Raw genomic sequence first — 115,343 nt, 5'->3', positions numbered from 1 at the left:
ATGGCATTCTTAACATTATCTGGAATGTCGATGAGATCTTTTACGTTCTCTTCCGGAATCAAGGCAAGCTTAATGCCCCCGCGATGTGCAGCCAAGAGCTTTTCTTTCAAACCACCAATTGGGAGCACTTCACCGCGTAAAGTAATTTCACCAGTCATGGCAACATCCGATCGAATCGGAATACCAGTAAATACCGAAACCAAAGCTGTTGTGATTGCGATACCGGCAGATGGACCATCCTTAGGTGTTGCGCCATCAGGGAAGTGAATATGAATATCTTTCTTCTCAAACGACTCATCTGCAATACCTAGACGCTTAGATCTTGACCGAACAACAGTACGGGCTGCCTCGACGGATTCTTTCATTACATCACCGATGGAACCAGTACGTGTGATTACACCCTTACCCGGCATCACAGCAGCTTCAATGGTGAGCAAATCACCGCCAACCTCAGTCCAAGCCAAACCAGTGACTTGACCCACTTGATTTTCTTTGCCAGCTAAACCAAAGTCATACATGCGAACTGAAAGGAACTTCTCTAAGTTATCCGCATTCACAACAACTGGAGCCGCTTCTTTCTTCAAGAGCAATAGCTTGACTACCTTACGGCAGATCTTGCTAATTTCACGCTCTAAAGAACGTACGCCAGCCTCGCGTGTGTAGTAACGGATCATGTTACGAACGGCGCTATCTTCAATCTTGAGCTCGTCTTTTTTCAAGCCATTATTTTTGATTTGTTTAGGAATCAAATAATTAACAGCGATACTGGTTTTTTCATCCTCTGTATAACCAGCCAAGCGAATAATCTCTAGACGATCCAATAGCGGACCTGGAATATTCAAAGAATTCGAGGTTGCCACAAACATAACGTCGGAGAGGTCAAAATCTACCTCAACATAGTGATCTTGGAATGTATGGTTTTGCTCTGGATCCAAAACCTCCAACAAGGCACTGGCCGGATCTCCGCGGAAATCCATGCCCATCTTGTCAACTTCGTCCAAGAGGAATAAAGGATTGCGCACACCAACCTTAGTAAGGCTTGTCAGAATCTTGCCGGGCATTGAGCCAATATAAGTTCTGCGATGACCACGAATCTCGGATTCATCACGCACTCCACCTAAAGCCATGCGTACAAACTTTCTGTTCGTAGCGCGTGCAATGGATTGACCAAGCGATGTTTTACCAACACCAGGAGGGCCTACTAAGCAAAGAATGGGTGCCTTCACACGATCAACTCGTTGTTGAACTGCGAGGTACTCCAAGATACGTTCTTTAACCTTGTCCAAACCGTAGTGATCTTCATCCAATACTTTTTCAGCATTGGTGAGGTCATTATTAATCTTGGTTTTTTTCTTCCAAGGCAAATTCACCAGCGTGTCGATAAAGTTACGGATAACCGTTGCCTCAGCGGACATCGGTGACATTAATTTCAGCTTCTTGAGTTCGGATTCTGCTTTTTTCAAAGCTTCCTTAGGCATACGTGCAGCTTTAATGCGCTTCTCTAGCTCTTCTAGATCAGCACCCTCTTCGCCCTCACCTAATTCTTTCTGAATTGCTTTAACTTGCTCATTCAAGTAGTACTCGCGCTGGCTCTTTTCCATCTGACGCTTTACGCGTCCACGAATACGCTTCTCCACTTGCAGAATATCAATCTCACTTTCAAGATCAGCCAACAAGCTTTCTAAGCGCTGCACAACATCAGTCATTTCAAGCAAGCGCTGTTTCTGCTCAAGCTTTACTGGCAAGTGAGCGCAAATGGTGTCGGCTAAGCGGCTTGGATCATCAATCCCACCTAATGAAGACAGTATCTCCTGAGGTACCTTTTTGTTTAGTTTTACGTATTGATCGAACTGCGCCATGATTGCGCGACGTAATGCTTCTGTTTCATGCGCATCGATAGCGTTAATAGCTGTTGGCGTTGCTTCGCAATTGAAGTAGCCAAGGCTATCTTCAATTTGACTAACTTCAGCACGCTGAACACCTTCAACCAATACTTTGACAGTGCCATCAGGCAACTTCAACATTTGCAAAATGTTGGCAATACAGCCAACCTCATACAGATCTTCAATAACAGGCTCATCCTTAGCGGCCGCTTTTTGAGCCACTAAAAGGACATTTTTGCCAGTTTCCATAGCTGCCTCTAAGGCTTTGATGGATTTAGGGCGACCCACAAACAAAGGGATCACCATATGAGGAAATACAACTACGTCCCTTAATGGGAGTAAAGGCAGTTGAATGGGTTCAGAGGGTAATAATAAGTGGCCAGGCATGGGGCAAATCCTCCAAAGTAATCAATCCTCAAAAGCCTTTAATAGTGATGGTTACTAAACAACCACTAAATAGAGACATTATTTATGAGTAGCATACTACCTATATGGGTAGGCTTTAGAGAAAAACAAGGGGTAAAAAGACAAAAAAGGGGCAAAAATGCCCCAAAAATAGCGAAAACCCTAAGAATTTAGGCTTTTTTGCTCAAATCTGCCTGTTCAGCGTCTTGCTTGTAGACCAAAAGAGGTTTTCCACCCTCAGCAATGCTGCTTTCGTCGATAACGACTTTTTGGACATTCTTAAGAGATGGCAGGTCATACATCACATCCATTAAAGAGCCTTCAAGGATGGATCTCAGTCCGCGAGCACCTGTTTTACGCGCAATTGCCTTCTTAGCAATGGCTGATAAGGCCTCGCGACGTACCTCAAGCTCAGAACCTTCCATGGTCAGGAGTGCTTGATATTGCTTCACCAAAGCGTTTTTAGGCTCAGTCAGAATTTGAATTAAAGCCTCTTCATCCAATTGCGCCAAAGTAGCCACAACCGGCAGACGACCAATTAACTCAGGAATCAAGCCAAACTTAATTAAGTCTTCTGGCTCCACTTCGATCAAGAGGTCGCTTACGCCGCGATCATCCTTGCCTGGAACGGTAGCATTAAAACCAATACCGGTTTTAGCAGTACGCTGTTGAATAACCTTTTCGAGCCCATCAAAAGCGCCGCCGCAAATAAACAAAATATTGGTTGTATCCACTTGCAAGAAATCTTGATTGGGATGCTTACGACCACCTTGTGGCGGAACAGAAGCCATGGTGCCTTCAACAAGCTTTAACAATGCCTGTTGAACACCTTCACCGGATACATCGCGAGTGATGGATGGGTTATCCGATTTACGAGAAATCTTATCGATCTCATCAATATAAACAATGCCGCGTTGCGCTTTTTCTACATTGTAGTCACATGCCTGCAAAAGCTTTTGAATAATATTTTCAACGTCTTCACCAACATAACCCGCTTCGGTTAAGGTGGTTGCGTCAGCCATTACAAATGGTACGTCCAACATGCGGGCTAGAGTCTGAGCTAAAAGAGTCTTGCCTGAACCAGTAGGCCCGATTAGGAGGATGTTGCTCTTTGCAAGCTCTACGCCATCCACCATTGCCTTAGCCGGAACCTTAGACTCCTTCTTATCTGCGCCCTCTACCGGCTTACCGTCTTTATCTAGCTTCTCTTTTTTGGGCTTAGGTAAATACTGCAAGCGTTTGTAGTGGTTGTAGACCGCTACAGCTAAAGTCTTTTTAGCGTGATCTTGACCGATGACATACTGATCTAAATTCACTCGAATCTGATGCGGTGTTGGCAAGGAGTCATCGCCCTCTTCCTTTGGAAGCTTGGCAATCTCTTCTTGAATAATATCGGTGCAAAGATCTATGCACTCATCACAGATAAAAACAGATGGACCAGCAATGAGTTTTTTTACTTCATGCTGACTCTTGCCACAAAAAGAACAATACAGAACTTTATCTGGTGAATTAGTTGTATTTGTATCGCTCAAAATGGGCTCTGTAAATGATGAATAAGAAAATTAAGGACGCTTCTCAATAACCTTGTCGATCAAACCATAATCACGGGCTTGATCAGCTGACATAAAGTTATCGCGGTCAGTATCTTTTGCAATTGTTTCAATCGATTGACCGGTGCGGTCAGCCAAAATCTTGTTGAGTCGTTCGCGCAAGTACAAAATTTCACGGGCTTGAATTTCAATGTCAGATGCTTGACCACGCGCACCACCCAAAGGCTGATGAATCATCACACGTGAATTCGGGAGCGCATAACGCTTTCCTTTTTCACCAGCACATAATAAGAATGCGCCCATACTGGCAGCCATACCCATGCACAAAGTACTTACATGCGGCTTGATAAATTGCATAGTGTCGTAAATAGCCAAACCTGCGGAAACAGATCCACCGGGAGAGTTGATGTACAGAGAAATTTCTTTATCTGGGTTCTCGCTCTCGAGGAACAATAACTGAGCAATCACCAAGTTAGCAGTTTGGTCGTTTACTTCGCCAACCAAAAAAACAACGCGTTCACGCAATAATCTGGAGTAGATGTCGTAAGCACGCTCACCTCTACCAGAGGTTTCAATCACCATAGGAACCAAGCCCAAGCCTTTTGGTTCTAGATTTTCAGACTGAGAATGATTGTGGATCATTTTGAAACCTCTTATAGGTAAGTGGATTACTTAGTTTAGCTTGCTGAGTTCTTCAAATGTCACAGCCTTATCGCTTAATTTAGCTTGTGATGTGAAGTATTTGATAACGTTATCTTCAAGGACTAGGTTCTCGATATCCTTTAAACGGCTTGGATTACTGTAGAACCAACGAACTACTTCCTTTGGATCTTCATAAGTAGCTGCCTGCTCATCAATTTCAGCCTTAATTTGATCAGCGGTAGCTGCCAAGTTTTGCTTTTTAACTAATTCACTCAAGATCAAACCAAGACGAACGCGCTTAGTAGCTTGCTCAGCAAAAATCTCTGCTGGAATTGGCGCATCTTTAGCGTTTGGAACGCCACGCTGCATCAGGTCTTGACGCGCACCTTCAACCAAACGCTCTTGCTCTGAAGCAACCAATGATTTAGGAACATCTAATTCACACAAGCTGTTGAGCTTGTCCATCACTTCGTTTTTCATTAGTGAAGTGATACGACGCTTTACTTCGCGATCTAAATTTTCTTTTACTTCAGCGCGCATCTTTGCAACGCCGCCTTCAGTAACGCCCAATGACAATGCAAATGCATCATCCAAAGCCGGTAAATGTGGCCAGTTAACTGATTTCACTGTAATCGTGAACTCAGCTGTTTTGCCTGCAACATCTTTACCGTGGTAATCAGCTGGGAAGCTCAATGGGAATGATTTGCTTTCGCCCGTTTTAAGACCCAAAGTTGCAGCCTCAAACTCAGGAAGCATGCGACCTTCACCTAATACATATTCAAAGTTTTCAGCTTTACCACCAGCGAATTCAACGCCATCAATCTTGCCAACAAAATCGATAACCACTTGGTCGCCATTTTGCGCTGCAGTATTGGAGCCGCCGTCGCCATGAGCGCCAGCCTCACCGCGTGGGTGGTAATGTACTTGCTGCTTGCGCAATACATCTAATGCGCGATCAATTTCAGCTTCACCAATTTCAGTTACATATTTAGTAACCTCAGCCTTGGTAAAGTCACCAATTTTCACTTCAGGCAAGACTTCGAAGAAAGCATCAAAAACAATCTTGTCAGCATCAATCTCACTCTTTGGCTCAAGACGTGGTTGACCAGCTAAAGCAACGCCCTCTTTTTGGGCTAACTCATAAAACATTTCAGCGGCTTTATCGAATTGCAGTTCGAAATCAACTTGCATACCGTGCTGTTTTTCAACGAGGTTCTTTGGAACTTTGCCAGGGCGAAAGCCTGCCATTTTCATGGTCTTACCAACTTTAGCCAAACGGGCTTCACGCGCTTTTGCCAAATCGGCACGAGCGAATTCCAAAGTCATTTTGCGGTCTAGTGAACCTAAATTTTCTATCTGCACAGCTATTCTCGTCTCTTAATTGAAGATCTGGAAATGTGAAGTCCAAGCCAAGTAGCAATCTTGTGGTGCGAGGAGGGGGACTCGAACCCCCACACCATTTCTGGCGTCAGGACCTAAACCTGGTGCGTCTACCAATTTCGCCATCCTCGCGAATATCCGCAAACTGCCAAGCCTAGACTTCACTCTAAAGACCGTAATTCTACAATGCCTAGGGTTTTAGAGATTGTTTTAGGCCTTGTAGAGCAAAGCTACCGCATGGACAGCGATGCCCTCTCCCCTGCCTAGGTGCCCGAGAGATTCGTTGGTCTTGGCCTTGAGGTTGACATGGCTGGGGGTAACAGCCAAATCAGATGCAATATTACGGACCATTTCAGGTAAAAAATCGGCTAATTTAGGCTTTTGGCAAATAATGGTGGCATCAACATTACCTATCTGGAATCCCGCCGCCTGAACCTTTTGAAGTGCGGCCCGAAGCAAAATCCGGCTATCCATATCCTTAAACTGGGGATCCGTATCCGGAAATAGCTGTCCGATGTCGTTTAAACCAGCAGCCCCTAGCAATGCATCCGTGAGGGCATGCAATAGCGCATCAGCATCGGAATGACCCAATAAACCCTTCTCATGCGGAACATGAACACCGCCTAGAATGAGTTTGCGGTCAGCAACCAGGGCATGAACGTCATACCCCTGACCAATACGAAATTGAGGAATGTGGGGAGCGTTTTGGGTCATGTTGATTCTTTATCGAGTGACTGAGCTTAAAAGCAGTTGCATTAAATCCCAATCAGCGGGATGAGTAACTTTAAAGTTGCGAGCAGCGCCCTCTATTAGTAGAGGCTTAGCACCGGCCAACTCAATTGCGCTAGCCTCATCAGTAACGTCAGCTTCAAGACGAATAGCGCTTTCAAGAGCATCATGCAACTGCTTTAAGCCAAACATCTGAGGGGTTTGCGCCTGCCACAGATGTTCGCGTGGAATAGTTCTTTCAGAGCGCGGGATATTGCCTGCTATGACTGAATCCAGATCTGCTTGCTTCAATGTATCCGCCAAAGGCACAGCCAAGATACCGCCGGCATTGGACATCTGAACAGCGTTGATTAATTTCTCAATCAGCGCTGGTGTGATTCCCGGTCTAGCTGCATCGTGAACCAATACCCAGTCATCCTCGGCAATGCCAGCTTTGAGCATTGCCGCTAAAGTATTTCTGACTGTTTCTTGCCGAGTTGGGCCGCCAGTTGGTAAAAATTGAATTCCCTTGGCGCCATTGGCAATCTTTTGCAAAATGGGGTTATCAATAAAACCGGGGCTAACGCCAATCCAGATTGACTCAACTTGAGGAGTATTCAAAAACGACTCTATTGCATAACAAAGCATCGGCTTTCCAGCCAATTGCTGAAATTGCTTGGGCAGCTCACCGCCAAGACGTGAACCAGTGCCCGCTGTCGGCAAAAGCGCGTGACATTTCTTTTTTGAAGGATTTCCGGAAGGCATACCTGATTCTATAATGAGCCTAGATGTCTGATGCATTAAATCTAGCACCCCCTATACCCGCTCCCCGGGCTGGGCAGCGCTTTACCTTTTCAGGGCTGATTGGCTCGGCTGATGCCGCTTTAATAGCGCAAAACGCCCTTCGCTATCGCGACAAATTCTCAGTGATGGTTATTTTTTGCGCTCAAGCGCAGGAGGCTCAACGTCTATTAGAGGAAATCCCCGCTTTTGCCCCGCAACTGAAAACCAGACTTCTGCCTGATTGGGAAATTCTTCCCTATGACCATTTTTCACCGCATCAAGACTTGGTATCAGAAAGACTTGCCACTCTTTATGAATTGCTCAATGGCAGCTGTGACATTGTTTTGGTCCCCGTTACAACAGCTCTTCAGAGGCTAGGCCCTCCTGGTTTTCTATCAGGCCATACCTTTTTCTTTAGGCAAGGTGACAAACTCAATGAGGCAGCATTAAAGCTGCAGTTGCAACAAGCTGGTTACGATCCAGTAAGTGCAGTGATGCGCCCTGGTGAATATAGTATTCGCGGTGGCTTGTTTGATTTATTTCCTATGGGATCCAACCTCCCTTATCGATTGGATTTATTTGGCGATGAGATTGAGCAAATACGTGCATTTGATCCCGATACGCAACGCAGCCTTTATCCCGTAAAAGAAATACGTTTGCTGCCAGGACATGAGTTTCCTTTTGATGACGCTTCTCGTACCGCATTCAGAGGACGCTGGCGGGAAGTTTTTGAAGGTGATCCAAGCCGCTGCCCTATATATAAGGATGCCAACCTAGGTATACCTAGCGCCGGCATCGAATCCTACTTGCCGCTCTTTTTTGAAGAGCAATCCAATCTATTTGACTACTTCCCCAGGTCTGGTGACCCCGTTTGGTTAGTCAGCATTGGTGATGTTGAGGACACTATCAAGGGCTTTTGGAAAGATACGCTTTCTCGTTATGAGTTTCTAAAGCATGATTTAGATCGCCCCATTCTTCCGCCTAAGGAATTATTTTTAGATGTTGATGAATTTTTTGCAACATCTAAACCGTATGCACGTTTAGCTTTTGAAAAGGAAGGCTCTGAACAAAACGAGTTTTCATCGGTACCAGATATTGCTGTGCATCGTCGAGATGCAGATCCCATCAACCGTTTACGCAAAATAGTTGCAGCGGAAAAAGTACGCGTCCTAATTTGTAGTGACAGCGCGGGACGTAAAGAATCTATTCGACAACTTTTCGAAGAGAGTAATTCAGTTGCTGGACTAGATGGCAAACCCCTCTACCCATTGAAGCCAGAGGGCTTCGATAGCATTGCCGATTTCATTAAGAGTGGCTCGCTATTTGGCTTGGTAACTGCACCACTCTTTAACGGCTTCTCTTGGCCAAGAGAAAATCTTATGGTCGTTACCGAGGCGGAGTTATTTACCACTACCGCAAGACAGCGACGCAAAGGCAAGGCTAACGAGAATGCCGATCCTGATATGCTATTTAAGGATCTGTCGGAACTAAAGATCGGCGATCCGGTAGTGCATGCAGAACATGGCATTGGGCGCTATCAAGGTTTGGTACTTCTAAATCTTGCGCCGCCTAAAGAAGCGCCTATATTCGAAGAGTTCTTGCATTTGCAATATGCAGGTCAAGCAACCTTATATGTCCCAGTACAGCAATTAGAAATGGTGACTCGTTATGCTGGCTCAGATCCGGATTCAGCACCACTTCATCAATTAGGCTCAGGCCAGTGGGACAAAGCAAAACGTAAGGCAGCACAGCAGATTCGTGACACAGCTGCAGAGTTGCTAGGTTTGTATGCTGCAAGAGCTATTCGCAAGGGTCATGCCTTTGAATTCTCGGCCCATGACTATGCCGCTTTTGCGGAAAGCTTTGGCTTTGAAGAAACTCCCGATCAAGCTAATGCCATTGCCGCTGTGATTGGTGATATGACTAGCGGAACACCAATGGATCGCCTAGTTTGTGGCGATGTTGGCTTTGGCAAGACGGAAGTAGCTTTGCGCGCTAGTTTTGTTGCTGTAATGGGCGGCAAGCAAGTAGCAATTTTGGCTCCAACCACCCTTCTTGCTGAGCAACACGTTGCCACATGGAAAGATCGCTTCGCTGATTGGCCGGTCCGTATTGTTGAGTTATCCCGTTTTAAAACGACAAAAGAAATTAATGCAGCCTTAGAAGCCATTACTAAAGGTGAGGCTGACATCATTATTGGAACTCACAAGCTGCTTTCCAAAGAGACGCAGTTTGCCAATTTAGGATTAGTGATTGTTGATGAAGAACATCGCTTTGGTGTCCGCCAAAAAGATGCTCTTAAGGCACTTCGCGCTGAAGTAGACATCTTGACGCTTACTGCCACCCCAATTCCCAGAACTTTGGGTATGGCAATGGAAGGCTTGAGAGAGTTTTCCATCATTGCTACCGCCCCTCAGAAGCGCTTAGCAATTAAGACTTTTGTGCGCCGTGAAGGTGATGGCGTTATACGTGAAGCCGTGCTGCGTGAAATTAAACGAGGTGGTCAAGTCTATTTCTTGCACAACGAAGTAGAGACCATTCAAAATCGCAAACATGCTTTACAAGAATTGATTCCAGAGGCGCGCATTAGCGTAGCTCATGGACAAATGCATGAACGTGAGCTTGAATCGGTCATGCGTGAATTTGTGACACAACGTACCAATATCTTGTTGTGTACCACCATTATTGAAACTGGCATTGATGTTCCTACAGCAAACACCATCATCATGCATCGTGCAGATAAGTTTGGTCTAGCCCAGCTTCACCAATTGCGTGGACGTGTGGGCCGCTCACATCACCAGGCTTATGCCTATTTGCTCGTCCCAGATCCGGAAGCGCTCAGCAAGCAAGCGCAACTCCGCTTGAATGCGATTCAGGCAATGGAAGAATTGGGCTCTGGGTTCTATTTGGCCATGCATGATTTAGAAATTCGTGGTGCTGGTGAAGTATTAGGTGATAAACAATCGGGTGAAATTCATGAAATAGGATTTCAGCTCTATACCGAGATGCTCAATCGCGCCGTGAAATCCTTGCGAAGCGGTAAAGAGCCGGATCTCCTTTCACCGCTCCAAGCGACAACAGATGTAAATCTTGGCGTACCTGCCCTACTGCCAGACGATTACTGTCCCGATGTCCATGAGCGACTCTCGCTATACAAACGTTTTGCTAGTACTCATGACTTCTCTGAATTAATGGGCTTGCGTGAGGAGCTGGTGGATCGGTTTGGGGATTTACCAGATCAAGCAAAATCTTTTTATGAAACACACCGCTTGCGTTTAGAAATGACAGGGTTTGGCATTAAAAAGATCGATGCAACACCAATATCTATTCAGATTCAATTTATTCCGAATCCACCGATTGATCCAATGAAGATCATCCAGCTGATCCAGTCATCGAAATATATTCAACTCAATGGTCAAGACAAGTTAAAAGTGCTGCCTCAAAAAGACCGTGAGTTTGAGAAACTAGAGCAACGCCTTGATGCCATTAGGCAAATCCTCAGGCGCCTGAATGAATCCGCTGTTTTAAGCCCAATGAAGACGGGTCAATAATCCGATTATTATTAAGCCATGAGCAATCAAGTACTTGTAGCGATATCCAGAGACCCCTTATCTGAAAAGCTGATCTTTTCGCTAAAAGATCAAGCCTTGCAGCATGGCGTCTCACTGCACTCCATTGGCGGTCAAGTAAGCAATGGCGCTTATTATTCCGAACGTTTTGAATCAAACGGGCATATTGAAACAGCTCAACGTGAGGAACTGCGCGCCATAAGTGCAAACTTTAATGCTGACCTCTGCTTTTTGAAGCCAGATCTCGTTCCGCAAAATATTCGCGTGCTCGCAATGGATATGGACTCAACACTGATCAATATTGAATGTATTGATGAGATTGCAGATTTCACTGGCAAGAAATCGGCTGTAGCTGAAATTACCGAAGCCACCATGCGCGGGGAAATTAAAGACTTCCAAGAAAGTCTTAGGAGGCGCGTGGCACTACTTGAAGGCGTTCATGCAGATGCACTTGAATCCGTTTATCGAGAACGCTTACGACCTAACCCTGGCGCAACAGAACTCTTGGCTGGCGCTCATGCGCGGGGAATGTATACATTGTTGGTTTCTGGCGGATTTACCTTCTTTACAGAGAAGTTACGCCAGCAATTGGGCTTCAAGCAAACCCAAGCTAATACCCTAGAAATTATTGACGGCAAATTGACCGGCAAAGTACTCGGTGACATCGTCGATGGTGCAGCAAAGGCAGCTCATTTAGATGCTGCATGCGCACAACTTGGTTGCACTAAAGCAAATGCCATCACCATGGGCGATGGCGCGAATGATTTGATCATGATGAATGGATCTGGCATTAGCGTTGCCTACCAAGCGAAACCTGTTGTCAAAGAAAAAGCCGACGCGGCTTTTGACCGAGTCGGCTTAGATGCTGCTTTACTACTGATCTCTTAAGCTTTTACCTAAGAGATCAGGGTAATTCTTTTAGAGGCGCTCAAAAATAGTAGCAATACCTTGGCCGCCACCAATACACATTGTTACCAAAGCGTATTTGCCTTGAACACGGTGTAGCTCATGAATTGCCTTAGTTGCAATAGCTGCTCCAGAGCAACCAATTGGGTGACCCAATGCAATCGCCCCACCATTCACGTTGGTCTTAGCTGGGTCTAAACCTAAACCTTTAGTCACAGCTAATGCTTGCGCAGCAAAAGCTTCGTTAGACTCAATCACATCGATTTGATCCAATTTGAGACCAGCGCGCTCGAGAGCTAATTTAGTCGCAGGAATTGGGCCTTCACCCATGATGTGGTTTGGCACACCAGCAACAGCATAGGATACTAATCGTGCGATTGGCTTGTGTCCGGCTTTCTTAGCTGTCTCAGCATCTGCCAAGACGAAGAATGCAGCACCGTCGTTAATGCCTGATGCGTTACCAGCAGTAACAGAACCGCCTTCTTTCTTAAACACGGCCTTCATCTTAGCCAATGTTTCCATAGTGGTGTCTGGCTTGACGTGCTCATCAGTATCAAACACTACATCACCCTTACGAGTTTTGATGGTGATTGGAACAATCTGAGATTTGAAGCGACCTTCTTTAATTGCATTCGCAGCACGACGATGGGATTCAACCGCAAGAGCATCTTGCTCATCGCGTGTCAGCTTCCATTTTTCAACCAGGTTTTCTGCTGTAACGCCCATATGGCCAACACCAAATGGGTCTGTTAAAACAGCAACCATCAAGTCAAGCATCTTGGTATCACCCATACGTGCGCCGCTGCGCATTGCTGGTGAACCATACATGCCGCGTGACATTACTTCAACGCCACCGCCAACGCCGTAGTCGCAATCACCCAACATAATTTGCTGAGCAGTGGTCACAATTGCTTGCAAGCCGGAGCTGCACAAACGATTCAATGCCATCGCAACAGATTCCATTGGAAGACCTGCTTGAATAGATGCAACACGAGCAACATAAGCGTAGCGACTATCCGTAGGAATCGTATTTCCTACGGTCACGTAATTAATTAACGCTGGATCTACACCAGAGCGTGCAACCGCCTCTTTCATCACAATGCCACCGAGCTCTGATGGCTCTAAGCTACTGAGGGCGCCATTAAAGGTGCCAATTGCGGAACGAACTGCACTTAAGACAACGACATCACGACTCATATCAATCCCCTTTGCTAAGCCCAATAACTAGGCTGACACTGCACTAAATAATTACTAAATAAGCAATCCAACTGACAGTTTTATTCGATTCGTCAAGTTTCGGCTATTAGGTCATGCCCTTGGGAGCTAATGACTGTTGCGCGGATGATTTCGCCAGCACGATAGCGTTTAGAGGGCTTGCTGGCAGGCAAAACCCTCACCAAACCATCAATTTCAGGGGCATCGCCAATAGTTCTGCCAATTCCACCCGATTCATCGACGCGATCAATAATGACCTGAATACGTTTGCCTATTTTTTTAGCAAGTCGCTTTATAGAGATTTCTTCTGCTTTTGCCATAAAGCGAGCACGTCGTTCTTCGCGAATTTCATCCGGCACGGGATTATCTAACTGGTTTGCTGTGGCACCCTCTACTGGCGAGTAAGCAAAGCAACCTGCCCTATCAATTTGTGCCTCATCCAAGAAGTTGAGTAAATACTCGAACTCTTCCTCAGTCTCACCAGGAAAGCCTGCAATGAAAGTGCTTCTGATGACCAGGTCAGGACAAGCTTCACGCCAAGACATGATGCGTTCTATATTTTTCTCGCCGCTAGCAGGACGCTTCATGCGCTTAAGCACATCCGGATGCGCATGCTGCAACGGTATATCTAAGTATGGGAGAACTCCGTAACCATGCTCTGAGAACTCCGCCATCAATGGCAGAACATCATCCACATGCGGATAAGGATAGACATAATGCAAACGCACCCATGCTTGATGTTCACGCGCGATTTGATTTAAGGCGTTTGCCAAATCAAACATTTTGGTTTTTACAGGCTTACCATCCCAGAAACCAGTACGGTATTGGATATCAACGCCATAAGCACTGGTATCTTGAGAGACAACCAATAATTCTTTTACGCCCGACTCAAATAAACGCTTTGCCTCAAGCAATACTTCACCAATTGGACGCGATACCAAATCGCCCCGCATGTTTGGAATGATGCAAAAAGTACAGCGATGATTGCAGCCTTCGCTAATCTTGAGATAGGCGTAATGCTTAGGAGTCAGCTTTACGCCGGCTGGCGGAACTAAGTCTGTAAATGGATCATGTGGCTTGGGAAGATGCAAATGAATAGCTTGCATTACTTCATCAGTAGCGTGCGGCCCTGTAACGGCAAGGACTTTAGGATGAATGCTCTGAATAAGATCAGAGCCGTCTGCATTTTTTCTGGCGCCCAAGCAACCAGTAACAATCACCTTGCCATTTTCAGCAAGCGCCTCACCAATTGCAGAAAGACTTTCCTCAACGGCGGAATCAATAAAGCCGCAGGTATTAACCACCACTAGATCTGCGCCGGAATAATCCTTGGCAGTTTCATATCCTTCGGCACTCAGTTGCGTAAGGATGAGCTCTGAATCTACTAACGCCTTAGGACAGCCTAAGGATACAAATCCTATTTTTCCTGCCACAACTATTCTTTTTCAGTTTTATTGGGCTGAGGCGTAAATGGGAAGTTGCCAAAAATATTCTGAGATCCCTGCATTTGCTCTTGCATTTTGATGAAGAGGTCTTTGCTCTGCTCCATGTAGTTACCCATCAAGCCTTGCATGAGGGGGTTCTGAATATTCATCATCTGAGACCAAGCTTCTGGTGTACTGCCAGCGCCCAAGCCCTTTGTTTGATCACCAAGCTTATTGTGGATATCCACAAAGGACTGCATGGTCTTCTCAAGATAATTACCCATCAAGCCCTGCATGGAGTTTCCATAAAAGCGAATAATTTGGGAAAGCATTTGGGAAGAAAACACAGGTGCACCACCAGCCTCTTCCTCGAGAATAATTTGCAACAAGATGTTGCGTGTTAAATCTTCTTCAGTTTTGGCATCAACAACTTTAAATACTTCGCTGCCCATGACTAAATTCTTGATGTCAGACAGCGTGACATAAGTGCTGGTCTGGGTATCGTAGAGACGACGATTTGGGTACTTCTTGATGAGCCGATCTTCGCCAGCTCGTTTTGCGCGGGTTACCATTTTTTTCCTTACTCATTACTGCATCGCAACATCAGCGTAGTTTATCCCTAGTTTGACCAAAAGGTAAATACGCTGTGTTGCGCACTGCAAATACTCTAATAATTGCTGCAGTGCAATATTAGCCGGTATGAATACCGCCGTTTAATGAGAAATCAGCGCCAGTAGCATAGCCACCATCATCAGATGCAATCCAACAGCAAATAGAAGCGATTTCCTCGGGAGTGCCTAAACGTTTCACAGGGATACCAGAGACAATCTTTTCTAAAACGTCCTCACGGATTGCTTTGACCATATCTGTACCAATGTAACCAGGAGAAACCGTATTCACGGTAACGCCTTTGGTAGCCACCTCTTGAGCCAAAGCCATAGTGAAACCATGCAGGCCCGCCTTAGCTGTTGAGTAGTTTGCCTGACCAAATTGGCCCTTTTGACCATTTACAGAGGAAATATTGATAATGCGACCCCAATTGTTTTCAACCATGCCATCAATCACTTGCTTGGTTACGTTAAACAATGAGTTCAAGTTGGTATCAATAACCGCTTTCCATGCATCTGGAGTCATCTTACGGAATACGCTGTCACGTGTAATGCCGGCATTGTTTACCAGTACGTCCACGCGACCAACTTCAGCCTTAACCTTTTCAAAAGCGGCAACCGTGCTATCCCAGTCAGAAACGTTACCCTCGGAAGCAATAAAGTCATAACCTAGTGCCTTTTGCTCACCCAACCAGCGGTCTTTACGTGGTGAATTTGGACCACAACCAGCGATCACCTTAAAGCCGTCTTTAGCAAGACGTTGACAAATAGCGGTACCAATACCACCCATACCACCAGTTACATATGCGACTTTTTGAGACATTACTTTCCCCTTTTAAAAACCTTCGTTAATTAGTTTGTGATTTCTGGTGTTGCTTTTTCTTTGACATACACACCAGGTGCTGATTCCATTTTTTTGTACTTAGCATTACCAAAGGTAGTACTTGCTGGCTTTTTCTCGCCACCAAATTGCTCAAGCCATTTGGTGTAATCCGGCCACCAGCTTCCAGGAATTTGTTTAGCGCCCTCTAGCCATTCAGCTGCTGTTGGGGCAAGTTTGTTGTTTTCAAAGTAGTAGCGCTTCTTTTTTGCCGGTGGATTAATTACACCGGCAATATGACCCGAAGCACCTAAAACAAAACGATTCTTACCCTGGAGAATATGAGTGGATTCATAAGCAGATTGCCACGGAACAATATGATCCTCTTGTGAGGCATATAAATACGCCGGGCATTTAATCTTACCGAGATCAATCTTCTCGCCACAAATTTTGACTTTACCTGGTTTAACCAAATCATTTTGCAAATAAGTGTGGCGCAAATACCAGCAATACATTGCACCAGGCAAGTTCGTTGAATCACCATTCCAATATAGCAAGTCGAATGGCGGAGGCGAATTACCTTTGAGATAGTTCTCCACAACATAATTCCAAACCAAATCATTGGGGCGCAAGAAAGAAAAGGTATTACCCAAATCTAAGCCAGACATCATGCCGTATTTGCCACCCTTGCCGCCGATGGTGTTCTCACGCATCTCGACCATGCCTTCATCAATAAAGACATCCAGAATGCCGGTATTAGTGAAATCCAATAAGGTCGTAAACAAGGTCAAGCTAGCAGCCGGATGCTCATCGCGCGCAGCCAACACTGCCAATGCGGAGGTGGTTAAGGTGCCACCAACGCAGAATCCCAAGATATTGATTTGCTTGGTGTCACCAATATCTTTAACCACTTCAATCGCTTTAATGACGCCCTTACCAACGTAGTCATCCCAGCTGACTTCAGCCATGGAGGCATCTGGATTCTTCCAGGAAACCAAAAATACGGTGTGACCTTGGCTCACCATATGTCGAACTACAGAGTTGTCTGGTTGCAAATCCAGAATGTAGTATTTATTGATACACGGCGGCACCATTAAATAAGGGCGCTCAAATACTTGCTCAGTTAATGGTGTGTACTGAATTAATTCAAAGAGATCATTGCGGAACACCACATGACCTTCGGTTGTGGCAATATTTTTTCCAACCTCGAAGGCAGACTCATCCGTTTGAGAGACCTTACCTTTTTTCATATCCCCCAATAAATTCACAATCCCTTTTTGAATGGATTGCCCTTGGGTGCTGATGATGCTCTCTAGAACCTCTGGGTTGGTAGCAATAAAGTTGGATGGTGAAAGCGCATCAATCATCTGCTCAGTTGTGAACAGAATTTTCTGTTTAGACTTTTCATCTGTTTCCACGGCTTTAGCTAAAGCCATTAAATGCTTAGAGTTCAGCAAGTAAGTTGCGGCAATGACTTTGCTCCATGAGGAGTGCCATGCCTTTCCTGCAAAACGACGATCTTTAACTTCAATCGCTTCAGGATTGGTTGCGATGTGCGCTAGTTCTGTGAAATATTCTTTTTGGATTTCAGATAAACGCTCTGGCGGAATTAGTGCCATGTGATGCGGCGCCAAAGATGGCGTTGCACCGGTATTCATGCCTGCAAACATAGTAGTCTCTTCGATTAGTTAGAGACATTCTCCGCCCTTAAGCACTATAGAGTTATACGCAATAACCCTAGCCCTAGAGAGAATCTAGTAGTTACCCTCATAGAATGACATGTTATTTATTTTGCAATCCAAATGGCCGATGCAAATCTACCTGTTTCACCATCACGTCGGTATGAGAAAAACTGTTCACCATCTCTCACAGTGCAGTATTCACCACCAAATATTGATGTCACTCCACAGGCTTGCAGACGATCACTAGCCAAACGATAAATATCAGCTAAAAATTTTCCAGATTTACCAGCAATAGGCTTAAATGCCTCTTCTGAAAAAGGTAATCCAGAATCTCTAAACGCCTTTACAACATCCTCGCCCACTTCAAATGACTCTGGTCCTATTGCAGGCCCCAGCCAGACTAGCAAATCAGATGCTGAGATTTCATTGGATAGATGCAGCATTTCAGCGACGGTGTTTTCCAAAACTCCAGCGCAAAGCCCCCTCCATCCGGCATGTGCTGCACCAACAACAGTCCCTGTTGAATTAGTAAAGAGCGCTGGCAAACAATCCGCAGTCATGATCACTAGGACTTCATTCGCGATATTGGTGACTGATGCATCAGCATCGATTACATCAACGGGTTTTGCTCTGCGTGTTTCAGGGGTGCTTACTACCGTGCTATGTGTTTGCTTTAGCCATAAAGGTTTGTTAGGCAAGGTCTTGGTGAAGATTGCTCTATTTACCAATACGTTTTCAATGTGGTCGCCAACATGATCGCCCAGGTTGAAAGAATCGAAGGGAGATGCACTGACCCCGCCAGTTCGCGTACTAACTTGCGCTTTTACAAAAGCTGGGGCTTGCCACTGAGGGTTTATCAAACTCATGCTTGTGATTCATTTTGTATAGAGGCTAGGACCACAGAATCTTTGGGCAGTACTTCATCGCTCATCTCCAGTTGAGGCAACAAATCTAATATGTCCTGGGGAGGAAGACGGAACCAAGTCATTAATTTGTTTTTCACTGGATGCTGAAGACTTAGTGCAAAAGCATGCAAGGCCTGGCGACTAAATTGAATATCTTTTGCTACCCCTGGTGTTTTTTTGCGATAGACGGGATCACCAACCAATGGAAATCCTAGTGACTCTAGATGGACTCGAATTTGATGAGTACGTCCAGTTTCCAGTCGGCACTCCAACAGGGTGACCGGGGACTCTTTTACAAGCCCTTTAGCTAAACGACGAAACAAAGTAGCCGCAGGCTTACCTTGGGGGCTACCTGCAGCCATTTTGAGGCGATCCCGCTGATCACGGCCAACGGAAGCCAGAACCTTCCCTTGGCTTGGCGCATCCCCCCAAACCCACGCCAAATAGCGACGCCCTACTGTTCTATCTTGCAATTGGCGCACCAATGAGGTTTGCGCTAGAGATGTTCTTGCGACCACCATCAGGCCCGAGGTGTCTTTATCTAAACGATGAACAATGCCTGCCCTGGGAAGCATCTTTAACTCAGGATAGTGAAAAAGGAGTCCATTTAGCAAAGTGCCTGACCAGTTGCCAGCAGCTGGGTGTACCACTAAGCCAGGCGGTTTATTGACCACAATGATGTCATCATCCTCATAAACCACCTCTAAAGCGATATTTTCTGGGCTAAATGCAAATTGCTCGGGCATCTCCTGTGGAAACACCTTAATACTCTCGCCACCCCTGAGGAGATAGCGGGCTTTAGTGACCTTTCCATCGACCATAACCGCCCCAGCCTCAACCCAAGCCTTGAGACGATTTCGCGAATAATCAGGCAAAGAGCCCGCCAGCACCTTGTCCAAGCGCTCGCCAGCCATCTCCAAAGGTATTTCTAGGGAGATGAAATCCTCATCATCGATATAATCAATGGGATTCGATTCAGGAGTTTGCGGCAATGCCACGCTTAGAGAGCCTTTCAGTTATGTCCGACGTAATATCAGACGCCAGTTTAAGGCTTGCTGGGAATTCTTCCACACAAAAGAAGAGTCGCAATTTCAGCGGCATGCCGATTGCCCTACTTTTAGCACTTCTTTTTGCCTTGACTCTCTTGAGTGGTTGCGCAGGCAGTGATGGCAATAAAGACGATACCGACATCTGGTCAGAGGCAAAACTTTATTCAGAGGCTACGGACAAGTTAAACGACGCTGACTTTGCTAAGTGCGGGAAATACTTTGAGAAGCTTGAAGCTCGTTTTCCATTTGGACCATATTCTCAACAAGCGCAAATTAACGCTGCTTATTGCTATTGGAAAGCTCAGGAACAAACTCAAGCGCTCGTGGCTATTGATCGCTTTATTAAATTGCACCAAGGTAGTCCGAACCTCGATTACGCTTACTACTTAAAAGGTCTCATTACCTTTAATGATGACTTAGGATGGCTGGGTAAATTTACCGGACAAGATCTGAGTGAACGCGATCCTAAAGCTGCTAAAGAAGCATTTGAATCGTTCAAGGTAGTTGTTGAGCGTTTCCCTAATAGCAAATATGCGCCAGATGCCTTAGATCGTATGCGCTATATCGTTAACTCTCTAGCCGAAGCGGATGTCATCGTTGCGCGTTATTACTACCAACGTGGTGCCTATTTGGCTGCCGCTAATCGCGCTCAATTGGTCATTCGAGATTATGACCGCGCACCCGCTGTCGAAGAGGCGCTTTATATTCTGACTAAGTCATACGAAAAACTTGGCATGACGCAATTAAGCAACGACTCTGCGCGTGTATTTAAGCTGAACTTCCCAGATAGCCAGATGATGTTAACTGGTCAACGCGTTAAAAAAGAACGCAGCTGGTGGCAGTTCTGGAATAAGTAATAAATACGAATTAAGTGCATAGTAAAAATCCTCCGTACTGGAGGATTTTTTATTTGATAGCTACAGGCACTCTTGGTGCAACGGCACAAAGTAATTCGTACCCAATCGTGTCGCTCATTTGCGCAACATCATCCACTGGAACTTTGTCTCCCCAAAGCTGAACAGAGGTGCCAATATTTGCATTAGGCGCATTTCGCAAATCAATCGCCAACATGTCCATGGAAACTCTTCCCACCAAAGGACAAATAACTCCTTCTTTACCTTGAGCAACCCAAACTGGGGTACCGTCTTTAGCGTGCCGCGGATATCCATCTGCATAACCACAAGCTACGATACCTACACGCATAGCTTCCTTTGCTTCATAGCGACCACCATAACCAATACGATCGCCCTTCTGCAGATCCTGAATATCAATAATTTCACTATGTAACTGCATAACCGCTTGTAGATTGGAATGCTCAATATCGGCATGAAGTCCTGTTGGTGATGCACCATAAAGCATGATGCCGGGACGGACCCAATCACCCAATGCATTTCGATGCCACAAAATAGCCGCAGAATTGGCCAGTGAAGTGGAGCCTTCTAACCCCTCAATAGTTTGGCTAAACAACTCTTGCTGAGCACCAACTGTCGGAGATTGATCAACCTGATCCGCATTAGCAAAATGAGTCATGTGGTGCATGTGATAGCCAGCAGCATGCAAACGGTGAAATGCCGTTCTGTAGCTATCTGCTTTGAAGCCTAAGCGGTTCATGCCGGTATTCATTTTGAGAAAGACATTAAATGGCTTATGGTTTTTGGCTTTGAAGCGCTCAAGCCATTCAACCTGGGCTTCGCAATGAACCACCAAATCGCAAGCCAACTCTTCTGCAAGGCTGAGCTCATTTTCATGAAAAAAGCCTTCTAAAAGCAGTATTCGGCCCTTCCAGCCGTGTTGACGCAACCATGCTGCATCCTGAATATCCAATAGAGCAAAGCCATCTGTAGAAGCAAGGCCCTTTAGGGCAGCATCAAAGCAATGGCCATAGGCACGCGCCTTAATAACCGACCAGATCTTGGACTCTGGCGCCAATTCTCGAACTCGGTTTAAATTATGCTGAAAGGCGGCAGTATGAATAGAGGCCAAAATTGGTCTATTAATCAGGCCGTTAGCTGAATCACCCATAATCACCCCTCCTTTCATGTTTTAATTGTAGTAATGACTAGATTGTACGAATGAACCGTAGCTTTTACATCATTATGGCGGCGCAATTTTTTTCGTCGCTTGCTGATAATGCTCTCCTGATAGCGGCTATCGCCCTCTTGGCCCAGCTCCATGCTCCGGCCTGGATGACCCCTTTGCTCAAATTGTTCTTTGTGCTGTCCTACGTGCTCTTGGCGGCATTTGTTGGCGCTTTTGCTGATTCCCGCCCTAAGGGCAACGTCATGTTCATTACGAACACGATTAAGTTCGTCGGCTGCGTGGCCATGCTCTTTGGAAGTCACCCTTTAATGTCATATGCCATTGTTGGTCTGGGCGCTGCCGCTTACTCCCCTGCAAAGTACGGAATTTTGACCGAACTGCTTCCACCTGAAAAATTGGTTGCCGCCAACGGCTGGATCGAAGGATTAACAGTTGGATCCATTATTTTGGGCACGGTTTTGGGTGGCGTTCTGATTAGCACTACAGTCTCACAAAGTCTGCTTGCCTTAGATATGCCGACTTTTGAAACTGGAATTGATACTCCTGCTGAATCAGCAATCATGATCATCATGATGATTTATGTTGTGGCAGCACTCATCAACTTAAAGATTCCAGATACTGGCGCACGTTACGTTTCTCAAAAGACAAATCCAATTGAATTGGTTAAAGATTTCGCCATTTGCTTTAAAACACTTTGGAATGATCGCCTTGGTCAAATCTCCTTAGCGGTCACCACTTTATTCTGGGGTGCCGGAGCTACCCTGCAATTTATTGTGATTAAGTGGGCGCAAGTAGCGCTTCATATGAATTTGTCTCAGGGCGCCATTTTGCAAGCGATCTCAGCCGTGGGCGTAGCTGGTGGCGCCGTCTATGCCGCATGGCGCATTCCTTTACGCAAATCCTTGAACGTATTGCCTTACGGAATTGCGATGGGCTTAGTGGTCTGCGTGATGGCAGTCTACAACTCTGATTTATTACCTAATACGAGCATTTTTAGCTTCGGTAAGTTTGACGTTACCCTCAATTTATTGCCGGCATATTTATTATTAATTCTGGTGGGCTGGTTAGCTGGTTACTTTGTCGTGCCAATGAACGCACTACTGCAACATCGCGGACATGTACTCATGTCAGCAGGTCACTCCATTGCTGTGCAGAACTTCAATGAAAATATTTCAGTGTTAATGATGCTATTGATCTACTCACTACTTATTTGGTTGGATGTACCCATTCAAATAGTGATCATTGGATTTGGCGTAGTTGTGAGTTTAATTATGTGGTTGGTTATCAAGCGTCACGCTAGAAACCAGGCGGAATATGACTCCATGCATCTGATTGGGGAGCATAAGCACTAAGCTTATCCCTCGGAAGTCTTTAGATGTTTTGCAACACCGATCGAGCCATCATCAAATCCTGCCAAAGCATGGCCTTCTCTTTTGGCTTTGTGAGCACCTGATTTAATTCAAAAGAAGCAATCACCGGAATTTCTTCCTCATTACCCGTATTTAGCGCAAGCACGGTTTCGCGCAACTGCGGCAGTGAATCTCTTTCACCAGTTATCTTTTGAGTAACCGGTCCACCAAATGCAATCGCAACCAAGGGTGATCCGGGGTTAACCAATTGACCCAAGTTCTCTGATGGACTCTTCCAGGACCACTCGTTCTTAGCTAAGCCAAGAACTCGAATGAGGTTTTGAAACAAAATTTTGGCATCGCCTTGGGGTTCATTTCCAAAAAACCACCACATTCCATTGCTCGCCCTTGGCGAGGCTTGCGTTTCTTGCGGTGCGGCCTGAGAACTTGCTGCAACAGAATCTTCGGGCTGAGCTTGGATCGCATCACGAGATGTCCACTCGGTGATGCCCATTTCTTTTAAGAAGCTTGAATTATTGCTCATGCCTCTAGCTTAATCGATTTAGCCAATACAAGAGCGTCTTCTCGTCCACCAGTTTCTGGGCTTGCAGGATAATAATTTTTACGAATACCAATTTGCTCGTAACCCAATTTTTGATAAAGGGCTAAAGCTGCTTCGTTGGTTGGCCTTACTTCCAAGATGATTCGCGGCATCTTCTGCTGAAAAGCTACGCCCTCAATAGCAGCCATCATTCTTTGGCCCAGGCCTAACTTACGTAAATGTGGGGAAACAGTGATGTTAAGGAGATGTAATTCATCAACAGCAGGAAACAAGATGCAATATGCCCATAGAACTGCTGGATCCAAATAGGAACCCTTCACCACTTGATCTGCTTGCGGACGAATGCAATATGCCCAATGACCTGCTGCGAGAGAATCGGAAAAGTTGCCTTTTGTCCAAGGATGAACATGAGAGACAGATTCGATCTTCAGGACATCGTCTAAGTCAGCTTGCTGCATCGGCAAGAAGGAAAGTTCTGCAGCACATTCGGCTGTTGTGTGATCCGACATTACTTCTTGCCCTCTTCTCGTTCAGCGGTAGTAAATGCCACCTTATCTCGCACATACAGAGGCTCTAGTTGTCGAACTTCACAATGCGCCCCGTCTTGCAGGGACTGCTGCGCACATTTCAAAATACCCAATGCGGAAATAGAGACATCTGGATCGATTGGACCTATGAATTGCGGTAGGCTCTGGTTATAGGCATTTAAAGCACTACCAGCAAGCAATTGCACTCCCTCCAAATTCAGATCTTCTGGCTTGGTCAAATGAATATCGCCAATGCGACTTGGCAGGCGCTTCTCTTGAATATCGTAAGAAGCCCAATAGACCTCTTCCATCCGGGCATCAATCGCAATCATCAATCGCTGAGGATGAGAGGATTTGAATACTGCTGACTCTAAAAGTTGGGCAGCGATGGCATCAAGGCTACATACCGGCACTACCGGAATGTTTTGCGATACAGCCAAGCCCTGAACAGCGGCCACACCTAAACGTACACCTGTAAACGCACCAGGACCGATACCTACGGCAATCGCATCTAGGTCTGTCAGGGAAGATTTCGCATCGCTTAGGAGCGACTCTATCCACGGCAATAACAATTGACTGGCACCGACTGTGACAGCTTCATGCCTGAATTGAACTGCCTGACCCTCTAACGATAAAGCCACCGAACACCATGCTGAGGAGGTGTCGATGGCTAATATATTTGCCAATTTAAATCCCGTTAATTTGCATACCAGTCCAAATTATGGACTTAATCCTGCAATCACTTCTGGAGGGGCCTGAACTAGCTCAATCAGCACACCTTCACCACTAATGGGGAATTCGTCATTTCCTTTAGGGTGCACAAAGGTGATGTCATAGCCCGCTGCACCCTTACGAATGCCACCAGGCGCAAAACGTAACCCATTCGCAGTAAGCCACTCAACCGCTTTAGGCAGGTCATCTACCCACAAACCAATGTGATTTAGGGGTGTTTGATGAACTGCTGGTTTCTTTTCAATATCGAATGGCTGCATGAGGTCAACTTCAATCTCATGCGCACCTTTACCGATTGCACAGATATCTTCATCCACGTTTTCACGCTCAGAGACAAAAGTACTCTTGTATTCAAAGCCCAGCATATCAACCCATAATTTCTTGAGTCGATCTTTGTTCTCACCACCAATAGCAATTTGCTGAATGCCTAAAATTTTGAATGGCTTAGCGCTCATAGTCGTCAACCTTTTTATTCGAAGCGAATGATCAACTGATCAACCGCTAAGCTATCACCCTCTTTAGCGCAAATTTCGGCAACCACACCATCTTGAACAGCCGATAGTGTGTTTTCCATTTTCATCGCTTCAATGGAGGCCAATTTCTGTCCAGCAGTAACTGCCTCACCGACCTTAACGGCAATCTTTGTTAATAGGCCTGGCATTGGAGACATCACCAACTTGGATGTATCTGGTGGTAACTTGACCGGCATGCGACGCTGGAGCTCTGCACCTAATGGGCTCAGCACCATACACTCGTAATGAACACCATCAAGAATCAGCACATATCGCACACCACGACGTTCTACTTGCGCAGTGATCTTGTGAGTGCCGTTAATGGTAGCGTGCAGGCAAATTTGGCCTGGACGCCAGTCACTCACGATGTCATAACGACTTACACCATCAGCATCTTCGATGTAGACGGAATAAACGCCATCCTTGAGCTCTACGCGAATAGGTACCTCATACGGGTCATTCATGGAGCCCGATTTTTTACCAGTAACAACAACAAACTTCTTACCAATGATCATTTCGTGGCCAGCCAACTGACCATCGATCATTTGAATATGCTGAAGATAGCGATAGCGCATAAATGCAGCCAATGCGGCTAAGCGCTTAGGATCTGCTGGCTGCACTGAATCCTTCTTAAAGCCTTCTGGATACTCTTCTGCAATAAAGCCGGTTGTGAAGTCACCATTTACAAAGCGTGGATGCTGCAGCAATGCAGCCTGAAAAGGAATATTTGAATGAATTCCGCGAATAACGAAATCATTCAGTGCTGCACGCATTTTTTCAATTGCCTCTGTACGATCCTTGCCATGAACGATTAACTTAGCGATCATGGAGTCGTAGTACATCGGAATCTCACCACCCTCATACACGCCAGTATCTACACGGACACCATTCACTGACTCTGGTGGACGGTATTTAACGAGGCGGCCTGTTGAAGGCAGGAAGTTACGGAATGGGTCATCGGCGTTAATACGGCACTCCATCGACCAACCATCCAGCTTCACGTCTTCTTGTTTAAAGGCAAGCTTCTCGCCAGCAGCAACACGAATCATTTGCTCAACTAAATCCAGGCCAGTAATGCTTTCAGTAACTGGATGCTCAACTTGCAAGCGGGTATTCATTTCAAGGAAGTAGAAAGACTTGTCCTTACCGACCACGAACTCCACAGTACCTGCAGATTGGTAATTAACGGCTTTAGCTAATGCAACCGCTTGCTCACCCATCGCTTTACGAGTAGCTGGGTCGATGAAAGGTGATGGCGCCTCTTCGATTACCTTTTGATGACGACGTTGGATTGAGCAATCACGCTCATTGAGGTAAACCACATTGCCATGAGAGTCACCCAAAACCTGAATCTCAATATGGCGTGGGCCTTCAACAAACTTCTCAATGAAGATACGGTCATCACCAAAGCTATTCATCGCCTCTGTTTTACAGGCAGCGAAACCTTCGGCAGCTTCTTTGTCATTAAAAGCAACGCGCAGACCTTTACCACCACCACCTGCGGACGCTTTAATCATGACCGGATACCCGATACCTTGGGCGATCTTCACAGCCTCTTCAGTAGTATCAATCGCTTCGTTGTAACCAGGAATGGTATTGACCTTCGCCTCTAGAGCGAGCTTCTTAGAAGCGATCTTGTCACCCATTGCGGCGATAGATTGATATTTAGGGCCGATAAACACAATGCCCTCTTCTTCACAACGCTTAGCAAACTGCTCGTTTTCAGACAAGAAACCATAGCCAGGATGTACCGCTTCAGCGCCAGTATCTTTGCAGGCCTGAATAATGCGGTCCATCACTAAATAGGATTCACGTGAAGGTGCTGGCCCAATACATACAGCCTCATCGGCCAACTGCACGTGACGCGCCTCTTTATCCGCTTCAGAATAAACAGCAACGGTCTTAATGCCCATCTTTTTGGCAGTGGCCATTACACGGCAAGCAATCTCACCGCGGTTAGCAATCAAAATTTTCTTAAACATTTTCGTAGTCATAATTTGTCAGCGCCTTTACAGAGGAATATTGCCGTGTTTACGCGCAGGATTCTTTAAGTCTTTATCTTTAAGCATTGCTAATGAACGAGCAATACGTTTGCGGGTTTCATGTGGAAGGATGACGTCATCAATATAACCACGACGTCCAGCCACAAATGGGTTGGCAAACTTAGCTTTGTACTCGGCTTCACGAGCTGTAATTTTTTCTGGATCGGACTTCTCTTCACGGAAAATAATCTCAACAGCGCCTTTAGGACCCATCACAGCGATCTCAGCTGAAGGCCAAGCGAAGTTCACGTCACCACGTAAATGCTTAGAAGCCATCACGTCATAAGCACCACCGTAGGCCTTACGTGTAATTAAGGTTACTTTAGGTACCGTGCAATCTGCATACGCATAGAGCAATTTGGCGCCATGCTTAATGATGCCGCCGTATTCTTGGGCGGTTCCTGGCATAAAGCCTGGAACGTCAACCAAAGTAACTACTGGAATATTGAAGGCATCACAGAAGCGCACAAAACGCGCTGCCTTAATAGAGGCCTTGATGTCTAAACAGCCAGCCAATACCAAAGGCTGATTGGCAACAATACCAATTGAGCGCCCTTCAATGCGGGCAAAACCAATCACAATATTTTTTGCGTAGTCAGGCTGTAATTCAAAGAACTCGCCATCATCAACGATCTTCTCAATCAACTCTTTCATGTCGTACGGTTGATTTGGATTCGATGGAACTAATGTATCCAGGGAGAAATCTGGCTCTTCGGTGCGATTAGCACCCTTAATCAAAGGCGGCTTCTCACGGTTAGAGAGCGGCAAGTAGTTAAAGAAGCGACGCAACATCATGATTGCATCGACATCGTTGTCAAATGCTAGGTCGCATACGCCTGAAACTGTTGAGTGAGTTACAGCGCCACCCAATTCTTCGGCAGTGACGTCTTCATGAGTAACGGTCTTAACCACTTCAGGACCAGTCACGAACATGTATGAGCTATCTTTGACCATGAAAATGAAGTCGGTCAAGGCTGGAGAGTAAACCGCGCCACCAGCTGACGGGCCCATGATCAGAGAAATCTGTGGAATCACACCAGACGCAGTAACGTTGCGCTGGAAAATTTCAGCATAGCCGCCAAGAGATGCAACACCCTCTTGAATACGTGCACCACCAGAGTCATTCAAACCAATAACAGGCGCTCCGACTTTAAGGGCTTGATCCATGATCTTGCAGATTTTTTCAGCATGAGCTTCAGACAAGGAGCCGCCAAGCACGGTGAAGTCTTGTGAGAACACAAATACCAAACGACCATTAATCATTCCATAACCGGTCACAACACCATCGCCAGGAACGGTTTGATCACCCATGCCAAAGTCATGGCAACGGTGCTCAACAAACATATCCCACTCTTCGAATGTCCCAGCATCTAGCAAGAGTTCAATACGCTCACGCGCAGTTAACTTGCCTTTTGCATGTTGAGCCTGAATACGCTTTTGCCCGCCACCCAATCGGGCAAGCTCACGCTTGGCTTCCAGTTGTTGAATGATTTCCTTCATTTCCTGCTCCTTAGAAAAATTCATGCCCCATGGACTCCAGTAGCCGTCTTGCCGCTACAGAAGCTGCCATAGTTCCTTGATTTACTTGTGCAACCAAACTTGGTAGAAGTTTTTGCACTGCTTCATTGCTACGAAATGCGTTTTTAAGTCCAGCATCGATGCGATCCCACATCCATGCACCTGCTTGTTGCTTGCGACGAGATTCAAATTTACCGTTCGCCTTTTGCAGTTTTTCAAAATGGGAAACTTTGTCCCAAAGCTCTGGCACGCCTTTGCCCTCGAGGGCGCTCAAGGTCATCACTTGCGGATGCCAAAACTCTTTATCGTGTGATGCGTGGTCAGGATTACCCTGGAATCCCAACAGGCGCAATGAACTCGTGATAAATAGTTGAGCTCGCATTGCAGCATCGGGATCAATATCCACCTTATTAATCACAATCAGATCGGCGATTTCCATCACGCCTTTTTTAATTGCCTGAAGATCATCGCCTGCATTCGGTAATTGCAACAACAAGAACATATCGGTCATGCCAGCAACCGCGATTTCACTCTGCCCTACGCCAACTGTCTCAACAATGATGACGTCAAAACCTGCGGCTTCAGCAACCAACATGGCTTCACGAGTCTTCTCGGCTACACCACCCAAAGTACAAGAGGATGGACTTGGGCGAATAAAGGCATTCTCTAGAACGGATAATCGCTCCATACGCGTCTTATCGCCCAAAATCGAACCACCAGAAATACTTGAAGAAGGATCGATCGCCAAAACAGCTATTCGGTGACCTTTTTCAATCAGGTATAAACCCAAGGATTCAATTAAGGTCGACTTACCAACACCTGGTACACCTGAGATGCCGAGGCGGAATGATTGGCCTGTTTTAGACAACAAAGAATTGAGTACGTCATCAGCGCGGTGACGGTGATCTAGGCGCGTTGACTCAAGCAAAGTAATGATCTTCGCCAGTGCGCGGCGCTGTTTAAGCGATGGCGCACCAGTGAGATCATTCACCAGAGCCTGATCAGCAGCTTCGAGCATGCCTATGATCCGTATTAAGCGGGTTTAACAGACTTACGAATTTGCTCAAGCACATCCTTGGCCGATGCCGGAATAGGTGTACCTGGTCCGTAGATTCCTTTTACGCCAGCCTCATAGAGGAATTCGTAGTCTTGTCTTGGAATCACGCCGCCAACGAACACAATGATGTCGTCTGAGCCTTGTTTTTTCAATTCAGCAATGATGGCTGGAACTAATGTCTTATGACCAGCTGCCAAAGTAGAAACTCCTAAGGCATGTACGTCATTCTCAATCGCTTGGCGAGCACATTCTTCAGGCGTTTGGAATAAAGGCCCGATATCTACGTCAAATCCTAAGTCAGCATAGGCAGTGGCAACGACTTTAGCGCCGCGGTCATGGCCATCTTGACCTAGCTTGGCGATCATCACACGAGGACGACGACCAAAGTCTTTTGCAAAATCGGCAATTTCAGTTTGGAGTTTTGCCCAGCCTTCAGCTGAGTCATAAGCGGCTGCATACACACCGGTCACCTTTTGAGTATCGGCGCGATGGCGCCCGTAAACCTTCTCTAACGCATCAGAAACTTCACCAACAGTTGCACGCAAACGAATCGCGTTTACTGCAAGCTCCAAGAGATTACCTGAGTTATCTTCTGCAGCCTTTGTTAAAGCCTCTAATGCAGCCTGTACTTTTTGAGAATCACGTTTTGCTTTGATATCTTTAAGACGAGCTACCTGACCTTCGCGAACTTTATCGTTGTCGATCATCAATACATCAACAAGATCTTCTTTGCCAAGCTTGTATTTATTAACACCAACAATCACATCAGAGCCAGAATCAATCTTGGCTTGTTTTTCAGCGGCAGCTGCTTCAATTTTTAGCTTAGCCCAACCACTTTCAACTGCCTTGGTCATGCCGCCCATGGCTTCTACTTCTTGAATGATTTCCCAGGCTTTATCAGCCATCTCTTGAGTGAGGTTTTCCATCATGTAAGAACCTGCCCATGGATCGATCACGCTCGGAATATGGGTTTCTTCTTGCAGGATCAATTGTGTATTACGGGCAATACGGCTGGAGAACTCAGAAGGAAGTGCAATCGCTTCATCCAATGAGTTGGTATGCAATGACTGTGTGCCGCCAAATACGGCAGCCATCGCCTCAACTGTAGTTCTCACAACGTTGTTGTATGGATCTTGTTCAGTTAGAGACCAGCCAGAAGTTTGGCAATGCGTACGGAGCATCAAAGACTTTGGATTCTTTGGCTCGAAGGATTTCATAATCCGCCACCACAGCAAGCGTGCAGCGCGCAACTTGGCAACTTCTAAGTAGAAGTTCATGCCAATAGCAAAGAAGAATGAAAGGCGTCCGGCAAAGCCGTCCACATCCAATCCTTTAGCTAGCGCTGTCTTTACATACTCTTTACCGTCAGCCAATGTGAAAGCCAACTCCAACACCTGATTGGCGCCTGCCTCTTGCATGTGATAACCCGAAATCGAAATCGAGTTGAACTTAGGCATATGCTTAGCGGTGTACTCAATAATGTCGCCGATGATGCGCATTGATGGCTCAGGTGGATAAATATAGGTATTACGCACCATGAACTCTTTCAGAATATCGTTCTGAATAGTTCCTGATAATTGCTCTTGCTTAACGCCTTGCTCTTCACCAGCAACGATGTAGCCAGCCAACACAGGCAATACAGCGCCGTTCATCGTCATCGAAACAGACACTTTGTCTAATGGAATACCATCAAACAAGATCTTCATATCTTCTACAGAATCAATCGCAACGCCGGCCTTACCAACGTCACCAGTAACACGCGGATGATCTGAGTCGTAACCACGATGCGTTGCTAAGTCAAACGCAACAGATACACCTTGACCACCAGCATCTAATGCTTTGCGATAGAAAGCATTAGATTCTTCAGCAGTTGAAAAGCCAGCATATTGACGGATGGTCCATGGACGAACTGAATACATCGTCGCTTGTGGTCCACGCACGAATGGCTCAAAACCTGGCAATGTATCGGTGTAATTGAGACCCTCAATATCCGATGATGTGTATAGAGCTTTTAGGTGAATTCCATCTGGTGTTTTCCAACCCAAGGAATCCACATCACCATTAGGCGCTGATTTCTGAGCAGACTTTTTCCAAGCATCCAGGTTGGTATCTGGAAAAGATGGCCATGAATTGTTTTCTTTAGAACTCACAAAAACTCCCGGTTAATTTTTGTTGCATTGCATCGAAATGTCCTTACATTTTGCTTGACAATTTTAGAATTGTCTACATAATGTATTCATAATTATGAATACAAAACTGAATAATAGACCGCTATATGAAGACGTTGCCGATAGGCTTCGGGAGCAAATCTTTAGCAAGCAGCTAGCCCCTGGAAGCTGGCTGGATGAGCAATCTTTGGCTGATCAGTTTGGAATAAGCCGCACTCCAATGCGTGAAGCGATCAAGGTTCTTGCGTCTGAAGGTCTGGTTACGATCAAAATGCGCCGGGGAGCCTACGTTACCGAGGTTATCCGCAAAGACTTAGAGCAGATTTTTACGATTCTCTCCCTTCTGGAGGGTCAAGCAGCCAAAGAAACGGCTACAAAGGCAACTGAAGCCGAATTAAACCTCTTGGATCACCTGCACCACCGACTTGAAAAAGCGGCTGCCGATCGAGATATTGAGCAATTCTTTGAGGTAAATGGCAAATTTCATGAATTAATACAAGAAATTGCTGGAAATAGATGGATGAATGGTGTTATCGCGGATCTACGCAAAGTGCTAAAACTTCACCGCAGAGACTCTCTGACTAGTACCGGCAGATTGCAAAACTCATTGGTAGAGCATCGAGAGATCCTCAGAGCCATATTGAAACGGGATGAGCATGCTGCTGAGCTAGCCATGCGAAAACATCTAGAGAGAGGGCTTGAAGCGCTACGTTAAACTTTATAAAGCATATAAAACAAAGGCTTAGATGGTTAATCTAAGCCTATTTGGTATGAAGCCTTACTTACTAGGGTTTACTTTTTAACTACGAAGTTACCAGGTAAAGAAGAAATGTAAGCAGCCATATCTTGCAAGTCAGCATCGCTAAAGTTTTGAACTTGTGAGCCCATTACCGCATTGTTGCGACCAAACTGAGCATTGCTATTGCCTACCTTGTAAGCCTTTAAGGCGTAGTAAAGGTAATCAGCATACTGGCCAGCTAATTTTGGATAAGCAGGCAGGATTGGAGCATTCAAACCAGCACCATGACAAGAAGCGCAATTAGCCTTCTCAACCAAAGCCTGACCTTTTTCTTTATTGGCAGCGTTTGCTACGTTTACCAAACCAATGCTGGATAGCAAAACTGCAGTAATTAGGGCGAATTTCATAAAAGTATCTCTATGTATCTTTATTAATGAATCACTTCAATGGGTTGTTAGGTGAGCTGGCAGTTTGCGCAGCATAGTATTCACCGATATCAGCCATGTCTTGGTCAGACAAGCTTGCAGCAATAGAACGCATTGTTGGATGCTTTCTTTCGCCTTTTTTGTAAGCAGCTAGTGCGCTAGCGATGTAAGCGGCATTTTGCCCGCCAATCATAGGCACCTTGTATACCAATGGGTAGTCTGCGCGATAGTCAGGAATTGAATGGCAACCAATACAAAGCCAAACCTTGCCGTTACCTGCTGCAGCATTACCTTTAACTTCATCAGCCTGAGCAACAGAGCCAGCAAAAACCAAAGCTGCGGTTACGGCCAATTGAGGAAGAATGGAGAGTTTTTTCATAGAAATCATTATTAATGAGTTTGATTTAGATCAATTTGGGAAGAGTATAGCGGACAGACGCCCTTCCCGCCATTCTGGGAGGCCAAAATCAGTAGAAATACTGAAAAATTTGGCTCATTTACCTATACTGGAACGCTTAACCCAGCACCAATTAGGTCAGCATATGAGCAAATCCAACCCCTCTACTCAAAACCGCTTCTCAGGCAGCCAAAGCTATGTTGCCACCGAAGATCTCAAATTAGCCGTAAATGCGGCAATCGCATTGCAACGCCCTCTTTTGATTAAAGGCGAGCCAGGCACTGGCAAAACGATGTTGGCCGAAGAAGTTGCCGCCGCACTCAATATGCCCCTTTTGCAGTGGCATATTAAATCGACCACCAAGGCCCAACAGGGCTTATATGAATACGATGCTGTTAGCCGCTTGCGCGATTCGCAGTTGGGTGATGAGAAGGTAAAAGACATTCGCAACTACATTGTTAAGGGCGTACTTTGGCAAGCTTTTGAGGCAGATGAACCTACGGTATTGCTCATTGATGAAATCGATAAAGCGGATATTGAGTTTCCAAATGACTTACTGCGCGAAATTGATCGCATGGAATTTTATGTTTATGAAACTCGCGAACTCATTAAGGCCAAACATCGCCCGTTAGTCATAATCACCTCCAATAATGAGAAAGAGCTTCCCGATGCATTCTTGCGCCGCTGCTTTTTTCATTACATTACCTTTCCCGATGCGGCGACCATGCAAAGCATCGTGGATGTTCACCACCCGAATATCAAACAAGATCTCTTGGATGCAGCCCTCAAGGCCTTTTATCAAATACGCTCATTACCAGGGTTAAAGAAAAAGCCCTCTACCTCTGAATTGATTGATTGGCTCAAGCTGCTATTGGCTGAAGATATTCCGCCAGAGGCTTTGTATAGCCACGATGAAAAAATTGTTGTGCCTCCATTGCATGGTGCCTTACTCAAGAACGAACAAGATATCCACTTGTTTGAGCGCTTGGTCATGATGAATCGCAATCATCGTTAATGTATTGACCAATAACGCCCTGTATTTATGCTGATTCAATTCTTCCTTAACCTGAAAGAGGCTAAAGTGCCCGTTTCAGTGCGAGAGTTTTTAACTCTCCTAGAGGCTTTGAAATCCGGCGTTATCAATCCTTCGATTGATGAGTTTTATCAGCTAGCTCGCATGACCCTGGTTAAAGACGAACAACACTTTGATCGTTTTGATCAAGTCTTTGGCAGCTACTTCAACGGCATTGAACAAATCATTGCACTCTCCCCAGACATTCCTTTGGACTGGCTAGAGAAAAAGCTTCAGCGCGTACTGACTGAAGAAGAAAAAGCAGCACTCAAAAAATTAGGTGGCCCTGATGCACTGAAAAAGCGTCTTGAGGAGCTTCTAAAAGAACAAAAAGAGTGGCATGGTGGCGGAAATAAATGGATTGGCGCTGGCGGATCCTCCCCGTTTGGTCATAGCGGCTACCATCCTGAAGGCATTCGCATTGGCGGTGAGAGCGCCGGCAATAGAACCGCGATCAAGGTTTGGGAAGCGCGAGAGTTTAAAGACTATGACAGTGATTTAGCTTTGGGCACTCGCAACATTAAGGTTGCTTTGCGTCGTTTGCGTCGATTTGCCAGAGAAGGATCAACTCTAGAGCTCGATCTCGATAAAACGATTCACTCAACTGCAGCCAATGCAGGAATGCTCGATATCAAAATGCGCCCTGAGCGCCACAATCAGGTCAAAGTGCTGCTACTCATGGATGTTGGTGGCTCAATGGATGATCATATTCAGCGGATTGCTGAATTGTTCTCTGCTGCTAAAGCAGAATTTAAACATCTTGAGCACTACTATTTTCATAACTGTGTTTATGAAAACCTTTGGCAAAGTAATCGTCGCAGACGCGACCAAGCAACGCCAACCCAAGACATCATCAATAAATATGGCCCAGACTACAAGCTGATATTCGTTGGTGATGCAACGATGTCTCCTTATGAGATTTTGAGTCCGAATGGTTCAGTTGAATACAACAATAAGGAAGCTGGCGCTGTTTGGATCAATCGTTTAATTGACCACTTCCCGCATTTTGCTTGGCTCAATCCAGAACCTGAATCTATTTGGCAATATCGTCAGTCAATTGACATCATGCAAAACTTCATGAAAGATCGCATGTATCCAGTGACCTTAAATGGCCTTGAGAGTGCCATGCGTCAACTTTCCAAGTAAGATTCTGATATTCCCTTTTGAACTTATTTCTTTTTTTTAAATTAATCCTATTCATCATGACTACAAACATTAGCGATCGCCTCAAAACCCTTGGAATTGATTTGCCACCACCAGGACCTCCTGCTGCGGCCTATGTCATGGCAGCCACTACCGGTAATACTGTTTTTCTCTCCGGTCATATTGCTAAACACGATGGCAAACCTTGGGTAGGAAAGCTTGGTAAAGACATGGATACCGATACTGGCAAAGCGGCAGCACGCTCTATTGCAATCGATCTGATCTCCACCTTGCAGAATCACTTAGGCTCTTTGGATAAAGTAAAACGCATTGTTAAGGTAATGGGTTTGGTGAACTCTACCGACACTTATACGGAGCAGCACCTAGTTGTTAATGGCTGTTCGGAATTACTTTTTGAAGTTTTTGGTGATGCTGGCAAACATGCTCGTAGCGCATTTGGTGTTGCGCAAATTCCGCTGGGTGCTTGCGTTGAAATTGAATTGATCGCTGAGATTTAATTCAATTACATTAATTTAATAGGATCAAGCCCTAGTTTTTGGATGTCGGACTGGGTGTCGACATCCAATAAATAAGCCTGATTATTCGTCTCAAATACTTTCACTAGCTCTGGATGCTGATCCATAAAGGGTCTGCAGACCATCCTGGGTGTCGCCAGAATTTCTTCAATCACCTTTTTCGAAAATAATACTGGGTTACCACGGCTTCCGTTCACCATTGGCAAGACGATTTCCCGACTGAATCCCGCTTGATTGAATTGCTCTAACAGAGCTTCAATCTCCGAGACGCCAATATTAGGCTGATCGCATAAAGCAACCAACAAAACGTCATAGTCAGATTTGAGCGACTCTAAACCTAGACGAACTGAAGATGATTGGCCCAACTCTGGATTTGGGTTTTTAATGATAGAAATCGAGTTACCAGTCTTTTGCTTTATTGAATGGATTTCCGTTTCAATTGCATCTGCATAAAAACCCGTAATCACTAAAGTTTCCACGGGATTTAAGCATTCTATTGAGCGCAGAAAACGTCTTAATAAGGTATTACCCTCTTTCTTCAGCAATGCCTTGGGTATTCCTCCCAAACGACTTCCCTCGCCCGCTGCCAATAAAAGTACGGCAAGGCGTAATTTTGGGTTTTTGAAGGATTCACCAGAAATAGTCATTAGAGTGATAATAATTAGTTATTCATCAAAGCATTATCAAAAGAAGAAATGGCATGAACAGTACCGACCTCAGCGTTCTTAAATCTGCCGTGGAATGGATCCAATCTGGCCAATCTGTGGCGATTGCAACCGTGGTTCAAACCTGGGGCTCCGCTCCACGTCCGGTCGGCTCTTGGCTAGCAATACGTGCTGATGGTCAGGTAGCCGGCTCAGTTTCAGGTGGTTGCGTGGAAGACGATCTGATTCGTCGTGTTCAAACTGAAATTTTGACGCGCAATACCCCTGAAATGGTGGTTTATGGCGTAACCCAACAAGAGGCTGCACGCTTTGGATTGCCATGTGGAGGCACCCTGCGTTTATTGGTGGAGCCAAAACCAGAGCTAGCTGTTTTAGAAAAGCTACTTGAGAATATTTCTTCGCATCAAATTACTCGCCGCTCAGTAAGTTTAAGCACTGGAAAATCGACGCTCGCCTTGGGTGATCGTAGTGATGAATTTGTTTGTACTGAACAAGAAATGCAAACGACTTACGGACCGCGTTGGCGCATGGTGATCATTGGTGCTGGCCAACTCTCCCTATACACCGCTGATTTTGCTTTAGCTTCTGACTTTGAAGTCATCGTGATCGATCCTCGCGAAGAATATGCCGAAGGCCTCAATCGCACGGACATTACATTTTCTAAGGGCATGCCAGACGATGTGTTGCTGGAAATTGGTGTCGATTCTCACACTGCAGTTGTTGCCCTTACACATGATCCTAAATTGGATGACATGGCTTTGATGGAGGCTCTCAAGTCACCAGCTTTTTATGTAGGCGCACTAGGCAGTCGTAAGAACACTCAAAAACGCAAAGAGCGTTTATTGGAATTCGATGTAAGCCAAGAGCAAGTAGAAAAACTACATGGCCCTGTAGGGCTTTATATTGGGGCTCTCACCCCACCAGAGATCGCAATCTCGATCCTGGCAGAAGTGATCGCCGTCAAATACGGCATTAGCGTTCCGAAGAAAGTCTAAACGCCGAACTTAGTTCGCTGTGAGCTTGCCGTCTTTTAAGCGCGGTTCTACAAAGTGACCTTTGCGTGCACGGTTACCCGCAAACGACTTCAAGGTTTTTGCATCCAAACTGAGTTCGGTTGGCTTGCCAGCACGTCCTGCGCCTGAGTAAGTCGCTCCATCAGGACCTACAGCAATTGCTGAAGCCAGGTGCTCCTTATCGTCCAAGCCCATCAAGATCACGCCTTTGCCGCCAGTTGGCAAGCGCTTGAGTTCATCTAGAGGGAAGACCAATAACTTGGAAGCCTCAGACAAGCAGGCAACTTGTTTCATGCCGACTTTGACTTTTGCCGCACCTAAAGGTGCATCACCCGGTACCTTGGCATCCATACTTAAGAATGATTTACCCGCCTTATTACGCGTACTCATATCCGATACATTAGCCAAGAATCCAAAGCCCGCTTTAGTAGATAGCAATACCAGATCGTCAGGTTGACCAGAATAGTAGGCAACCATCTGTGACCCGGCGGCCAAATTAACAAAACTGGTTAATGGTGAACCATCACCGCGGGCACCAGGCAATTCGCTAACAGGAACGGTATAGACACGACCATCACTGCCAAAGCCTTGAATAACGTCTACCGTTCTCACTTCGAAGGTGGCATATAAAGCATCGCCTGCCTTAAAGCTAAATTGCGTTGCATCATGCTCATGACCTTGACGAACTCGTACCCAGCCTTTTTGGGAAACAATCACCGTTACAGGCTCATCAATCACTTTAGTCTCAGCAACAGCACGCTTATCTTCCTGAATTAAAGTGCGACGATCATCGCCAAAATCCTTCATATCGGATTCGATTTCTTTGATGATGCGTTTACGCAAGACGGTATCGCTTTGCAATAAGCCCTCTAGATCATCGCGCTCCGCTTTGAGTTCTTTAAGTTCTTGCTCGATCTTGATGCCTTCCAAGCGAGCCAGCTGACGCAAACGTATATCCAGAATATCTTCAGCCTGGCGGTCCGATAACTTAAATTCTTTAATCAAATCCGCTTTGGGCTCATCGCTATTGCGAATGATTTTGATAACCTTATCAATATTGAGAAGAACGATTAAACGCCCTTCCAAAATATGCATGCGGTCTTTGACTTTGCCTAAGCGGTGCTGAGTTCTACGGGTAACTGTGGCAACCCTGAAAGCAATCCACTCAGAGATGATTTCTTTTAAGCCCTTTTGACGCGGACGACCATCATTGCCAATCATCACCAAGTTCATTGGCGCATTGGACTCTAATGAGGTGTGAGCAAGTAATAGGTTTACAAACTCATTGACGTCGATATTCTTGCTCTTAGGCTCAAACACCAAGCGAACTGCAGCATCCTTGCTGGATTCATCACGAACGCCATCGAGCACATTCAGAATGGTTGATTTGAGGTTATTCTGCTCAGGAGTTAAGGTCTTTTTACCAACCTTTACCTTTGGATTCGTGATCTCTTCAATCTCTTGCAATACTCGCTGAGAGGAAGTGGCTGGCGGCAACTCATTTACAACAATCTGCCACTGGCCACGAGCCAACTCTTCAACTGACCAACGTGCGCGCACCTTAATACTGCCGCGCCCTGCCTCATAAATCTGGGCAATTTCTGCAGCAGAGGAAATGATTTGGCCACCACCCGGATAGTCAGGACCGGGCATGATCTCCAACAACTCTGAAGTAGTCATCTTTGGAGACTTCATCAAAGCAACTGCTGCGGAAGCCACTTCACGCAAGTTATGCGATGGAATCTCGGTAGCCATACCAACCGCAATACCCGAAGCACCGTTGAGCAATACAAACGGCAAGCGTGCTGGCAACAACTTCGGCTCTTGGAATGAACCATCGTAGTTTGGTGCGAAATCAACCGTACCTTCATCAATCTCACTTAACAGCAGACTAGCAATCTTAGTTAGACGTGCCTCGGTGTAACGCATCGCTGCCGCGCCATCACCATCGCGGGAACCGAAGTTACCTTGTCCATCAATTAATGGATAACGCAATGAGAAGCTTTGTGCCAAACGAACCAATGCATCGTAAGCAGACTGATCACCGTGAGGATGGAATTTACCCAACACATCACCAACGACACGAGCACTCTTTACCGGCTTCGCATCAGCGCGCAAGCCCATTTCACTCATCGAGAATAGGATTCGGCGCTGTACAGGCTTCTGTCCGTCTGATACATCTGGAAGCGCGCGACCTTTAACAACGCTAATGGCGTAATCTAAATAGGCACGCTCTGCGTAGACCGCTAAAGTTAAGCTGTCTTTGCCATCTTCATTTAGGTCAATGGTTTTCGGATCATGATTGCCTGAACCACCACCAGAAGATGCTGCCACTGCTGCAGCCTCATCAACTTCAACGATATCCATCTCAATCGGGTTGGAGAATAAATCCGCCTGATCAGCTGGATTATTTTTTCCAGGAGTCTTTTTAGTTGTCATTAGATATCCGCCTCCACTTCATTGCCGCGCTCTTCAAGCCAATCGCGACGCGCGCCAGACTCTGATTTACCCATCAGCATATCCATTGTTTTAAATGTTTCGTCTTCGGTCCAAGTACCTAGTGTTACAGGTAGTAAACGGCGAGTATCCGGATTCAGAGTTGTATCCCAAAGCTGCTCTGCGCTCATCTCACCCAAGCCTTTAAAGCGAGAAATCTGCCATGCAGTTTCTTTAACGCCATCCTTGCGCAGCTTATCTTCAATCGCTTGCAACTCATTAGCATCTAATGCGTAGATTTTTTGGGCAGGCTTTTTGCCGCGTGCTGGAGCATCCACTCTAAATAGTGGTGGTCTAGAAATATGCACATGGCCCAATTCAATCAATTTAGGGAAATGCTTGTAGAACAAGGTTAATAACAACACTTGAATATGCGCGCCATCGACGTCCGCATCAGAGAGGATGCAAACCTTGCCGTAACGCAGATTAGATAAGTCTGGATTGTCATTCGCACCATGGGGGTCAACGCCAATCGCTACAGCAATATCGTGCACCTCATTGTTTGCAAATAAGCGGTCGCGCTCTGCTTCCCAGGTATTTAATACCTTACCGCGTAATGGCAGAATGGCTTGATATTCCTTATTGCGGCCCATTTTGGCGGAACCGCCGGCAGAGTCACCCTCCACCAGGAAGATTTCGTTCATGCCAATATCTTGGCTCTCGCAATCGGTAAGCTTACCGGGCAGAACAGCAACGCCAGAAGATTTTTTCTTCTCAACTTTTTGTCCTGCGCGGGTTCTGGCCTGGGCTTGCTTAATAACTAAATCAGCTAACTTACGACCGTAGTCAACGTGCTGGTTTAACCAGAGCTCAAGAGCGGATTTCACATAACCAGAAACTAAGCGCACCGCATCACGTGAATTAAGACGCTCTTTAATCTGACCTTGAAATTGCGGATCCAATACTTTGGCAGACAAAATAAAGGATGCGCGAGCAAATACGTCTTCAGGCATGAGCTTCACGCCCTTAGGCTGCAATGCGTGCATTTCAATAAAGCCTTTAACGGCATTAAATAAGCCTTCACGCAAACCGCTCTCATGTGTACCGCCTGCAGGAGTTGGAATCAAGTTCACATAACTCTCGCGCACTGGTGCACCATCTTCAGTCCAGCAAACTACCCAAGCTGCGCCCTCACCTTCTGCAAAGGAATCATCATCACCCGTACCTGTTGCATATTGCTCGCCCTCGAATGGCGGAATAACTTCTGCGCCATGGCCAGCTTGTGCAATGGCCTCATTTAAATAGCCGCGTAAGCCCTGTGCATATTGCCAAGTCTGGGTATCGCCGGTTTTTTCTTGAATCAGTGTGACCTTCACGCCTGGCAATAAGACTGCTTTGGAGCGCAGCAAGCGGATGAGCTCAGGCATCGGAATAGCCGAACTATCAAAGTACTTACCATCAGGCCAAGCGCGTACGCGAGTACCGTGTGACTTATCTTCTTTTGAAGATGGGCTTGATTTGAGTTTTTCAATGACCTTGCCGTCAGCAAAGGTCAATGTTGACTTTTGGCCATCACGCCAAACAGTCACTTCTAATCTTTTGGATAAGGCATTAGTTACCGAAACACCAACACCATGTAAACCGCCTGAGAATGCGTAAGCCCCACCAGTGCCTTTTTCAAACTTACCACCAGCATGTAACTGGGTAAACACGATTTCTACTACGGGTAACTTCTCCGTTGGATGCATTCCCACTGGAATGCCACGGCCATCATCTTCTACGCTCACACTACCGTCGGTATGCATGGTGACGATGATTTGCTTACCAAACCCTCCTAAAGCCTCATCAGAAGCGTTATCAAGCACCTCTTGAATGATGTGGAGTGGATTGTCTGTGCGGGTGTACATTCCAGGCCGCTGACGGACTGGTTCTAGTCCTTTTAGGACCTGAATCGACGATTCGCTGTATTCGGAAGTTTTACGGGTAGCCATGCGCGCAAATTGTAGTCATGTCTGAGATCCAGACCGAATTTTTCAGGTATTACCCCGTCATCCATGCCAAAATTGGGGGATGGGAGCCTTAAGTCATATTCGCGTTTTAGACCTTAGCCGAGTCTTGGCTGGTCCTTGGTGCGCTCAGAATCTCGCAGATTTGGGTGCGGATGTCATTAAAGTCGAAAGGCCTGGGGTTGGAGACGATACCCGTCATTGGGGCCCTCCGTTTGCCAAAGACGCCAATGGCAAGGAAACGGAAGAATCTGCCTATTTTATTTGCATAAACCGTAATAAACGCTCCATTACCGTTGATATTGCTAAACCTGAGGGCCAAGAACTCATCCGTCAGCTAACCGCTGAATCGGACGTAGTAATTGAGAACTACAAAGTTGGAGACCTCGCCAAATACGGGCTTGATTATGAAAGCCTCAAAAAGGTGAAGCCTGACCTAGTCTATTGCTCTATCACTGGCTTTGGCCAAACTGGGCCCTATGCTCACCGTCCTGGATACGACTTCATCATTCAGGGTATGGGTGGCTTCATGAGTGTGACAGGTGAGGCCCATGACTTTGAGGGGGCTAGCCCACAAAAGTCCGGTGTTGCTATCGCCGATATCTTCACAGGCATGTACGCCAGCACGGCAATCCTCGCAGCCATCGTTCATCGTGACCATACCGGCGAAGGTCAATATATCGATATGTCACTGCTTGATACGCAAATAGCCGTAATGGCGAATGTATCCAGCGCCTATCTAACCTCGGGTGAAGTACCTAAACGCTGGGGTAACGCTTCCCCAATCATTGTTCCCTATCAAACCTTCCCCACATCTGATGGCTGGATGATTGTTGCCGCAGGCAATGATGGTCAATTTAGGCATTTTGTGACGGCAGGCGGTGAAGCGCATTTAGCGGATAACCCGCTTTATGTGTCAAACCCCCTACGCGTAGAACATCGCAAGCAACTCATTCCGCTCTTGGAGCAAATGACGCGTAAAAAAACTAAGGGCGAATGGATTGCACTATTAGAAAAAGCCAATGTTCCCTGCGGCCCCATCAACAACTTCAAAGAAGTTTTTGAAAATGAGCAAGTGATTCATCGTGGCGTACAGATTGAAGCCCCACACCCCACTGTCGGCACCATGAAATTAGTAGCCAGTCCAATGCGCTTATCAAAGACACCTACTGAAGTCCGCATGGCGCCACCAACCTTGGGTCAACATACAAACGAAATCTTGCATGAGCGTCTTAAGCTAGACGATAAGACTATTGAAGTGTTGCGCAGCAAAGGCATTATCTAAATCCCATGACCAAGCCAATCAGCAACGCTGGGCTCTCGATGAAGGAAGTCCTCATTTATGGTGGACTGATGGTCACCCTGTCTATGGGTATTCGTCATGGCTTTGGCTTATTTAATTTACCAATTACCTCAGCCAATGGCTGGGGGCGTGAAACCTTTGCTTTAACAATTGCGCTACAAAACCTGATCTGGGGTGCAGTGCAACCTATTACTGGCGCTTTAGCCGATCGGTACGGTGCATTCAAAATCATGGTTGCCGGTGGCATTCTGTATGCACTAGGTTTAGCGGGCATGGCAGTATCAAGCGATGTCATGAACTTCACCTTAGCTGGTGGTTTATTAATTGGCTTGGCACAAACCGCAACAACCTATAGCGTGGTGTACGGCATTTTAGGTCGCAACGTACCCGCCGAGAAACGGGTTTGGGCAATGGGCATTACTGCAGCAGCAGGTTCATTTGGCCAGTTCCTGATGATTCCAGCCGAGCAAGGATTACTCAGTGCATTTGGAACCCAAGATGCGCTTCTCATGTTGGCGCTAATGGCCAGCTTAATGATCCCAACTGCTTTTATGTTGCGTGAGAAAAACTTCAGTCACTCGCATGCTTTGGGCGATCAAACGATCAAACAGGCTTTAAAAGAAGCAGTTAGCAACCCTAGCTTTCGTTACCTGACTTTAGGCTACTTTGTTTGTGGCTTTCAGGTGGTTTTTATTGCCGTGCACTTAGCGCCCTACCTTAAAGACGTTTCTGCGAACTATCCAGCCGTTGGCGCTCCAGTAGTTGCCACTACCGCTCTAGCCCTCATTGGTCTTTTCAATATTTTTGGCACCTATAGCTCAGGGATCCTGGCTCAACGCTTTCCGAAACGCTATTTACTATCCGCCATTTACATAGGTCGCTCAATTGCCATTACTGCTTTCTTATTGTTGCCACCAACACCAATGAGCACTTATATCTTTTCTGCAATCATGGGCTTCTTATGGCTATCGACGATTCCTCTTACCAACGGTATCGTCGCGCAAATATTTGGTGTTAAGTATTTAACAATGTTATCTGGGTTAGTATTTTTCTCACATCAACTAGGCAGTTTCTGCGGCGCATTCCTTGGCGGCTATTTATTCGACCAAACAGGTTCGTATTTAATCGTTTGGGAAATCGCCATTGGATTAGGTGTCTTTGCGTTCCTAGTGAACCTTCCTGTAAAAGAACGCGCTGTTGAACGAGTTGCTAATGCTTAAGAAAAAACCTGCCGTTTGGAAATTCATTTCCTATGGGCTTGTTTTGTTTGTATTGTTATTTGTTTTTTCAATGTACTTTGCACCAGATATGATGGTGGCTGTTACCAATCAAGTATGGGCCCTGTGTGGTTGGTAATTCATTAGAATCTGCCTAACACACTTTTAATTTTTATACCGCCTCGCCGTAGCACAATGGATAGTGCACATGCCTCCTAAGCGTGGGATACAGGTTCGATTCCTGTCGGCGGGACCAAAAATTCTTCATACTTATCCACAGGCATTGTGGATAAATCCTCAAAAGTTTTCGTAAGTCACAGATTTGTATAGGCTGACCTAGCCTGCCTAAATTGTGTGCAGAAAGTATTCCCCCTTCTTTTGTAATTACTTACAAATATTTAAGCTAGTGCAGCTGAAGTTATGTGTTATGGGCGCCAAGTTCCCTTAAACTTAGGCCCATGACCAGCCTATCAACCAGTACGCTAGCTGCCCTTGAGGAAATGCTCCAAAATACGGCGCGCTCTGCTCCGGCAGATTTTTTGCCAATCTATTTATCCCGCGGTGCAATAGGCGAGCAGCTCATTGGGCATCTCAATCCAGACTTCACTATCTATTTACAAGAGGCATTACAAAAGGAATCCATTCCACTCATTGCAATTAGTCATGACAAGCTGACAATTCAATTGGGCAAACCAAAAGACTTATCAAACAGTCTTTACCAGTTAGCCAATCGCATGCGCGTAGGTGGATTTATTCCCGGCTGGCGAAACGAAGACTTTGCGTGGGTAGATCAAAATGGTCACAAGTACTTTCGCATGGAACGTGCTGCATTTCGCACCTTTGGATTTCGCAGCATGGCAACGCATATCAACGGCTACACGCAAGGCAATACGATTTGGTTGGGTAGACGTAGTGAAACTAAGCCTACTGATCCAGGCAAGTTAGATAACTTAGCAGCTGGCGGCATTACTGCCGATGAAACACCTTGGGTAAGCGCACGTCGCGAACTTTGGGAAGAGGCTGGCGTACCTGAGCAAATTGCAGAACAGATTGAGCCTGTTGGACGCATTCATATGCGTCGCCCATCCCTTAACCGAGGTTTTCATGATGAGCAGCTCTATATTTACGACCTAGAATTAGCTGACAACTTTGTCCCGATGAATCATGATGGCGAAGTCAGCGGTTTTATAGAAATCTCACTAGCCGAGGCTGCTGCCAGGATATTGGCTGACGAATTCACCTCTGACGCCGCATTTGTAACAGCAGACTTCATATTGCGTCGCAATAAATGAGGGATTCGCCCTTATTTCCCTCTTGTGACACCTGCTTGATGGTAGTCATGCATTGATCCCCCAATTCGTGGTTAAATCCTTATTAAGGATGAAACAGGGGTGCCCTTCAGAGGTTTTTAGCCTGAAGGCGCTGAGAAAGACCCTTTAACCCGATCCAGGTAATGCTGGCGTGGGGAGTTACATCAGACCGACACCCGGTTTCGTCCATCTAAAACAGCTAGGAGATGGACATGAGTACAGGCAATTCCACAACAAAAAACGCTAAACACGAGATTCCCAGTTTAAAAAGCTTGGAGCGCGACTTTGGTCAAAAGTTTGCCTATCCAGCCTCAACCAAAACTTACCTCCAGGGTTCACGTCCGGATATCAAAGCACCAATCCGCATGATTGAGCAGCTGCCCACACGTGTAGGCGAAGAATTATTAGCCAATCCTCCTGTTCCTGTGTATGACACTTCTGGCCCATATAGCGATCCGGATGTTGTGATCAATCTTGAAAAAGGTTTGCCAAGACTACGTGATGCTTGGATTGCTGAGCGCAATGACACCATTCAATTGGCTGGCCCTAGTTCTGAGTATGGTGTTGCTCGCTCCCAAGATGAAGCCACTCAAAATTTACGCTTCTCTCACATCAGTGCGCCGCGCGTGGCTAAGCCTGGTCAGAATGTAAGTCAGATGTACTATGCTCGCAAAGGCATCATCACTCCAGAGATGGAGTACATCGCCTTGCGTGAATCCATGGGCCTTGAGCAATTGCGCAAGGATCCTGCGTACAAGCAACTCCTCAAGCAACATCCGGGCAAAGGCTATGGCGCTAACTTGCCTGAAATCATTACCGGTGAATTTGTTCGTTCAGAGATTGCTGCTGGCCGTGCGATTATTCCTGCCAACATTAATCACCCTGAATTAGAGCCAATGATTATTGGCCGTAACTTCCGCGTGAAGATCAACGGCAACTTGGGTAACTCTGCTGTTACCTCTTCTATTAATGAAGAAGTAGAAAAGATGGTTTGGTCCATTCGTTGGGGCGCAGATACCATCATGGATCTTTCGACTGGCAAACATATTCATGAAACCCGTGAGTGGATTATTCGTAACTCTCCAGTTCCAATTGGCACTGTTCCTATTTATCAAGCATTAGATAAAACTGGTGGTATTGCAGAAGATCTCACTTGGGAAATGTTCCGCGATACTTTGATTGAGCAGGCTGAACAAGGCGTGGATTACTTCACTATTCATGCGGGTGTATTGCTTCGCTATGTTCCGCTAACAGCTGATCGTATTACCGGCATTGTTTCTCGTGGCGGTTCGATCATGGCTAAATGGTGCTTAGCGCATCACAAAGAGAACTTCCTCTATACCAAGTTTGATGAGATTTGCGAAATCATGAAAGCCTATGACGTCTCATTTAGCTTGGGTGATGGCTTACGTCCTGGCTGTATTGCTGACTCCAATGATGCTGCACAGTTTGGTGAACTTCATACCTTAGGTGAATTGACTGCCAAAGCATGGAAGCATGATGTGCAAGTCATGATCGAAGGTCCTGGTCACGTACCTATGCAGCGCATTGAAGAGAATATGACTGAGGAGCTCAAGCACTGCTTAGAAGCCCCCTTCTATACGCTTGGACCATTGATTACGGATATTGCTCCTGGTTACGACCACATCACCAGTGGTATTGGTGCAGCTCAAATTGGTTGGTACGGTACAGCCATGCTTTGCTATGTCACACCTAAAGAGCATTTAGGCTTGCCAGATAAAGAAGATGTGCGCGAAGGCATCATCACCTACAAGATTGCTGCTCATGGCGCTGATTTGGCCAAGGGCTTACCTGGTGCTCAAGTGCGCGATAACGCATTGTCTAAAGCCCGCTTTGAATTCCGCTGGGAAGATCAGTTCAATCTTGGCTTGGATCCTGAGCGTGCACGTGAATATCACGATGCTACTTTGCCGGCTGAAGGCGCGAAGATTGCTCACTTCTGTTCAATGTGCGGTCCAAAGTTCTGCTCCATGAAGATCACACAAGAAGTACGTGACTATGCGGCAACCTTAGATGCTGACGGAAATCCAAAAGCAAAGGTCATTCCGATTACTGAAGTAGCGGATGCATCTAAAGGCATGGAAGAGATGTCTGCCGAGTTCCGCAAACGCGGTAGTGAGATTTATCAGTAACTATACTGATTTATACGATGGCAAATAGCTTGAACTTCTCTCAAAGTAAGTATGCAATTGTCGGTGGTGGCCTGATGGGTCGTTTGCTGGCAGTTGCGCTTGCTAAGGATGGCGCTCAAGTTGATCTATTTGAAAAAGGCGGCCCAGACGCAGCTCATGCTGCAGCACGCATTGCAGCTGCGATGTTGGCCCCTCTTGCAGAATCAGCTATTACCGAAGATTCTGTTGTGCGCATGGGCTTATACAGCCTGCCTCGCTGGAAAGAGCTGATTTCTGAGCTGTCTGAGTCGGTTTTCTTCCAGCAAGACGGCACTTTGATTCTTTGGCATCGACAAGATGCCAGCGATGCTGAGCGCTTTACAGCTCACCTAGAGAAGAACTGTCGCGCGAACTCTGAGCTCAGCTCACCCCAAAAGTTAAATAGTGAAACTTTGCGTGAGTTGGAGTCTGGTGTTGCTGATCGCTTCAATCAGGGGCTCTACTTGCCAAATGAAGGACAGTTGGATAATCGTCAGCTATTAGATGCACTTGCTAGTGAGCTCAAGCTATTGAAGGTAAATTGCCAGTGGCACACAGAAGTGGAACCACAAGATCTGCGTCAGCAATCTGACTATCAAGCAGTAATTGATTGTCGTGGTACTGGCGCTAAAGAGACTTGGTCTACCGGTGACAAACCCAATACCTTGCGTGGTGTTCGCGGTGAAGTGATTCGACTCTATGCTCCAGAGGTAAAGCTGCGCCGTCCAACGAGATTAATTCACCCTCGCTACCCAATCTACATTGCCCCGAAAGAAAATGATGTTTATGTGGTGGGTGCCACTGAAATTGAGTCCGATGATCTGTCTGAGATGAGTGTGCGCTCTGCGATGGAGTTACTTAGCGCGGTCTATACCGTTCACAGTGGTTTTGCTGAAGCACGTATTTTGGAAATGGCAACGCAATGCCGTCCTACTTTAAAAAATAATCTTCCAGAAATCCGGATGGCAAAAGATAAAGGGCTGGCAGATTTGATCTTGATCAATGGCCTATATCGCCATGGTTTTATGATTGCGCCAGCTGTTTTAGATTGCGCCTTGCAGGTACTTGAGCAAGGAACTAGTAAGACTGCATTGGAATTGGGTTTGAGTGTTACGCATAACAGCAATCAAGCAGAGGCTGTATGCGCATAATCGTCAATCAAGTCGAATATGAATTGCCAAGCCATAGCTTGGTCAGCGATGCACTGGCATTGATTGATGCCAAGCCGCCCTACGCTGTTGCTGTGAATCTGAATTTTGTACCCAAGACAAAGCATGCAGAGTTTGTCTTGAATGAGAATGACCAAATCGAAGTGATCGCCCCAGTTACTGGTGGTTGATGTAATAACGAACTGAAATTGATATGAACGCTCCATTACCTAGCAATCTCAATAGTGTCGATACTCTTGTACTGTATGGCGAGAGTTTTGCTAGCCGCTTACTGCTGGGCACCTCACGGTACCCTTCTCCACAGGTTTTAGAAAACGCCGTACAGGCATCTAATCCTGCCATGATTACTGTAAGCCTACGTCGCCAAGGTACCTCCACTGCTGAAGCACATAGTGGTTTTTGGGATTTACTCAAAAAGATGGCGGTACCTGTATTACCCAATACTGCTGGCTGTCATAGTCCGCAAGAAGTAATCACAACAGCACAAATGGCACGTGAAGTTTTTGAAACCGATTGGATCAAATTAGAGCTTATTGGTGATGACTACACCTTGCAGCCCGATGTTTTGCGTTTGGTACAAACTGCTGAGGCTTTAATTAAAGATGGTTTCAAAGTCCTGCCTTATTGCACCGAAGATCTCATTTTGTGTCAACGTCTTGTGGATGTCGGCTGCCAAGCAGTAATGCCATGGGCTGCTCCCATTGGCACTGGCCAGGGACCATTAAACCCATACGCCATGAAACTCTTACGCGATCGCTTGAAAGTGCCGCTCTTAGTTGATGCTGGCCTAGGCCTCCCTTCTCATGCATGCACGGTCATGGAATGGGGTTTTGACGGTGTTCTCCTCAATACCGCTGTTGCATTGGCCGATGATCCTGTAGTCATGGCTAAGTCCTTTGCTATGGCCGTAGATGCAGGACGTGCAGCCTATTTATCGGGGGCCATGAAACCGCAAGAATCTGCGCAAGCCAGTACGCCTTTGGTGGGAACGCCTTTTTGGCACCACTCTTAATGAAGTTAAGTACACTGAACTAATGAGTCTGATTCGTGATCTTGCCGACCAAATCGTTGCAGCGCATCGCAATGCAGATCTGTGCATTCCAATACCAGCCTTCAGCTTAAATACACCACCGCCACAAATTGATAATGAAGCAGCAGTTGATCATTACGAGTTAGCTGGCGCCTTGGCTGCTGTTGAAATGGGATTTATTGAATCGGATGCCAAAACTCTTGGCAAAGCTTGGTCACGCATGACTTTGCAAGATGGTGGCTTTAACCCCTTTAAATGGCCTAGTAGACCTGAGCACTTTGATTTACTCCCTTGGACTCGCAACATGAATCCCAATGCGTTCAAAGAGTGTCCAAAACGCTTAGGCTTGTATGGTGTGATGCCTGATGCTGATTGGGTAAAGCGCATGGTTGATGCAGAGATTCCGACGGTGCAATTGCGTTTTAAATCTGAAGACAAGTCTAAGATTAGAAAACAAATTAAAGAATCTGTTGCTGCAGTCAAAGATAGCAAAACACTACTGTTTATTAACGACTATTGGCAAGAAGCAATTGATGCTGGTGCATATGGCGTGCATTTAGGTCAAGAAGACATGGAAGTGGCTGACTTAGATGAGATTCGTGCGGCAGGTTTGCGCTTAGGCTTAAGCACCCATGGATATGCAGAGCTTGCATATGCCGATCGTTTTTGCCCAAGCTATATTGCTATGGGTGCTGTTTTTCCGACAAATCTCAAGAAGATGCCTACTGCTCCTCAAGGACTTGGACGCCTATACCAATACGCTAAGTTAATGAGCCACTATCCCCTGGTAGCCATTGGCGGCATTGATCAAGATAGCATTCATGCAGTGGCTAAGAGTGGCGTTGGTTCGGTAGCTGTAGTGAGGGCTATCACGCAAGCCAAGGATCCTAAAGCTGCCGTCAAACACCTACAAGAATTAATGCGCGCTTGATCTCTAGGTGCAAATTAAACCAGTCTTAGTATTTGCCTTTTTCTTCAAGCAATGAAGTGGGATAGAAATCATGCATGTGCCACAGCGGTCCTGGGCCTTCACCAATACTTAAGAAGCGCCCCGCCTCTAATCCAGCCTCAACATAGGCAATCGCTTTAGCAACCGCATGACTCAAATCATGGCCTCCCGCTAGATAGGTAGCAATTGCAGATGCTAAAGAGCAACCTGTACCGTGTGTATTTACTGTATTGACTCGGTAGTGTTTAAATTCTTTTGTCTGCACCACTTCCAACCCATCTTCGATGGTGCGCCACATTAGGTAGTCTGTAATTTGAGTGTGCGTACTATCAAGATGCCCACCTTTAATCAATACTGCTTGCGGTCCCATATCGAGTAATTCTTCAGCCGCCAGTTTGAAATCATTGGGTCCGCGAATCTCACTGCCCAGTAATAGTGATGCCTCATCTAAATTTGGCGTAATCAATGTTGCAATTGGAAACAATTCAGAAATCATGGCCTGCGCAGTATCGTCACCACCCAAACTAGCACCCGAAGTAGCCCGTAATACAGGATCAAGAACAATGCGTTTTACGCCGTGCTTGCGCAAAGATTTAGCAACCGTTTTCACTATCTCTGGGCTGGCTAACATGCCAATTTTGACAATATCAGCCCCAATATCTAATAAAACAGCATCAATCTGGGCCTCAACCACATCCAGATCTACATCTTGAATGCGAGTCACTCCCAAGGTATTTTGGGCGGTAATGGCTGTGATCACCGACATACCAAAGCCACCCAAGGCAGTAATGACCTTGAGGTCCGCCTGGAGCCCCGCCCCGCCGCCACTATCGGACCCAGCAATAGTCAGTACTTTAGGGATCTGTACAGAAGTAGGAAGTAGTGATTTCATCTTGCTATAATATCGGCTTATTCCTCGATAGCTCAGTCGGTAGAGCGCCGGACTGTTAATCCGTAGGTCCCTGGTTCGAGCCCAGGTCGAGGAGCCAAATAAGTAAAGCCCCTAGAGAAATCTAGGGGCTTTTTCTTTAACGCACTGGCTAAGTCGATCTCTTAAATCAACCCCTTCTTGCGTAGGTTTGCTAAACGATTATTGAGAGTCTTAATAGTCAAAAGATTGTATTTATCCCCATCCTTCCAAGCGCTGCCTTTCCATTCAATGCCTTCTGGCATGACATTGGCAAATGGCTCTTTACCCTCTTTTGCGTAACCCTCTAAGATAGCAATCAGCTTAGATCTATCATCAGATCCACCAGCGTCTTTAATTGCATTCAAAATGGGTTCGGTAATCGTATCGTTATAGGCAACCTTAGAATCAGGATGCTTTGGGGTTGTCGGCTCTTCAAAGATATATTCATGAGGCCATTCATAGACATTTCTTGCAGAATTTTTTACAGCCCCCGGGCTTATTGCACTACCCTCAGGATTTTTTGGATCAGCCGGTAAGTTCAAGCCCAAAATCCAGGCCTCGAACTCTGCGATACGGCCGTAACGTTTTTCTTCGCTATCGCGCTTTTGCTCTTCTTGTGAGAGCAATAAAGTGACCCATGCCCAAGCAATATCCTTAGGGATTGCGAACTCTTGAGACAAAATACCGCTAGCTTTTTTTAGTATGGTTTTAGATGTCAGTTTTGTCATTGCATTCTTTTATAAGCGCCTTCAATTTAGGGTGAAAAGTCAAAGGGAAGGCTCCCCGTTCATTTTTACAATGCTCTCCACAGGACCCCTAGGATACTCTTCATTAATCAGCGGCATGCTTATCAAACATCCGAAAATCTAGGCCTAGAGCACTCCAGGGCTCGGTAATACTGCAAATACAGCAAAATTGGCTGTATTCACTAAAATAGCGGGATGACTAAGATTCCTGAACTACTCGCCCCTGCTGGCAGCCTCAACATGTTGCGCACTGCTTTTGATTTTGGTGCAGATGCCATTTATGCCGGCCAACCTCGTTATTCACTGCGGGTTCGCAATAACGACTTTGGCAAGATTGAAGTTCTCAAGCAAGGCATCGATACTGCCCATGACATGGGTAAAAAGTTTTACTTAGTTTCTAACTTATTGCCGCATGGCGGGAAGACCCGAACCTATATTAAGGATATGGACCCCGTCATTGCATTGAAACCCGATGCATTGATCATGTCTGATCCAGGTCTCATCATGATGGCACGTGAAGCTTGGCCAGATATGCCCATTCATTTATCCGTACAAGCAAATACTGTAAACGGTGCTTCTGCAAAGTTCTGGCGCTCTGTTGGCATTAGTCGTGTCATTTTGTCTCGCGAACTCTCCTTTGATGAAATCGAAGAAGTTCGTCAAGACTGTCCTGAAATGGAGCTTGAGGTTTTTGTGCATGGCGCGCTCTGTATTGCTTACTCAGGACGCTGCTTACTATCAGGCTATATGTCTCATCGCGACTCCAATCAAGGCGCCTGTACTAATGCCTGCCGCTGGGATTACAAAGTTAAGCCGGGCCAGCAAAATGGCAGCGGTGATGTAGTTCTTCTTCAGGAAGCCCGCCGCCCAGACGATTTGATGCCCATGGAAGAAGATGAGCATGGCACTTACATCATGAACTCCAAGGATCTTCGTGCCGTTGAGCATATCGAGCGCCTAACTAAGATGGGCGTTGATTCTTTCAAGATCGAAGGCCGCACCAAATCACCTTATTACGTTTCTCGTACTGTGCAAGCCTACCGAGCAGCAATCAATGACGCTGTAGCAGGTAGACCATTTAATACCGCTTTATTGGGTCAGCTAGAAGGCCTAGCTAACCGAGGTTACACCGATGGCTTCTATGAGCGCCACCACGATAAAGAGTATCAACTCTATATGCGCGGCCACTCATTATCGGGACGCAGCTTATATGTTGGCGAGACTCTCGATATCGATTCCGCTTCGGGCCGCGTCAAGGTTGACGTTAAGAATCGCTTTTCCGTTGGCGATAAATTAGAGATCATTGAGCCTAACGGCAACACTGATGTTGTCTTGACTGAAATGTGGAATATGAACGGCGAATCAATTGATGTTGCGCCTGGCTCAGGTCACTTTGTTTGGCTAAAGATTCCGATGACCAGTAAGCACTCCTTTATTGCACGTTATACACAGGAACCAGCCCCAGTAGAAACTGCAGGCTCTTGCGCCACTTGCGGCGAGTAATCACCCTACATCTCTCTGATTGATTATTTTTAATGACAAACAATACCGTTAGCCAACCCAACCATCACAGCTTAAAAGATAAGCTGAAAGAGGAAGCTAAAAAGGCTTTTACTCTAACCCTTTACCTCGGCACTTGGTTCTGTGCAATTACATTTTTTGCCGCCACCGCCCTTGAGGAGCGCCCGATCCCGCTATCCATTTTTGGTTTTGCAATCATTAAGGCAGGTATTGCAGCTAAATTTATGTTGATTGCACAGGCTGCCTATCCAATCAAAGTGAATAAAGAGCATGGAATTGTGAATTCACTGATATTTGAATCCATTGTTTATTTAGCTTTCGTTCTAGCTTTAAACTTCCTTGAGGCTGGAGTCGATGGATTAATTCATGGCAAAGAATTTATCCATTCTATGGCAGCCTTTGGCAATGGTGAGCCCATCAGAATTTTTGCAATGGCTATCCTCTATTGGCTTATTGTTTGGCCTTACTTAATCTTCATGGGCGTCAACCAAGCAATAGGCAATACAGCCACACTGGCAATTCTTTTTGGCTCGAAAAAATAATTGTTTTACTCGTATTGCGTGAGAATTTTTTGGCTATGCCTATTGGTATTTACTTATCAGCAGGTTCAAGCTCAAGAAATTGAAGCCCGTGCATATTCTAATGCGCCAATTGGCATCAATTTTGTTACAGGCGGTATTGCACAGGCCAAAAGCGGTTCTTATACGCTGACTACTGAAGCGGTAAATCTAACTCGCATCATCGACGTCTTTGGGCAGTCTGGCCGAATCAGCCTCTTGGTTCCGTATGCTCAACTCTCTGGGACAGGCACTCTTGGCCCTCAAAATATAAATGCATCTGCTGAAGGATTATCTGATCCTGTTGTGAAAGTCTCAGCTAATCTTTATGGAGCACCAGCACTCTCCTTAGATGAATTTAAAAGCTATCAACAAGATCTTATTATTGGTACCAGCCTAGCAGCATCAATTCCTTGGGGTAAGTACAACAGCGAACAAATGCTCAATGTAGGTGCTAATCGTTCGCTGATTCAGCCTGCTATCGGAGCATCACAAGCAATTGGTCCATGGCGCTTGGAATTAGCGGGTATGGCTACGATCTATACAAGTAACACCAGCTTTCTGGGAAGCAATACGCTCTCCCAAAATCCAATATATTCATCTGAAGCCCACGTCATTTATTACTTTCAAAACATGGCGTATATATCTGCTGATGCCACCTACTTTACTGGTGGTCAAAAATATGTCAATGGCACAGCAATCACTGGTTCACAAGAAAATTGGCGCTTTGGAAGCACCATGTCTTACCCCATCAATAAGCACAATTCAATCCGCCTAACTGGCAGTAAGGGTGTTTATTCCAATACCAATACCGACTACACCGCACTGGGGCTCTCTTGGCAATATCGCTGGGGTGGCGGACTGTAGTTAAATCTGGCCTTGAATCGCTACAATGAACCCAAAAGAACACTTAAAAGAGATGTGAGACATTCATGAGCAATCAACCAAAAGACCCTGCAGAGAGCGGTTTACGTAAAGGCTTAACTAGCTATGGCGATAAAGGATTTTCTTTATTCTTGCGCAAGGCTTTTATTAAGGGTGCCGGCTATACCAATAGCGCATTAGATCGCCCTGTTATTGGCATCATTAATACTGGAAGCGCATATAACCCTTGTCACGGCAATATGCCACAACTGCTTGAAGCAGTAAAACGTGGCGTTATGTTAGCCGGTGGTTTACCGATGGAATTTCCAACAATCTCCATTCATGAAAGTTTTGCAGCTCCTACCAGCATGTATTTACGCAATTTGATGTCAATGGACACCGAAGAAATGTTGCGTGCTCAGCCGATGGATGCTGTCGTCATGATTGGTGGTTGCGATAAAACTGTACCCGCACAAATGATGGGCGCCGCTTCCGCAGGACTGCCAGCAATCCAACTTATTACAGGATCCATGTTGACTGGCTCACATCGCAGCGAGCGTGTTGGCGCATGTACTGATTGCCGCCGTTATTGGGGTAAGTTCCGCGCCGGTGAAATTGATGAAGCTGAAAAAGATGAAGTGAATGATCAGCTTGTTGCCAGCGTAGGCACATGCTCTGTCATGGGTACCGCCAGCACTATGGCTTGCATATCTGAAGCGCTTGGCATGACTGTTCCTGGCGGCGCCACCCCTCCAGCTGTTACGGCTGATCGTATCCGCATTGCTGAAGAAACTGGTACTTGTGCGGTGAAGATGGCAAATGAAGGCTTGACTATCGATAAAGTACTCACTGCAGATGCTTTTGAGAATGCCATGCGCGTATTGCTAGCGATTGGCGGATCAACGAACGGTATTGTTCACCTCGCCGCTATTGCCGGACGCATGGGGCTAGAAATCGACTTAGATGCTCTCGATAAGATGGGCGACGAGACTCCGGTTCTGGTTGATTTAAAACCCTCTGGCGATCATTACATGGAAAATTTCCATGATGCAGGCGGCATGACTACCCTGCTACGCGAACTTAAGCCATTACTAAAGCTAAATGCCATGACCGTATCTGGCAGAACATTAGGTGAAGAGATTGATGCTGCACCGCCGAGCTTTAAACAAGATGTCGTTCGTCCTTTTGATAAGCCTATCTATCCACGTGGCAGCATTGCCGTATTGCACGGCAACCTTGCTCCTGGTGGCGCAATTATTAAACAGTCGGCGGCCAATGAAAAACTGATGGAGCATGAAGGTCGAGCCGTAGTATTTGAGGATGCCGCTGATTTAGCCAACCGCATTGATAGCCCTGAATTGGATGTCACTGCTGAAGATATTTTGGTACTTAAGAATATTGGGCCTAAAGGCGCTCCTGGTATGCCAGAGGCTGGCTACATTCCGATCCCGATGAAATTGGCACGTGCAGGCGTGAAAGACATCGTGCGCATTTCTGATGGACGCATGAGCGGCACAGCCTTTGGCACGATTGTGCTGCACGTTACACCTGAATCTGCGATTGGTGGGCCTTTAGCTCAAGTCCGCAATGGTGATCGCATTCGTTTAAGCGTTAAGAATCGTGAGATAAGCCTTTTAATTACTGATACTGAATTAGCTCAGCGCATGAAGGACAACCCCATCACCTCTCCAACAGCTGAGCGTGGATATAAAAAGCTCTTTTTGGATACCGTTACTCAAGCAGACCAAGGTGTCGACTTTGATTTCTTGAGGGCAGCCAAGATGGTTGGCAAGACCCCTCAGTCAAAGTAAAGATTGAAGACTGTGATGAATGCAAACCTCCTGCGTAAGGGCATGAATATATGGCCCCCATTCTTGGGTGCAGGCATTACCGTAGAAAGTATTGCTAAAGATTTTCGTCATGCCAAAGTGCGTTTAAAGCATGGTCTTTTGAATCGCAACATCCTGGGGGTTCACTTTGGCGGAAGTCTATTTGCAATGACTGACCCCTTCTTTATGATGATGGTGTCTCAAAATATTGGTAAAGGCTATATTGTTTGGGATCAAGCAGCGAAAATTGAGTTTCTTAAGCCTGGTAAGGGGCCTGTGCATGCCTCCTTTGATCTGACTCAAGCACAAATTGACGAGATTATTAACGCCGCAGAGTCTGGCGACAAGGTGCTAAAGGACTTTGTAGTAGATGTTAAGGATCGCGAAGAAGATGTCGTTGCGCGTATTACAAAGACGCTCTACATCCGCAAGAAGATCAAGAAAAGCTAGTTGTATTTTTAGCTTTTTGTTGCTTATTTAATAGCTATAAGCAGGCGCATCTAGTCTGCGCATCTCACCCTCAATCCAAGCTTCTACCTCCAGCTGTAACTGCTCTTCAGTTTTACCTTGAACGGAAATGACTGGCCCAATTGAAAGTGTGATCAAGCCAGGGCGCTTAAGAAAAGTCTTTCTTGGCCAAATGGCACCTGAGTTTTGTGCGACTGGCAGAATATCGGTTTGCGTACTGATGGCGAGACGTACGCCACCTTTACGATAAGGCTTAAACGATCCTCGAGGAGTGCGAGTGCCTTCTGGAAAAATTGCAATCCATCTACCCTCCTTTAAAACCACCTTACCCTGGGCAGCAACGGCTTCTCTGGCGTTTTCTCGATCGCCACGATTGATATGAATCATGCGTAATGAAGCTAGAGCCCATCCAAAGAATGGCACATACAAAAGCTCCCTTTTAAATACAAAACAAAGCTCTTTTGGGAAGATCGATGGATAAACAAAGGTTTCCCAGGCAGACTGGTGCTTACCAAGAATAATTAATGGCTTATTAGGATCTTTTGGAATATTTTCTAATCCCTTAAGCTGAGACCCAATACCGCAGAGGAAATACAAAACTTTCTGGATTAATCGACACCAAGCTACACCCATGTTGTAGCGAGTACGAATACTAGTAAATGGAATGACCAAAATAATCGCAGTCGCAAAAATAGTGACTGATGTAAAGCCAAATAGGTAAAACAGTAGTGAGCGTAGCCAAAGAATCACGATGAGCAGTTACTTACGTAAGACAATTGAAGGAAGTGGTTATTCCCTCATTATATTAGGCAAATTTCAGGAGACTAAGCGCTTCTTTGCCGCCTGATACTCGCTCTCGAGTTGATCCACGATCTGAGCAACCGTGGGCACCCCGTCAATAAGACCTACGCCCTGACCTGCACCCCAAATATCTTTCCATGCTTTAGCGCTAGACCCATCTTTACCTGCTTGCGAGAGTTTGGCAAACGCTTGCGGATCGCCTTCTGGAAGATTGCTTGGATCTAGGCCAGCATTAACGATGCTCTGCTTAATATAGTTGCCATGAATGCCTGTGAAATGATCCGTATAAACAATGTCGGAGGCTTGTGCAGTCACAATGGCCTGCTTATATTGCTCACTCGCATGCGCTTCTTGACTGGCAATAAAGCGAGTCCCCATATAAGCAAAATCAGCACCCATTGCCTGTGAGGCTAACACTGCATCACCCGTTGAGATTGCCCCAGAAAGAATCAGTGGGCCCTGGAATATCTTTCTTACCTCTCCTACCAGTGCAAATGGAGACAAAGCACCGGCATGGCCACCTGCTCCAGCAGCTACCAATATCAAACCATCTACGCCAGCCTCTAAAGCTTTTTCGGCATGTCGAATATTGATAACATCATGCAAGACAATGCCGCCATAGCTATGAACAGCATCAATAATCTCCTTAACAGGAGCTCTGAGGCTGGTGATATAAATTGGAATGCGGTGCTTTACACAGGAATACATATCCTGCTCTAGTCGTGCATTAGAGACGTGAACGATCTGGTTAACGGCCAATGGCCCAACCTTAGAATTTGGATTGGATTTCTGAAAATCTACCAACTCACTTTGGATTTGACTTAACCAATCATCCAGTACCTCTTGTGGTCTGGCATTGAGGGCTGGGAATGATCCCACAATACCCGCCTTACATTGCGCAAGAACAAGCTCCGGATAACTCACAGTAAACATCGGTGCCGAGATGATCGGCAATCGAAGTCCTTGCAATATCTTGGGGATATGACTCATAGATCCCTGAGCTCACGTCTTAATATTTTTCCAACATTGGTCTTTGGTAAATCGTTATGGAAAACAATATGCTTAGGGCGCTTATAGTTGGTGAGATTTTCTTTACAGTAAGCCAAGATAGTCTCCTCCGTTAATTCAGGGTCCTGCTTAACGATAAATGCCTTTACTGCCTCACCAGAATCTTCATCTGGCACACCAATGACCGCACATTCCAATACACCCGGAATGAGAGATAGCACCTCTTCCACCTCATTTGGGTACACATTAAATCCAGAGACAAGAACCATGTCTTTCTTGCGATCCACAATCTTGGTTAGGCCATCAGCATTCATGATGCCGATATCGCCCGATCTAAAGAAGCCATCTGCCGTCATCACATTCTTAGTTTCTTCGGGCTTATTCCAATAACCAGCCATCACTTGCGGACCCCGAATACAAATCTCGCCTGGAGTTCCAAATGGCACTTCTATGCCATCATCACCCAAGATAACGACCTCAGTACCAGGGACTGGCAAGCCAATGAATCCAGTAAAGCTCTCGATCAATGCAGAATTAACGCAAGCAACTGGAGAGGTCTCTGATAGACCATAACCCTCAGCAATAGGAGCGCCAGTCATTTTTTGCCATTGATCAGCAACCACCTTTTGCATTGCCATACCGCCGCCAATAGTTGCCAAAATATTGGGGAACTTCACTGAAGCAAATTCTGGCTTATGCATCAAGGCATTAAATAAAGTGTTTACACCTGGGAAGATGTTGATATCTGGATGCTTCTTCAACAACTTAATAAAGCCATCAAAGTCACGTGGATTGGGTACCAGAATCAAAAGACCACCTTTGCGCATTCCCATAAGCGCACATGCTGTTAAAGCAAAGATGTGATACAGCGGTAATGCGCATAAAAAAACTAGCTGGTCTACCTGCTTACGTTTCAATCCCGGCTCTAACCATAAGTCTGTTTGAAGAACGTTCGACAGAATATTTTTATGTAGCAGAATGGCGCCTTTAGATAATCCAGTAGTGCCGCCGGTGTATTGTAAGAAAGCAATGTCATTGAGAGTTGTATTAGGTCTACTCCATTTATGGCGAACACCTTCATTTAAAGCTTGAGTAAATAGAATATGACCAGGTAATTCCCATGCGGGGACTAACTTCTTAACATTGCGCACCACGAAGTTAACGATTGCACCTTTAACGCCAATCATCTCTCCCATTGAGGTGACAATAGTTTTCTTCAAAGGTACATTTGCAGCAATTTGCTGATAGACGTGTGCAAAATTTTCAAGAACGATTAGGGCTGAAGCACCACTATCTTTTAATTGGTATTCCAGCTCACGCGCTGTATAAAGCGGATTGACATTAACCACAACAAAACCAGCGCGTAATACCCCTAACATCGCAATCTGAAATTGCATCACATTAGGAAGCATGATGGCAACTCGAGCCCCTGACTCTAAGCCTAAGTTTTGCAAATAGGCAGCAAAATGTCTGGAGTGTTGATCAAGTTCACCGTAAGTTAAAAACTTGCCTAGATACTCACATGCTCGGCGATTTGGATAGCGCTCAAAGCACTCTTCGAACATATCCAGTAATGAATCATATTCTGAGATATCAACATCATGAGGCACGCCCTCAGGATAGTTTTTTAACCAAGGTTTTGAGGGATTAACCATGAAGTTATTTCCTGTCTCGTATATTTTATTTATATTCAGATTGTTAAATCTGCATGAATCATTCTAAACATAAGTTGCAAAAAAAATATGTGAAAAAAATAAAAAGCCCTCTGTGAAGAGGGCTTAAATTCAATGCTGCAATGCTGTTTAGAATTTGTAACCTACACCAACCAACACATCAACACCCGAACCCCCTACGTTACCGGAAAGAGGGCCAGAACTAGTTTGAATTGTTGCTGTTTTGGAACTCATACTGGCATAGTTAACCTCGCCAAGGAAATAGATAGATTGGGTAACCATTTGTTTGTAACCTAAACCAAGGACATATCCAGTAAAGTTTGTCGTTTGGTAATTAGCCGTACCACCATTAATGCCCATGGTATTACCTGCCACCCCCACTTTTGCGTAGGCCAACTTATCTTTATCAATAACGTAGCCGGGGTTCAATGTAACTGACCAGACGTCTTTTATCTGATACTTAAACCATGTGCCTGACCTGAAATTAGTTGCATAAAAAGATCCATTTGCTGGTGATGAGGCACCCAGCGAATAACTGGCAGCAAGGCCCAGGGTGTATTTATCAGACAATCCAAATGTGTAACCCAAACCAACTTTATTGATTCCAGAAGATAGATTATCTTGCTGGGTGGTGACTGGAGAGGACCTTCCAAGTCGATTACTATAGAGAGAAGCATTGTTAATAGTAGGATTGAATTGTCCCCATCCAACTGCGGCTTCAGCATAAAAGCCTTCCCATGGATTTGTATTTGCAGACTGTGCATGGGCGCTGGTTGCGCATACTCCAGCCATAGCTAAAACTAAGGCGCTAATCTTTACTGTTTTCATATGTCTTCCCGTGTTTAGTTTTTCTAATTAATCTGAAACTACTCGGCAAATCTTAATTAGTTTTAATTTGATTTGTATCTCGGGTTTTCCCTTTATTTGTTTTGCATTGCAACAAATAAATTAGCCCTACAGGCAGTGAGCATTCTGCAGGGCTTATTTGACGTGGGTTTTAGGTTGTAGGATATTGCTGTAATATAAACGAACGATCGTATTATTTTTACAACAATGAAGGTAAATATTGATACCCATGCTTGATACAAGGTTTACCTCTACGGCTTTATCTACTGAGTCCAAAAAAGGTTTGGCTACAAAATCAACGATTTTGCAGGCCGCCCTTGAAATAGCCAGCAAGTCTGGGCTAGAAGGAATCACGATTGGTCACTTAGCTGACTCGGTTGGCATGAGCAAGAGTGGCGTCTTTGCCCACTTCGGCTCCCGCGAAGAACTACAGATTGAAGTGATACGCAAGTACTACCAATACTTTGCTGACAGCGTATTTGCGCCAGCACTCAACAAACCCAAGGGTCTGCCGCGCTTACGCCAAATGATTGATTCATGGCTGAAGATCAGTGTTGGCGAGAATACGTCTAGCTGCTTCTTTATTGCGGGTGCCGCTGAGTTTGACGATCGTCCTGGAATCGTACGCGATGAATTGGTACGCAGTGTTGAGGACTGGCGCTCCGCCCTGCTTCGCGCCATCAAGGAATCCATTGCAGCAGGACACCTTAAGAAAACCGTTGTTCCTCAGGAAATGCTCTTCAACCTTTACAGCATTGTTTTGGGTGCACATCACGATTCTAGGTTTCTGCAAAACCCAAAGAGCTTGACCCTTGCAAATAAGCTTATTAAGAATATTTTTCTCAATCATCAAGCAACCACCAAATAACTTTCATTTTTATCAAATCTGGAACTGATATGCCTCAATACAACCCACCCCTACGCGATATTCATTTTGTGATTCATGAACTACTGGATGCTGGTAAAGAGTTTTCTGCCCTCCCGGCTTATCAAGATGTTGATAAAGACACAATGAATCAAATCATCGAGGAAGCCGGTAAGTTCGCTAGCCAAATTGCTTTCCCTTTGAATCAGATTGGCGATAAGGAAGGCTGTACACGCCATGATGATGGATCAGTCACAACACCCACTGGCTTTAAGCAAGCCTACGAGCAATATATTGCTGGTGGCTGGCCCGCCCTATCCTGCGATCCCGAGTATGGTGGGCAAGGATTGCCGCAATTACTCAATACCGTCCTTTATGAAACTCTGAACTCAGCCAATCAATCTTGGACGATGTATCCAGGCTTATCACATGGTGCATATGAATGTCTTCATGCCCATGGTACTGACGAACAGAAAAAAACCTACCTTGAGAAATTAGTTTCCGGTCAATGGACTGGAACAATGTGTTTAACCGAGCCACATTGTGGTACTGATCTGGGCTTACTTAAAACCAAAGCTGAACCGCAGGCTGATGGTACCTACGCCATTACCGGAACAAAGATCTTTATTTCCAGCGGAGAACATGATCTTGCTGAGAACATTGTTCATCTTGTTCTTGCACGATTGCCTGACTCACCTATCGGCAGCAAAGGTATCTCCTTGTTTGCAGTACCGAAGTTTCAGATTGGGTCAGATGGATCGGTTGGTAAGCCTAACGCTGTTTCCTGCGGATCTCTTGAACACAAGATGGGCATCCATGGAAATGCCACTTGCGTCATGAATTTTGATGGTGCCATTGGCACACTAGTGGGAGAGCCTCACAAAGGTTTAAATGCCATGTTCGTCATGATGAATGCAGCTCGCCTTGGTGTAGGCATGCAAAGTCTTGGATTGACTGAAGTGGCTTATCAAAACTCAGTTGTCTATGCAAAAGAGCGTTTGCAGATGCGCAGCCTCACTGGAGCCAAGGCTCCTGAAAAGGCGGCAGATCCGATTATTGTTCATCCAGATGTACGCAGAATGTTATTGACTCAAAGGGCTTACGCAGAAGCTGGTAGAGCATTCTCCTACTGGGTAGCCCTCATGATCGATACCGAACTCAATCATCCTGATGAAAATGTTCGCAAAGAAACTGGTGAGATGGTTGCCTTACTAACTCCAATTATTAAAGCATTCTTGACTGATAACGCTTTTGAAGCCACCAATGAAGGCATGCAGGTATTTGGTGGTCACGGCTATATTGCTGAATGGGGTATGGAGCAGTATGTGCGTGACGCTCGCATCAATATGATCTATGAAGGCACCAATACCATTCAATCTTTAGACTTATTGGGCCGAAAGGTTCTTGGCGACATGGGCAAAAAGCTCACTAAATTTGGCAAGATCATTGAAAAGTTCATTGAGGATGAAGGCGTTCGCAAAGAAATGCAGGAGTTTATTGACCCTCTTTCTGATATCGCCGTTAAAGTTGAAAAACTCACCAAAGAGATTGGCATGAAGGCAATGATGAATCACGAAGAAGTGGGCGCAGCTGCTGTTCCCTACCTACGTGTAGTGGGTCATCTGATTTACTCCTATTTATTTGCACGTATGGCCAAAATTGCACTTGCCAATAAATCTAGCAACGATCCTTTTTATCAAGCGAAATTGGCCACTGCCCGCTTTTACTTTGACAAACTCCTGCCTGAGACTGCGATGCTGATTCGTCAAGCACGCGCCGGCTCCAAATCATTAATGGCAATGCCAGCTGATTTTTTCTGAAAGATGAACCATGAGTGAAAACAAGATTATTAAAAAAGTAGCCATCCTGGGTGCTGGCGTCATGGGTGCACAGATTGCCGCCCAATGTATTAACGTTGGGCTACCAGTTGTCTTATTTGATCTACCTGGCAAATCTGATGATGGCAAACCAGTTCATAAAAATGCGATTGCCCTTAAGGCCATTGAGAATCTTAAGAAACTCAAGCCCGCCCCTTTAGGTCTTGCGAGTGATGCTAATTTGATTCAGGCGGCTAACTATGAAGATGACTTGGGGTTGTTAGCTGACTGTGATCTCATTATTGAAGCGATTGCAGAACGCTTGGATTGGAAACATGCTCTCTATGAAAAAGTCGCCCCACATATTCCAGCGCATGCACTTTTTGCTACGAACACATCTGGACTGCCTATTGGTGAACTTGCTAAAGGTTTCTCAGGCGATCTAAAGAAACGCTTTTGCGGTGTACATTTCTTTAACCCACCGCGGTATATGCATTTACTGGAACTCATTCCTGCAGCCGATACCGATCCAACTGTTTTGGATGCGCTAGAGACGTTTATGACCTCCACCATGGGTAAAGGCGTTGTCAGAGCTAAAGACACGCCAAACTTTATTGGTAATCGTGTGGGAGTTTTCTCAATCTTGGCGGTGTTTGCTGAAGCCCAAAAGTTTGGTCTTGGGTTTGATGCAGTCGATGCCATCACAGGAAGTAAATTAGGTCGCGCCAAATCAGCAACTTTCAGAACTAGTGATGTTGTTGGTCTCGATACCATGGCCCATGTAATCAAAACCATGGAAAACTCCTTGCAAGGAGACCCCTTCTCCACTCTATTTAAAATTCCAGAGGTAGTAACCCAGCTTATTGCTAAAGGCGCTTTAGGCCAAAAGACAAAGGCAGGCTTTTATCGCAAAGACGGCAAGAATGTTCTCGTGCTTGATGCAGCCTCTGGTGAATACAAACCCTCCACCGCAACTATTGAGCCTTTAATTGAACGCATTCTGAAAAAGCCAATTGCTGAGCGCCTTGAGTTACTCCGTGATACCGATGAACCTCAAGCGCAATTCTTATGGGCTATTTATCGTGACATCTTCCACTATTGCGCAATTCACTTGGGTGACATTGCTCAATCAGCTCGTGAAATTGATTTTGCGATGCGTTGGGGTTATGGCTGGGACAAAGGCCCTTTTGAAGACTGGCAAGCTGCTGGCGTAACGCAAGTGGCCAACTGGATCAAAGAAGATATCGAGGCAGGTAAAACACTCTGCAAAGAGCCTTTACCCGCATGGCTATTTAGTGGTCCTGTTGCTGAGAAACAGGCCTTTCATACACCAGAAGGCTCTTGGTCTGCTTCTGAGAAGAAATATGTACCCCGCTCAAACTTACCTGTATATCAAAAGCAAGTATTTAGAGCGCCACTGTTAGGCGATGGATCTCCTGACCCCAAAACTGCTGGCACCACCATCTATGAAAATCCCGATCTGCGTGCCTGGGTAGACCAAGCTCAACCGGATGTATTGATCGCTTCATTTAGATCAAAGATGAATACCATCAGTCCTGATGTACTCAATGGTATACAGAAGGCTGTTGAAATTGCTGAAGCCAACTACGAAGGTTTGGTGATCTGGCAACCTAGCTCACTAAAGCTTGGTACCCCTGGCGGCCCATTCTCTGCTGGTGCTAATTTAGAGGCAGCATTACCGATGGTTATGAAAGGCGGTCCTGCTGGAGTTGAGCCATTTGTAAAGCTATTCCAAGATACGATGATGCGAGTGAAGTACTCGCAGGTTCCAGTTATTAGCGCAGTATCTGGCATTGCACTAGGTGGTGGCTGTGAATTAGTAATGCAATCAGCTCGTAGGGTTGCAGCAATTGAAAGCTATATTGGCCTAGTTGAAGTCGGCGTTGGCTTATTGCCAGCTGGTGGTGGCCTCAAAGAAGCAGCTATTCGTGCGGCACAAGGTGTAGCGCTTGCTGGCAACACCAATTACTTAGATTTCACAAAAGCTTCTTTTGAAAATGCAGCGATGGCTAAAGTTTCTTCATCCGCTCAAGATGCCTTGAAGATGGCTTACCTTCAAAAAGGGGACATCATTGTTCCCAATGCGTATGAGCTGCTGTCGCTTGCGCAAAATCAAGTCAAAGCCATGCGCTATGCCGGCTATAGACCACCAATACCAGCCCTCATTCCTGTTGGCGGACGTTCAGTAGCTTCAACAGTCATGGGTCAAGTAATCAATATGCGTGATGGCGGCTTCATATCAGAGCATGATGCATTTATTGCCAAGAAGATTATTGACATCATTAGTGGCGGCGATGTCGATGCTGGCACCCTAGTGACTGAGGAGTGGTTGCTCAAGCTAGAACGTCAAGCGTTTGTTGAGCTTATTGGTCACCCAAAGACCATGGAACGCATTATGGGCATTTTGCAAAACGGCAAGCCGGTTCGTAACTAATTTACTGAGATATCACTATGAAAAATATCCAAGACGCATATATCGTTGCAGCAACTCGCAGCGCCGTTGGTAGATCAGGACGGGGAGCATTAAAAAATACTCGACCAGATGATTTGCTTGGCAATGCTCTACAACATATCTTGATGCAGGTCCCTACGCTTGATCCAAAGGCAATTGAAGATGCCATTATTGGGTGTGCGATGCCTGAAGCCCAACAAGGCTTGAATGTGGCTCGTATTGGACTCCTCCTAGGCGGCCTACCCAATACCGTTGGCGGCATTACCGTCAATCGCTTCTGCTCTTCAGGTCTAAATGCAATTGCTATGGCCGCAGATCGCATTCGGGTTGGCGAGGCTGATGTGATGATTGCAGGCGGCGTGGAATCCATGAGTATGGTTCCCATGGGTGGCAACACACCATCGATGTCGCCAGAGATCTTTATGGGCGATGAAAACATTGGCATTGCCTACGGAATGGGATTAACAGCTGAGAAAGTTGCTCAGCAATGGAAGATCAGCCGAGAAGATCAAGACGCCTTTGCATTTCAATCACATCAAAAAGCGATGGCTGCCCAAGCTGCCGGTGAATTTAATTCTGAAATCTTTCCTGTTAAAGTTGCCCATCGCTCAATGAACCTCGATAAGGGTGAAGTTGACGTTCAATGGCGTGAGTTTTTGAAGGATGAAGGTCCGCGCGTTGACACTTCCCTAGAAGGATTGGCAAAACTCAAATCTCCATTCGCTGCAAGGGGAAGCGTTACAGCCGGCAATAGCTCGCAAACCTCTGATGGAGTAGGCGCGCTGATTCTAGCTAGCGAGAAAGCCATTAAAACCTTTGGACTCACTCCTTTAGCTCGCTTTGTAAGCTTTGCAGTTAAAGGGGTAGCTCCAGAAATCATGGGCATTGGCCCTAAAGAGGCAATTCCTGCCGCATTAAAACTTGCAGGTTTAAATCTACAGGATATGGACTGGATAGAATTGAATGAGGCTTTTGCAGCTCAGTCTTTAGCGGTCATTCGCGATCTGGGGTTAGATCAAGGCAAAGTAAATCCACTTGGAAGTGCTATTGCCCTTGGTCATCCATTAGGGGCAACTGGCGCGATTCGTGCCGCTACCGCCATCCATGCCTTGCAGCGACGTAACTTAAAGCATGCCATGGTCACGATGTGCGTTGGTACTGGCATGGGCGCTGCTGGAATATTTGAGCGTTGCTGATGACATGATTACTAATTAGGAGACATCATGAATACAAAACAATTACTGACTTTATCTGCCTGCCTCATTGCATTTTCCGGTACCGCTTATGCGCAAACAGATCCTGCTATTGGTGTATGGAAAACAATTGATGACAAAACTAACCAACCTGCTTCTTTAATCAAAATTGAGCAGGTCAATGGCGTGCTTGAAGGCACCATCATCAAAACTTTCCCAAAACCCAATGAAACACCCCTGGTTAACTGCTCTCTCTGTAAGGATGATAGAAAAGATAAACCGATTGTTGGCATGAAGATCATGACGGATCTAAAGCAAGATCAACCCGGCGTATGGTCTGGTGGAAAAATCCTCGACCCCAAAGAAGGTGAAGTGTATAAGGTCAAAATTGCGACTGAAGATGGCAAGAAGATGGATGTCCGTGGCTATATCGGTGTTCCACTACTAGGCCGTACTCAAGTTTGGTACAAGGCCGAGCAATAAGCCAGCCTCATAAAATTTGGATGAGTCTTTCCAGAAAAAGATCTTGTCCGTGGTGGACTTTATCCTGCCAGTCCTCGCCTGAGCTCTCATTGGCATCATCAGTAATGTACTTAAATGATTGCCATGGAATGCGGTGTTCATATGCAACCGCAGCAATTGCAAATAACTCCATATCCACTACATCGACTCCTTGACTCAGTAACCAAGGGTCTTGGGCGGTCACAAAGCTATCGCCAGAGCCACACAAAAATTGCCCTGTGGAAAGGTATTCTTGGGGTCGGATACAAAAAGGTGTATTGCCACGCGGCGCCAAAGGTTCTGCATCCATGTCGCGCTGTATCACTTTACCGATCTCCAATAGACCATGTAGCTGGGGATTAATTTTTCCCACAGTTCCAAAATTGAAGATTCTTTTCGGAGAATACTGATGTATTGCTTTAATGCTGGTCATTGCGGCATTAATTTTGCCTATTCCGGAATACACAATCTCCACGCCGCTTGGCAATGCCTCACGCTTGAGCTCGGACTCTAATGCGGTAATAATGAGTAGCTCTGTTTTCATATTGGTTGGCAATGAATTTATTAGATTATCTACCCGAAGTTCCTGACTTTCCAAAACCCGGGGTTCTTTTTAGGGATATTTCTCCCCTACTTGCCAATCCAGCCGCCTTTAAAGAAGCTATTCGTCAACTGGATGAGATTGCCCAGCAGTTTGATTACACCCACATCCTGGGTATTGAATCGCGGGGTTTTATCTTTGGCTCTGCGCTAGCCCACCACGCCCATAAGGGTTTGGCGTTAGCCAGAAAACCCAACAAACTTCCCTTGGCCAGCCATCGTGAAGCCTATGGTCTTGAGTATGGCAATGATTCTCTAGAAATTCAGCAATCCACCTTACCCAAAGATGCCAAAGTATTGTTACTAGATGATGTTCTGGCTACCGGCGGAACATTGATTGCAGCTGATAAATTAATCCGTTCGGCCGGCTTTGAAGTCAGCGGTGCAATTACCTTGCTGGAGATTGTCTTCTTAAACGGCAATGAACTGCTAGAACAGAATCGTATTCGCCATCAATCTGTTTTGAAAAGCTAGATGAGCTTTTTGGCACTCTTTACTATTTTCATAGCACCCCAACCCACCGCCAAAACCTTGCTTGCCAGTTTTGGCTTGTAATGCGCAAGCGCTGCAAATGCACTAGTCCATAGAATGGGGTTGCTCTTTAAGAATTGAACCGCATCAATTCCTTTATCCGCCCAAGAAAGCGGCTTTTCCCAAGCCTCAAAGTGTTCAGCAAAAGCCTTGCGCTCTCGACTAGCCTGAAGCATTAGTTCGTGTTGACGATGCTCTAGAGCCTTTAGCTTATCCTTCATTTTGAAAGTGCTTCGCGATCTTTGGCTAATTCAGTGATTGAGGCTTCGAATAATCTAGGCATCTTGCGCAGTGACTGAGTAATTAAGAATGCCAGAATTAATCCAACTGATAAGAATGCTGCAGTTAACAAACCAAGAGCCATCATTCTGTCTGTTTCCCAGCTATAGATCACGATCAGCAATGCCAACATCACTAATCCAAAAAATAGAAAGAATAAGGCGCTAATAATCATCACTAACAAGCTAATGAATTTGCTTCTAGCTATTTGTACATCAAGCGATAAAAGCTCTAAACGCGTTTGAGCAATGGATGCTCCAGTTGAAGCTAAGCCCTTGATGGATGAAAGTAAGTTTTCTTGAGACATAAAGTATTAACGACGGCCAATAAATAAACCAATGAGCAAGCCCAAGCCTGCAGCAACACCAACAGCCTCCCATGGATTGCGATGGACAAAATCATCCGCTCCGTCAGCAGCTATCTTTGCTTTATCTAGCAACTTACCTTCAACGCCAGAAAGACTTTCTTTAGCACCAGCCAAAGTTTCCAAAGCTTTATTGCGAATAGAGCTAATTGCCTCGCCTGGGTGATCTTCGGTGGCTTTGATTAAAGCTTCAGCATCGGCCATGAGAGATTTGAATTCACCAATGAGGCTTTCGGCACCAGCTTGTTTGTCATCATGGACAACTGAATGGTCTAATTTCTTAGCGGTCATAGCGAGATTCCCAGTTAGTAAAGTAGCAATTGCACATATAACCCTATTCTAAGCACTTCTAGTAGGATTTGAGTAATAAGACCGTCATTCCAGCATTACCCTCTTTGAAGCGCTTGAGATAACGCTTTAATCCCGGGCGTCGTTTATGCAAGACATGATAGGCCTCGCTGCCATAAGCCACATCTTCGCCAAAGTAATACTCATCTACCCTGTCGGAATAGCGATTATTTTCTAGTGCGTCATGAATGGCCCATTTAATGCGACCACCCTCTCCGCTAGACCCATAGCCATGAATCAGCACAATCGCTTTGATACCAATCTCAAGAGATTTGCGTAGATATTCCGTAAGCCTCTCCAGGGCTTCATCTACATAGGGGCCGTCTTGCTTAATATTGAGCTCGATCGTATCGGAGCTCAAGATAGGCAATGCAATAGAGCTGCAATGCGGACATTGATCAAACAATGCCCGCATATTCCCACAATCAGGACATTCTGCGTTGTGTGCCAATTTAGATCGGTTGAACTGAACTCCTTAAGAGCAGTACTTACCTTCTAAGCTTCTAACATCGGATGATTTGTCGTCAACCATGAGGTTGAGGGTCTTTTGCGCAAGATCCCGATTTTCAGGTGTCTTTAAGCTTGCATTAATCAATGTTGAGACATCCTTGCGAATGGATGTGTTGCCATAGCGCAATCCCTTCAACGTAGACACCGCTTCAGCAGATATCTTGCACTGCTGATTTACTAACTCAGAAGAATCCGACGGCTTTGTATTTGCATACGCAAACGCAGCAACGGAGATTGATACGGCTGCTAATAGAGTCTTTTTCATCTTAGTTCCTTATTTTGTGACCACATGTTGGACAACAACCCACTTCTTTTGCTCTGGTCTTTTTAAGAGCGGCATACACACTGGATTCTGAAATCTCCATCTTTCTGGCTGCTTGAGCAGCAGTAAGCCCCTTCCCTACCCATTCCAAGGCTTGATGTGTTTTTGGTATTTGTCTCTTCATTTCATCTCCCAGTTCAAACACTATATCACAACTTATGAAGTTGTGAAGTTGTGAAGTTAAGTAAAAGTGTAGTGAGATACCCTAATGCAGGCAATAAATTGGATTGAGCGCTGGAGCCTTTATAGATAAAGGATGTAGCCAAGAAAGTCAGGCTTTTGACCAGGAATAGTATGATTTGGGGAACTTAGGGAGCTTTATATGCATCGCATCATCTATCGAGTAGTTCTATTGTTGGCAATTGGCGCCGGTCTTACTGCCTGTAACCACAATGACAAAAAAATTAGTGGCTGGGAAATCAATGATGTATATCACTCAACCATCATCACGCCCAACCCAGTAGCTGGAGGAAAAACCTATCAGGGTCCTCCTATCAATACGATGGATGAAGCTAATACTTATGAAATGTTTAACCTCAGAGCCGAGCAGACAAAGCAAGGCGCAAAGACCTATGAGTTGGTTGCGCAGTTAACGTATTTCTCACAATGGCGTTATTACGATTCAGCAATCCTGGAAAGCACGCCTGCAACGACATTTAAAGTTGTTGGTAGAGAGGCTGGCGCCTGTGGTGAACGTGGCTGCATCTTTAGAGAAGTTCTTTCAATTCAATTGACTGAAGCATTCCTCAAAGACAAAATGAAGAAGGGTTTCATCATGACCGTTTCTTCGAAGGCTGGTATCAAGACTGAACTCTATGTACCACCGCAATATATTCAAGGCTATATGCAAGCAGTGAACGGTTTTAATTAATCTTTATTGCAGTGTGGGAATAAATAAAGGGGCCGAGGCCCCTTTATCTTTGTTGCGTTCTTGACTATGTAATGGAGTCTAGTCTAGCGACGCGCCGGATGTCTTAACAATCTTGGCCCAACGAGCGATATCGTCCTGCAACTGTTTTGCAAACTCAGCGGGCATCATGTTTGCAAGTTCTACTCCAGATGCTTGTAATTTTTCTCTTAATTCTGGATTTGCAAGTGTTAATTGCATTTCCTTTTGCAATTTATCGACTACAGGCTTAGGTGTGCCCTTTGGCGCAAACAATCCAATCCATAAGGATCCGGAGAAACCAGGAACTTTTTCTGAAATCGAAGGTACGTCCGGAAGAATCGGCGAACGCTTTGGGGAGCTGACACCAAGAGCAATCAGTTTTTGTGAGTTGATGTATTGCAGTACAGACGGCAAACTCGCAAACGCGATTTGAACCTGACCCCCCAAAAGATCGTTGAGAGCAGGTGCCACACCTTTATAAGGAATGTGCTGCAAGGATATACCGTAACTCTGATTTAGCATTTCACCCAAGAGGTGGTTTAAGGTGCCATTCCCTGCCGAAGCATATTGATAAGTTTCTGGAGGCTTTGATTTAACCAACTTTAAGAATTCATCTAAATTCTTGGCTGGGAAGTTTGGATTGACCACCAAGACATTAGGGACTGAGCCAATCATTGCCAATGGAATAAAGTCATTTACCGGATCAAATCCTGGGTTTTTATAAAGCGCAGGATTAATAGCTTGAGCACTACTAATGGTCATTAAAAGTGTGTAACCATCTTTTGGTCCATTAGCAACATACTGAGTGCCAATATTGCCACCAGCTCCAGGCTTATTTTCGACAATCACTGAGGCTTTCATTTGCTCGCCAAGACGCTGCGCAACAACACGACCAACAATGTCATTTGTTCCGCCTGGTGCCTGAGGAACAATCATCGTTATAGGTTTCGTAGGATAGGCGAGTGCCAAGCCAGAAATAATAGAGAAGGAAGTAGCAAGCACTAAATGGATGATGCGTTTCACAGGAATCCTTTTTTACAGTTGTTGTAAATAATAATGAGGCTTCTTGAAATGATAATCACAAAAGCGTTAACTTGAGTCTAGAAATAAATAAAGGGGCCATAGGCCCCTTTATCTTTAAGTACTTGGCGGAGACGAGAGGATTCGAACCTCCGATCAGAGTTTTAGCCCCGATGCTCCCTTAGCAGGGGAGTGCCTTCGACCAGCTCGGCCACGTCTCCGTACTTCTTACTATTACAACGCCCCACAGTTTAACGGATAACCGCTTCTGAGGGGTTTATTACGCTTTTTACTTACTTCTGGTCCAACTCAAATGCCTTGTGCAAGGCACGTACAGCCAATTCCATGTATTTCTCATCGATGACGACTGAGATCTTAATTTCGCTAGTAGAGATCATCAAGATATTGATGCCCTCTTCTGACAAAGTGCGGAACATCTTGCTAGCGATACCAACGTGAGAACGCATGCCTACGCCAACTACTGAAACTTTAGAAACCTTAGGATCACCAGAGATTTCTTTTGCTTCAATGTGCGCTTGCACAGTATTCTTCAGAATATCTAATGCTTTTTGATAATCAGCACGTGGCACTGTGAAAGTAAAGTCAGTCTTACCTTCTACAGATTGGTTCTGAATAATGATGTCCACATCAATATTGGCATCCGCAATCGGACCAAGGATTTGATATGCAATACCTGGGCGATCAGGAACTCCAAGAACGGTAATCTTCGCTTCATCACGCGCAAAGGCGATGCCGGAAATAACTGCGGCTTCCATAGTGCTGTCCTCTTCAAATGTAATCAAGGTGCCTGAGCTCATCTCATCAGCTAAAGGCATCAATGGGTCTGTCAAAGAAGACAGAACCCGGGTTTTAACTTTGTACTTACCTGCAAACTCAACTGAACGAATCTGCAATACCTTTGAACCCAAGCTAGCCATTTCTAGCATCTCTTCAAAAGTAATTTTGTCTAAGCGACGTGCATCTTCGCAAACGCGTGGGTCAGTGGTGTACACACCATCAACGTCTGTATAGATTAAGCACTCATCTGCTTTTAAGGCTGCTGCCATGGCAACTGCTGATGTATCAGAACCACCGCGACCTAGTGTCGTGATGTTGCCGTTTGGGTCTACGCCCTGGAAACCAGTGACTACAACTGCGCGACCCGCATTGAGGTCTTTGAGAATCTTCTCGCTTTCAATACTCTTGATACGCGCCTTCGTGAAAGAAGAATCGGTATGCACAGTTACTTGCCAGCCCGCATAACTCACTGCATCAATACCTTCGCGCATGAGCGCTAAGGCCAAGAGACCTGAACTGACTTGCTCGCCTGTAGAGGCGATTTGATCTAATTCACGCGGATTAGCATCAGGATTAATTTCTTTTGCCAGGCCTAGCAAGCGATTGGTTTCGCCTGACATAGCTGAAGGTACGACCACCACTTGATGGCCAGCACGCATCCATTTAGCAACGCGTTTGGCAACATTGGCAATGCGCTCAGTTGAGCCCATTGAGGTGCCGCCATATTTATGAACGATAAGAGCCATAAAAACCGTTTATTTAACTATTGGTGACAGGGAAATCTTCCCTGAGGATCTAAAAAGGGCTTATTTTACAGGGTTTTGCACCCATTCCGGGAGTACGCGCCTACCGGAGGCGATCAAGTGTGGATAGCTAAGCCCAATACCGGCCACAGCAATCAATTCATCGTTGATATAGAGCAAGGGTGCCTGACGCTCCCAGGGCGGGATATCAGCCTCCTGATAGAGGTTTTTGAGGGTTTTACGGGGGGTCTTCGGCTTAATCTGAATCTTTTCGGAGCCTTGACGCTCCCTTAGGGTAATTTCATTGTTGTCTTGGGCCCCTTTTACCCAGTCAGCAGGAAGCCCTAATTGCTTAGATTTGGCTGGCAAGGTTTTTAATACCCAGCGCCCTGCTTCCACATTGCCTACCTGCAACATACCGCGCCAGAGATAAATCTTTCTCTCATCATGAAGCCACTCAAGATTGGCGTCTGCTTTAACTTGTGCAAGATCACGCCACCATGCTTGTAAGCGCTCTTGGGATGGCATAGCCAACTGCTGTGTTTGCAACCAATAACGTAAGACATTATTTGCTGCAGGTAAATCCTCTTTTGCTAATACCAGCAGCGGCGCCACTTTCAGCTGATTCTGATTGAGAATATTTTTGCCATCTTGCTCGGCCAGACGATTGAGCAAAGTTTGCGCCTCACCAAGCAGTTGCGCGCTACGCGCCATATTCGCTAAAGCTTCAGGCTGGATCTTTTCAAGCGCAGGAATAATTTTCTTGCGCACTGCATTGCGACGATATTTTGTATTTTGATTACTGGGATCTTCAATCCACTTGAGCTTGTGTTCTTTAGCGTAAGCTTCCAACTCTTGCCTACTTTGATTTAAGAGTGGGCGCCACAGAGTGATGCCTGGGTTATCTGCAATCCCCCTACTTGCCGGCATGCCCGATAGGCCCGCGACACCAGAGCCTCGAAGGAGTTGCAAGAGAACCGTCTCCGCTTGATCATTCTGGTGATGCGCTAAGAGTAAATCTTCAATGCCATATTCTTCACACAGATCCGTAAGTGCTTCGTAGCGCGCCGCTCTTGCTCTTGCTTCAATATTGCCTTGCTCTTCTGCCCCATCTAAATGTAGGAGGCGGAAATCAAAATGAATATTGTATTGTTTCGCGAGCTTCTCGCAAAAGATCAGCCAATCATCAGCGGGCTTTTGTAAGCCATGATGAATATGGAATGCATAGATTTGGTTGTTGGTTTGGTTCTTGGCTTGCGCTTTGCAAACCGTGTCGAGCAACACAACCGAATCGAGGCCACCACTTAAGGCAACCGCAATTCGTTTTCCTGACTTAGGACTTTGCTGTGATTTCCTTGAACTTGCCATAGCTCATCAAACGCTCATGACGACGCTCAAGCAATGCATCTACTTTCATGCCATCAAAGGTTTTTAAAGATTCCGCAAGTGCTTTGCGCATATTGCTCATCATGTTGTCGTAATCACGATGCGCGCCACCAATAGGCTCGGCCACAATCTTGTCAATCAGGCCAAGAGCCTTCAAGCGTTGCGCTGTGAGGCCCAACTGCTCAGCAGCCTCAGGAGCCTTATCAGCCGTCTTCCAGAGAATAGACGCGCAACCTTCTGGGGAGATCACTGAGTATGTGGAGTTTTGCAACATCAATACAACGTCACCCATAGCGATTGCAAGTGCACCACCTGAACCACCCTCACCAATAATCGTTGCGATGATGGGCACTTCTAATTCTGCTTGTACATATAAGTTGCGGCCAATTGCTTCTGACTGGTTACGCTCTTCGGCATCAATACCAGGGAACGCACCTGGCGTATCTACAAAAGTGAATACCGGAATACCAAACTTTTCCGCAAGACGCATGAGGCGCATTGCTTTGCGATAACCCTCAGGACGACTCATGCCAAAGTTTCGCAGAGCACGCTCTTTGGTATCGCGACCCTTTTGATGACCAATCACCATGCATGGTTGATTTTCAAAACGAGCCAGACCACCGATGATGGATTGATCGTCTGCAAAAGTACGATCACCATGTAACTCGTGGAAATCTGTAAATAAAGCGCCAACATAATCCAATGTGTATGGACGCTGTGGATGACGCGCTACTTGAGAAACTTGCCAAGGAGTGAGATTGGCGTAAACATCTTTTGTTAGCTGCTGACTTTTTTCAGCAAGCGTTTTGATCTCATCGGAGATATCAACCGATGACTCATCTTGTACAAAACGCAGCTCTTCAATCTTTGACTCTAATTCGGCGATTTGCTGCTCAAAATCCAGGAAAGTCGTTTTCATAGTCTGATTTTAATATTCAACTGGGATTGGGTCGATACTTCTCCACATATACCAGGTGGCAACCGTACGCCACGGGGCCCAATTAGCAGCCACCTCGCGCGCTTCATGGCGGCTGACAGGCTCTCCACTGAAATAATTGAGGGAAATAGCCTTAATGAGGCCAACATCGTCCAAAGGGAGGATATCGGGTCGAATCATGTTGAAAATGAGGAACATTTCGGCAGTCCAGCGGCCAATCCCCCGAATTGAGCTTAATTCCTTGATAACGCTCTCATCATCCATATCTTTCCATTGATTGGCATGAAGGCGCCCTGAATCAAAGTGATCGGCTAAATCTCGGATGTACTCAACCTTGCGTCCAGATAAACCGGCGGCACGCAATTCCTCTACTGAGAGCGCTAGGATATTTTTCGGGGTGACTTTCTTTTTGCTAGCAGCAACGACCCTATTCCAAACGGATTGTGCTGCCGCTACTGAAATCTGCTGGCCAACAATGGCTCTTGCCAAAGTATTAAATGGATCGCCGCGGGTGACCAAAAAGCCTGAACCATATTTAGGAATGAGTTTTTTAAGAATGCGATCTTGCTTCATCAATTCCTTGCAAGCTTGCTCCCAGTATTCCGGGGCCACTTCCTCAAGAATTGATTCCGTTTTTTCTACCTTCAATGCTTTGTCTGATTTATCTTTAACTGCAGTCATTAAGCTCTGCGCCATTCTGTTAAGCCGCCAGGTTTATCTTCCAAAACAATGCCCTGCTCCAACAATGTTTTTCGAATCAAGTCTGCCTTAGCGAAGTCTTTTGCTTGCTTGGCAGCTACGCGTGCTGCAATTTGCTCTTCAATTTGCGATGGAGTCAAGCCATCTTGATCCTTAGACCCCGCCTGCAAAAATGTAGTGGGATCACGTTGCAAGAAATTCAATGCCGCGCCAAGAGCCTTCAATGTATTGGCAAGTAATTGCTTCTCTTCGCCTTGCGCACGATTAACTTCACTAGCCAAGTCAAACAAGACTGCAATCGCTTCAGGCGTATTGAAATCATCATTCATGGCATCAGCAAAGCGCTTAGCCCATGGGTTGTTTGGGTCCAACTGAATTACTTGGGCTTTAGGGCCTTGCGCTAAAGCGGTATACAGGCGCGCCAATCCAGAGCGAGCCTCTTCAAGCTGCGCATCACTATAGTTAATAGGGCTACGGTAGTGCGCCTTCAACATGAAGAAACGCAGCACCTCAGGATCAAAGCTTTTGAGAACATCGCGAATTAAGAAGAAGTTACCCAATGACTTGGACATCTTCTCTTCGTTAACGCGAATATGGCCGTTATGCATCCAGTAATTTACAAAGGGGGCATCGTCTTCTTTGCGGTCTTTGCCGTAGAGGGCGCCTTCACTTTGGGCGATTTCATTTTCGTGATGCGGGAACTGCAAATCAGCACCACCACCATGAATATCAAAGTGCTCGCCTAACAAGTCGCAAGACATTGCTGAACACTCAATATGCCAACCCGGGCGGCCCTCGCCCCAGGGTGACTGCCAGCGTGTGTCTGCTGGCTCTTCAGGCTTGGCGCTTTTCCATAAAACAAAATCCAAAGGGTCGCGCTTGCCATCACCTACTGCTACACGTTCGCCCGCATTTAATTCGTCTAAAGTTTTGCCAGACAGCTGACCGTAACGCGGTAATAAGCGGACAGCAAAATTAACATCGCCGTCATTGGCTCGATAGGCCAATTCATTTTCAATGAGCTTACCGATCATGCCCTGCATTTGCCCGATGTAATCGGTTGCACGAGGCTCTTGATCGGGATGCATTAAACCCAACTCATCTGAGTCGGCATGCATGGCAGCAATAAAGCGATTTGTTAATGCGGAAATAGGTTCGCCATTCTCAATGGCGCGATTAATGATCTTGTCATCAATATCGGTGATGTTGCGTACATAAAGGACTTCATAGCCACTCGCCCTGAGCCAGCGAACAACCATGTCAAAGACAATCATGACCCTGGCATGCCCAATATGGCAAAAGTCGTAAACGGTCATGCCGCAGACGTACATCTTCACCTTGCCCGGCACTATGGGCTTAAAGACCTGTTTAGAACGGCTAAGGGTGTTATAGATTTGCAGCATAGGGCTATAAAGGTGGGGCAAGTAGCGCCAATTTGTTAGACTGAGCGCTGAGTATATCGAATGAGCCCGTTTCACACCCCTTCCTCTATGCCCCACAACGCCCTAGCGCCACGCCCTGCCTTGAATAAGGTCTTTGCCCCAGCTTTTGCCACTTTGGCAACTCTGGTACTTTTGTCGGGCTGCAGCACCCCTGCCCAGCAGCGGGCTGACGCTGAAATTGCGGCATTAAATGCCCAGGAAGTGAAGTCCGGCCAATCCACGCCACAGCCTTACCTTGGTGGATACAGTCCAACTGATCCCCCTAGACTTTCTGCTGACATGGGGTATGACCCATTAAATCCAGAACTATCTGAAACGGTTGGAGTGCCTTTTTTATCCTTCTTGATTATTGAGCCGGATCCTATTACCAAGAATGCAGTCCCATCAGATGTTGAAAAACTTATCAAGGCACGCAAGTACCAAGATGCAGTTACTCAAATTAATGCTGATCTGAAAAAGACTCCGCGAAATGTGCAATTACGTTTCGTAAAAGCGCGTTTGCAAATTGAGATGCGCCAATTTGATCAAGCCAAAAAAACTTTAGTTGAAATTACACAGCAGTTTCCAGAGTTGCCAGAGCCCTATAACAATCTAGCGGCAATTGCTGCCAACCAAGGACAGTGGATTGAGGCGCGAGACTATCTTGAACTTGCCCTCAAATTACGACCTAGCTATGCCATTGCCTCAGCCAATTTAGGCGAGATCTACATCCGCCTTGGCGCTCAGGCATATGAAGATGCTGCTAAGAACGCTCTACTCAATCAACGTCAGTACTCCAATCGCGCTAAAGCACTCTTGGATGTGTTGAAGCCTCCAGCGAAGCGTCCAATCAATCGCGCAGTGAATCCATCCTTAAGTACAACGGATTCATTACCAAGCAATAACCCATCCACTAACCTTCCAGAAAGTCGATCTAATAATGGCGAAAGTTCTCCTAAAAACTAATAAGGGTGATATCACCCTCTCACTCGATGCAGTTAAGGCACCTAAAAGCGTTGCCAACTTTTTGCAATACGTTAAAAGTGGTCACTACGATGGAACCATCTTTCATCGCGTGATTGATAACTTCATGATTCAGGGTGGCGGCATGTCTGCTGGCATGAAACAGAAGCCAACTGGTGCAGAAATTGAAAACGAAGCCAATAATGGCCTCAAGAATGATCGCTATACGGTAGCAATGGCACGCACTAGCGAACCACATTCAGCAACTGCACAGTTTTTCATTAACGTAAATGACAACGACTTCTTAAACCATACCGCTCCTAATGCTCAGGGCTGGGGTTATGCTGTATTTGGCAAAGTCACTGATGGCATGGATGTTGTTGACACTATTCGCAAGGTAAAGACTGGGAGCTCTGGTTTTCATCAGGACGTTCCTGCAGAAGATGTTGTGATTGAGAAAGCCACTGTTCTCGAGGAATGATTCCGCATCACGCGAGCGCACTGCTCATATCAGACCTGCACCTCACGCCGTCAATGCCCTTGACGGCGCAACGCTTTTTTGACTTCTGTGAAAAAGAGGCTCCAAAAGTAGAGGCTGTATTTATTCTGGGTGACTTATTTGAATATTGGGTGGGTGATGACGCTGCGGCACACCCCCCTTTTCAGCAGGAAGTACAGCGTGCGATCGCTAATCTATCCGCCAAAGTAAAAACGTATTACCTGCACGGTAATCGAGATTTTTTAATTGGTCATCACTTTATTAAAAAAACTGGCATGACACTCTTGGCTGATCCAACTACCGTTGAGATCGCTTCGAAGAAGTGGGTATTGGCCCATGGTGATGCTTTATGCACAGCAGATGTTGGTTATCAAATCTTTAGAGGCTGGGTCAGAAAGTCTTGGATACAAAAGATTTTCTTAAGCCTTCCACTCAATTGGCGCAAGGGCATTGCTCAGCACCTTCGCAGCAATAGTCACACCCAATACCAACAGACGCAAGCATCAAGCGCGCATCGACTCAAAATGGATGTCACGAAACAAGCTTGTGCTGCGATACTAAGAGAGCACTCAGGGGATTTATTGATTCATGGGCATACCCATATGCCAGCACACCATGAAGAGTCGATGGATGGCCAGCAGTGGCAGCGTTGGGTCTTATCTGACTGGGATCTTGATCATCCAGAGAGCGGTCGCCCAAGAGCAAGCGCCCTACTCATTGATGATGCCGGCACTCGCTATATCGACCTGATTAAAAACTAAACAGGTCGATTACTTAATTCGTTTTTTTAATTAAGAAGCAGAGTATTTAGAAAGCGTTTGTACCATTTGTGCAAAGATGCGCGGATTTGCTGCCATCACTTCACCGCTTTGTAAGAAGCCTTCTTCACCGCGATAGTTACCAATCAAACCACCTGCTTCAGTAATCAGCAAAGCGCCTGCAGCCATATCCCAAGGTTTGAGATCGCTCTCAAAGAAACCATCGTAACGGCCAGCTGCTACGTAAGCCAAGTCTAAAGATGCGGCACCCGGACGACGCAGGCCAGCACATTGACGTGACATATCGCCAAAGATTTTTAAATACTTTTCTAAGTCCTGATCTTCACGATAAGGAAAGCCCGTTCCCAGTAAAGAATTAGCCAAACGATCTTGTGTGGCAACACGCAAACGCCGACGATCTAAATAGGCACCAGCTCCACGTGTCGCTGTAAACAACTCATCGCGTGTTGGGTCATACACAACAGCTTGTTGAGTTACACCATTAACTGCTAGCGCAATCGAAACTGCGTACTGAGGAAATCCGTGAATGAAATTAGTAGTGCCATCTAGCGGATCAATGATCCACACATTTTCTGCATCGGCATTACGCTCGCCAGTTTCTTCAGCCAAAAAACCATGGGTTGGATAGGCTTCACTGAGCGTTTCAATGATGGCCGCTTCTGCGGCTTTGTCCACCTCGGTTACGAAATCGTTGTGTTGCTTGCGGTCAACCTGCAAGCGCTCCAAATTCAAGGAAGCACGATTAATGACTGTTCCAGCGCGACGGGCGGCCTTCACGGCCACATTTAACATGGGATGCATAGTATTGATGGACAAATTAAATAAGAACAAGCTCCTTGTAATGCCTACAACTAGGGTAAATTGCATGACAATACGAAGCTAACAGATTGATTCTAAACGATTAGCGTTCATTGCCCCCTATTAACCAGCCTAAAGCGCCTTGATGAATATCGAAACATCCGCATTACTCCGCTGGGTTTTAGTCGAAACCAGTCACCCAGGAAACGTGGGGTCAGCTGCTCGCGCCCTCAAAACCATGGGTTTTAGCGATCTCAGATTGATTAATCCAAAGATCAAGGGGGTTGCTTCCCATCCTGAAGCCATAGCCCTAGCTAGCGGTGCTGCAGACGTTCTAGAGGACTCCATAGAGAGCGAATCCTTGGCCGCCTCCGTCGAGGGTTGCTCGCTAGTTTTGGGCCTCACTAGCCGTGACCGAGAGTTTGGTCCCCCTGCTATCGATTGGGAAGTCGCTAAGTCCCTAATTGGGGGTTCAGTGCAGAGCGGTGGAAAGGTAGCCCTTCTCTTTGGTCCAGAAAGAACCGGGTTAGATAACGAGCATTTGGCTTTATGCACCCATAGGGTCTGGCTGGATGCCAATCCCGATTACCCCTCGCTCAATCTTGCCCAGGCGCTGATGGTCTGCGCCTATGCCCTCAGAGAAACACTTACCCAGCATGACGGTAAGCGAAATGCCTTAGCTAACCGCGAAGAAATGGCTGATTTTGCCGATCCTGCAGCAGTTGCCGCCATGCTGGAGCATTGGCGCGAGGGACTTGAGGCCATCGGCTACTTAGACCCCGCAAACCCTAAAAAGCTAATGCCGCGTATTCAAGCTTTATTTGCCCGAAGTCGTCTGCATAAGGAAGAAATCGATCTGTTACGAGGGATTGCAAAACAGATGCTCCTGAGAAAATAAGCACATCCCGTTAAAATCAATTTATGTCAAATTCCTTCTTCGACCAAGTCGACTCCATCATTGCCAGAGACCCAGCAGCTCGTAACCGCCTCGAGGTCATTACTTGCTATCAAGGCCTGCATGCAGTTTGGTTACATCGCGTCTCCCATTTTTTGTGGAATCTTGGCCTGAAATGGATTGCACGCGTACTCTCGATGTTTTCGCGCTTTTTGACTGGTATCGAAATTCATCCGGGTGCCAAGATTGGTCGCAGAGTTTTCTTGGACCACGGCCTAGGCATTGTGATTGGAGAGACCACTGAAATTGGTGATGATTGCACCATTTATCAGGGAGTCACTTTAGGTGGCACATCGCTTTATAAAGGCGTGAAACGTCATCCTACTCTGGGCAAAGGTGTCGTAGTGAGTGCTGGTGCAAAAGTTCTCGGTGGATTCACTGTGGGTGATGGTGCACGCGTTGGTTCTAATGCTGTGGTACTCAAAGAAATTCCAGCGGGTGCTACTGCGGTTGGTATTCCTGCACGTATATTGCATCCCGATTTACCGCAAAGCGCCGATAGCAAAACGAAAGAATACTTTTCTGCTTATGGCATCACACCCAATATTGATGACCCTGTATCCATGGCGCTAAAAGGTTTGATTGATGCAACGATTGAGCAAGAAGCCAAAATTGCAGCGCTAGAAAAGGCCCTTGCAAAACTCAACAACAGCCCAGATGGCGCAGATGCTAGCTCAAGCGATACCAAGCGTGATCTAGACGCTATTAAAGAATGGTTGAAAGAGTAATTCCTAGTTAAGGAAGTAGCAAAGAAAAAAGGGATAGCTTGCTATCCCTTTTATTTTATCTATAGACTTTTAAATTAATGCAGTGTGCGTGGCCCTGCATCGTTGCCACCTAATGCACCACCTGGAAACTCTTCATCATCGTCGCCATCATCATCATTGGGCATGCCAAATGAAAAACTCTCTCCGCCTTCGGGATGACAATTTTCAATCTCATCATCAGTAGCAGCGCGGACATCTTCAACCTGCACCCAAAAACGCAAAGCCATACCGGCTAATGGATGATTGCCATCTAAAACTACCTGGTTGTCAGCAACATCGGTCACCGTATAAATGAGCGGCTCATCGTCCGTATCATCTATAGCTACATCTTCTTCAGCATCAGGGACGCCCTCAAACTGCATACCCACTTCCAATGGCTCCGGAAAGCGTGCACGGGGTTCAATCTTCAAAAGCTCTGGATCATATTCACCAAAAGCTTCGTTAGGCTCCAACTGGATCGTAGCCTCATAACCAACATCTTGACCATCGAGCAAAGTTTCAATTTTCGGAAAAGTACCCTCATACCCACCGTGCAGGTATACCATCGGAGAATCTGGCTCTTCGATGACATTGTTTTGTGCGTCTGTTAGCTTATAGCGAAGGGATACGATAGTATTTTTTTCAATCTTCATGCGGAATTTGTCGAACATTCGGTTTTAATCAGTTTCTAAAAGCATCTATATCTTTATGACCTCATTTTACTTGAGCAAACCCTATCAACCACCCCAAGCCCCAGCAAAGCTCCCCCTAGGCAAGCCCTGGGCCCTATTTGGGGGGATTAGCCCAGATCAATTCATGACGCAGTATTGGCATAAAAAGCCCCTGCTGATCCGTGGGGCGATTCCTGCGTTTGACCTATCTGCCCAACAGGGCGAGCCACTAGATAGCCCTATACCGGCAAAAGAACTGCTGCAATTTGCATTAAATGAAGAGGTCGAGTCACGCTTAGTGAAGGCCAAACCTTGGACTTTTGATCATGGGCCATTTTCCAAGCAAGCAATACCCTCTATAGATAAGCCTGACTGGACTTTGTTATTTCAAGGCATGGAGGCGCACCACCCTGCTGCCGCAAAAATACTGTCTTGGTTTCGCTTCATCCCGGATGCTCGTCTTGATGATTTGATGATTAGTATTGCTGGTGTTGGGGGTGGTGTTGGCCCGCACTTTGATTCTTATGACGTCTTTCTCATTCAAATGTCCGGCAGAAGGCAGTGGCGCATTTCAGAACAGAAAGACCTCAGCCTAAATCCCAAGTTACCACTGAAGATCTTGCAGCGCTTTAAACCCGAGCAAGAATGGATACTAGAACCTGGCGACATGCTGTATCTGCCGCCACACATTGCGCATGATGGCATCTCTTTAGATCCAGGCTGCCAGACTTGGTCAGTTGGATTTCGCTCTCCCAGCTTTAAAGAATTATTGCAAGAGGGCCTTTGGCGACTAGCTGAATCTCTCGAGGATATTCCAGACCTGGAGAAGAAATTTGCAGATCCAAAACAAAAGGCAACTCACAGCGCCGAACAATTACCCGAGGAGTTGATTCAACAGCTGCGCTCCAAACTGAAAGAATTAAAACTCGATCAAATTAATGGCTTCTTGCCTGGTATTACCAGCTACTTGTCAGAACCTAAGCAACAAGCAATCTTTGAGTCTCCAAATAAGCCGCTGAACCCAAAGCAATTTCAGAAGGCGCTTGTATCCAGGAAGCTCATCCCTCAACCACAAACCCGTATTTTGACCCTCAATCAGCAGGTGTATTGCAATGGGGAAGAGATGACTAAAGCACAGAGTCCCGAGATTACGCGAGCTTGGCAGACCCTATCGGCATCAAAATTACTTGCCAAGGCCAAAATCAACAGTCTTGATAAATCAAGCCTTTATGAGGCTTATTTAGCTGGATGGCTTACTTTTGAGGGCTGATTTCAGAGATGGATATAATAAATACTGGAAACTACCTAGGGATTATCCCTTGGTTTATCCAGAGAACAATTACCGGTAATTGTTGTTAATTTTTTAAAGGAATTTACAAATGAAGAAGTCACTCGTATTCGCTGCTATGTTAGCAATCGCCTTGGCCGCTTGCGGTAAAAAAGAAGAAGTAAAGCCTGTTGAAGCTGCTCCTGCTGCTGCTCCAGCTGCTCCTGCTGCTGACGCTCCTGCTGCTGCTCCAGCTCCAGCTGCTCCTGCTGCTGACGCTAAGAAGTAATCTTCTTCATGAAGAAAAAAAGCCGCTGAAAAGCGGCTTTTTTATTTGCTGCAAAAACAAATTACTTGGTGAGCTGCTCCGTTAACAAGGTTAACAACTGGAATCCAGCAGGCGTATTTTCTGGCTTACCATCGGCATTTTGCACATATACATTTGCAGAATTCTCGCCAGTGCCTTTTACAACAACCTGGTATTTTTTAGCCTTCAAGCTTGAGTCATCTTTGCTGCCAAACAAGTTTGAGAAGAAGCCTTTGGTATCACCCAAGTCTTTAGGATTGACGTAGCGAACGTAGTAAACCCCAGCGGTACGATTACGATCCTCCACGGTAAAGTTTGAACGATCAAGAGCCAATCCAACGTCACGCCAAGAGCGATCAAAGCTTACGCCGAGCTCAATATGAGCCTGATTGGTACCATCCTGCACAAACTTCGCTTTCGGTGTTTTGGGGCCGAGAGGCGCTGCAACCATTGCTTTCGCTTGCTCTTGAGTCATGCCCAAACGCTCCATTAAGCGCGCCAGGAAGGCCGCCTCTAGCTCAGGATCGTTGGGACGTGATGTCCAAATTGTAGATAAACAAGCGCCCGTTGTATCGGTAGTACATTTTTCGATTGCGCCACGCTGAGTAATGTAAATCTCTGTCTCACCAGGCTTAGAAACCTCGAGGCGTGTTTTGTACTTATCACGTTCGCCAGTATCGTAAATAGAATCCAAGGCACCACCAATGGTTGAACGAATCCAATCTTGCGCAATTTTTGCGCGATTCTCAGCCCAGTCAGTTTCCATAATGCCAGTTGATGGTGAGTCAACGACTAGCAAGAAACCATTTTCCTGCCAAAAATCTTTTACCTGTGGGTAAAGCTCAGGCGCTGGCTTTTCTACAACTAGCCAACGACGCTCACCATCACGTGCAATCCGCATACCAGGAATACCTGTCATGACATTGCTGCGCAGCTGTGAAGATTTCTTAACGGCTGCATTGTATTCAGACATGGTGGCTGTGCCATCTTGAACAATGTAACGGCGATCTGCTTGAGCGGTAATTAAATCCGGAGGGTATGACAGATTGGGGCCACGAACGGCGCCAGCACTCTTATAGTCAACTGTATCGCTGCTGGTCACTGACTTGCATGAACTTAATAGTGCAATGCTACAAGTGACTAAAGCAATAATCGATAGATATCGACGGATGGATTGAAGCAAATTCATCATAATAAGTTGGCCTGTTTTAAAGCTGCCTTTAATGGCTCACGAAGGGAATTGCTTAAAGGGGTTAATGGCAAACGAATGCCAGCGGTAATCTTACCCATCTCATGCAAAGCCCACTTCACTGGGATTGGGTTTGCTTCTGTAAACATTGCCTTGTGAACCGCAATCAATTGATATTGAATTTCACGTGTTCGCTTCACATCATCAGACATAGCAGCAACGCACAGCTCATGCATTAAGCGTGGTGCAATGTTGGCTGTAACAGAAATATTGCCCTTGCCACCCATCAACATCAACATAGCAGCTGTTAAATCATCCCCAGAGAAAACTGAAAAGTCTTGATGACCAGCGCGCTTAAGATCATTAATCAACAAAGTACCGCGCTCCAAGCTACCTGTAGCCTCTTTAATACCAGTAATGCCTGGTACACCAGCTAAACGAACTACGGTATCGCCAGCCAAATCGGCAACTGTTCTTCCGGGTACGTTATACAAAATTACCGGCAAATCTACTGACTCAGCAATCTTTTTAAAGTGGGCATACATACCCTCTTGTGTAGGCTTGTTGTAATACGGTACTACTTGCAAGCTAGCATCAGCGCCGACTTGCTTAGCGTATTTAGTTAACTCAATCGCTTCAATAGTGGAATTGCCACCAGTACCTGCAATCACAGGAATGCGTCCAGCAATCTGCTCTACCGTTACACGAATGAGTTCGCAATGCTCTTCGACAGAAACCGTGGGGGATTCGCCGCTGGTGCCAACAATTACAATTCCGTCAGTACCCTCAGCTACATGCCAATCCAATAAAGAACGCAAGCTGGCGTAATCCAGACTGCCGTCTTCAAACATCGGAGTAACGATAGCTGGCATGCTGCCAGCAATGGGCTTTTTACTACCTTTGGAATGCGCTGTATTTGTCACCGAATATGCACCGATTTTTAGCTGTATTAACCCTGAAATTGTAACGGAATGCGCTGTTTTAGCTCACCTTTTACAGCGCATAGGCGCTGAACCATAGCTGGTTTGGGCTGGTCAACATAAATGTCCTCATAGGCCACTACTTTAAGCCCGTGGGAAGCGGAAAATGCCAGCAATTCCCCTGGATTTAGCAGGAAATTCGGGTTCGATGGCTTACCAAATTCCCCATTCCCCAGGGCGAAGGTTTCGTAGATTAAGATGCCCCCTTCTTGCAGCATTTTGGGCAGCTGGTCTAAATGCGGTCGATAAAGGTAATTGGTGACCACAATGGCACTGAAGTCACATTGATCGAGAGGCCATTCTGCCTGCTCAAGATCACAATGCTCAGGGGTGATGAGAGGGTTATTCAAAGCCTGAACGGCTGAAATATCTTGGTCCACGGCTAACACCTGATGACCAGCATTTGCCAACCACTCAGAGTGACGCCCAGATCCACACGCTAAATCCAAAACAACCCCATCCTTTGGAATGAGCGGTGAAAACCGCTTGACCCATGGTGAGGCATTGGAAATTACATCATGCGCATTAGGCAACATGAATTCTCAATCGTAAGCCAGGCCCATTGCTTCACGAACCTCACGCATAGTTTCTTGCGCAACCTTGCGTGCCTTATCGCAACCATCAGCAATGATGGAGCGTAGCAAGCTAGGATCATCCAAGTACTTCTGAGCACGCTCAAACATAGGCTGCTGCTCTGCCAAAATAGAATCAATTACGGGCTGCTTGCATTCAAGACATCCAATGCCTGCTGACTTACATCCCTTATCTACCCATTGCTTTGTCTCTTCACTGGAGTAAACAGTGTGAAGCTGCCAAACCGGACAACGAGCTGGATCACCCACATCAGTTCTTCGTACACGCGCAGGGTCTGTAGGCATCGTGCGAATCTTCTTAATCACATCCTCTGGATTTTCGCGAATACTAATAGTGTTGCCGTATGACTTGGACATTTTTTGCCCATCGATACCAGGCATACGTGATGCTGTTGTCAGCAATGCTTGTGGTTCAGGCAGAATGATTTTGCGAGCACCTTCCAAGAAGCCAAAGAGTCTCTCGCGGTCAGCCATCGACAAACTCTGTGCATCATGTAGCAATGCCTTAGCCTGCTCTAGCGCCTCATCATCGCCTCGCTCCTGAAAAGCAACTCGCAATTCAGCGTACATCTTGGCGCGCTTGCTGCCTAATTTTTTAACTGCTTCTAATGCTTTTTCTTCAAAGCCAGGCTCACGTCCATATAAATAATTAAAGCGACGCGCTACTTCGCGAGTCATCTCAACGTGAGGCACCTGATCTTCGCCCACAGGCACAAACTGGGCGCGATAAATCAAAATATCAGCAGCCTGTAATAACGGGTAGCCCAAGAAGCCATAGGTTTGGAGATCTTTTTCCTTGAGCTTTTCAATCTGATCCTTATACGTAGGCACACGCTCTAACCAACCTAATGGCGTTCCCATAGAAAGCAATAAAAAGAGTTCGGCATGCTCAGGCACTTTGCTTTGGATAAACAAAGTAGCTTGGTTAGGATCTACGCCAGTTGCCAACCAATCAATCACCATGTCCCATACAGATTGCTCAATCACATCCGGGGTTTCATAGTGGGTAGTTAATGCATGCCAATCCGCTACGAAAAAGAAACAAGGGTATTCGGACTGCAAGCGCACCCAGTTCTTTAAAACACCGTGGTAATGACCTAGGTGCAAATTACCGGTTGGGCGCATGCCAGAGAGAACGCGTTCAGCAAACATCTGTTTTCTTTTTCTAAGTGGTTAAGGAATAATGAATTAAGGAATTAAGTGGTCAGCGATCAATGAAAGGCAGACCATACTGGAGTCAGATGATCTGGCAAATGCGGCAAATTACCCAAGTCAATATGACTTTCGCTCGGATCATGGAAGTCTGATCCACGGGAAGCTAAAAAGCCGTACTGCTGTGCAATCTTTGCGAAGGTTTTATATTGATCTGGACTGTGGCTGCCAGTAATAACCTCAATCGCCAGGCCACCTAGGTCTTTAAAGTGCTTATAGAGTTCATCCATCTGCATGGCATTGAGTCTGCTGTAGCGACCAGGATGAGCAATCACTGCGACGCCCCCTGCGGACTTAATCCAATTAACAGCATTGTCTAGGCTAGCCCACTGATGAGGAACGTATCCTGGCTTGCCTTCAATTAAATAATTTTTAAATACATGCTCCGTATTCCGGCACACGCCCTGCTCTACCAAAAAACGAGCAAAGTGAGTTCTAGAGATCAATTCATGATTACCAGCAAAATGGAGTGCGCCTTCATAAGCACCAGGAATTCCCACTTTCAACAATTGCTCAGCCATCAGCTGCGCACGATTCGCACGACCATCACGTGTCTGACGCAAGCCTTCAATAATTCCAATGTGCTCCGCATCGATACCAAGCCCGACAATATGAATGGTCTCACCCATCCAAGTCACGGATATTTCAACACCGCCGAGATAATCAATATTGAGAGCGCTGGCTGCTTCTCGAGCGCGCTTCTGCCCACCCAATTCGTCATGGTCGGTTAGTGCCCACAAATGCACACCATTCGCTTTTGCGCGTTCCGCCAATTCTTCAGGCGTCAAAGTGCCATCAGAAATCACTGAATGGCAATGCAAGTCGGCATTAAGGGGTGAAAAGCTACTCATGACCCTATTTTAGGTCAAGCTGGTATCAATTACCCGGCGCGGCGCATCCAGGTAGTCACGAGACTGCATCTCGATCAAACGGGACACGGTTCTGGAGAATTCAGCGGTAATTTGACCCTCTGTATACAAATCCGGGGCTGGAACCTCTGCAGAGATAATCAGCTTAATCTTGTGGTCGTACAGGACGTCTATTAACCAAATAAAGCGGCGGGCCTCGTTGGTCATTCTTGGGGGCATATAAGGCACCCCGGACAAAATTACCGTATGAAACTGGTTAGCAATCTCTAGGTAATCGTTTTGCGAGCGCGGGCCGCAACATAGGGTTTTGAAATCAAACCAAACAACGCCATCAGCCATATGCAAGGGGCGTAATTCACGGGACTCAATATTCAAAACCGGATTGCGTGTCTCTTTTTGATTGCCAATCAACGTTTGAAACATTTGACCTAAGGTCGCTTCTGTTTCAGCATTGACGGGAGTCAGATATGCCTCAACTTGGGCCATCTGAACCCGACGGTAATCATTACCTGCGTCAACGTTGAGAACATCTAGCTTTTCTTCTAGCAACTTAATGGCAGGAAGCAATCGATCGCGATGCAAGCCATTTGGATATAACTGGTCAGGGCGATAGTTGGAAGTCATCACAAACTGAACGCGATCAGCAAAAAGAGCATCTAGTAAGCGATACAAAATCATTGCATCGGCGATGTCATTGATATGAAACTCGTCAAAACAAATCAAGCGATAGCGATTAGAAATACGCTTTGCTAGCTCATCTAAGGGATCGGATAAGCCTGATAACTCATGGAGTTCGCGATGCACTTCACGCATGAACTCATGAAAGTGAATACGGATCTTTTTTTCTAAGGGGGATGCTGCATAAAAACAGTCCATCAAGAAAGATTTGCCGCGACCTACTCCACCCCATAGATAAAGACCACGAGGAAGGTTTGGCTTAAAAATCTTTTTCTTCAGTTTATTGCTGCGGATTTCCTTGTAGGCAATCCATTCGTCTTCGCATTTTTGCAGACGCTCAACAGCACGAAGCTGCGCGGGATCACTTTGATACCCGCGCGCTTTTAACTCTTGTTGGTAAAACTCAATGGTTTTCAATTACATATTTAATGCACGTGAGTCTGTCGCTAACGCTGCTTCGCGCATCACTTCAGACAAACTAGGATGTGCATGACAGATACGAGCAATATCTTCTGCTGCTGCTTTAAATTCCATAGCTACCGCTGCTTCAGCAATGAGGTCAGAAGCATTGGCACCAATGATGTGAACACCAAGAATCTCATCGGTCTTAGCATCAGCCAATACTTTGATGAAACCATCGGCACGACCCATGCCTAATGCACGGCCGTTAGCAGCAAATGGGAACTGACCTGCTTTATAAGCAACACCAGCCTCTTTGAGTGCTTGTTCTGTTTTACCAACCCATGCAATCTCAGGATCAGTGTAGATAACCCAAGGAATGCAGTTGTAATCGATATGTGGTTTTTGACCAGCAATCACTTCAGCAACCAAGACACCTTCGTCTTCTGCTTTATGTGCCAACATTGGTCCACGTACTACGTCACCAACAGCGTACACGCCAGGTGCTGCAGTTGCGCAAGTGTGGTCATCAATAGGAATGAAGCCACGCTCATCCACTTTAAGACCGATCTTGTCTAAACCTAATTTATCGGTGTTTGGTACGCGACCAACAGAAACAATTAAGCGATCACATTCCAACTTAGCAGCTTTACCAGCGCTGTCAGTGTAATTAACCACTACACCCTTCTTGTCAGCTTTCACATCACCAATTTTTACGCCAGTGTTAATGCTCAAGCCTTGCTTAGCAAACAACTTTTGCGCTTCTTTAGCGATGCTGATATCACAGGCACCCAAGAAGGATGGCATTGCTTCAAGCACAGTCACTTCAGCACCGAGACGACGCCATACAGAACCCAACTCCAAGCCAATGACGCCTGCACCGATTACGCCCAATTTCTTAGGAGCAGAATCAAACTTCAAGGCACCTTCGTTATCGCAGATCAATACGTTGTCTACAGTGATGCCTGGAAGATGACGTGCTTTAGAACCAGTTGCAATGATGACATTCTTGCCTGTAACTGTAGTTTTGTCTTTGCCATCAATTTTGATTTGATAGCCATCAGCGCCCTTACCTTCAAATGAAGCATGGCCTTTTAACAAAGTGATTTTGTTCTTGCGGAATAAGTACTGAATGCCGCCAGTCATCTTGGTAACGATGTCATCTTTGCGAGCGATCATCTTCTTAGAGTCGATGCTAACTGCACCCACTTTAATTCCATGATCGGCAGCATGATGATTGATCTTCTCGAATTCCTCAGAAGAGGCCAACAAGGCCTTAGAAGGAATACAACCAACGTTCAAGCATGTACCACCTAAACGTGGCTCACCCTTAGGATCATCATAAGAACTAGATTCAGCGCAGGCAACTTTGAAACCGAGTTGCGCTGCACGAATTGCGGCGATGTAGCCACCAGGGCCACCACCAATTACTACTACGTCAAAAGCTTGGCTCATGATCTTCCCTTCTTACAAGTCAAGGAGAAGACGTGAAGGATCTTCCAACGCATCCTTCATAGCAACTAAACCAAGCACAGCCTCACGGCCGTCAATGATGCGGTGATCGTATGACAAAGCAAGGTAGTTAATTGGGCGAACAACTACTTGACCGTTTTCAACAACAGCACGGTCTTTAGTAGCGTGGATACCCAAAATAGCGGATTGTGGTGGGTTGATGATCGGAGTAGAAAGCATGGAGCCGAATACGCCACCGTTAGAGATGGAGAATGTGCCGCCAGTCAATTCTTCAATAGACAACTTACCTTCACGAGCTTTAGTGCCGAACTCGGCAATCTTCTTCTCGATGTCAGCCAAATTCATTTGGTCAACATCACGCAGAATTGGAACTACCAAGCCACGCGGTGAGCTCACAGCGATACCGATATCAAAGTAACCGTGGTAAACGATGTCATTACCGTCAACAGAAGCATTGAGTAATGGGAATTTCTTCAAAGCGTGTGTTGCCGCTTTAACGAAGAAAGACATGAAGCCTAACTTCACGCCATGAGTCTTCTCAAACTGGTCTTTGTATTTGTTACGCAAAGCAATCACTGGGCCCATGTTGACTTCATTGAATGTAGTCAAGATGGCGTTGTTTGCTTGAGACTCGAGCAAACGCTCAGCAATACGAGCACGCAAACGGCTCATTGGAACGCGCTCTTCTGGACGATCGCCAGTTGGAATTGGTGCGCTTGGCAATGCAGCAGACTTAGCACCACCTGCAGAAGCATTTAATGCATCACCTTTAGTGATGCGACCATCGCGTCCAGAACCAGCAACTTGACCAGCATCGACACCCTTCTCAGCAAGAATTTTTGCAGCTGAAGGAGCTGCGGCTGCGCCAGCTTTAGCTGCAGGAGCAGCTGCTTTAGCAGGCGCTGGAGCTGCGGCAGGAGCAGCAGCTGGTGCAGGTGCGGCTGCAACAGGAGCTGCGGCTGCAACAGCAGTGCTGTCGATCTTCGCAATTAACTGCTCGGCAACAACAGTACCGCCGTCAGCAACAACGATTTCTGTCAAAACACCAGCAGATGGAGCTGGAACTTCGAGAACCACTTTATCTGTTTCGATTTCGATCAAGATCTCGTCTTGACCAACAGCGTCACCAACCTTCTTTTTCCATTGCAACAAAGTTGCTTCAGCAACTGACTCGGAGAGTTGTGGAACTTTAACTTCGAAAATAGCCATGATTAATCCTGTTTATATATGTGTATGTTGAGTTATGAAGACGATTATTTCGTGATCACGTAACCTTTGAGTTTGGCAAATGCCGCATTCAGTAAAGACTTCTGCTGTTCTTGGTGGAGATGGGCATAACCACAAGCTGGTGATGCTGATGCAGGACGGCCTGCATAGCCCAACTTCATACCATCAGACATGTTTTCCAAGATATTGTGTTGCACGAAGAACCAAGCACCCTGGTTTTGTGGCTCATCTTGACACCAAACCACGTCTTCCAACTTTGGATATTTCTTCATTTCAGCAGTCACTGCTTTGTGCGGGAATGGATACAACTGCTCCAAGCGAATAATGGCAACATCGCCAATCTTCTTCTCGGCACGTTGCTTAACCAAGTCGTAATAGACCTTGCCTGAACACATTACCAAACGAGTGACTTGTTTAGCGTCGAGAGACTCATCACGCTCACCAATAACAGTTTGGAAACCACCTTTTGTAAATTCAGATAAAGGTGATGCAGCTTCTTTATTACGCAGCAATGATTTTGGTGTCATCAAGATCAGCGGCTTGCGGAACTGACGAATCATCTGACGACGCAATACGTGGAAGATTTGCGCTGCGGTAGTCGGCTGAATAACCTGCATATTGGTATCAGCACATAACTGCATAAAGCGCTCAAGACGTGCAGAGGAATGCTCTGGGCCTTGACCTTCATAACCGTGCGGCAACATCATTACTAAACCATTGGCACGACCCCACTTCACTTCGCCAGAAGCGATGAACTGGTCAATAACAACCTGTGCGCCGTTAGCAAAGTCACCGAATTGAGCTTCCCAGATAGTGAGTGTGTTTGGTTCAGCTGCAGCGTAACCGTACTCGAATCCAAGAACTGCCTCTTCAGAAAGAATAGAGTCAATCACCACAAACGGTGCTTGATCCTTTGTGACATGCTGAAGTGCAATGTAAGTACCTGTATCCCACTTCTCACGGTTTTGCTCATGCAATACCGCATGACGGTGAGTAAAGGTGCCGCGTCCACTGTCCTCGCCAGACAAGCGTACTGGGTAGCCACTTGCAACTAAAGATGCGAAAGCCATATGCTCACCCATACCCCAGTCAATGTTTGCCTCGCCACGACCCATTGCTGCGCGGTCGTTATAAACCTTAGCAACTAATGGGTGTGCTTTGAAACCTTCTGGAATAGTAGAAATCTTCTCAGCCAAGCGCTTCCACTCAGTCAACGGAATCGCTGTATCGGCTTCATCGGTCCACTTCTTATTTAAGAATGGAGACCAATCCACAGCAAACTTACCTTTGAAGTTACTCAATACTGGATCAGATGTCTGCTTACCTTCATCCATTGCAGCGCGATACTCTTTAACCATCAGGTCACCAGTACCAGCAGGCAATACACCTTGCGCCTCTAATCTGTCGGCATAAACCTTACGCGTTCCAGGATGCGCAGCAATGATTTTGTACATCAAAGGCTGAGTCATTGCAGGCGTATCTTGCTCATTGTGACCAAGCTTACGGAAGCAAATGATGTCAATCGCAACATCCTTATGAAACTTCATGCGGAATTCGAGAGCTAACTTTGTAGCTAAAACTACCGCTTCAGGATCATCACCGTTCACGTGCAATACAGGGGCATCAACAATCTTCATGATGTCCGTGCAATACAAGCTGGAACGCAAGTCACGTGGATCAGAAGTTGTGAAACCAATTTGGTTGTTAATCACAATGTGAACTGTACCGCCGGTGGAGTAACCGCGAACCTCAGACATCGCCAAAGTCTCTTGCATTACGCCCTGACCCGCAATCGCAGCATCGCCATGAACTAAAACTGGCATTACTTGCTCACCCAACATGTCACCGCGACGCTCCATACGAGCACGTGCAGAACCTTCAACTACTGGGTTAACAATCTCCAAATGGGATGGGTTAAATGCCAATGACAAGTGAACCGGACCGCCAGGAGTAGAAATATCGCTTGAGAAGCCTTGGTGATACTTCACGTCACCCGCAGGTAATGTTTCAGGGCCTTTGTGCTCAAACTCTGCAAACAAGTCTTTAGGCATTTTGCCCAAGGTGTTTACCAATACGTTGAGACGACCACGGTGGGCCATACCAATAACGATCTCTTGAACGCCTTTATTGCCTGCATCACGAATCAACTCGTCCATACAAGCAATAAAGCTCTCGCCACCCTCTAAGGAGAAGCGCTTTTGACCAACATACTTAGCCTGGAGGTAACGCTCTAGACCTTCAGCAGCAGTTACGCGGTCCAAAATCTGACGCTTCTCTTCCACATTAAATTGTGGAGTTGAGCGAATGGACTCCAACTTCTCTTGCCACCACTTCTTAATCTTTTGATCGGCAATGAACATGAACTCGACACCTATCGTGCCGCAATATGTTTCGCGCAATGCTTGGAGCAAATCGCGCAAAGACATTTCGTTCTTGCCGAAGAATGTATTACTTGTATTGAAGACGATATCCATATCGCCATCAGTAAAGCCATAGAAAGCGGGATCTAACTCAGGAATATCCTGGCGCTCTGTCCGCTTTAATGGATCTAAGTTTGCCCAGCGATTGCCAACGTTACGATACGCGGCAATTAACTGCTGAACAGCAACGCGTTTGCGGCCCATCTCTGAGTCAGCCGAATCAGAAATCGTTCTGATAGGACCTTGCTTAGCGCGCTCAGCAAATGAAGCAACAATCGGTCCGTGCGCAATGTCAGTTCGAGATGAACCATCAACTGCTGGAACCTGTTTCACGTTATCGAAATAATCTCGCCAATGATCAGCTACGGAAGCTGGATCGTGCAAGTAGGATTCGTAGAGTTCCTCTACGTAGGGGGCGTTTCCGCCGAAGAGATAGGAGTTATCTCTTTGATCCTGCATCATGATGCTCACCTTTCATCGGGTTTCCCGATTAAAAACTGTGGTTAAAACCATCCGCTCTACGGCTATACCGCTTCACGAATTGATCTGTGCAAATACCGGTACTACGACAGTAATTTAACACGAATGACCATTGATACATAAAGGGCTTTCCCTGATTTAAGGGGTTTTGGGGGTATCTCCCTATTTAGAGCAATTAATAAGAACTTTCCTACCCCTCTTTAAAGGATTGCCGACAGATTCAAATGATTTTGATTTTTATTCTCTAAATCTTCAAACAATTAAATGAAATTAAGGGAAATATGAAATCAATTACCCCAGAAACGGAATATCTCAGCACCCGCCAAAGCGCCAAGGTTTTACAAGTTTCCTTGGGCACCGTTCAGAAAATGGTGGAATTGGGTGAATTAATTGCCTGGAAGACTCGGGGAGGACACCGCCGGATATTAGCCAGTTCGTTGGAGCAGCAGTTACAACGCAGAAAGAGAGCTATGCGCCAAAAGACAACCCAAAACTGCGTTGCTATGGGGATATTTAGAAGATCTGAAAATGGGCAAGAATTAATAGAGGCCATTGCCGATTGGCAGCTCAAAGTGGATATGGAAATGGCAGTAGATAGTCTAGAGGGTCTCATGAAAGCCGTATCCATAGCCCCTGATTTGATCTTTTTGGATGCCCTTATTCCCCCGGTAGAGCAAGTCCATTTAATCCATTATCTTAGTAAAAACAAGGATACACAGCGCATACCTATTCTAGTAGATGAAGGTTTTATTAAGCTACATCCTGGCGTAGTCACTCTTGCGGATGAGAATTCAGGCGGCAAACCCCCGTTAAGCGAAAGCATCAAAAAGGAACTCAAAAACGGCCTTATTGACCTCAATCCGCTCATTATTGGCTATCCAGCCACCAATCCAGAAGCAGAGGGAAGTTGGACCCATGGAAGCAGGCATGAATTATTAGAGCCACTATTTGTTGAGGCCCTTACTAGGAAGTGCGCATAACATTTAGCCAGATAGGAACGCCGAATCAAACAAAAAGGCCGCAATTTGCGGCCTTTTGTATTAAATCCCAACTAAAACAAGGATTTAGATTAAATAACTACTGCGATCTCTACCCTCAATCCACTTAGGCGCCTTGCCGCGACCAGTCCAAGTTTCACCTGTAGAAGGATTGCGATATTTAGGGGCAACCTTGCCGCCAGCACTCTTAACGCCCGCTTTACGGCTAAATAAGTCAGCAGCAGTTAGGTTGTATTGCTCAATAATGACCTTTGCCTTGGCGATACCATCTGCCTTTTCTAGGGCAATTGCTTCTTTAATCTGTTTATCCAACTGCTCGCGTTGGGCTAAAAGCTCTTTATAAGAAGGCATATTGTTTTCACTCTCCGAATAATAAGTAGATATATGCAGCGTAAATAAACTGCATTAGAGAGTGATTATATATAAATTAAACTGCCTGACAATATATATTATTGAGATTATTAACCTATATTTATTAGTGCTATATCAATTAAATTAAATAAAAGACATAATCCTTATAAATACTATGCTTAATTAAGGTGCACTCGATTTTCTAAGCATAAAGGTTCCGCTAGATTTAGCGGTTATCTCCCCCGCCTCATTCAAAACAATCGCCTCACAATAGTTAATGGTTTTGCCCGGCTTCAAAATGGTGCCTTCAACGGCGATTTTGCCCACGCTAGGCCGTAAAAAGCTGACGGTCATATCAATCGTCATTGCACCAAGAGGAACGTCAGTAGTGCTTCTAGCTGCTGCTCCCATCGCAAAATCGAGCAAGGTCATAATGACGCCGCCGTGGGCAATTCCAAAGCTATTTTCATATTCAGGTCTAATCTCCAGGCTGATCCGAGACTTGCCATCTTTTGCATATTCAGGAACTACGCCTAAGTGCGCTAAAAAAGGAATCTTGAGTCCAAAATACTCTGTGGTTTTATCAGTGCTTGTCATGAAATGAATTCTGAAAGTATGGGATGAAGTTGAATGGTCGGGGCGAGAGGATTTGAACCTCCGACCACATGCACCCCATGCATGTACGCTACCAGGCTGCGCTACGCCCCGACGAAAGACAAAATTGTATCAGTAACTATTTAGAGAGAATCTGCAGAACTGCTTGCAATTCTTCGCGCAGACGAAGGTCGCCGCGAGCTTCTTCCAGGCGATTGCGTGCGCCGCTAATCGTAAAACCCTCTTCATAGAGAAGTGAGCGGATTTTTCTGATCAGGACGACTTCGTGATGCTGATAGTAGCGACGGTTACCACGTCGTTTTTGCGGGCTTAACTGGGAAAACTCTTGCTCCCAGTAACGCAGGACATGCGAACGAACGCCACACAGATCTGCTACTTCACCAATGGTGAAATAGCGCTTGGCAGGTATTGGGGGAAGTTGAGAGCTCAGCAGTACTGAGCCAGCATCAAACTCGGTTTTCTCGAGCATGTGACTCCACTACATCTTTAAGCTTTTGACTGGCGTGAAAAGTTACTACGCGTCTAGCAGCAATCGGAATCATTTGACCTGTCTTTGGATTTCGGCCAGGACGAGCCGATTTATTGCGCAACTGGAAATTACCAAAACCAGAAATCTTTACTTCTACGCCCGTCTCAAGTGATTGGCCAATACGGTCAAAGAAAGCATCAATCATGTCTTTCGCTTCACGCTTGTTCAATCCAACCTGGTCAAAGAGAGCCTCTGAAAGCTCATTCTTAGTAACGGTATCGTTAGAAATCAATTCGGTCATTGCTAGTCTCTTTGGTAACTAATTATTTGATTTATATCTAATACTAAACCTAGCGCAAACGGGCTGCGCACTTTTTCTCAACGGCAGCCAATAAAGCAGCCATTACTGCATCAATTTGGGGATCTTGCAATGTTTCATTAGGGTTTAACAGGGTGACACGGAAAGCTAAACTCTTCTCATCGTCAGCCATGCTGCTCGAGCCCGCCTTTGGCTTGAACTCATCAAAGAGCTCAATATTGCGTACAAAATTCTGTTTGCTCGCAGCCATGACATCTAGCAAAGATTGCGCGGAAACACTTTGCTTCACTACCAATGCCAAATCTCGTTGCACGGCAGGAAATTTACTTAACTCTTCAGGTACAGGTAAACCGAGTTCACGAATAGGCTCTAAATCTAACTCAAACAACACTGGTGCTTGGGGGAGTTCGTACGCTTGTTGTAAGCCTGGGTGTAATTCACCAATCCAACCAATGGCAATATTGTTTTTGCCAGCCTTCAAAATCACCTGTGCTGAACGACCAGGATGTAATGCTGGATGCTGTGCGGCTTCTGTCACGAAATGCAGTGGATCTAAAACGCGCTCAAGATCACCCTTCACATCAAAGAAATCTACTGCACGCGTTGCATTGGACCACTGCTCGGGTACGAATGAACCATAAGCTAAGCCGCCGATTTTTTGCGGTTGATGAAAACCTGCCACTTTGCCGGCTTCTTCTTGCACATTAGGGTCGCGCTTAAATACGCGGCCAGTCTCAAACAGGCGAACACGCCCTGCTCCGCGGTTTAAATTGGCTTTAAGGTTACCTAGCAAGCCACCCCAAAGATTGCTACGCATCACGCCATATTGATTGGCGATCGGATTGAGCACCTTAATGAGATCTTGCTCTTTAGCGCCAGCAAGACGCTGTTCACTTTCAAGGTCCGTAAAACCAAAGTTCACAGCCTCTTGGTAACCTTGCAAAGCTAAGCGCTGACGCAGTAAATGAATACCACGCTTCGCTTCCGCTTTAGCACTCATCTTCAATGAGGCTATTGGTGGTTGATCGGGAATATTTTCGAAGCCGTACATGCGTGCGACTTCTTCAATTAAATCTTCTTCGATTTCGATATCAAAACGATAGCTTGGAGGTGTAATAACAAAAGCATCACCCTCTTGCTTGAATTCAAAACCGAGACGCTTAAATACATCAGCCACTACTTCACTTGTTAGCGGAATGCCGATGACTTTTTCAGCTCTAGACAAACGCATTTTGACCGGCTTACGCTCTGGAACATTGAGAACCTGATCATCCACTGGGCCTGCTTGACCACCGCAAACCTCAATGATTAAAGCACTCAAATATTCCAGGCAATTAACTGTATTTTGTGGATCTACGCCGCGTTCGAAACGGTGAGCCGCATCAGTGCTGAAGTTAAAACGTCGAGCACGGCCCTGAATAGCTGAGGGCAGCCAATAAGCTGCTTCAACATAGATATTCTTAGTGTCATCTGTTACTGCGCAGTGATTTCCCCCCATGATGCCTGCAAGTGCTACTGGACCGTTCTGATCAGCAACTACGCCTGCTTCTTGCATCTTGCCTGCAGAGTCCGGACCTTGCAAAGTCACTGTTTGACCGTTGAGAAGCTCCAGTGTTTCACCAGCTTTTGCCCAACGAACATTGATGTCGCCATTTAATTTATCGATATCAAATACGTGGGTTGGTTGCCCCATTTCTAACATCACATAGTTAGAAAGGTCGACCAAGGCAGAGATACTTCTTTGACCAGCATTACAAAGACGCTGAATCATCCAATCGGGTGTTTTAGCTTGCGGATTCACACCACGAATGACTCGACCAGCAAAGCGTCCGCAAAGCTCTTTATTTTCTACTGTGACTTTACGCTTATCTTCGATTGTTACTGCAGGCGGAGTCCACTTTGGCGCACAGAGTGCAGTGCCAGTGATTGCTGAGACTTCTCTTGCCATCCCCATTAATGAGAGGCAATCAGCTTTATTTGGTGTTAGCTTAATGACGTAGATTTGATCATCGAGATTGAGATATTCACGAATATCTTTTCCGACTGGTGCATCTTCAGGCAATTCTAAGATGCCTTCATGATCATCGCCCAATCCAAGTTCGCGACCAGAACACAACATGCCTTGGCTTTCTACGCCACGTAGTTTGCCGACTTTAATCAGGAAAGGCTTGCCGCCCACTTCTGCCGGAGGCAATTCAGCGCCAACCATTGCGCAAGGAATCTTGATGCCAGCGCGCGCATTAGGTGCGCCACAAACGATTTGTAACTCTTGACCAGTACCTGCATCCACTTTGCAAACACGCAAACGGTCTGCGTCAGGATGTTGCTCAGCAGACAAAATTTGTGCAATCACAATCTTAGTAAATGCTGGCGCTACTGAATGTTGCTCTTCAACTTCTAAACCCGCCATAGTCATTGCATGACCAAGCGCATCACTATCAAGCGATGGGTTTACATACTGACGGAGCCAAGATTCAGAAAATTGCATAGCGCGATCTAAGATTTAGTAATGCTGATTTGGTTATGCGGGGAACTGCGCCAAGAAACGCAGATCGTTTTCGAAGAAGAGACGTAAATCGTCAACGCCATAACGCAACATGGTTAAGCGCTCCAATCCAGATCCAAAGGCAAATCCGGTATAACGCTCTGGGTCAATGCCCATATTGCGCAATACGTTTGGATGCACTTGCCCTGCTCCGGAGATTTCCAACCAGCGGCCGGCAAGCTTGCCGCTACCAAAGGCCATATCGATTTCAGCCGATGGCTCAGTAAATGGGAAATAGGATGGACGGAAACGAACTTGCAACTCGTTTGTTTCAAAGAAAGTTCTTAAGAAGTCTGTATAGACACCCTTGAGATCTGCAAATGAAACACTCTCAGCAATCCATAAGCCTTCAACCTGATGGAACATCGGTGAATGCGTTGCATCGCTATCAACGCGATAGGTTCTACCAGGGGCAATCACTTTGATTGGCGGCATCACATCTGCGTTGGCGTATTTCTTAACATGCTCGCTCGCATAGCGAACCTGAATTGGGCTGGTATGCGTGCGCAATAACAAAGGCTTCTCGTTGGAATCTTTGCCATCGATATAAAAAGTGTCCTGCATAGAACGAGCAGGATGATTCTCGGGACTATTTAAGGCGGTGAAATTAAACCAATCGGTTTCAATTTCAGGGCCATCTGCTACATCAAAACCAATCGAACGAAAGATCTCTTCAACGCGTTCCCAGGTGCGCATCACAGGATGCAAGCTACCTACTGCTTGACCACGGCCAGGCAAGGAAACGTCAATAGATTCCGCAGCAAGACGTTGCATCAACACAGCATCGGCCAAAGCTTGGCGACGCTCTTGTAATGCAGCTTCTACTTGGGTTTTGATTTGATTAATTTGGGCGCCAGCACTCTTGCGTTCCTCAGGCGACATTCCACCAAGCGCTTTTAAACGCTCAGTGAGAACACCTGACTTACCGAGATACTTGGCTTTCGCGTCCTCTAGAGCTGCCGCATCGGCAGCCCCGAGGAAATCACGTTTAGCATCCTCGACAATGTGGTCGAGAGAAACCATTGCAGCTTAGTTTAGAAAACTAAGATTAAGCTGCAGCGTTTACTACGGATTTGATCCGAGTAACCAAAGCAGCGAAAGCCGCTTTGTCAGCAATGGCCATATCAGAAAGTACTTTGCGGTCGAGTTCGATCGCAGCTTTCTTCATACCATTCATGAATACGCTATAGGTCATGTCATGCTGACGAACTGCCGCGTTGATACGAGCAATCCACAAAGCGCGGAATACACGTTTCTTGTTGCGACGGTCACGATATGCATATTGACCAGCACGCATAACCGCTTGCTTAGCAATACGGAATACGTTCTTACGACGGCCACGGTAACCTGTAGCGGCATCGGTGATTTTCTTATGACGGGCTCTTGCTGTAACCCCACGTTTGACTCTTGGCATTTAATTCTCCTAATCTAGTCTGAGGTTAAGCGTATGGAAGCATAGAGCGAATTGACTTAACGTCAGCTTTCGCAACTTCTGTGGAACCACGGAGGTGACGCTTATTCTTTGTGGTCTTCTTGGTGAGGATGTGGCGTTTGAAAGCCTGACCTCGTTTAATCGTTCCGCCTGCGCGAACCGTGAAGCGCTTTTTAGCGCTACTCTTGCTCTTCATCTTGGGCATAAAGCACCCCTTCAATTACTTGTGCAACATAGGTGGTAACCGACGGTTACTCTTCCTGTACCCAGAAGCACTTCAAACTACCGGCGCCTTTCAGCGCCTCCCTACATAAGAACCAGGTAGAACCTGATTACTTAGCCTTACGAATGGGGGCCAATACCATCACCATCTGGCGGCCTTCCATCTTTGGAAACTGTTCGACTTGGCCGTATTCAACGAGATCCAACTTCAAACGCTCCAACATTCTGACTCCGATTTCTTGGTGGGCCATTTCACGACCCCGAAACCGCAGCGTAATCTTTGTCTTATCGCCATCTTCTAAAAAGCGGATTAGATTGCGTAGCTTCACTCCGTAGTCACCATCATCAGTACCAGGGCGGAATTTAACTTCCTTCACCTGAATTACCTTTTGCTTCAGCTTTGCTTCATGCATCCGCTTGGCTTCTTGGTATTTGAATTTGCCGAAGTCCATGATGCGGACTACAGGTGGTACAGCCGTCGGAGCAATTTCAACCAGGTCGGTTTCTTTCTCTTCTGCTGCAGCCAAGGCTTCACTCAACTTAACTACACCGATGGGCTCTCCATCAATTCCAATCAAACGCACTTCAGGAGCAGTAATTTCCCGGTTAATGCGTTGCAATTTTTCAGTAGCGATCTTCTTAATTCCTTTAAAAAAACAATAAAAACCGTTCTAACCCTAGCTAGGCTCGGGTCCGACCTTCTGGGATATATCCTGCTGGAGTCGGGCAACGAAGGCATCAATAGGCATTACTCCTAAATCCACTCCGCCACGGGCACGAACGGCTACCGTATTACTTTCAGATTCTTTATCCCCTACAACGAGCAAAAACGGGATCTTCTGTAATGCGTGCTCGCGTATTTTATACGTAATTTTCTCGTTCCGCAAATCGGATTCGACTCTAAACCCTTGTTTTTTCAGCAATTGCTGCACTTGTTGTGCATATGCAGCAGAATTTCCTGAAATATTGAGGACTACAGCCTGGGTCGGAGCAAGCCAAACCGGCATGTTTCCAGCGTGATTTTCGATCAAAATACCAATAAAACGCTCTAAAGAGCCCACAATTGCCCTATGAAGCATGACTGGAGTCTTACGGCTATTGTCTTCAGCCACGTATTCAGCACCTAAACGGGCTGGCATGGAGAAGTCCACCTGGATCGTGCCGCACTGCCATGTACGCCCAATAGAGTCCTTGAGGTGATATTCGATCTTTGGACCGTAAAAAGCACCTTCGCCTGGCAATTCTTCCCATTCCTGGCCAGAGGCCTTCAAGGCGCCGCGCAGAGCATCTTCAGCCTTATCCCAAATGGCGTCATCGCCAACGCGTTTGGCTGGACGTAAAGCAAGTTTTACGGCGACCTCGGTAAAGCCAAAATCTTGATAAACAGCACGAACTGCTTTATCAAATGCGGCCACCTCAGATTGAATTTGATCTTCGGTACAGAAAATATGACCATCATCTTGTGTGAATCCACGTACGCGCATCAAACCATGCAAAGCGCCCGATGGTTCATTGCGATGACATTGACCAAATTCACCAAAGCGTAATGGCAACTCACGATAGCTATGCAAACCAGAGTTATAAATTTGTACGTGACCAGGACAGTTCATCGGCTTTAATGCATAAGCACGATTTTCCGACTCTGTCGTAAACATATTCTCTTTGTAGTTTTCCCAGTGGCCGGATTTTTCCCACAGACCACGATCCAAAATTTGTGGCGCTTTAACTTCTTGGTAGCCTTCTTGCTGATACACGCGACGCATGTATTGCTCAACTTCTTGCCAAATTGACCAACCTTTTGGGTGCCAAAAAATTAAGCCTGGAGCTTCTTCTTGGAAATGAAATAAATCAAGCTGTTTACCAAGACGACGATGATCACGCTTCTCAGACTCTTCAAGCATATGCAAGTAAGCATCTTGATCTTCTTTACGTAACCAAGCTGTACCGTAGATACGCTGCAGCATCTCATTCTTGCTGTCGCCACGCCAGTAAGCACCAGCAAGCTTCATCAGCTTAAATACCTTGAGCTTTCCGGTAGAGGGTACGTGCGGGCCGCGGCACAAGTCGGTGAACTTGCCTTCTGCATAAAGGGAAACATCTTCGCCTTGCGGAATGCTGGCAATCAATTCTGCTTTGTAGTTTTCACCCTGCTTTTTGAAAAACTCAACAGCTTCATCGCGCGGCATTACGGTACGCGTTACTGGCTCATCTTTTTTAGCGAGCTCAGTCATTTTCTTTTCTAAAGCAACTAAGTCATCTGGAGTAAATGGGCGGTGATATGAGAAGTCATAATAAAAACCATTCTCGATCACTGGGCCAATCGTAACTTGCGCTTCAGGAAATAATTCTTTTACAGCGTATGCCAATAAGTGAGCAGTTGAGTGACGAACAATCTCTAATGCTTCAGGACTCTTATCGGTAATGATGGCAAGCTGACTATCTTTATCAATAACAAAACTGGTATCCACCATCTTGCCGTCAACAATGCCGCCTAAAGCGGCTTTTGCAAGACCACTACCGATGCTTTGCGCAACATCCGCTACGCGAACAGGCGCCTCAAACTCACGTTTTGATCCATCGGGCAGAGTAACTACAAGCATGATGACCCCATCTTATTTACTGAACTTCATTCCTAACTTCTTTCCCAAAAAGAAAGCGCGGTAGCTTGTGGGCATCCGCGCCTCTTTGAAGTCCTTAATGGCACTTCTTTTGGGTCTTATTCGTTGGTAGGCTCGATTGGACTCGAACCAACGACCCCCACCATGTCAAGGTGGTGCTCTAACCAGCTGAGCTACGAGCCTATACAGCCATAGAGTTTATCACCGGCGACGCACTTGGGTGACCCCTTTGACCTCTTCTAGGCTGTTTTGAACCACTCGCAACACTTCAGAATCCTTCACCTCAACCGTTAAAAGGATCTGAGCCAAGCCCTTTTTGGCTGATTTACGTAAATCAATCACATGAACGCCCTGCCGCGTGAGAATCTCAAAGAGCTCCCGCATGAGCTCAGGTCGATCTAAGCCAGTTACAACCAAATCTGCTGGGAATACCCGTTTTTGCTCCTGATTGACGATAGGATCTGCTGCTGAAGCTGTCCAAGCTGTTTGAATTACTCGCTCCGGGGCCCTTTCCAAAAGACCTCTGAAGGTTTTGCATGAGCGTCGATGAATCGACACCCCTCTACCTTGAGTCACAAATCCGGCAATAGCGTCTGGAGGAACAGGTCTGCAGCAACGCGCCAACTGCGTTAACAAAGAATCCACCCCAACCACCAAGACGTCACCACCCCGCCCAGATTTATGCGTGCTACTACGCAAGACAATTTCGGGTGTGACAGGAGTAGCCTTTAGTTCTGGGCTTGCTTCGTTTTTACTCTCTACAGTCTTGGAAGACTGCCCCGCTTCTTCATCATCCAAAGCATTAAACCAAGCGCGCACTCTTTGGCGCGCTCTTTGCGAGCGCAGGTAATTTTTATCAGGGCTAATCCAGTCGCGTGATGGACCGCCATGCTTGACCGCAATGATTTCAACTGTTTGACCATTCTGCAGGGATGTCTCCAACGGCACCATAGCGCCATCTACTCTTGCGCCTCTACAACGATGACCAAGATTGGTATGCACCGCATAAGCAAAATCAATTGGCGTTGAGCCCTTCTCTAATGAGATCACCTTACCCAAGGGAGTGAGCACATAAATATGATCGTCAATCTCATGGTGCTTAAGTTGCTCCCAAGCATCTTCCTTCCAAGAGATGAGCTGACGAGCCCAGGCTATTTGCCTCTCGTAAGCTACCTCTGCGCTGTGCGTGCCTTGCTGATGGTTGGCACTGGGCTTATTGGTTTTGGTTGGGTTAGGTGGCGTCGCCATTCCAACATAAGCACCCTCCTTGTAACGCCAGTGTGCTGCCAAACCATACTCAGCTTGCTGATGCATTTCTTGTGTACGCACCTGAATTTCAAATGCAGTACCGTCATCATTCATGACTACGGTATGCAGGGATTGATAGCCGTTGGGTTTAGGTCTAGCAATGTAATCATCAAATTCACGCGGCACTGGTTGCCAAACGTTATGCACAATACCCAGCACGGCATAGCAAGACTTCACATCATCAACTAAAACTCGAAATGCTCTAACGTCATAGAGGCTGGCAAAATCTAAAGACTTGCCTTGCATTTTTTTCCAGATGCTATAGATGTGCTTAGGTCGCCCAAGTACTTCACCATCAATTTGCGCAGCCTTGAGCTCTTCCTGCAGCTGCAAAACAATTTGATCAATAAAGGATTGGCGCTCAATACGTTTTGCATCGAGCATCTTGGCTATCTCACGATAAGTATCTGGAGACAGCGCCCGGAATGCTAAATCCTCCATCTCCCACTTCATCTGCCAAATACCAAGACGGTTGGCTAATGAGGCATCGATATTGAGAATTTCTTGCGCCCAAGCAGCTGGCATCTCGATTTTTTCCTGGGTGACCCAGCGCAGGGTCTGCAATCGAGATGCGAGATAGATCAGCACCACCCTTAAGTCATCACCGAATGCTAAAAGCATTTTGCGGAGCATTTCTTCTTGGCCAGTAACACTTAAGCCACCATCGTCACGCATCAGCTTTGCTTGGGCCTGGCGCAAACCTCGATAACCAATCAGTAACTTAGCAGGCTCTTCACCAATAAGCTTGATAAGCGCTTCTTTGCCGTGGGTGCGTGCAATATTGCTTGCCGCAATGAGGGTTGCTTCATCTAAGTTGAGAGTTTGCAGGATCTGCGAAACCCCAAGTGCGTGTGATTCAGCAGGCTCGCCATACCAAGCATCCTGAAATACTGCTAGCTTTTCGGGGTTAGTGGGAGCATTTGCCATCGGCAAAAATGAAATAAGGAATTAACTAAAGAATTCTTTTGCCAACGCAATTTGTTCGGGCTTTACAAATGCAGGAGCATGACCTACGTTTGGAATCTCAATACTGCGCGCATAAGGATTTACTTTGCACATTTCTGCTACCGTTGCTGCTGACAGCAAATCGGAATTACCGCCGCGCACAATCAACATTGGAATATGAATTTGCTTGAAGGCATGCCACATCGCCATTTCACCTGCCTTGGCCATGATTGGATTAACTGAAGCAAAAGGTACTGAGATATCTGGGTCGTAATGCATAATCCATTTACCTTCTTTCTGAATCAACATAGGTCCGTTATAGATTTCCCACTCTTGCGCAGTGTGCTCGCCAAAACTGGCGCAGATTTCATTCAAGCGAGAAAGAGCATCTTCACGATTGGCAAACGCAAAGGGCTGACCTACGTAAGAACCTAAACGTTTGATGGCCTCAGGCTCAATTCTAGGGCCCACATCATTAATTAGCATGCGACGTATTGGCGAATTTGGCATTGCCGCATAAACCATTCCAATAAGACCGCCCATAGATGTACCGAACCAGTCCACTTGTGAAACACCGAGCTTTTTAACTAGCGTAGCAATGTCAGAAACGTACTGTGGCACGGCATAAAGCATTGGATTACTAAGTCGATCTGAATCACCCCTGCCAACAATATCTGGACAGACAACGTAATAGTCTTTGCACATCGCTAGCGCGAGAGTCTTAAAGTCACTGCCACGTCTTGTAAGGCCATGAACACACATCAATACTGGATTACCTGGATTGCCCCATGCGTGATATGCCATGCGGTGTTTTTCATCGCCACTAGTGCAATCCACATAAAAAGTTTCGCCGTCATGAAATACATTTGCCGCCTGCGCTTCATTGTGAACTTCATGACTGGCGTGATCATGCTCATGATCATGGTCCTCACCAATCACTTCGGGCTGCAAGGTCACATGATCGATACCATGTTTATCTAACAGCATTTCATTAATTCTAGACATGATCTGAGGCCATTCTTGAATATCGGCAATTTCAATATGACCAATCAATGCTGGAAAGCTAGGGGTCATTTCCCAGACATGAAGATCATGAACAGCCAATACGCCGGGAACATTTTTTAAATCAGTGCCTACCTGCAAATAATCGATGTGGAGCGGCACTCCCTCCATGAGGAAGTGATATGACTCATGAAGAATGGAGATCGTGGATTTCAGAATCAAGAGTGAAACCAAAATAGACAAAATGGCATCGATTGGCATCCAGCCTGTTAACTGGATAACTACACCAGCAATCAGTGCGGCGATTGATCCCAGCAAATCACCCATGACATGTACTAAAGCTGCGCGGGTATTCACACTCTTCTTATCGCGTGATAACACCCATGCAACCACGATGTTCATCAACAAGCCAATGGCAGCAACAACCGTTACGGTAAGACCGTCTACCTTATGTGGCTCATAGAATCGACTAATTGCCTCAACCATAATCCACACGACTAAGGCCAACATCACAATACTATTAACAAATGCAGCTAAGGCCTCCGCCCTTCCAAATCCAAATGAATGTTTTGGAGACGGTGGACGACGGGAAATAATTTGCGCCAACAAAGCCAATCCGAGTGCTGCCGCATCGGTAACCATGTGCCCAGCATCAGAAATCAACGCCAATGAATTGGCGAAGTATGCTGCCGCCCCTTCGACACCGGAAAAGCCTAAAGTAAGTACTAAGGCAATTAACAGTAAATTTTGATTGGAGACTTGCTTGCTATGGGTGTGTTTTGCATCACCCTTTTTATGAGCATGCAGCGAAGGATCAACACCAGAATTCATCTTTGGTGTCGAGGGCTTTGAGTGAGGAAAATGGAATCCCGACATAGTGATTCCATTATTTCATTCATCTGGATAAATTGCTCAGAAACCCGTTGTATCAACAGGGGCACCTGTCTTAGCAATAACTTCTTCTTTGGTTACGCCAGGAGCGAGTTCTGTCAACTTTAAGCCCTTAGGAGTAATGTCAAGAACACATAGATCTGTAATGATCTGACTAATAACGCCCACGCCCGTTAAAGGCAATGTGCACTTAGGCAAAATTTTGAGCTCTTCTGTGCCATCTTTTTTCTTAGCAACGTGCTCCATAAGCACAACAACGTGCTTTACGCCTGCTACCAAGTCCATCGCGCCACCCATGCCTTTGACCATTTTCCCTGGAATCATCCAGTTGGCCAAATCGCCGTGTTCGCTCACTTGCATTGCACCCAAAATTGCAATATTGATTTTGCCGCCACGAATCATTCCAAAAGAATCCGCAGAAGAAAAAATGGATGAACCAGGCAAAGTAGTAATGGTTTGCTTACCAGCATTGATTAGGTCTGCGTCAATCGTTTCTTCGGTTGGAAATGGGCCAATACCCAATAAGCCATTTTCAGACTGGAGCCATACTTCCATATCCTTTGGTACATGGTTCGCAACCAATGTAGGCATACCAATACCCAAGTTCACGTAGTAACCGTCTTTTAATTCTTTAGCAGCACGTGCTGCCATCTCATCTCTTGTCCAAGGCATTTCGATCTTCCTAAATATTCTGTTCTATTGCTATTCGTGAAATTACGCTTTTGCAGTCATCGTGCGCTGCTCAATGCGCTTCTCTGGCGTTGTATGGAGCACCAAGCGGTGTACATAGATACCAGGCGTGTGAATCTCATCCGGGTGAAGTTGACCGTTCTCAACAATCTCCTCAACTTCAGCCACTGTAATCTTGCCAGCCATTGCCACAACTGGATTGAAGTTACGTGCTGTATAGCGGTAGACCAAGTTACCAGACTTATCTGCTTTCCAAGCTTTCACCAAAGATATATCCGAAACGATTGAACGCTCCATGATGTATTTTTCACCATCGAATTCTTTTTCTTCTTTACCTTCGGCAACTAAAGTGCCAACACCAGTCTTGGTATAGAAAGCAGGAATACCGCAACCACCTGCGCGTAATTTTTCAGCTAAGGTTCCTTGTGGCGTAAATTCCAACTCCAACTCACCTGCCAAATACTGACGTTCAAATTCTTTGTTTTCACCCACGTATGAGGCAACCATCTTTTTGACTTGGCGCGAGTTCAGCAACAAACCTAATCCGAAACCATCAACGCCAGCATTATTTGCAATAGCAGTTAAGTTTTGAGCACCCAAATCCTTCACTGCCTGGATCAAAGCTTCAGGAATGCCACAAAGACCAAAGCCGCCAACGGCTAATTTTTGTCCGTCTTTTAAGATATCCCGCAAGGCATCAACTGCCGATGGGTAAGTTTTATTCATAACTTTTGTCCTAATATTGCCAAAATGGGTAAAAAAGCAATCATAACGCTTCAAGCCCATTGATTAAGGTGGTCTTGGCACTAATTCGGTTTTTGACAGTTGGAACTAAACTATTAGGGCTGAAAAGCACTATTTTTGAGAAATTTCGGAGAAATTGAATGAATGCTGCTGAACTGGTAGAGCAATTTGGTCCCAGAGACTCCATGGACTATGACTTAGTCATTGTTGGGGGTGGGCCTGCAGGCTTATCAGCCGCCATTAAAGCCAAGCAACTGGCCAATGCCTCCGGCAAAGAGATCAGCGTATGCGTTCTTGAAAAGGGCTCAGAAATCGGCGCTCACATTCTTTCTGGCGCGGTGATGGATCCAAAAGCGCTTGCTGAGTTATTTCCAGATTGGAAAGAACTGGGTGCACCATTAGAAACAGAAGTAACTCAAGATCAGTTTTTATTCTTGACCAGCGATAACTCTTATCAAGTCCCGAATTGGATGTTGCCCCACTGCTTTAAAAATGAAGGCAACTATATTGTTAGTCTTGCAAACGTGACACGTTGGCTAGGGCAACAAGCAGAAAATCTTGGCGTTGAAATCTTCCCAGGCTTCCCAGCAGCAGAAATTCTCTATAACGATCAAGGCGCAGTTTGTGGAGTGATTACTGGCTCAATGGGTTTGGATAAAGAAGGTAATCCAACCGATCAATTTCAACTTGGTATGGAATTGCGTGGCAAGTACACCCTCTTTGCTGAGGGTTCACGCGGCCATCTCGGCAAACAGCTCATCTCCAAATTTGCATTAGATAAAGATGCCGACCCACAAAGCTATGGCATTGGTATTAAGGAGCTCTGGGAAGTGGAGTCCTCCAAGAGCAAGCCTGGGCTGGTTGTCCACACGGCAGGCTGGCCATTGGAGAGCGATACCTATGGCGGCTCATTCCTTTATCACCTAGGTGATAACAAGGTTGCAGTTGGCTTGGTGGTTGGCCTCTCATATAAGAACCCTTACCTTTCTCCTTTTGAAGAATTCCAACGCTATAAGTTGCATCCAAAAATTCGTGAAACTTTTGAAGGCGGCAAGCGTATTGCTTATGGTGCACGTGCGTTAACTGCAGGCGGCTTAAACAGCCTGCCAAAAACCGTGTTCCCTGGTGGCGCACTCATTGGTTGCGATGCTGG

Annotated in this window: 108 protein-coding genes, 6 tRNA genes and 1 riboswitch (2 of these 115 cut by a window edge); of the genes, 40 read left to right on the top strand and 74 right to left on the bottom strand. The window is 46.0% G+C overall.

All coding sequences use genetic code 11. The features are described from left to right. From lon to ispD, 7 genes are all read right to left on the bottom strand, one after another. Positions 1–2,270 carry the 5' portion of an endopeptidase La gene (lon, locus tag ICN10_RS09230; RefSeq protein WP_216214830.1) on the bottom strand. Its footprint begins 163 nt before the window's first position, so only the first 2,270 of its 2,433 coding nucleotides appear in the window; its start codon is at positions 2,268–2,270; its stop codon lies off the left edge, out of view. 188 nt (positions 2,271–2,458) lie between these two features. Continuing rightward, positions 2,459–3,820, bottom strand: coding sequence for an ATP-dependent Clp protease ATP-binding subunit ClpX (gene clpX / locus ICN10_RS09225; protein ID WP_216214828.1), 1,362 nt, complete (start codon positions 3,818–3,820; stop codon positions 2,459–2,461). A 30-nt stretch (positions 3,821–3,850) separates the two neighbouring features. After that, positions 3,851–4,480: an ATP-dependent Clp endopeptidase proteolytic subunit ClpP gene (gene clpP, locus ICN10_RS09220; protein ID WP_068322825.1), complete on the bottom strand. Its 630-nt coding sequence runs from the start codon at positions 4,478–4,480 to the stop codon at positions 3,851–3,853. 30 nt (positions 4,481–4,510) lie between these two features. After that, a complete protein-coding gene (tig, locus tag ICN10_RS09215; protein WP_216215306.1) occupies positions 4,511–5,848 on the bottom strand; it encodes a trigger factor in 1,338 nt (445 codons plus the stop codon). 57 nt (positions 5,849–5,905) lie between these two features. Next, positions 5,906–5,992, bottom strand: a tRNA-Leu gene (locus ICN10_RS09210). Positions 5,993–6,070: 78 nt separating this feature from the next. Then, complete coding sequence (gene ispF, locus ICN10_RS09205) at positions 6,071–6,574, bottom strand: 2-C-methyl-D-erythritol 2,4-cyclodiphosphate synthase (protein ID WP_216214826.1); 504 nt, start codon at positions 6,572–6,574, stop codon at positions 6,071–6,073. A gap of 9 nt (positions 6,575–6,583) precedes the next feature. Continuing rightward, complete coding sequence (gene ispD / locus ICN10_RS09200; RefSeq protein ID WP_216214817.1) at positions 6,584–7,333, bottom strand: 2-C-methyl-D-erythritol 4-phosphate cytidylyltransferase; 750 nt, start codon at positions 7,331–7,333, stop codon at positions 6,584–6,586. 23 nt (positions 7,334–7,356) lie between these two features. Between ispD and mfd the strand changes: the two genes are divergently transcribed. Both mfd and serB read left to right on the top strand, forming a co-directional pair. Further along, positions 7,357–10,902, top strand: a complete 3,546-nt coding sequence (mfd, locus tag ICN10_RS09195) for a transcription-repair coupling factor (protein ID WP_216214815.1) — start codon at positions 7,357–7,359, stop codon at positions 10,900–10,902. Positions 10,903–10,920: 18 nt separating this feature from the next. Next, complete coding sequence (gene serB / locus ICN10_RS09190) at positions 10,921–11,808, top strand: phosphoserine phosphatase SerB (RefSeq protein ID WP_216214813.1); 888 nt, start codon at positions 10,921–10,923, stop codon at positions 11,806–11,808. Positions 11,809–11,838: 30 nt separating this feature from the next. On the opposite strand, the gene ICN10_RS09185 is transcribed toward serB, so the two are convergent. The 7 genes from ICN10_RS09185 to ICN10_RS09155 form a co-directional block, all read right to left on the bottom strand. Then, positions 11,839–13,023 carry an acetyl-CoA C-acyltransferase family protein gene (locus ICN10_RS09185; RefSeq protein WP_216214811.1) on the bottom strand — a complete coding sequence of 395 codons (1,185 nt, stop codon included), beginning with the start codon at positions 13,021–13,023 and terminating at the stop codon, positions 11,839–11,841. A 92-nt stretch (positions 13,024–13,115) separates the two neighbouring features. Then, the gene (gene rimO / locus ICN10_RS09180; protein ID WP_216214809.1) at positions 13,116–14,474 is read right to left on the bottom strand and encodes a 30S ribosomal protein S12 methylthiotransferase RimO; all 1,359 of its coding nucleotides are present in this window, start codon (positions 14,472–14,474) and stop codon (positions 13,116–13,118) included. Positions 14,475–14,476: 2 nt separating this feature from the next. Further along, on the bottom strand, positions 14,477–15,037 hold the full coding sequence (gene phaR / locus ICN10_RS09175) for a polyhydroxyalkanoate synthesis repressor PhaR (RefSeq protein WP_216214797.1): 561 nt from the start codon (positions 15,035–15,037) through the stop codon (positions 14,477–14,479). Positions 15,038–15,155: 118 nt separating this feature from the next. Further along, positions 15,156–15,896, bottom strand: coding sequence for a 3-ketoacyl-ACP reductase (locus ICN10_RS09170; RefSeq protein ID WP_128113528.1), 741 nt, complete (start codon positions 15,894–15,896; stop codon positions 15,156–15,158). Positions 15,897–15,925: 29 nt separating this feature from the next. Continuing rightward, complete coding sequence (phaC, locus tag ICN10_RS09165; RefSeq protein WP_216214795.1) at positions 15,926–17,563, bottom strand: class I poly(R)-hydroxyalkanoic acid synthase; 1,638 nt, start codon at positions 17,561–17,563, stop codon at positions 15,926–15,928. Between the two features lie 116 nt (positions 17,564–17,679). Then, positions 17,680–18,441 carry a peptidoglycan editing factor PgeF gene (gene pgeF, locus ICN10_RS09160; protein ID WP_216214794.1) on the bottom strand — a complete coding sequence of 254 codons (762 nt, stop codon included), beginning with the start codon at positions 18,439–18,441 and terminating at the stop codon, positions 17,680–17,682. After that, positions 18,438–19,478, bottom strand: coding sequence for an RluA family pseudouridine synthase (locus ICN10_RS09155; RefSeq protein WP_216214792.1), 1,041 nt, complete (start codon positions 19,476–19,478; stop codon positions 18,438–18,440). The genes pgeF and ICN10_RS09155 overlap by 4 nt, the downstream gene beginning before the upstream one ends. Before the next feature lie 101 nt (positions 19,479–19,579). Between ICN10_RS09155 and ICN10_RS09150 the strand changes: the two genes are divergently transcribed. Continuing rightward, positions 19,580–20,386 (top strand): outer membrane protein assembly factor BamD, encoded by an 807-nt coding sequence (locus ICN10_RS09150; RefSeq protein WP_370626224.1) that lies wholly within the window; start codon positions 19,580–19,582, stop codon positions 20,384–20,386. Between the two features lie 49 nt (positions 20,387–20,435). Here the strand turns inward: ICN10_RS09150 and alr are convergent, their stop codons facing one another. Further along, positions 20,436–21,527 carry an alanine racemase gene (gene alr, locus ICN10_RS09145; RefSeq protein WP_216215302.1) on the bottom strand — a complete coding sequence of 364 codons (1,092 nt, stop codon included), beginning with the start codon at positions 21,525–21,527 and terminating at the stop codon, positions 20,436–20,438. 74 nt (positions 21,528–21,601) lie between these two features. Between alr and lplT the strand changes: the two genes are divergently transcribed. Next, entirely contained in the window at positions 21,602–22,921 is a 1,320-nt protein-coding gene (lplT, locus tag ICN10_RS09140) for a lysophospholipid transporter LplT (protein WP_216214790.1), read from the top strand. Positions 22,922–22,940: 19 nt separating this feature from the next. Here lplT and ICN10_RS09135 read toward each other — a convergent pair whose 3' ends face one another. From ICN10_RS09135 to scpA, 8 genes are read right to left on the bottom strand one after another with little or no spacing between them, the layout of a single operon-like run. Then, on the bottom strand, positions 22,941–23,462 hold the full coding sequence (locus ICN10_RS09135) for a hypothetical protein (RefSeq protein WP_216214788.1): 522 nt from the start codon (positions 23,460–23,462) through the stop codon (positions 22,941–22,943). After that, positions 23,459–23,989, bottom strand: a complete 531-nt coding sequence (gene rimI / locus ICN10_RS09130; protein WP_216214786.1) for a ribosomal protein S18-alanine N-acetyltransferase — start codon at positions 23,987–23,989, stop codon at positions 23,459–23,461. The genes ICN10_RS09135 and rimI overlap by 4 nt, the downstream gene beginning before the upstream one ends. Next, positions 23,989–24,693: a tRNA (adenosine(37)-N6)-threonylcarbamoyltransferase complex dimerization subunit type 1 TsaB gene (gene tsaB / locus ICN10_RS09125; protein ID WP_255536845.1), complete on the bottom strand. Its 705-nt coding sequence runs from the start codon at positions 24,691–24,693 to the stop codon at positions 23,989–23,991. Before tsaB ends, rimI begins: the two co-directional genes overlap by 1 nt. A 33-nt stretch (positions 24,694–24,726) precedes the next feature. After that, positions 24,727–25,194 carry a VOC family protein gene (locus ICN10_RS09120; protein WP_216214784.1) on the bottom strand — a complete coding sequence of 156 codons (468 nt, stop codon included), beginning with the start codon at positions 25,192–25,194 and terminating at the stop codon, positions 24,727–24,729. 14 nt (positions 25,195–25,208) lie between these two features. Next, the gene (accC, locus tag ICN10_RS09115) at positions 25,209–27,245 is read right to left on the bottom strand and encodes an acetyl-CoA carboxylase biotin carboxylase subunit (protein ID WP_255536844.1); all 2,037 of its coding nucleotides are present in this window, start codon (positions 27,243–27,245) and stop codon (positions 25,209–25,211) included. Positions 27,246–27,260: 15 nt separating this feature from the next. Continuing rightward, positions 27,261–28,793 (bottom strand): acyl-CoA carboxylase subunit beta, encoded by a 1,533-nt coding sequence (locus tag ICN10_RS09110; protein ID WP_216215296.1) that lies wholly within the window; start codon positions 28,791–28,793, stop codon positions 27,261–27,263. 10 nt (positions 28,794–28,803) lie between these two features. Further along, a complete protein-coding gene (gene meaB / locus ICN10_RS09105) occupies positions 28,804–29,829 on the bottom strand; it encodes a methylmalonyl Co-A mutase-associated GTPase MeaB (protein WP_216214782.1) in 1,026 nt (341 codons plus the stop codon). Between the two features lie 14 nt (positions 29,830–29,843). Then, entirely contained in the window at positions 29,844–32,018 is a 2,175-nt protein-coding gene (scpA, locus tag ICN10_RS09100) for a methylmalonyl-CoA mutase (protein ID WP_216214780.1), read from the bottom strand. A gap of 94 nt (positions 32,019–32,112) precedes the next feature. Between scpA and ICN10_RS09095 the strand changes: the two genes are divergently transcribed. Further along, entirely contained in the window at positions 32,113–32,751 is a 639-nt protein-coding gene (locus tag ICN10_RS09095; RefSeq protein ID WP_216214778.1) for a GntR family transcriptional regulator, read from the top strand. Between the two features lie 77 nt (positions 32,752–32,828). On the opposite strand, the gene ICN10_RS09090 is transcribed toward ICN10_RS09095, so the two are convergent. Beyond that, on the bottom strand, positions 32,829–33,182 hold the full coding sequence (locus tag ICN10_RS09090) for a cytochrome c (RefSeq protein ID WP_216214776.1): 354 nt from the start codon (positions 33,180–33,182) through the stop codon (positions 32,829–32,831). A 31-nt stretch (positions 33,183–33,213) separates the two neighbouring features. Continuing rightward, positions 33,214–33,579: a cytochrome c gene (locus ICN10_RS09085; protein ID WP_255536843.1), complete on the bottom strand. Its 366-nt coding sequence runs from the start codon at positions 33,577–33,579 to the stop codon at positions 33,214–33,216. A gap of 163 nt (positions 33,580–33,742) precedes the next feature. On the opposite strand from ICN10_RS09085, the gene ICN10_RS09080 reads away from it, so the two are divergent. Genes ICN10_RS09080 through ICN10_RS09070 form a run of 3 tightly spaced genes read left to right on the top strand, consistent with a single transcriptional unit; the run spans position 33,743 to position 36,330 of the window. Next, entirely contained in the window at positions 33,743–34,612 is an 870-nt protein-coding gene (locus ICN10_RS09080; protein WP_216214774.1) for a MoxR family ATPase, read from the top strand. 27 nt (positions 34,613–34,639) lie between these two features. After that, the gene (locus tag ICN10_RS09075) at positions 34,640–35,815 is read left to right on the top strand and encodes a VWA domain-containing protein (protein WP_216214772.1); all 1,176 of its coding nucleotides are present in this window, start codon (positions 34,640–34,642) and stop codon (positions 35,813–35,815) included. Positions 35,816–35,871: 56 nt separating this feature from the next. Continuing rightward, a complete protein-coding gene (locus tag ICN10_RS09070; RefSeq protein ID WP_216214771.1) occupies positions 35,872–36,330 on the top strand; it encodes a RidA family protein in 459 nt (152 codons plus the stop codon). Positions 36,331–36,335: 5 nt separating this feature from the next. Here the strand turns inward: ICN10_RS09070 and ICN10_RS09065 are convergent, their stop codons facing one another. Beyond that, complete coding sequence (locus ICN10_RS09065) at positions 36,336–36,995, bottom strand: NTP transferase domain-containing protein (RefSeq protein WP_216214768.1); 660 nt, start codon at positions 36,993–36,995, stop codon at positions 36,336–36,338. Positions 36,996–37,048: 53 nt separating this feature from the next. Between ICN10_RS09065 and ICN10_RS09060 the strand changes: the two genes are divergently transcribed. Then, complete coding sequence (locus ICN10_RS09060; protein WP_216214766.1) at positions 37,049–38,008, top strand: XdhC family protein; 960 nt, start codon at positions 37,049–37,051, stop codon at positions 38,006–38,008. Between the two features lie 9 nt (positions 38,009–38,017). Here ICN10_RS09060 and parC read toward each other — a convergent pair whose 3' ends face one another. Beyond that, positions 38,018–40,393 carry a DNA topoisomerase IV subunit A gene (parC, locus tag ICN10_RS09055; protein ID WP_216861143.1) on the bottom strand — a complete coding sequence of 792 codons (2,376 nt, stop codon included), beginning with the start codon at positions 40,391–40,393 and terminating at the stop codon, positions 38,018–38,020. A gap of 71 nt (positions 40,394–40,464) precedes the next feature. Then, positions 40,465–42,453 carry a DNA topoisomerase IV subunit B gene (locus tag ICN10_RS09050; RefSeq protein WP_216214765.1) on the bottom strand — a complete coding sequence of 663 codons (1,989 nt, stop codon included), beginning with the start codon at positions 42,451–42,453 and terminating at the stop codon, positions 40,465–40,467. 79 nt (positions 42,454–42,532) lie between these two features. On the opposite strand from ICN10_RS09050, the gene ICN10_RS09045 reads away from it, so the two are divergent. The 9 genes from ICN10_RS09045 to thiE all read left to right on the top strand — a co-directional run bounded on the left by ICN10_RS09045 (position 42,533) and on the right by thiE (position 51,599). Then, the gene (locus ICN10_RS09045; RefSeq protein ID WP_216214763.1) at positions 42,533–43,753 is read left to right on the top strand and encodes a CaiB/BaiF CoA-transferase family protein; all 1,221 of its coding nucleotides are present in this window, start codon (positions 42,533–42,535) and stop codon (positions 43,751–43,753) included. Between the two features lie 5 nt (positions 43,754–43,758). After that, complete coding sequence (locus ICN10_RS09040) at positions 43,759–44,991, top strand: MFS transporter (RefSeq protein WP_216214761.1); 1,233 nt, start codon at positions 43,759–43,761, stop codon at positions 44,989–44,991. Between the two features lie 178 nt (positions 44,992–45,169). After that, positions 45,170–45,244: transfer RNA gene (locus ICN10_RS09035), tRNA-Arg, on the top strand. A gap of 202 nt (positions 45,245–45,446) precedes the next feature. Then, positions 45,447–46,280 carry an NUDIX hydrolase family protein gene (locus ICN10_RS09030; RefSeq protein WP_216214759.1) on the top strand — a complete coding sequence of 278 codons (834 nt, stop codon included), beginning with the start codon at positions 45,447–45,449 and terminating at the stop codon, positions 46,278–46,280. Between the two features lie 85 nt (positions 46,281–46,365). Beyond that, positions 46,366–46,473: riboswitch (TPP riboswitch) on the top strand. Between the two features lie 37 nt (positions 46,474–46,510). After that, entirely contained in the window at positions 46,511–48,451 is a 1,941-nt protein-coding gene (gene thiC, locus ICN10_RS09025) for a phosphomethylpyrimidine synthase ThiC (RefSeq protein ID WP_251374472.1), read from the top strand. A 17-nt stretch (positions 48,452–48,468) separates the two neighbouring features. Further along, the gene (locus ICN10_RS09020; RefSeq protein WP_216214756.1) at positions 48,469–49,620 is read left to right on the top strand and encodes an FAD-dependent oxidoreductase; all 1,152 of its coding nucleotides are present in this window, start codon (positions 48,469–48,471) and stop codon (positions 49,618–49,620) included. Then, positions 49,611–49,808, top strand: coding sequence for a sulfur carrier protein ThiS (gene thiS, locus ICN10_RS09015; RefSeq protein WP_216214754.1), 198 nt, complete (start codon positions 49,611–49,613; stop codon positions 49,806–49,808). Before ICN10_RS09020 ends, thiS begins: the two co-directional genes overlap by 10 nt. A gap of 23 nt (positions 49,809–49,831) precedes the next feature. Further along, on the top strand, positions 49,832–50,650 hold the full coding sequence (locus ICN10_RS09010; RefSeq protein ID WP_216214752.1) for a thiazole synthase: 819 nt from the start codon (positions 49,832–49,834) through the stop codon (positions 50,648–50,650). Between the two features lie 22 nt (positions 50,651–50,672). Continuing rightward, positions 50,673–51,599 carry a thiamine phosphate synthase gene (thiE, locus tag ICN10_RS09005; RefSeq protein WP_216214744.1) on the top strand — a complete coding sequence of 309 codons (927 nt, stop codon included), beginning with the start codon at positions 50,673–50,675 and terminating at the stop codon, positions 51,597–51,599. A 25-nt stretch (positions 51,600–51,624) separates the two neighbouring features. Here thiE and thiD read toward each other — a convergent pair whose 3' ends face one another. Next, positions 51,625–52,509, bottom strand: coding sequence for a bifunctional hydroxymethylpyrimidine kinase/phosphomethylpyrimidine kinase (gene thiD, locus ICN10_RS09000; RefSeq protein WP_216214742.1), 885 nt, complete (start codon positions 52,507–52,509; stop codon positions 51,625–51,627). A 21-nt stretch (positions 52,510–52,530) separates the two neighbouring features. Here thiD and ICN10_RS08995 point away from each other — a divergent pair. Further along, positions 52,531–52,606: transfer RNA gene (locus tag ICN10_RS08995), tRNA-Asn, on the top strand. 64 nt (positions 52,607–52,670) lie between these two features. Here ICN10_RS08995 and ICN10_RS08990 read toward each other — a convergent pair. Further along, positions 52,671–53,255 carry a hypothetical protein gene (locus ICN10_RS08990; RefSeq protein ID WP_216214740.1) on the bottom strand — a complete coding sequence of 195 codons (585 nt, stop codon included), beginning with the start codon at positions 53,253–53,255 and terminating at the stop codon, positions 52,671–52,673. A gap of 213 nt (positions 53,256–53,468) precedes the next feature. Here ICN10_RS08990 and ICN10_RS08985 point away from each other — a divergent pair, with 213 nt between their 5' ends. The 5 genes from ICN10_RS08985 to ICN10_RS08965 all read left to right on the top strand — a co-directional run bounded on the left by ICN10_RS08985 (position 53,469) and on the right by ICN10_RS08965 (position 58,494). Continuing rightward, entirely contained in the window at positions 53,469–54,776 is a 1,308-nt protein-coding gene (locus ICN10_RS08985; protein ID WP_216214739.1) for a U32 family peptidase, read from the top strand. Between the two features lie 32 nt (positions 54,777–54,808). After that, on the top strand, positions 54,809–55,336 hold the full coding sequence (locus tag ICN10_RS08980) for a hypothetical protein (RefSeq protein WP_216214736.1): 528 nt from the start codon (positions 54,809–54,811) through the stop codon (positions 55,334–55,336). 18 nt (positions 55,337–55,354) lie between these two features. Next, on the top strand, positions 55,355–56,218 hold the full coding sequence (locus tag ICN10_RS08975; protein WP_216214735.1) for a transporter: 864 nt from the start codon (positions 55,355–55,357) through the stop codon (positions 56,216–56,218). Between the two features lie 65 nt (positions 56,219–56,283). Continuing rightward, positions 56,284–58,026 carry an IlvD/Edd family dehydratase gene (locus ICN10_RS08970; protein WP_216214733.1) on the top strand — a complete coding sequence of 581 codons (1,743 nt, stop codon included), beginning with the start codon at positions 56,284–56,286 and terminating at the stop codon, positions 58,024–58,026. A 15-nt stretch (positions 58,027–58,041) separates the two neighbouring features. Then, positions 58,042–58,494, top strand: a complete 453-nt coding sequence (locus ICN10_RS08965; protein ID WP_255536842.1) for a DUF4442 domain-containing protein — start codon at positions 58,042–58,044, stop codon at positions 58,492–58,494. A gap of 27 nt (positions 58,495–58,521) precedes the next feature. Here ICN10_RS08965 and ICN10_RS08960 read toward each other — a convergent pair whose 3' ends face one another. The 4 genes from ICN10_RS08960 to ICN10_RS08945 all read right to left on the bottom strand — a co-directional run bounded on the left by ICN10_RS08960 (position 58,522) and on the right by ICN10_RS08945 (position 62,822). Beyond that, entirely contained in the window at positions 58,522–59,259 is a 738-nt protein-coding gene (locus ICN10_RS08960; protein ID WP_370626223.1) for a lysophospholipid acyltransferase family protein, read from the bottom strand. 69 nt (positions 59,260–59,328) lie between these two features. Beyond that, entirely contained in the window at positions 59,329–60,303 is a 975-nt protein-coding gene (locus ICN10_RS08955) for a nitronate monooxygenase family protein (RefSeq protein ID WP_216214732.1), read from the bottom strand. Beyond that, positions 60,300–61,976, bottom strand: a complete 1,677-nt coding sequence (locus ICN10_RS08950; protein ID WP_216214731.1) for a long-chain-fatty-acid--CoA ligase — start codon at positions 61,974–61,976, stop codon at positions 60,300–60,302. The genes ICN10_RS08955 and ICN10_RS08950 overlap by 4 nt, the downstream gene beginning before the upstream one ends. A 147-nt stretch (positions 61,977–62,123) precedes the next feature. After that, positions 62,124–62,822 carry an outer membrane protein gene (locus ICN10_RS08945; RefSeq protein ID WP_216214730.1) on the bottom strand — a complete coding sequence of 233 codons (699 nt, stop codon included), beginning with the start codon at positions 62,820–62,822 and terminating at the stop codon, positions 62,124–62,126. Between the two features lie 247 nt (positions 62,823–63,069). Here ICN10_RS08945 and ICN10_RS08940 point away from each other — a divergent pair, with 247 nt between their 5' ends. Genes ICN10_RS08940 through ICN10_RS08920 form a run of 5 tightly spaced genes read left to right on the top strand, consistent with a single transcriptional unit; the run spans position 63,070 to position 69,671 of the window. Further along, positions 63,070–63,708: a TetR/AcrR family transcriptional regulator gene (locus ICN10_RS08940; RefSeq protein ID WP_216214729.1), complete on the top strand. Its 639-nt coding sequence runs from the start codon at positions 63,070–63,072 to the stop codon at positions 63,706–63,708. A gap of 29 nt (positions 63,709–63,737) precedes the next feature. Beyond that, positions 63,738–65,525 (top strand): acyl-CoA dehydrogenase C-terminal domain-containing protein, encoded by a 1,788-nt coding sequence (locus ICN10_RS08935; RefSeq protein ID WP_216214728.1) that lies wholly within the window; start codon positions 63,738–63,740, stop codon positions 65,523–65,525. A gap of 10 nt (positions 65,526–65,535) precedes the next feature. Beyond that, positions 65,536–67,977, top strand: a complete 2,442-nt coding sequence (locus ICN10_RS08930; RefSeq protein WP_216214727.1) for a 3-hydroxyacyl-CoA dehydrogenase/enoyl-CoA hydratase family protein — start codon at positions 65,536–65,538, stop codon at positions 67,975–67,977. A 17-nt stretch (positions 67,978–67,994) separates the two neighbouring features. After that, a complete protein-coding gene (locus ICN10_RS08925) occupies positions 67,995–69,191 on the top strand; it encodes an acetyl-CoA C-acyltransferase (RefSeq protein ID WP_216214726.1) in 1,197 nt (398 codons plus the stop codon). A 27-nt stretch (positions 69,192–69,218) separates the two neighbouring features. Next, positions 69,219–69,671 carry a DUF2147 domain-containing protein gene (locus ICN10_RS08920; protein WP_216214725.1) on the top strand — a complete coding sequence of 151 codons (453 nt, stop codon included), beginning with the start codon at positions 69,219–69,221 and terminating at the stop codon, positions 69,669–69,671. A 7-nt stretch (positions 69,672–69,678) separates the two neighbouring features. On the opposite strand, the gene ICN10_RS08915 is transcribed toward ICN10_RS08920, so the two are convergent. Next, on the bottom strand, positions 69,679–70,233 hold the full coding sequence (locus tag ICN10_RS08915) for a 5'-methylthioadenosine nucleosidase (RefSeq protein WP_216214723.1): 555 nt from the start codon (positions 70,231–70,233) through the stop codon (positions 69,679–69,681). 11 nt (positions 70,234–70,244) lie between these two features. Between ICN10_RS08915 and ICN10_RS08910 the strand changes: the two genes are divergently transcribed. Next, the gene (locus tag ICN10_RS08910) at positions 70,245–70,763 is read left to right on the top strand and encodes an adenine phosphoribosyltransferase (protein ID WP_216214721.1); all 519 of its coding nucleotides are present in this window, start codon (positions 70,245–70,247) and stop codon (positions 70,761–70,763) included. On the opposite strand, the gene ICN10_RS08905 is transcribed toward ICN10_RS08910, so the two are convergent. From ICN10_RS08905 to ICN10_RS08885, 5 genes are read right to left on the bottom strand one after another with little or no spacing between them, the layout of a single operon-like run. Further along, complete coding sequence (locus ICN10_RS08905; protein WP_216214720.1) at positions 70,760–71,041, bottom strand: YqjK-like family protein; 282 nt, start codon at positions 71,039–71,041, stop codon at positions 70,760–70,762. The genes ICN10_RS08910 and ICN10_RS08905 overlap by 4 nt on opposite strands. Further along, entirely contained in the window at positions 71,038–71,406 is a 369-nt protein-coding gene (locus tag ICN10_RS08900; protein WP_216214719.1) for a phage holin family protein, read from the bottom strand. Before ICN10_RS08900 ends, ICN10_RS08905 begins: the two co-directional genes overlap by 4 nt. 6 nt (positions 71,407–71,412) lie before the next feature. Continuing rightward, complete coding sequence (locus ICN10_RS08895; RefSeq protein WP_216214718.1) at positions 71,413–71,754, bottom strand: YqjD family protein; 342 nt, start codon at positions 71,752–71,754, stop codon at positions 71,413–71,415. Positions 71,755–71,812: 58 nt separating this feature from the next. Next, positions 71,813–72,226 carry a Smr/MutS family protein gene (locus ICN10_RS08890; protein ID WP_255536841.1) on the bottom strand — a complete coding sequence of 138 codons (414 nt, stop codon included), beginning with the start codon at positions 72,224–72,226 and terminating at the stop codon, positions 71,813–71,815. Between the two features lie 60 nt (positions 72,227–72,286). Beyond that, positions 72,287–72,586 carry a hypothetical protein gene (locus ICN10_RS08885; protein ID WP_068320730.1) on the bottom strand — a complete coding sequence of 100 codons (300 nt, stop codon included), beginning with the start codon at positions 72,584–72,586 and terminating at the stop codon, positions 72,287–72,289. Between the two features lie 379 nt (positions 72,587–72,965). On the opposite strand from ICN10_RS08885, the gene ICN10_RS08880 reads away from it, so the two are divergent. Next, positions 72,966–73,514: a hypothetical protein gene (locus ICN10_RS08880; RefSeq protein ID WP_216214716.1), complete on the top strand. Its 549-nt coding sequence runs from the start codon at positions 72,966–72,968 to the stop codon at positions 73,512–73,514. A gap of 78 nt (positions 73,515–73,592) precedes the next feature. Here the strand turns inward: ICN10_RS08880 and ICN10_RS08875 are convergent, their stop codons facing one another. From ICN10_RS08875 to cysS, 7 genes are all read right to left on the bottom strand, one after another. After that, positions 73,593–74,546: a Bug family tripartite tricarboxylate transporter substrate binding protein gene (locus ICN10_RS08875; RefSeq protein ID WP_370626222.1), complete on the bottom strand. Its 954-nt coding sequence runs from the start codon at positions 74,544–74,546 to the stop codon at positions 73,593–73,595. Between the two features lie 132 nt (positions 74,547–74,678). After that, positions 74,679–74,773, bottom strand: a tRNA-Ser gene (locus ICN10_RS08870). A gap of 72 nt (positions 74,774–74,845) precedes the next feature. After that, on the bottom strand, positions 74,846–76,096 hold the full coding sequence (locus ICN10_RS08865) for an aspartate kinase (RefSeq protein ID WP_216214715.1): 1,251 nt from the start codon (positions 76,094–76,096) through the stop codon (positions 74,846–74,848). A gap of 60 nt (positions 76,097–76,156) precedes the next feature. After that, positions 76,157–77,461 (bottom strand): tRNA lysidine(34) synthetase TilS, encoded by a 1,305-nt coding sequence (gene tilS, locus ICN10_RS08860; RefSeq protein WP_216214714.1) that lies wholly within the window; start codon positions 77,459–77,461, stop codon positions 76,157–76,159. Beyond that, positions 77,427–78,398: an acetyl-CoA carboxylase carboxyltransferase subunit alpha gene (locus ICN10_RS08855; RefSeq protein WP_215361765.1), complete on the bottom strand. Its 972-nt coding sequence runs from the start codon at positions 78,396–78,398 to the stop codon at positions 77,427–77,429. Before ICN10_RS08855 ends, tilS begins: the two co-directional genes overlap by 35 nt. 9 nt (positions 78,399–78,407) lie before the next feature. Next, complete coding sequence (locus ICN10_RS08850) at positions 78,408–79,097, bottom strand: DNA-3-methyladenine glycosylase (protein WP_216214713.1); 690 nt, start codon at positions 79,095–79,097, stop codon at positions 78,408–78,410. Then, the gene (cysS, locus tag ICN10_RS08845) at positions 79,097–80,518 is read right to left on the bottom strand and encodes a cysteine--tRNA ligase (RefSeq protein WP_216214710.1); all 1,422 of its coding nucleotides are present in this window, start codon (positions 80,516–80,518) and stop codon (positions 79,097–79,099) included. The genes ICN10_RS08850 and cysS overlap by 1 nt, the downstream gene beginning before the upstream one ends. Before the next feature lie 60 nt (positions 80,519–80,578). Here cysS and ICN10_RS08840 point away from each other — a divergent pair, with 60 nt between their 5' ends. From ICN10_RS08840 to ICN10_RS08830, 3 genes are read left to right on the top strand one after another with little or no spacing between them, the layout of a single operon-like run. Next, positions 80,579–81,502 (top strand): M48 family metallopeptidase, encoded by a 924-nt coding sequence (locus tag ICN10_RS08840; protein WP_216214708.1) that lies wholly within the window; start codon positions 80,579–80,581, stop codon positions 81,500–81,502. Continuing rightward, positions 81,477–81,980, top strand: coding sequence for a peptidylprolyl isomerase (locus ICN10_RS08835; RefSeq protein ID WP_068321569.1), 504 nt, complete (start codon positions 81,477–81,479; stop codon positions 81,978–81,980). Before ICN10_RS08840 ends, ICN10_RS08835 begins: the two co-directional genes overlap by 26 nt. Then, positions 81,977–82,759, top strand: a complete 783-nt coding sequence (locus tag ICN10_RS08830) for a UDP-2,3-diacylglucosamine diphosphatase (RefSeq protein WP_216214706.1) — start codon at positions 81,977–81,979, stop codon at positions 82,757–82,759. Before ICN10_RS08835 ends, ICN10_RS08830 begins: the two co-directional genes overlap by 4 nt. Before the next feature lie 30 nt (positions 82,760–82,789). Here ICN10_RS08830 and ICN10_RS08825 read toward each other — a convergent pair whose 3' ends face one another. Continuing rightward, entirely contained in the window at positions 82,790–83,578 is a 789-nt protein-coding gene (locus ICN10_RS08825; RefSeq protein ID WP_068321562.1) for an inositol monophosphatase family protein, read from the bottom strand. A 142-nt stretch (positions 83,579–83,720) separates the two neighbouring features. On the opposite strand from ICN10_RS08825, the gene ICN10_RS08820 reads away from it, so the two are divergent. Together ICN10_RS08820 and cysE are read left to right on the top strand one after the other, a co-directional pair. Continuing rightward, positions 83,721–84,473, top strand: a complete 753-nt coding sequence (locus ICN10_RS08820) for an RNA methyltransferase (protein WP_216214704.1) — start codon at positions 83,721–83,723, stop codon at positions 84,471–84,473. A 23-nt stretch (positions 84,474–84,496) separates the two neighbouring features. Then, positions 84,497–85,258, top strand: a complete 762-nt coding sequence (cysE, locus tag ICN10_RS08815; RefSeq protein WP_216214703.1) for a serine O-acetyltransferase — start codon at positions 84,497–84,499, stop codon at positions 85,256–85,258. A gap of 74 nt (positions 85,259–85,332) precedes the next feature. Here cysE and ICN10_RS08810 read toward each other — a convergent pair whose 3' ends face one another. Next, positions 85,333–85,929: a peptidylprolyl isomerase gene (locus ICN10_RS08810; protein ID WP_255536883.1), complete on the bottom strand. Its 597-nt coding sequence runs from the start codon at positions 85,927–85,929 to the stop codon at positions 85,333–85,335. A 163-nt stretch (positions 85,930–86,092) separates the two neighbouring features. Between ICN10_RS08810 and ICN10_RS08805 the strand changes: the two genes are divergently transcribed. Beyond that, the gene (locus tag ICN10_RS08805) at positions 86,093–87,217 is read left to right on the top strand and encodes a cupin domain-containing protein (RefSeq protein WP_255536840.1); all 1,125 of its coding nucleotides are present in this window, start codon (positions 86,093–86,095) and stop codon (positions 87,215–87,217) included. 109 nt (positions 87,218–87,326) lie between these two features. Beyond that, positions 87,327–87,503, top strand: a complete 177-nt coding sequence (locus tag ICN10_RS08800; protein ID WP_216214696.1) for a hypothetical protein — start codon at positions 87,327–87,329, stop codon at positions 87,501–87,503. 61 nt (positions 87,504–87,564) lie between these two features. Here ICN10_RS08800 and bamC read toward each other — a convergent pair whose 3' ends face one another. The 9 genes from bamC to ICN10_RS08755 all read right to left on the bottom strand — a co-directional run bounded on the left by bamC (position 87,565) and on the right by ICN10_RS08755 (position 99,023). Then, a complete protein-coding gene (bamC, locus tag ICN10_RS08795; RefSeq protein ID WP_370626204.1) occupies positions 87,565–88,713 on the bottom strand; it encodes an outer membrane protein assembly factor BamC in 1,149 nt (382 codons plus the stop codon). Continuing rightward, positions 88,710–89,582, bottom strand: coding sequence for a 4-hydroxy-tetrahydrodipicolinate synthase (gene dapA, locus ICN10_RS08790; RefSeq protein ID WP_216215283.1), 873 nt, complete (start codon positions 89,580–89,582; stop codon positions 88,710–88,712). Before dapA ends, bamC begins: the two co-directional genes overlap by 4 nt. Before the next feature lie 77 nt (positions 89,583–89,659). Next, positions 89,660–90,226 carry a bifunctional 2-polyprenyl-6-hydroxyphenol methylase/3-demethylubiquinol 3-O-methyltransferase UbiG gene (locus tag ICN10_RS08785; protein ID WP_216214695.1) on the bottom strand — a complete coding sequence of 189 codons (567 nt, stop codon included), beginning with the start codon at positions 90,224–90,226 and terminating at the stop codon, positions 89,660–89,662. 6 nt (positions 90,227–90,232) lie between these two features. Continuing rightward, entirely contained in the window at positions 90,233–91,435 is a 1,203-nt protein-coding gene (locus ICN10_RS08780) for a tryptophan--tRNA ligase (RefSeq protein WP_216214693.1), read from the bottom strand. A 59-nt stretch (positions 91,436–91,494) separates the two neighbouring features. Next, complete coding sequence (locus tag ICN10_RS08775) at positions 91,495–92,346, bottom strand: 3',5'-nucleoside bisphosphate phosphatase (protein ID WP_216214691.1); 852 nt, start codon at positions 92,344–92,346, stop codon at positions 91,495–91,497. A gap of 9 nt (positions 92,347–92,355) precedes the next feature. Further along, positions 92,356–93,459: a cell division protein ZapE gene (gene zapE, locus ICN10_RS08770; protein ID WP_216214689.1), complete on the bottom strand. Its 1,104-nt coding sequence runs from the start codon at positions 93,457–93,459 to the stop codon at positions 92,356–92,358. Next, the gene (lpdA, locus tag ICN10_RS08765) at positions 93,460–94,896 is read right to left on the bottom strand and encodes a dihydrolipoyl dehydrogenase (protein ID WP_216214686.1); all 1,437 of its coding nucleotides are present in this window, start codon (positions 94,894–94,896) and stop codon (positions 93,460–93,462) included. A 12-nt stretch (positions 94,897–94,908) separates the two neighbouring features. After that, entirely contained in the window at positions 94,909–96,123 is a 1,215-nt protein-coding gene (gene odhB / locus ICN10_RS08760; protein ID WP_216214683.1) for a 2-oxoglutarate dehydrogenase complex dihydrolipoyllysine-residue succinyltransferase, read from the bottom strand. Positions 96,124–96,167: 44 nt separating this feature from the next. Beyond that, positions 96,168–99,023 carry a 2-oxoglutarate dehydrogenase E1 component gene (locus ICN10_RS08755; RefSeq protein WP_216214680.1) on the bottom strand — a complete coding sequence of 952 codons (2,856 nt, stop codon included), beginning with the start codon at positions 99,021–99,023 and terminating at the stop codon, positions 96,168–96,170. 299 nt (positions 99,024–99,322) lie between these two features. Between ICN10_RS08755 and ICN10_RS08750 the strand changes: the two genes are divergently transcribed. Continuing rightward, on the top strand, positions 99,323–100,021 hold the full coding sequence (locus tag ICN10_RS08750; protein WP_216214678.1) for an excisionase family DNA-binding protein: 699 nt from the start codon (positions 99,323–99,325) through the stop codon (positions 100,019–100,021). An 84-nt stretch (positions 100,022–100,105) separates the two neighbouring features. On the opposite strand, the gene ICN10_RS08745 is transcribed toward ICN10_RS08750, so the two are convergent. The 16 genes from ICN10_RS08745 to ICN10_RS08670 form a co-directional block, all read right to left on the bottom strand. Further along, on the bottom strand, positions 100,106–100,390 hold the full coding sequence (locus ICN10_RS08745) for an H-NS family nucleoid-associated regulatory protein (RefSeq protein WP_216214676.1): 285 nt from the start codon (positions 100,388–100,390) through the stop codon (positions 100,106–100,108). 183 nt (positions 100,391–100,573) lie between these two features. Next, positions 100,574–100,987, bottom strand: coding sequence for a PaaI family thioesterase (locus tag ICN10_RS08740; RefSeq protein WP_216214674.1), 414 nt, complete (start codon positions 100,985–100,987; stop codon positions 100,574–100,576). A 34-nt stretch (positions 100,988–101,021) separates the two neighbouring features. Beyond that, a tRNA-Pro gene (locus ICN10_RS08735) sits at positions 101,022–101,098 on the bottom strand. Between the two features lie 25 nt (positions 101,099–101,123). Beyond that, on the bottom strand, positions 101,124–101,474 hold the full coding sequence (locus ICN10_RS08730; RefSeq protein ID WP_216214672.1) for a MerR family transcriptional regulator: 351 nt from the start codon (positions 101,472–101,474) through the stop codon (positions 101,124–101,126). Then, on the bottom strand, positions 101,452–101,775 hold the full coding sequence (locus ICN10_RS08725; RefSeq protein ID WP_068321512.1) for an integration host factor subunit alpha: 324 nt from the start codon (positions 101,773–101,775) through the stop codon (positions 101,452–101,454). Before ICN10_RS08725 ends, ICN10_RS08730 begins: the two co-directional genes overlap by 23 nt. 49 nt (positions 101,776–101,824) lie before the next feature. Next, positions 101,825–104,281 carry a phenylalanine--tRNA ligase subunit beta gene (gene pheT, locus ICN10_RS08720; RefSeq protein WP_216214670.1) on the bottom strand — a complete coding sequence of 819 codons (2,457 nt, stop codon included), beginning with the start codon at positions 104,279–104,281 and terminating at the stop codon, positions 101,825–101,827. A 33-nt stretch (positions 104,282–104,314) separates the two neighbouring features. Then, positions 104,315–105,361 carry a phenylalanine--tRNA ligase subunit alpha gene (gene pheS, locus ICN10_RS08715; protein WP_216156758.1) on the bottom strand — a complete coding sequence of 349 codons (1,047 nt, stop codon included), beginning with the start codon at positions 105,359–105,361 and terminating at the stop codon, positions 104,315–104,317. Between the two features lie 25 nt (positions 105,362–105,386). Next, complete coding sequence (gene rplT / locus ICN10_RS08710; protein WP_011902675.1) at positions 105,387–105,752, bottom strand: 50S ribosomal protein L20; 366 nt, start codon at positions 105,750–105,752, stop codon at positions 105,387–105,389. Between the two features lie 25 nt (positions 105,753–105,777). Further along, the gene (gene rpmI, locus ICN10_RS08705; protein WP_011902674.1) at positions 105,778–105,975 is read right to left on the bottom strand and encodes a 50S ribosomal protein L35; all 198 of its coding nucleotides are present in this window, start codon (positions 105,973–105,975) and stop codon (positions 105,778–105,780) included. A gap of 127 nt (positions 105,976–106,102) precedes the next feature. Next, complete coding sequence (infC, locus tag ICN10_RS08700) at positions 106,103–106,627, bottom strand: translation initiation factor IF-3 (RefSeq protein ID WP_205627502.1); 525 nt, start codon at positions 106,625–106,627, stop codon at positions 106,103–106,105. A 42-nt stretch (positions 106,628–106,669) separates the two neighbouring features. Further along, positions 106,670–108,592, bottom strand: a complete 1,923-nt coding sequence (gene thrS, locus ICN10_RS08695) for a threonine--tRNA ligase (protein WP_216214668.1) — start codon at positions 108,590–108,592, stop codon at positions 106,670–106,672. Positions 108,593–108,716: 124 nt separating this feature from the next. After that, positions 108,717–108,793 (bottom strand) — tRNA-Val (locus tag ICN10_RS08690). Positions 108,794–108,811: 18 nt separating this feature from the next. Then, positions 108,812–110,845 (bottom strand): bifunctional (p)ppGpp synthetase/guanosine-3',5'-bis(diphosphate) 3'-pyrophosphohydrolase, encoded by a 2,034-nt coding sequence (locus ICN10_RS08685; RefSeq protein WP_216214666.1) that lies wholly within the window; start codon positions 110,843–110,845, stop codon positions 108,812–108,814. Between the two features lie 21 nt (positions 110,846–110,866). Continuing rightward, positions 110,867–112,696 (bottom strand): alpha/beta fold hydrolase, encoded by a 1,830-nt coding sequence (locus ICN10_RS10210; protein WP_216214664.1) that lies wholly within the window; start codon positions 112,694–112,696, stop codon positions 110,867–110,869. 81 nt (positions 112,697–112,777) lie between these two features. After that, positions 112,778–113,428 (bottom strand): CoA transferase subunit B, encoded by a 651-nt coding sequence (locus tag ICN10_RS08675; RefSeq protein WP_068321494.1) that lies wholly within the window; start codon positions 113,426–113,428, stop codon positions 112,778–112,780. 42 nt (positions 113,429–113,470) lie between these two features. Continuing rightward, positions 113,471–114,172 carry a CoA transferase subunit A gene (locus tag ICN10_RS08670; protein WP_216214662.1) on the bottom strand — a complete coding sequence of 234 codons (702 nt, stop codon included), beginning with the start codon at positions 114,170–114,172 and terminating at the stop codon, positions 113,471–113,473. A 158-nt stretch (positions 114,173–114,330) separates the two neighbouring features. Between ICN10_RS08670 and ICN10_RS08665 the strand changes: the two genes are divergently transcribed. Next, on the top strand, positions 114,331–115,343 hold the 5' portion of the coding sequence (locus ICN10_RS08665) for an electron transfer flavoprotein-ubiquinone oxidoreductase (RefSeq protein ID WP_216214660.1). It continues 658 nt past the right edge of the window; 1,013 of the gene's 1,671 nt are visible here — the first part of the coding sequence; its start codon is at positions 114,331–114,333; its stop codon lies off the right edge, out of view.

Origin of the sequence: Polynucleobacter sp. 86C-FISCH (assembly GCF_018882415.1) — a bacterium.
In the GTDB taxonomy this organism is placed as follows: domain Bacteria; phylum Pseudomonadota; class Gammaproteobacteria; order Burkholderiales; family Burkholderiaceae; genus Polynucleobacter.
Note: the sequence above shows the minus strand (reverse complement) of the source record. Positions and strands in the feature narration are given on the sequence as shown.

What these genes read in the sequence shown, in the direction of transcription:
- cysE (WP_216214703.1), top strand. Translation starts at nt 84,497, where the DNA reads ATGTCAAATTCCTTCTTCGACCAAGTCGACTCCATCATTGCCAGAGAC.
- ICN10_RS08880 (WP_216214716.1), top strand. Translation starts at nt 72,966, where the DNA reads ATGCATCGCATCATCTATCGAGTAGTTCTATTGTTGGCAATTGGCGCC.
- ICN10_RS08750 (WP_216214678.1), top strand. Translation starts at nt 99,323, where the DNA reads ATGAAATCAATTACCCCAGAAACGGAATATCTCAGCACCCGCCAAAGC.
- ICN10_RS08920 (WP_216214725.1), top strand. Translation starts at nt 69,219, where the DNA reads ATGAATACAAAACAATTACTGACTTTATCTGCCTGCCTCATTGCATTT.
- thiE (WP_216214744.1), top strand. Translation starts at nt 50,673, where the DNA reads ATGAGTCTGATTCGTGATCTTGCCGACCAAATCGTTGCAGCGCATCGC.
- ICN10_RS09110 (WP_216215296.1), bottom strand. Translation starts at nt 28,793, where the DNA reads ATGAAGGAAATCATTCAACAACTGGAAGCCAAGCGTGAGCTTGCCCGA.
- ICN10_RS08850 (WP_216214713.1), bottom strand. Translation starts at nt 79,097, where the DNA reads ATGACTGCAGTTAAAGATAAATCAGACAAAGCATTGAAGGTAGAAAAA.
- thiS (WP_216214754.1), top strand. Translation starts at nt 49,611, where the DNA reads ATGCGCATAATCGTCAATCAAGTCGAATATGAATTGCCAAGCCATAGC.
- tilS (WP_216214714.1), bottom strand. Translation starts at nt 77,461, where the DNA reads ATGGCAAGTTCAAGGAAATCACAGCAAAGTCCTAAGTCAGGAAAACGA.
- accC (WP_255536844.1), bottom strand. Translation starts at nt 27,245, where the DNA reads ATGACTACGAAAATGTTTAAGAAAATTTTGATTGCTAACCGCGGTGAG.
- lpdA (WP_216214686.1), bottom strand. Translation starts at nt 94,896, where the DNA reads ATGAGCCAAGCTTTTGACGTAGTAGTAATTGGTGGTGGCCCTGGTGGC.
- ICN10_RS08965 (WP_255536842.1), top strand. Translation starts at nt 58,042, where the DNA reads ATGAATGCAAACCTCCTGCGTAAGGGCATGAATATATGGCCCCCATTC.
- pgeF (WP_216214794.1), bottom strand. Translation starts at nt 18,441, where the DNA reads ATGAGTTTGATAAACCCTCAGTGGCAAGCCCCAGCTTTTGTAAAAGCG.
- ICN10_RS08980 (WP_216214736.1), top strand. Translation starts at nt 54,809, where the DNA reads ATGACAAACAATACCGTTAGCCAACCCAACCATCACAGCTTAAAAGAT.
- ICN10_RS08970 (WP_216214733.1), top strand. Translation starts at nt 56,284, where the DNA reads ATGAGCAATCAACCAAAAGACCCTGCAGAGAGCGGTTTACGTAAAGGC.
- ICN10_RS09185 (WP_216214811.1), bottom strand. Translation starts at nt 13,023, where the DNA reads ATGAGTCGTGATGTCGTTGTCTTAAGTGCAGTTCGTTCCGCAATTGGC.
- ICN10_RS08840 (WP_216214708.1), top strand. Translation starts at nt 80,579, where the DNA reads ATGAGCCCGTTTCACACCCCTTCCTCTATGCCCCACAACGCCCTAGCG.
- ICN10_RS08810 (WP_255536883.1), bottom strand. Translation starts at nt 85,929, where the DNA reads ATGAAGATTGAAAAAAATACTATCGTATCCCTTCGCTATAAGCTAACA.
- mfd (WP_216214815.1), top strand. Translation starts at nt 7,357, where the DNA reads ATGTCTGATGCATTAAATCTAGCACCCCCTATACCCGCTCCCCGGGCT.
- ICN10_RS09050 (WP_216214765.1), bottom strand. Translation starts at nt 42,453, where the DNA reads ATGGCTACCCGTAAAACTTCCGAATACAGCGAATCGTCGATTCAGGTC.
- odhB (WP_216214683.1), bottom strand. Translation starts at nt 96,123, where the DNA reads ATGGCTATTTTCGAAGTTAAAGTTCCACAACTCTCCGAGTCAGTTGCT.
- ICN10_RS09135 (WP_216214788.1), bottom strand. Translation starts at nt 23,462, where the DNA reads ATGAGCAATAATTCAAGCTTCTTAAAAGAAATGGGCATCACCGAGTGG.
- ICN10_RS09095 (WP_216214778.1), top strand. Translation starts at nt 32,113, where the DNA reads ATGAATACAAAACTGAATAATAGACCGCTATATGAAGACGTTGCCGAT.
- ICN10_RS08755 (WP_216214680.1), bottom strand. Translation starts at nt 99,023, where the DNA reads ATGATGCAGGATCAAAGAGATAACTCCTATCTCTTCGGCGGAAACGCC.
- meaB (WP_216214782.1), bottom strand. Translation starts at nt 29,829, where the DNA reads ATGCTCGAAGCTGCTGATCAGGCTCTGGTGAATGATCTCACTGGTGCG.
- ICN10_RS08945 (WP_216214730.1), bottom strand. Translation starts at nt 62,822, where the DNA reads ATGAAAACAGTAAAGATTAGCGCCTTAGTTTTAGCTATGGCTGGAGTA.
- ICN10_RS09010 (WP_216214752.1), top strand. Translation starts at nt 49,832, where the DNA reads ATGAACGCTCCATTACCTAGCAATCTCAATAGTGTCGATACTCTTGTA.
- clpP (WP_068322825.1), bottom strand. Translation starts at nt 4,480, where the DNA reads ATGATCCACAATCATTCTCAGTCTGAAAATCTAGAACCAAAAGGCTTG.
- pheS (WP_216156758.1), bottom strand. Translation starts at nt 105,361, where the DNA reads ATGGTTTCTCTCGACCACATTGTCGAGGATGCTAAACGTGATTTCCTC.
- phaC (WP_216214795.1), bottom strand. Translation starts at nt 17,563, where the DNA reads ATGTTTGCAGGCATGAATACCGGTGCAACGCCATCTTTGGCGCCGCAT.
- ICN10_RS08670 (WP_216214662.1), bottom strand. Translation starts at nt 114,172, where the DNA reads ATGAATAAAACTTACCCATCGGCAGTTGATGCCTTGCGGGATATCTTA.
- ICN10_RS09030 (WP_216214759.1), top strand. Translation starts at nt 45,447, where the DNA reads ATGACCAGCCTATCAACCAGTACGCTAGCTGCCCTTGAGGAAATGCTC.
- ICN10_RS09170 (WP_128113528.1), bottom strand. Translation starts at nt 15,896, where the DNA reads ATGTCTCAAAAAGTCGCATATGTAACTGGTGGTATGGGTGGTATTGGT.
- ICN10_RS08950 (WP_216214731.1), bottom strand. Translation starts at nt 61,976, where the DNA reads ATGGTTAATCCCTCAAAACCTTGGTTAAAAAACTATCCTGAGGGCGTG.
- ICN10_RS09150 (WP_370626224.1), top strand. Translation starts at nt 19,580, where the DNA reads ATGCCGATTGCCCTACTTTTAGCACTTCTTTTTGCCTTGACTCTCTTG.
- ICN10_RS08930 (WP_216214727.1), top strand. Translation starts at nt 65,536, where the DNA reads ATGAGTGAAAACAAGATTATTAAAAAAGTAGCCATCCTGGGTGCTGGC.
- ICN10_RS09120 (WP_216214784.1), bottom strand. Translation starts at nt 25,194, where the DNA reads ATGAGCGCTAAGCCATTCAAAATTTTAGGCATTCAGCAAATTGCTATT.
- pheT (WP_216214670.1), bottom strand. Translation starts at nt 104,281, where the DNA reads ATGCAATTTTCTGAATCTTGGCTCCGTCAGTATGTAAACCCATCGCTT.
- ICN10_RS08740 (WP_216214674.1), bottom strand. Translation starts at nt 100,987, where the DNA reads ATGACAAGCACTGATAAAACCACAGAGTATTTTGGACTCAAGATTCCT.
- thiD (WP_216214742.1), bottom strand. Translation starts at nt 52,509, where the DNA reads ATGAAATCACTACTTCCTACTTCTGTACAGATCCCTAAAGTACTGACT.
- rimI (WP_216214786.1), bottom strand. Translation starts at nt 23,989, where the DNA reads ATGTCGGATCACACAACAGCCGAATGTGCTGCAGAACTTTCCTTCTTG.
- dapA (WP_216215283.1), bottom strand. Translation starts at nt 89,582, where the DNA reads ATGCCAGCTATCGTTACTCCGATGTTTGAAGACGGCAGTCTGGATTAC.
- ICN10_RS08900 (WP_216214719.1), bottom strand. Translation starts at nt 71,406, where the DNA reads ATGTCTCAAGAAAACTTACTTTCATCCATCAAGGGCTTAGCTTCAACT.
- ICN10_RS08730 (WP_216214672.1), bottom strand. Translation starts at nt 101,474, where the DNA reads ATGCTCGAGAAAACCGAGTTTGATGCTGGCTCAGTACTGCTGAGCTCT.
- ICN10_RS08675 (WP_068321494.1), bottom strand. Translation starts at nt 113,428, where the DNA reads ATGCCTTGGACAAGAGATGAGATGGCAGCACGTGCTGCTAAAGAATTA.
- ICN10_RS08805 (WP_255536840.1), top strand. Translation starts at nt 86,093, where the DNA reads ATGACGCAGTATTGGCATAAAAAGCCCCTGCTGATCCGTGGGGCGATT.
- ICN10_RS08955 (WP_216214732.1), bottom strand. Translation starts at nt 60,303, where the DNA reads ATGAGTCATATCCCCAAGATATTGCAAGGACTTCGATTGCCGATCATC.
- ICN10_RS08800 (WP_216214696.1), top strand. Translation starts at nt 87,327, where the DNA reads ATGAAGAAGTCACTCGTATTCGCTGCTATGTTAGCAATCGCCTTGGCC.
- ICN10_RS08780 (WP_216214693.1), bottom strand. Translation starts at nt 91,435, where the DNA reads ATGTTTGCTGAACGCGTTCTCTCTGGCATGCGCCCAACCGGTAATTTG.
- thrS (WP_216214668.1), bottom strand. Translation starts at nt 108,592, where the DNA reads ATGCTTGTAGTTACTCTGCCCGATGGATCAAAACGTGAGTTTGAGGCG.
- ICN10_RS08785 (WP_216214695.1), bottom strand. Translation starts at nt 90,226, where the DNA reads ATGTTGCCTAATGCGCATGATGTAATTTCCAATGCCTCACCATGGGTC.
- ICN10_RS08830 (WP_216214706.1), top strand. Translation starts at nt 81,977, where the DNA reads ATGATTCCGCATCACGCGAGCGCACTGCTCATATCAGACCTGCACCTC.
- ICN10_RS08865 (WP_216214715.1), bottom strand. Translation starts at nt 76,096, where the DNA reads ATGGCTCTTATCGTTCATAAATATGGCGGCACCTCAATGGGCTCAACT.
- rpmI (WP_011902674.1), bottom strand. Translation starts at nt 105,975, where the DNA reads ATGCCCAAGATGAAGAGCAAGAGTAGCGCTAAAAAGCGCTTCACGGTT.
- ICN10_RS08885 (WP_068320730.1), bottom strand. Translation starts at nt 72,586, where the DNA reads ATGAAAAAGACTCTATTAGCAGCCGTATCAATCTCCGTTGCTGCGTTT.
- ICN10_RS08685 (WP_216214666.1), bottom strand. Translation starts at nt 110,845, where the DNA reads ATGGCAAATGCTCCCACTAACCCCGAAAAGCTAGCAGTATTTCAGGAT.
- ICN10_RS08925 (WP_216214726.1), top strand. Translation starts at nt 67,995, where the DNA reads ATGAAAAATATCCAAGACGCATATATCGTTGCAGCAACTCGCAGCGCC.
- ICN10_RS09080 (WP_216214774.1), top strand. Translation starts at nt 33,743, where the DNA reads ATGAGCAAATCCAACCCCTCTACTCAAAACCGCTTCTCAGGCAGCCAA.
- ICN10_RS09085 (WP_255536843.1), bottom strand. Translation starts at nt 33,579, where the DNA reads ATGAAAAAACTCTCCATTCTTCCTCAATTGGCCGTAACCGCAGCTTTG.
- ICN10_RS09065 (WP_216214768.1), bottom strand. Translation starts at nt 36,995, where the DNA reads ATGACTATTTCTGGTGAATCCTTCAAAAACCCAAAATTACGCCTTGCC.
- ICN10_RS08855 (WP_215361765.1), bottom strand. Translation starts at nt 78,398, where the DNA reads ATGAAAACGACTTTCCTGGATTTTGAGCAGCAAATCGCCGAATTAGAG.
- ispF (WP_216214826.1), bottom strand. Translation starts at nt 6,574, where the DNA reads ATGACCCAAAACGCTCCCCACATTCCTCAATTTCGTATTGGTCAGGGG.
- ICN10_RS08935 (WP_216214728.1), top strand. Translation starts at nt 63,738, where the DNA reads ATGCCTCAATACAACCCACCCCTACGCGATATTCATTTTGTGATTCAT.
- ICN10_RS08775 (WP_216214691.1), bottom strand. Translation starts at nt 92,346, where the DNA reads ATGAGTAGCTTTTCACCCCTTAATGCCGACTTGCATTGCCATTCAGTG.
- bamC (WP_370626204.1), bottom strand. Translation starts at nt 88,713, where the DNA reads ATGATGAATTTGCTTCAATCCATCCGTCGATATCTATCGATTATTGCT.
- parC (WP_216861143.1), bottom strand. Translation starts at nt 40,393, where the DNA reads ATGGATATCGTTGAAGTTGATGAGGCTGCAGCAGTGGCAGCATCTTCT.
- ICN10_RS08985 (WP_216214739.1), top strand. Translation starts at nt 53,469, where the DNA reads ATGACTAAGATTCCTGAACTACTCGCCCCTGCTGGCAGCCTCAACATG.
- ICN10_RS10210 (WP_216214664.1), bottom strand. Translation starts at nt 112,696, where the DNA reads ATGAATTCTGGTGTTGATCCTTCGCTGCATGCTCATAAAAAGGGTGAT.
- ICN10_RS08990 (WP_216214740.1), bottom strand. Translation starts at nt 53,255, where the DNA reads ATGACAAAACTGACATCTAAAACCATACTAAAAAAAGCTAGCGGTATT.
- ICN10_RS09060 (WP_216214766.1), top strand. Translation starts at nt 37,049, where the DNA reads ATGAACAGTACCGACCTCAGCGTTCTTAAATCTGCCGTGGAATGGATC.
- rplT (WP_011902675.1), bottom strand. Translation starts at nt 105,752, where the DNA reads ATGCCAAGAGTCAAACGTGGGGTTACAGCAAGAGCCCGTCATAAGAAA.
- ICN10_RS08835 (WP_068321569.1), top strand. Translation starts at nt 81,477, where the DNA reads ATGGCGAAAGTTCTCCTAAAAACTAATAAGGGTGATATCACCCTCTCA.
- ICN10_RS09020 (WP_216214756.1), top strand. Translation starts at nt 48,469, where the DNA reads ATGGCAAATAGCTTGAACTTCTCTCAAAGTAAGTATGCAATTGTCGGT.
- ICN10_RS08890 (WP_255536841.1), bottom strand. Translation starts at nt 72,226, where the DNA reads ATGCGGGCATTGTTTGATCAATGTCCGCATTGCAGCTCTATTGCATTG.
- ICN10_RS08820 (WP_216214704.1), top strand. Translation starts at nt 83,721, where the DNA reads ATGAATATCGAAACATCCGCATTACTCCGCTGGGTTTTAGTCGAAACC.
- ICN10_RS09070 (WP_216214771.1), top strand. Translation starts at nt 35,872, where the DNA reads ATGACTACAAACATTAGCGATCGCCTCAAAACCCTTGGAATTGATTTG.
- serB (WP_216214813.1), top strand. Translation starts at nt 10,921, where the DNA reads ATGAGCAATCAAGTACTTGTAGCGATATCCAGAGACCCCTTATCTGAA.
- ICN10_RS09040 (WP_216214761.1), top strand. Translation starts at nt 43,759, where the DNA reads ATGACCAAGCCAATCAGCAACGCTGGGCTCTCGATGAAGGAAGTCCTC.
- ICN10_RS08910 (WP_216214721.1), top strand. Translation starts at nt 70,245, where the DNA reads ATGAATTTATTAGATTATCTACCCGAAGTTCCTGACTTTCCAAAACCC.
- ICN10_RS08940 (WP_216214729.1), top strand. Translation starts at nt 63,070, where the DNA reads ATGCTTGATACAAGGTTTACCTCTACGGCTTTATCTACTGAGTCCAAA.
- thiC (WP_251374472.1), top strand. Translation starts at nt 46,511, where the DNA reads ATGAGTACAGGCAATTCCACAACAAAAAACGCTAAACACGAGATTCCC.
- ICN10_RS08825 (WP_068321562.1), bottom strand. Translation starts at nt 83,578, where the DNA reads ATGCATCCCATGTTAAATGTGGCCGTGAAGGCCGCCCGTCGCGCTGGA.
- ICN10_RS08745 (WP_216214676.1), bottom strand. Translation starts at nt 100,390, where the DNA reads ATGCCTTCTTATAAAGAGCTTTTAGCCCAACGCGAGCAGTTGGATAAA.
- ICN10_RS09090 (WP_216214776.1), bottom strand. Translation starts at nt 33,182, where the DNA reads ATGAAATTCGCCCTAATTACTGCAGTTTTGCTATCCAGCATTGGTTTG.
- cysS (WP_216214710.1), bottom strand. Translation starts at nt 80,518, where the DNA reads ATGCTGCAAATCTATAACACCCTTAGCCGTTCTAAACAGGTCTTTAAG.
- lplT (WP_216214790.1), top strand. Translation starts at nt 21,602, where the DNA reads ATGAACCGTAGCTTTTACATCATTATGGCGGCGCAATTTTTTTCGTCG.
- ICN10_RS09075 (WP_216214772.1), top strand. Translation starts at nt 34,640, where the DNA reads ATGCTGATTCAATTCTTCCTTAACCTGAAAGAGGCTAAAGTGCCCGTT.
- ICN10_RS09045 (WP_216214763.1), top strand. Translation starts at nt 42,533, where the DNA reads ATGGGAGCCTTAAGTCATATTCGCGTTTTAGACCTTAGCCGAGTCTTG.
- ICN10_RS08895 (WP_216214718.1), bottom strand. Translation starts at nt 71,754, where the DNA reads ATGACCGCTAAGAAATTAGACCATTCAGTTGTCCATGATGACAAACAA.
- ICN10_RS08905 (WP_216214720.1), bottom strand. Translation starts at nt 71,041, where the DNA reads ATGAAGGATAAGCTAAAGGCTCTAGAGCATCGTCAACACGAACTAATG.
- phaR (WP_216214797.1), bottom strand. Translation starts at nt 15,037, where the DNA reads ATGGTAACCCGCGCAAAACGAGCTGGCGAAGATCGGCTCATCAAGAAG.
- ispD (WP_216214817.1), bottom strand. Translation starts at nt 7,333, where the DNA reads ATGCCTTCCGGAAATCCTTCAAAAAAGAAATGTCACGCGCTTTTGCCG.
- ICN10_RS08915 (WP_216214723.1), bottom strand. Translation starts at nt 70,233, where the DNA reads ATGAAAACAGAGCTACTCATTATTACCGCATTAGAGTCCGAGCTCAAG.
- ICN10_RS08725 (WP_068321512.1), bottom strand. Translation starts at nt 101,775, where the DNA reads ATGACCGAATTGATTTCTAACGATACCGTTACTAAGAATGAGCTTTCA.